Here is a 113572-nt window from a genome sequence, read left to right on the forward strand (position 1 = left end):
TTAGTAAATGCGAAGAAACCAGCAGTTGTAGAATTGCCCAGGGCTTTAGCTTGTGCATCTTCCAAAGAGGCATAACTTCCGCCTGTGAAAATCACTAACTCTTTGCCAGTAATGTCAGGATTTGAACCGCTGGAGGCGTCAAAGTTAGTCGTAGTCAAATTGCCGAAAGCGCTCGCGGTAAACTGGAATTTGTCACTTCCAGAGGTAAAGTCGGTAATTGTATCGCCGCCTTCGCCTGTGGCTTTGTAAACAAACAGATCCGCACCAGCACCGCCAGTCAGAACATCTGCACCCGAACCGCCGCTGAAGATGTCAGCAAACTCAGTACCAGTGACGCTGTTAGCACTCGCATCTCCGGTAAACAAGACAGGAGTGGTGAAGTTGTAACCGCCAGCACCTGAACCGAAATTGTTAAAGGCGACGGGGAAAGTATTCCCAGCAGCAGTTAAATCGGCAACACTGCCTGAGTTGGTAGTAGTACCAGTCACAGTAGTGCCATTGGCAGAAGAGGCGATCGTACCTGTAAATACAAAGTCCGCCGTTCCCAGATTGCTAGCAGCCGTACCCAGATTCGCAATAAGCGTCGAACCAGCGGCTACGGTACCGTTCGAGTCAAAATACAACACCGTTTCGTTCGAGGCATTAGTAAATGCGAAGAAACCAGCAGTTGTAGAATTGCCCAGGGCTTTAGCTTGTGCATCTTCCAAAGAGGCATAACTGCCACCTGTGAAAATCACTAACTCTTTGCCAGTAATGTCCGGATTTGAACCACTGGAGGCGTCAAAGTTAGTCGTAGTCAAATTACCGAAAGCACCGCTGACAAACTCGAATTTGTCTACCCCAACAGTAAAGTCGGTAATCGTATCGCCGCCTTCGCCTGCTGCTTTGTAAACAAACAGATCCGCACCAGAACCGCCAGCGAGAACATCTGCACCAGAACCGCCGCTGAAGATGTCAGCAAACTCAGTACCTGTGACGCTGTTAGCCTTCGCATCTCCGGTAAACAAGACAGGAGTAGTGAAGTTGTAACCGCCAACACCTGAACCGAAATTGTTAAAGTCGCTCGGGTAAGTGTTCCCAGCAGCAGTTAAATCTACAACGCTGCCTGAGTTGGTAGTAGTACCATTCGCAGGAGATGCGATCGTACCTGTAAATACAAAGTCCGCCGTTCCCAGATTGCTAGCAGCAGTACCCAGATTCGCAATCAAGGTAGAACCACCGGCCACGGTACCGTTCGAGTCAAAATACAACACAGTCTCGTTCGACGCATTGGTAAATGCGAAGAAACCAGCAGTTGTAGAATTGCCCAGGGCTTTAGCTTGTGCAGCTTCCAAAGAGGCATAACTGCCGCCTGTGAAAATCACTAACTCTTTGCCAGTAATGTCAGGAGAGACCCCGGTAACACCGTCAAAGTTAGTCGTAGTCAAATTGCCGAAAGCGCTCGCGCTAAACTCGAATTTGTCTACCCCAACAGTAAAGTCGGAAATTTTATCGCCGCCTTCTTTAGTTGTCCTGTAAACAAACAGATCCGAACCAGTGCCGCCGCTTATGGCATCCACACCGAGGCCGCCGGTGATGGTATCGTTGCCGTCGCCGCCCTTGAGGCTATCGTTAAAGTTGCTGCCGACAATCTTGTCATCGCCTGCTAAACCATCGTAATTAACTGGGGCCGGAGAAGTGGTGAAATCCACATTGTCAGGGCCGGCAGTACCGACAGGAATATTTAGTGACGGGCCCGTGAAGACAAAGTTACTTACTTGCAGGCGAATGTTCAGCGCGAAACTGGCCACAATTTCAAAGCGCGCCCCAACAGCAAATACCAGTACAGAACGGCCGGTCTGGGCATCTGTAAACTGACAGAAAATAGGCGCGTCTGGGTTGCCACCCAACTGTGCAAACCGGGCTTGCAAAGTCGCGATGCTGTTAACAGTGATATCCGTGGTGAAGTCGAGCAAATTAGCGCTGCCGAGCGACCCAGGAGCAGAATTAGCAGTAATGTCCAGTCGGATCAAGCTAGAAACGGTGAGATTAGCAAAAGCTGCCGTAGAAAGCTCTAAAACATCGTCAGTGACATTAAAGTCAGTAATAAAGTCAGCTTCTGCAACTGTTTGAATCTCTTGGCGGGAAGTCCGGTAAATAAAGCGATCCCTTCCAGCACCCCCAATTAGACTATTGGTTCCTGTGCCGCCTTCGATCGAGTCATCGCCCTCATTTCCTGTTAATACGTCATTGCCACTACCGCCGATGATTTTGTCATTGCCGATGCCAGCTTCGAGATTGTCATCGTCATCGCCGCCGTCGATATCGTCATCGCCATCGCCACCTTTAACTGTGTCCTTACCTTTGCCGGCTTTTAATATGTCATTGCCGGCGCCAGCTTCGATATCGTCATCGTCATCACCGCTGTCGATATCGTCATCGTCATCGCCGCCTTTAATTGTGTCCTTACCTTTGCCGCCGATGATTTTGTCGTTGGCCTTACCGCCTGTAATGTTATCGTCACCATCGCCGCCTTCGATGTCGTTATCCAGCGTCTGAGAACCGACAATAACTTGAGGTTCTGTAGTGCCAGCAAACTTAAATAGATTTTGCTCGACAGTTAAGCCAAAACGTTGGCCGGTGAATTCTCTTCTGCCGTTGGTAACTTTAAAACCAAAACCAGCCTCACCCTTATAACCTAGTGTCGCTTTGAAACTTACTACGCCTGCGTTAATGTCTGCTTGAGTGAAGGTCAAACCGGTTTGTGTTACGGCGACTCCCTTAAAGAATAGTTGGCCGGTTGTAGCATCGGGCAGCTCGGTTACCGTGTAGACTATGCCACCAGGACCTTGCTGGTCATCGACAAAATTCAACAAATCAGGAGTAATAACTACCTCGCCGCCGCTGGAACCAGCAGTCAAGGGCTTATTAGCTTCCACTCGCGGAGGGTTAAAAATCGCAGTTGGAGTTTGAGTGGGAGTTTGAGTGGGAGTTTGAGTGGGAGTTTGAGTGGGAGTTTGAGTTTGAGGATCAACTCCTAAAAAGTCGCTAGCATCGATCTGCGTTGCGTTGACATTCGACAATCGCACCAGCGTCCTGTTATTGACCCGAATTTCAGTATTGGCCTCGACTTGTACAAAGCTCAAGCTGTTAAAGTTCAAGCCGCCAGCCAGCACAAACTTGTCTCCGCCGTCTTGGTAGTCAGTGATGACTGCACTTCCCCCAGACTGGTCACTCATGGCAAAAACGTCATTTCCCTCACCGCCGACACAGGTATGGTTGCCAGTACCGCCCATCAGCGTATCGTTGCCGTTGCCGCCCATCAGCGTATCGTCGCCGTTGCCGCCGCCGCTAACGCTGTCGTCGCCGTCGCCGCCGTCTGCCTTGTCATTGCCGTCGCCAGTAATGAGGGTATCCTTGCCGGCACCGCCCATCACGGTATCATCGCCAGCACCGCCGCTAACGCTGTCGTCCCCGTCGTCGCCTCCACACTGGTCGTTGCCGTCGCCGCCCATCACGGTATCGTCGCCGATGCCGCCGCTAACGCTGTCGTCCCCGTCGTCGCCGCTAACGTTGTCGCTGCCGGCACCGCCGATCACGGTATCGTTACCGGTGCCGCCGCTAACGCTGTCGTCCCCGTCGTCGCCGCTAACGTTGTCGCTGTCGGCACCGCCGATCACGGTATCGTTACCGGTGCCGCCGCTAACGTTGTCGTTGCCGTCGTCGCCGCTAACGTTGTCGCTGCCGGCACCGCCGCTAACGGTATCGTTATCTTTGCCGCCGTTAACGTTGTCGTTGCCGTCGCCGCCCTTAACGTTGTCGTTGCCCCGATCGCCCCTGACGTTATCGTTGCCTTCGCCGCCCTCGCAATCGTCGTTACCTTTGCCGCCATAGACGGTATCGCTGCCGGCGCCGCCGTCAACCTTATCATCTCCTTCGTTGCCGTGGGCCCAGTCATCGCCGTCATCGCCTTCGCAGGTGTCGTTGCCGGTACCGCCCATCAGGGTATCGTTATCTTTACCGCCGTTAAGCTTGTCGTTGCCTTTGCCGCCCTTAACGTTGTCTTTATCGCGATCGCCTCTTATTTCATCGTCGTCATCACCGCCCTCGCAATCATCGTCATCTTTACCCGCGAACATTTTATTTTTTTTGTCACGGTTTCCTTTGATTTTGTCTTTGCCTTTTTTGCCGTATATCTCCTCGTTAGCGCCGGTGGCGACAATTAAGTCATCGTTATCGCTACCAAAGACGGTTCGGCGGCGATCGATGCCGTTGCCATCATCTAAGTCATCGTCATCAGTACCTCCGAAGGTCTGGAAAGCGATGCCACTGTCATCATCGTCGTCGCCCGCACCTTCTTCGGGTACGGTGCCAAGCTCTCTTGCGATCGCTTCCTCAATCGCTTCCTCAGCGGAAATTTGAGGGGTGTTATTGTCTAGACCCCCGACAGGATTTTGTGTTTCATTGGGCTTGGGAAAAAGTGTTCCCGTTTCTAACAGTTCTTCTGCCATCGTTGATATTTCCCAAAAAATGGTAAGCTTCTTAGAATCAATTTATCAGCAAACAGGAGGCCGCCGAAGAAAAAAATCTAACTTCATGCTTTCGCCTGCTAGAGGAGCTGTTTTCCTCATCTTTACTATTATAGATGCCACTTAAACTGCAAGGGTTTTTTTCACTGTATTGCGAGTTTTATCTTCTGCCATTGCGAACCCAAATTAATTGAGCCGCCACTTACACCGTAAGCGCTGCGCCGAAGCGCCGAGCTGTTTAGATGTTCTCCGTAGTTTCTACAGTAAGCTGCGCCGAAGGGCTCTTGATTGTAGATTTTCTACGTAATTTCTACAGTGATATAGCTGATTTTAAACTCGCAACTTACAACTCCCAAATAACTACCCAAAACGTGTATCACCAAAATTTTACCCTTGCTTTTGTTGCGAGCTCGGCTGAGTGCATTGAATTTTTCTAACACTCCCAGCTTTGACAAATCCTTCCCTGACTTAGGATTTGAATCTCTTGACTAAACGACGGCACGCTCCTAATTTTAGTTCCCGATGAGTAATTAGAAATTTAGATAATTCGCCCGGGTAAATATTTGTTCTAATTTTTGGTTGCACCATTTTCTCTCGATTCGAGGAAACCTCGCGAACTGAGAAAAAAATTTTTTTTCGGATCAATACTAATAGTTAGGTTAAAAAATATCTATCTCAAGACAGATTGCCAAATTTGTCAACAAGTAGTAAATAGCAGAAGTCGTTTTTGGTGCAAGTTCCAAGCTCGATCGGCATTTTGAGCGGGAATGACCACGGCGAGGCTGCGAAACCCTATTGTTTTGTAGAGGCTTCGCTACCAAATCAAATAATTCTCCGAGAAACCGGCCTGATGAGGCGTAATCCTCTAGATGCCAAAAATGATGGTTGCTTGAGAGTACCGGAATAATTTGATTGCCGTTGTATTGTTGAGAGTTCTTGGCTGCTTACGTTTATTTTTGATGCTTAACTTTAACTAGATTAAGAGAGTTAAATAAAAAGTTTTCTATATCATAAAAGGGGTAAATTAGCAATAAGTTATTAGCAATTATCGACGGTCAAGTATCGATTACCGATCGCCACTGAGGTCTTAAGGATGAGGGCGGAGGGCTTACGGATGAGAACCCAGGGCTGACCAATTAATTAATTGACACAAAATCAAGATTACACATGGGGGGTTGGTGGTAGAGGATAAGCGGTAAAGACCGCTTGACTGATAGCCAAAAAAAATAAAATACTCAACTTTGCCTGCGATATTGCCCTGAAACCGGTTGGGGTGAGCCGAAGTAATTTTAATAAGAACTAGAGATCCGCCTGGTAAAGTGCCTCCAATTTAACTTTACTCAGCAATGAGAAACTCAAGTTCACGACGAATCTAAAGGGGTCTGCGGTAGAGGTGCAAAATGTTAAAGATAGGAAGATTGGAGAAAATTCGGCTTTCACCGAGCCACAGGGCAATCAAAACTAATAAACTGTTATTAAAGTACAACTTTTATATTCTCAAAGTGTTTGAACAAATATATATGACCCTAGCGATCGCCCGATCGGGGGAAGCGCATTCAGAAACTTTGATAGAAAGAGTAAAAAATATGTTGCCGAGTGCTATTGCTAGCCACAAAAACGCAGGCAAATTCAGAATTAAGGCGGGAGGGCGCTAAATCCGTGAGCCAGGAATTTCAACTCTCAGTCACCCCTGTTGGGGACGACGAATATCTAGTGCGGACAGAAAGGGTTGCACCCGGTGTACCCTTAGCCGAACAACAAGTCCGCTGGCCGATCGACGAATGGCTTGCACTGTCTGCTCAACTGATGAACGACCCGCTGGTGGGCTTGCTCCAGGGAAAAGTAGTACAGGGAAGCAATTTGGCTGGTCGCGGCCTCTCCCGTTCGGGAAACAACTCAGCGCCCAATTTAGTAGCCCTGGGGCAACAATTATACAGCGGGCTGTTTCAAGGAAACTTGCGCGATAGCTGGACTTGCGCTCAAGGCATCGCCCAGCACCGCCGAGAAGTGCTGCAACTGCGACTCGGACTCAAAGGCCGGCGCTTGCCGCGGCTGCCGTGGGAAGTTCTGCACGCCGGCGATCGCCCTTTGGCAACCGGCACCGATGTCGTGTTTTCTCGCTACCAACCAGGTACAAGTTTGTTCAAACAAACCCGGATAGTGCCTAGTAGCGGGCCACTAAAAATTTTAATGGCGATCGCCTCTCCGAGCGATCGAGACAGCTTGCAGCTCAAGCGAGAAGTGCTCCACCTGCAACAAGAACTCCAAAACCGCAGCGCTAATCCTCTCAAAAACAGCCCGCATTCTCCGGAAATTCAACTGACTATTCTCGAACAGCCCGATCGAGAACAACTTACCCAAGCCCTAGAACAAGGGCACTACCAAGTCCTGCACTACGCAGGCCACAGCAACTTAGGTTCCAGAGGTGGCGAACTCTACCTAGTCAGCAGCCGCACCGGCTTAACCGAAACCTTGAGTGGCGACGACTTAGCTGGATTGCTTGTTAACAACGGTATTCAGATGGCCGTGTTCAACTCCTGCCGCGGCGCCTACGGCGATCCCTCAGACCTCGCGGACGACAGCCCGGAACGGAACTTAACCGAAGCTCTAGTGAAGCGGGGCATTCCGGCAGTGCTAGCAATGGCAGAAAGCATCCCCGACGATGTAGCCCTAACTCTGACGCGGTTGTTTTACCGCAACCTCAATCAAGGCTATCCAGTCGATCTGAGCCTGAGCCGGGCTAGAGCTGGGCTAATTTCTGCCTACGGTTCTCACCAGCTATACTGGGCTTTGCCCATTCTCTACCAGCACCCGGACTTTGACGGCTATCTGATCGGTGGCCCAGCCCACAGCGCGACATCGGGGTCTCGGGTGCAAATAATCGCGTCGGGAACGCCACCCGCTCTGGCGGGTACAGAATGGAGTGCGCCACCTTCACTCTCGGCGATCGCCCAATACCCCCCAATCCCAGCCAATCGATCGCATGAGTCAGACAGTTCTGACGGCGAAGTCTGGGAATATTTTCCCGACCAATTAAAAGATCGCAGGGATTGGGTTCACCAGAACGATCGATTCGATGCCACTAATTCACCGAACTCACCGACGGCTTCGCCGTCCTCTATTCCTAATTCTGAGTCTTCGGCGATCCAAGCAACTCGCGCCGCTGCACCGACTCAGAAACCGTTAAAAAAACCGGGGTTGAAAACATCTGTCGCCCTAATGCTTTGCTTATTGCCCGTTGCTTTGAGTGCTGGCTTTTTTGGGTGGCGCTACTCGCACCAGCGAGACACGAAACCTGAAGAGTTACTACCGGCGGTACGGACTCCCCTGTCGCAAAATTACCTGCAACAACGTCACTAAAAGCGATCGCCCACTGCTATGCGGAATTTACACCCTCTTGGTCTGGCTCCAAACTGGGTGGGGTTTTTGCTGGCCGTTCGCGATCGGCTGCCGGTGGAAAAGCGCTCAAAAGTATGCTGCTCGATCGAATCTCGGACTTACCTTCAGCAAGCCGGTTTTTACCGAAAATAAGCAGCAGCGCAACCAAGCATTTAGGAAGAAACCGGGTTTCTCGTCGAGAGAGTAAGTCCGGGACTGCTTGATATAGAATTCGTCAGTCGATTGTAGATTTTCGACTTCGGCTTGAGCCCGGAGTCGAAGGATTTGAGATTTTAGATTTACTCCACAGATGAATCTGGAAGCTTGAACAAGAGTCTAAAATTTTGATCTCTCCACGACAGGAGTCGGTGGCTTATATGCGTTTTTGGGCGGGCTGATTCGGCAGCAGCAGCATTCGTCATTCCGCACAAGACCATAAAAGCCAGAGTTGCAACAATTAAGAACGTCCTCACCGTCAGTGCGGTTGGTATATTTCACAATAATTAACTATGGAAGCGGCTGTGAGTTTGACGCGCCCCTCCAGTTGGTGGATAAATTTTGAGAGTCTGGCAATTTACAGGCCCCGAGTGGAAAGCAATACATTTCCATCGAAACTCCATGTCGGGAACCGCTGATAATTTGTAGTGCATCAAACATTTAAGCGGTTGTGCATTTAACGCGGTCTTTTTCAATTCCCCTGTGGAAATAACCTCAAGTTCTCTGGCTTGTGGCCGTAGGAGGAAGATTTTCCCGAGTTCCCCCTAGACATCTACTGATTCGTGGCGAAGTGTTAAGAGTCGCGAAGCAATCTCGCCCGATCAAAACTATTCCCCTCTTAGTGGCTGCCGGATGTTTCTGCGGCCGCGCCCATTGAGTCGGGTTTTAGCTTAAACCCGTTCACCGAAGAGGTGAAATTTCCTTCAATTTTTACCGGATTGCCTTCCCCAGACTGCGTTCTGTGCAAGTTATATGCCCAACACCTTAATAGAAGATTGCTCGTTGGTATTTGGGGTTTTGAGGGGATTTCCCGCTCGAAAAATAGGGTTTATACTATTTTGGATTTTAGATTTTAGATTTTAGATTGAAGAATTGGGAATGACTTATTCCATAAGGGTTTGGAGTACGGGCCTACAGTTGGATTCTTTTTGTAAAGTGATTTTGCAAGTAGCTGGCAGGGACATCGAGAACAAGTGCTGCCTCCCCTTGTTGAGGTAAAAGTTAACCCCGGCCGGTAAATGCTGTCGGCAGATTTGCAGCGGCCGCGCTCTAGGTATTTCGATTCATGGCTATCTTGTTTTTACCTTGACCGCAGACTCGATCGGGGATTGGTGAATGCAGGGAACAGACTTTACTGTAACAAAGTAAAGCATTTAATTTGCGACAATAATTCCCCGCGCGATCGCTCCGAGGCTTACACAAGCATTTGGGCCGCGAGGAGCAAATTGATCGCCCTTCGAGCATCCTTACTTGCACCCCCGGTCTTGAGGCGGCAAAAATTTATCCAGAATCTTAATATTCAGAATTCTTAGTATTGACAGTGAAACAAAGTTAATCTAATGTGTTGTAATTGATATAAGTAAAGTCCAATAAGCGAGGTACGGTCAATGGCAGAAACAGCTACAGCACCCTTAACAGGAAAAGGTCTGCTTCAAAAAATCAAAGGCAGTGATTTGCCGCGCAGAGAACTTGCAAAGCTTTGCGGCTACTTCACTGTCAGCAAAAGTGGAGAAACCCGGATTAATCTGGCTGAGTTTTACGATGCAGTGTTAGCTGCTAAGGGCATTGAGCTAGAGAAGTCGAAAGCAGACGGACGCGGGCGAGAAGCGAGTTATCGAGCTAGCGTTCACAAGAATGGTTCGATCGTGATCGGGGCAAATTATACCCAAGAAATGGGATTAAAGCCGGGAGACGAGTTTGAAATTAAGCTCGGATACAAGCACATTCGCTTGATTCAGATCGATGTGGACAGACCGGATGTGGAATTGGATGATGAAGAGGAGGATACAGAAGAATAGAGGCGATCGCGAGGCAGTCAGCCGATAGCAAGGCGACTGGATTTGGCATTCGCTACACGAGTATTTGCGCGCCACCCTTCGATGGAACTGATGAGCTGTCTTGACTATTTCTATTTTCTCTTGTCCCGCAAAGACTACAGTGCCTCTGAACTTCGCAAAAAGGGGCAAGAGAAAGGTTTTGGCAATGAGGAAATATTGGAGGCGATCGCGCAAATTCAAGACCGCGGCTATCAGTCCGACACTCGCTTGGTGGCAAACTCGATCGCCTCTGCAGCAGGCAAATACGGGAAGTCTGCCATCAAGCGCAAGTGCCTGCAAAAAGGAATTACCAACGATTTGTTCGAGCAAGTCTGGGAAGAAGAAATTGCCGAAAATCAGGACTCCGAAGCAGAAAAACTGGCCGAATTAAAAGCCAAAGTCATGCGGAAATACAAGATCGATACTTGGGGTAAAGCAGATCCGAAAACCAAGGGCAAAGTCTTGAATTACCTGCAATACAGGGGCTTTAATGCCTTTGAAATTTGGCGGCAGTGGCAAACAGAAGAAGATGACGAGTAAATAGTAGGGCCACGCAAATAGGTGCGGCCCAGATAGGCAAGCACAACTACACTGCTGCCGACGGGGCTAAAGTGTAAGTTCTGAGTTTTTGTAAATGTATGTCAATCCTCAGCGTTGACTAAATAAGATTCGTACATCTGCCGGTGTCTGGCTAAAAGCTCGAGATATTTCTCGTTGATTTTGGCCAGCATCCATTTTTCTTGAAAAATGGCGGCGGATTCTGCTTTCACCGGATCTGCTTGTAGGGGCAAAATATCTTTTCGAGCTGCGGTTTGCTCTGCAACAGACTTCAGCTTCTGAGGGTTTTGCTGGTATTTTCGACCGCTTTTGTGGTTGGCGTAGCGACGCGATCGAGTATACCCCATCTGCAAGAACTTGCGGGCCATGTCGGCTCCCACAAAATCTTCGCGATCGAGATACTCTAAAAACAAGGAGTAAATTTTGCTGCTGGACTCCCTGGCAATTTCAGGAGTCTTAAATCTCCAGAAAGGCAGAATTTCTCCTTTGTAGGGTTCCACCAACAGCACTCCCTGTTCTCCTTTCCCTACGCGATAAAGTTCCGGGTGCTGTCGAAAGTCGATGTTCTTAAAATCCAAAGAGTAGTCGAACTGCTTCATTGGGCATTTTCTGTTCTATCTGGAACTATAGAAGCCCGGGGTTTACCTTCGTCTGGTTGGGTATAAACCCAGGCCCAAGCAATGAAGACAGCTTGAAAAGGCAGCCTGAACCAATACAGTAATTGGTTGTGGGGAATCCCTTCTATCGGAATATTGTTGACGGCTTGATTGATATTAGCTGGAAACACGGCAATAAACAAGGCAATTAATCCCCATGCCGCCGCCCTGCTGACAGGAGGAACTAACAGCCCAATGCCACCCAAAATCTCGAAAAAACCGCTGATATAAACCAAGGCTTCTGGGTAAGGAAGCTGGGGCGGCACGATTCGGATAAAAGGTGTCGGCACTGCAAAGTGCAGCACGCCTACAATACTCATAGCTACTGCGAGGATAACTCGCCAAATTTCTTTTTGACTTTTCATGGGCAATGGGTAATTAATAATTGTTAAATTGCTGCGATAAGGCTTGCCAAAATTCGCTCTCTGGGGTCTAGAGGCCCATAAAACTGACATCCAAAAATTCCAGCTTTCCGGGTTTGGCTGCTCTTGCTGGTGGCTGTAACGATTTTATTGCGTAGAAAAACCAGGTTTCTGGGTAACTCCCAGACAAGTTTTCACAGCCCCAAACTGGAGGTAGCGAGAACTGGAATCGAAGGTCTGGGCGTTGACTGCCAAAAACAGATAGCGCGCATTTTGATAACAAGATTTTAATGTCTAGTTCCCTGCTGCTGTCTCTATCTTCGGGTAGTAAAACAGGATTTTTGTTCCGGCTCTGGCTGCGTTAGTGGTCAAACCAGCGGGGGATTTTCTCGATTGACAAATGGGCCACAGCCTAACATTAAATAAATCATCGCGGGAATTGATGAGTGCGATTACTGTTAATTTTGACCTTGCCTTGCAGGCGATTTCCTACCCTTCACCGAAGGCACGCGCATTCGGGATAGCTTCGCTCGCGCGTACCTGGATTAGACTAAATAATGCGAGTAATTTGTCAATAACTTTTAGAATTATTTAAGATTGGCGCTTTGAGAATTATTGGGAGAGGCAATTCCAGAACGCTTTGTAATTAAAATTACCCTCTAAAGTAAGGGTTTTGTCAACTTCCCACAGATGTTATAATGAATGAAATTATTGAATTCGCTAAAAAGCCGATCGTCGTAGCAACTCCCCAACCATCCTGCTGGAATTCAAAATAGTCACCAACGGCAGGAACTTTTTAGCCACCACATTATTCAAAAAGATTGAGCCTCCAAGCGCTGTGTCATTTTTATCTACACGCAATCAATCACCGACGACCATGAACACCTCAATAAACACGTCTAAATTTGGCATAAACCGGATGCTGCGACAATCGCTGTTGCTTGGCATCTTTTCTGCTGCAGCTTTAGCTAGCGGATGGGCGCCCGGTTTGTACACACAATCCCCAAACCTCGTTTTCGGAGCAGCAGCCCAAGCTCAAGAAATTAGCAGCGAAGAAATTACTAGCTACGCTCGCGCTGTGTTGGCAATAGAACCCAGACGGGTGGAAGCTTATAACGAAATTAAAAGAATGGCTGGAGGCTCGGTTCCCAGAGTAGTGTGCAACGAAACTCAGGAAATTAATAGACTGTCTGGAAATTTTCGTGGCATCGCAGTGAATTACTGCCAACAAGCTAAAAAAGCTATCGAAACCTATGGTTTGACAGTTAGTCGCTTCAACCAGCTTACTTTGCTCCAGCAAGCGGACCCGGCAGTCAAACAGCGAATTCAAGCCGAGCTCCTGCGACTGCAACAAGCGGGCAATCAATAAGCTTGATGGTTTGAGTCTTTCTTCCTCTCCCGTTCTATTAGACTTCTCCATAAAAGCTTGTTAAGGGCAGGCAGGATGCCTAACCGCTACCTCCCCCCAACAATATATTGGAGATTTAAATTGTTCGAGTTCCTAGACGGTAGGCAAAATTTTTTGAAAAAAAAGCGATCGTCTGCGCTCCAGTGCTTGACAAAATAACATAAATTTGGTAATAAGACCAGAACGGGAGCGGTTAGAGAGATGAATATTTTTCAACTTGCTGTAAATCGGAATGAGATATAGCGATCGCCAACACGATTAAGACGTTTTTAATTTATGAAACATGAGCTGAAGATTGGAACTTCAGTCTTCCTTATTCCTTCGGCTATAAAAAAGATATTCCTCAAAAACTCAAGTTCAAGTGAATTGCTCTGAGGAATAGAATATAAAAATGCTAACCTTCACAAAACATTTACCTGCAAATCCCGATGCTATTGTCAGCTTTACTTTACAAATGACATCGGACGATCGCACTCGCAGCCGTCACCGATTCGAGACGGAGACGGGGGAAAAGCTGCACCTGAGTTTGCCCAGAGGTACGGTACTGCGCGATCGAGATTTATTGCAGTCGGAAGACGGTAGCTGTTTGGTACTGGTAAGTGCAAAACCCGAATCGGTGCTAACAGCGCGGGCATCAAGTCCGCTGCTACTGATGCGGGCGGCTTATCATTTAGGAAACCGTCACGTAGCTTTAGAAATTGCCGATAATTATTTAAGACTTTCTCCCGACTCTGTGTTGCAGGGAATGCTCGAAAAAATGGGTTTGGAAGTAACAGAGGAAATTGTGCCGTTTCAGCCGGAAATGGGCGCTTACGGGCACAGCCATTAGATTTTAGATTTTAGATTTTAGATTTTAGATTTACTCCCACCCTGGAATCCGAGGGCTTATAACCAAATTAGTTTCGGTCATTCAAGAAAGAAGAAGTCAACAGTCAACAGTCAACAGTCAACAGTGAACAATCAACTTTTATGTTTGTTACAGCTAGCTTTTGCACCTGTAGGAGCTTATAGTTATTCTGAGGGAATCGAAAGCCTGGTAGAAACCGGTGCGATCGACAGCGAGATTACTTTGAGAAATTGGTTAGAAAATTCGCTGCAATTCGGGGCTGTTCGAGTAGAAGCCGCTGTGGTGGTAAGGGCTTTGAGGGCGGCAAAGATAGGGGATTTGACGGCTTTGAATTACTGGAATGCTTGGGCGACTGCTACTAAGGAAACAGAAGAGTTGCGCTTGCAAAGTTGGCAAATGGGGCGGACTTTGGTCAGGTTGCTGCTGGATTTGCGTGAAGCGAAGCTATCCCGCAGGGAATCGCCCGTTGCTTCTGAGTTAACCACAATTGTAAAAGAATTTGTGGAATCTGGCAGCAATCAGTGCAATTTTGCGATCGGCTTTGGTATTGCCGCCGCAAGTTGGCAGATTGAAGAAGAAGCGGCCGTGTTAGGATATTTGTACAGTTGGGCTGCCAATTTGGCGAGTGCGGGCGTGAAACTGATTCCCCTCGGTCAAACAGCCGGTCAACAGTTATTGTTAGATTTGCAGTCTCAAATTAGCTGCACGGCGCAAGAAGTTTTACACTTAGAAGATGATGACCTGGGTAGTTGCAGTTGGGGTTTAGCCCTAGCTAGTATGGCGCATGAAACTCAGTACACTCGGTTATTTCGGAGTTGAAAATCAGAAAATCTAAAATCTAAAATCGTTATGGGTGCTTTTCGTGTAGGAATTGCTGGGCCGGTTGGTTCGGGAAAAACTGCTTTACTTGATGCTTTGTGCAAGGCGCTGCGGCAGCAATACCAGATTGCGGTTGTTACTAATGATATCTATACTCAGGAAGATGCCCAGTTTTTGGTTCGGAGTCAAGCTTTGGAGAGCGAGCGCATTTTGGGCGTAGAAACGGGAGGCTGTCCCCACACAGCCATCCGCGAAGATGCTTCCATTAACTTAGTAGCTATAGAAGAGTTAGAGCACAAATTCACTGATTTAGATTTAGTCTTTGTAGAAAGCGGCGGCGATAACTTGGCGGCAACTTTTAGCCCGGAGTTGGTGGATTTGACAATTTACGTAATCGATGTGGCTGCGGGCGATAAAATTCCGCGCAAAGGCGGGCCGGGAATTACTAAGTCGGATTTATTAGTAATTAATAAAACAGACCTCGCACCTTATGTAGGAGCAGATTTAGGCGTGATGGAACGGGATACGAAAAAAATGCGAGGCGATAAACCTTTTGTTTTTACTAACTTGAAGACCAAAGAAGGATTAGAATCAGTAGTTAAATTCATCCACTCCCATATCGCGTAAAACCTCAGCCTTCATCTGCCTTCATCTGCGTTCATCTGCCTTCATCTGCGGTTAAAACCCCTAAAAAATATCACCTCACCACCAATTCTTTGACCAAATTAGCCAAACGTTCTGTACTGTCTCTGACTGCTAATTGAGCAGCAGCTTTAGACATTTTTTCCAAATAGTCGGAATCTCTTAACAAATACAACACTTTGCTTTGCAACACATCTGCTGTCAGTTCGCTTTGACGGAATACCACGGCGGCGCCGGCTTTAGCAAATACTTCCGCATTAAATCTTTGGTGGTCGTCAGCGGCGTGAGGAAAAGGAATTAAAATAGAAGGTAGTCCCGTCACTGCTAATTCTGTCAGAGCACTCGCGCCCGATCGACTAATTGCTAAATTTGCTCGCTGCAACAAACTCGCCACATTGTCGTAAAATGGCATCGACAAATATTGCTCGTGTTTCAAACTTTCAGCATCCGGGTCATTATTTCCGGTGAGGTGAACCACCCAAGCACCGGCATCAAACCAAGCCGGAGCACACTGGCGCACTAACTTATTGACTGCGACAGCACCTTGAGAGCCGCCCATGACTAAAATTACAGGTACACTGTCAGGAATTGGCAAATTTAGAGGTTGGCGGGCGAGGAATTGCGATCGCACCGGTGTACCAGCAACCACGGTTTTGGCGCGGGGTAAATGCTGGGCTGCTGCTTCAAATCCGATCGCCACAGCAGTGCACAAAGGACTAAACCAGCGCGTCACCTTCCCGGGAATTGCATTAGATTCGTGGAGAATTACCGGCAAACCCAAAGAACGGGCCGCTAGAATTGCCGGTGCTGCGATGTAACCGCCGGTAGTAAAGACTCCCTGAAAATTTCCCGCTTTGAGCAACTTCCGCACCTGAAGGACCGATCCGGCGAGTCCGCCCAAAATTCGCAGTGTACCGAGCCCAAATCCCTGCTGAAAGCCTTCAACGGCGATCGTGTGGAGGGGGTAAAGGGATGAAACTAACTGGGTTTCCATGCGGTCTGGGACTCCTAGCCATTCGATCTCACAGTCGTTCAACTGCCCAGCGGTGGCGATCGCGGGAAATAAATGTCCACCAGTGCCGCTAGCTGCAACCAACAACCGGAGGGGGGCTTTTGTCAAGGTATTTGTTTCTTTTTTTACAAGTACAAGTTCCACAGGTCGATCAATTTTATATTTGAGGTTTTAGATTATTATGCTTATTATTCCGGCAGTTTCAGCCAATTTTGAATCAGCCATCTAAAATTAGATTGTGCCGTGTCCCTGCTTCCGTTGTCAGTTTTCGTTGCAGGCGAACAGTTGCCCAAGCTACGACCCCTGACAAATAACCAAATTATCATCTAATGCGTAATTTTTTGAATTTAGTGCCAAGTGCCTCTCAGTATTTTTCCAGCCGTCGGGACAAAAAACCCGATCGCGCGATCGTTTTTGGCTTTAACTGCGGGCAGTCGATCGCTCAAATGTTGTTATGTTTAACAGTGGTAAGTGCTGGCGTGCTGCATCCTAGTGCGGCAAGAGCGATCGGTGCGATCGCGGCGACTCCCCAAACGATCGCCCAAACCCCTGCAACTGCGCCTGCCCCACTCACAAAAGTGCTAACGCAAATTGACGCAGCGGCCAACCGGCGTGATGTCAAAGCAGTCATGGCATTTTACAGCCCGAGTTTCACTCATTCTGACGGCTTAAACAGCCAAAGCATGGAAAAAGCCCTCACCCAACTCTGGAATCGATATCCGAGTTTAAATTACCGCACCGAGATCAAATCTTGGAAAACCGAAGGTAGCGCAATTCTCGCAGAAACCATAACTACAATTGCCGGCACTCAAAAAAAGGATGGCAGAGAATTAACTCTCAAAGCTACCATCCGTTCCCAGCAGCGCTTTGAAGGTGAAAAAATAGTTAGTCAAGAGATTTTAGCAGAACAAACTCAGCTTAGTTCTGGGCAAAATCCTCCCACAATTCAAGTGAATTTTCCGGATCAAGTTAAGGTGGGCGAAGAGTACCATTTTGATGCCATTGTGCGAGAGCCGATCGGCGATGATATTTTAATAGGGACTGTTTTGGAGGAACCCATTACCGAAAAAACCTTTTTTAATCCCTCAGAAGTCGAGCTGGAGTTGCTAAATTCCGGGGGAATTTTTAAAGTAGGTAAAGCTCCGGCTACGCCCGAAAATCGGTGGGTTTCAGCAGTTTTGATGCGACAAGGCGGAATTGCAACAGTTAGTGTGCGATTGCGGGTTGTCAAATAATAAAATAGGTGTTATGGGCATAGGGCATGGGGCATGGGGCATGGGGCATGGGTAATGGGTGATTGGTGATTGGTGATTAGTAAGTTGTATAGCGGTTATTAGTCACACGAGGTACATATTTGAAGATAAAAAATCTCATTAAAGGAATTAAACATACCTCACTATAGCAATCCTAAATGAGTCGTAAATTTTTGACCCCACCCCAAACCTCCCCTTATCAAGGGGAGGGAGTAAGAAATTCACACATGATTTAGGATTGCTATATAGCGATAAAGGCTATAGCAAATAACAACTAACAAATAAAAAAACTAACAAATAACCAATGACGACAGTCAACAGTCAACAAACAGTCAACAGCCAACAGTCAACTAACAACTGACAAAAAATGATTTCTATCCAAAACCAAATTGTTTTCATTACAGGTGCGAGTAGCGGTATCGGAGCAGCCTGTGCCAAGCTATTCGCCAAAGGAGGAGCCAAACTAATTTTAGCAGCCCGCCGCCTTGAAAAGCTCGATCGACTGGCAAACGAACTTGTAGAAACAAAATCCATCGCATCGGCGAACGAGATTTATTTGCTAGAATTGGACGTGCGCGATCGCCCGCAAGTGGAATCGGCGATAACTGCGCTTCCCGATGCCTGGAAAAGCATCGATATTCTGATTAACAATGCGGGATTGAGCCGTGGTTTAGACAAACTGCACGAAGGCAACTTCCAAGATTGGGAAGAAATGATTGATACCAATGTTAAAGGCTTGCTTTACATGACTCGCGCGATCGTGCCGGGAATGGTAAACCGAGGTCGCGGCCACGTAGTGAATATCGGCTCCATAGCAGGCCGCCAAGCTTATCCGAAAGGTAATGTTTATTGCGCTTCCAAAGCAGCAGTGAGAGCTATTTCCGAAGGGTTGAAACAAGACCTTTTGGGAACACCCGTGCGCGTGACGGAAATAGAGCCGGGTTTGGTGGAAACAGAATTTAGCAATGTCCGGTTTCACGGCGATGCAGAAAAAGCCAAAAATGTCTATCAAGGATTGACACCGCTGACGGCGGACGATGTAGCCGATGTAGTGTATTTTTGCGCGACGCGAGCGCCCCACGTCAATATTAGCGAAGTCTTGCTAGTTCCGACAGATCAAGCTAGTGCAACTCTGGTTCACCGAAAAGAGTTGTGAGTTTTTAGTGGTAAGTGTCCGGATTGCGCTCGAATTCTCAGGAAGCTTAATTGGTAGATGCACCCTGATTAATTAACTCCCGACCAATTTTGGTTCGGGGTTTTTTTTGCGATCGCACGCCCTCGCAAAAAATTCTCCCATATTCTGCCAAAGTGTCCTGAAAGAGGTGCTGTGAGGCGGGAGATTAAATTAGTAGATGCACCCTGATTAATTAACTCCCGACCAATTTTGGCCGGGTTTTTTTTTGCGATCGCACGCCCTCGTCACAAATTATTGCAAATTCTGCCAAAGTGTCCTGAAAGAAGTGCTGTGAGACGGGAGACTAAATTAGTAGATGCACCCTGATTAAATAACTCCTGACCAATTTTGGTTTGGGGTTTTTTTTTGCGGTATCCAGGGTGATGCTGAAGAAAGTTTGAGGTTGTCCGGATTGGACCTCCAATTCTCAGGAAGCTTAATTGGTAGATGCACCCTGATTAAATAACTCCCGACCAATTTTGGTTTGGGGTTTTTTTTTGCGGTATCGACGGTGATGCTGAAAAAGTTTGAGGTTATCCGGATTGCGCTCGAATTCTCAGGAAGCTTAATTGGTAGATGCACCCTGATTAATTAACTCCCGACCAATTTTGGCCGGGTTTTTTTTTGCCGATCGCGCCCAAAACCACGAATTTTCGCAAATTTTCGCAAACTGTCCGGAACAGGTACACCTCAAACCGGAGACTAAATTAGTAGATGCACCCTGATTAATTAACTCCCGACCAATTTTGGCCGGGTTTTTTTTTGCCGATCGCAAGCTGAGCCACAAATTTCCGCAAAGTCTACCAAAGTGTCCTGAAAGAGGTGGTGTAAAGCCGGAGACTAAATTAGTAGATGCACCCTGATTAATTAACTCCCCACCAATTTTGGTTTGGGGTTTTTTTTTGCCGATCGCACGCCCTCGCCGCCAATGTTCGCAAATTCTGCCAAAGTGTCCTGAAAGAGGTGCTGTGAGGCGGGAGATTAAATTAGTAGATGCACCCTGATTAATAAACCCCAGCCAATTTTGGCCGGGGTTTTTTTTAGCTCAAAAGCTGCATTAACCAATTAGGCTAATTCGCCTCAAAAGACTGCACCTCAAGAACCGGGCCGATCATAGCAAAAGTCATCACATCCTTACGCACTTCACCTTTAACACTGACTTTCAAACCAGCTTTTTTCAAATCAGAAGGAGCATCCTTAAGTTCGTAAGTTTCCCCATCTTCGCCGACCAAAGCCCAAGTACCGGGACCCAATCCTTTGCGTTCAATTACACCTTTGACAGTAATACTCATGCCGATCGCACCTCTGTTTTAATTGCTAAACGTGCCAATCCAAAACACAGTAAAGCATTGACAATCAAGAATGTTTGTGATACCAAACCTGTACCCAATCCCCAGACTGCGGGCGACAGGAAAGCATTCACCGCTAAACTGCTGGCAAAACCGATCGAAATTGCGATCGCGATCCACTTCCACTGTTGATGTCCCAACAGCAAAGCAATCAAAATCCCAGGAATCAAAACGCTAGCAAAAAAGGGATTCAGCATACTGCTGCCATTAATTGCGCCGCCGAGTTCGGGAATAGAACTGCCCATCACCCGCATCGGCCACTGTGGCAAGTCAAATACAAACAAGTTGCGGAGGAAAAAGAACCCAGAACTGCCAGCCATCAAGCCGCCGGAAAAGCCCCAAGTCCACTGGAACGGAAAATAATTCCGCATAAAGAAAGCCAGCAGGTAAGAACCGAGCACCATTGCAATTTTAGGCAACAGGGCGACTGCACCGCCGTCAATCCAAAAGCGGGGGTTGAGATACCCGTTATCGCGCAGCCAGCGGAAGAAATCGCGGAAGTTGATTTGTCCGCGCTGGGCTAGCTGAACTGCAGCGGCGGCGTCTAGGTGTCCCGAACCAAAATGGTTTAACGGATCTTCAGTGACATTTCGCGAGGACTGCAAGAGTACGCTGCGAATTTCGTCTGGTTCTGTGATGCCGGAGGCCTTGACAAGGGCTGCAACGGCGGCAACGTGGGGAGAAGCCATGCTAGTGCCTTGGTAGCCTTCAAAGACTTCGGCGCCTGTTTCCGGGTCGATCGTACTTTGCAGGATCTTGCCCATTTCAGAACCGCCGGGGGCTGCAATGTCAACCCCAGCACCGAAATTGGAATAAGTGGCTTTTTCGTCGTCGGGGCCGAGGGCGGAAACGCCGATGACGTGGGGATAGCGGGCGGGATAGGAAGCGGAACTGTCGCCGGAGTTGCCGGCGGCTGCGATGATCACAACGCCTTTAGAGTGGGCGTAGTCGATCGCCTCTTCCATTAACTGACTTTCACCGCCGCCGCCTAAACTCATGTTGATGACATCTGCGCCGTTGTCAGCAGCAAATTTGATCGCTTCGGCGATGTCGGAAACCGTGCCGCCACCGCTGCCGCTTAACACTTTTAGCGGCATTAAAGCTGCTTCGTAGGCAATGCCTGCGACGCCGTAATTGTTGTTAGTTGATTGGGCGACTGTACCGGCGACGTGAGTGCCGTGGCCGTTGTCATCGTAGGCTTCGGCGCGATCGTTTACAAAGTCGTAGCCCGGTACAAATTTGGTTTCTTTTAAGTCAGCGACTGGAGTAATACCCGTGTCAATTATCGCTACTGTTGTGCCGCTGCCTTTGGTTTCGTTCCAGGCCGATTCTACATTGATGCTGCGGAGATTCCACTGCTTGGTATACATGGGGTCGTTGGGAATCTCGAAAGCGCTGTAGACGTAGTTCGGTTCAATGTATTCGGTATCTTTAGCCAAATTTGATTTTTTCAGGGCGTTTAGCAAAGTGCGATCGCCCTTAACTACATATACATTGTCGCCCGCTGAGAATTCGCTGTTGAGTTGCGGTGCGACTTGGTACTGTTGGGCGATCGCATTTACTTCTTTCGCAATCTCAGCAGCACCCAAATCTTCGCGGAAATCCAGCACAATCGAGTCGTAAGTGCCTTGAGTAGCAAGTCCTGGGAAATTAGAAATCGCCCAGCCGAGCCCGATTAAAAATAAGCACAGAAGGAAAAACTTTTTCATTGCCGATCGTCCGTTTAGGGAAGGCGTGTTCACCACAATAACCCAATTTTCACCGCCAGCGCCAGTTTTCCTTGCTGTGGCTTATGGATATCTCGCACGCGGGCGTTTGGTAGTTTTCGGCGGTGGCTGTTGCTCGAACAAAAATTGCTCTAATTTCTCGTTTAAATTGCAGAGCAAGTTGTAGGAGTTCAATTAATTGTATCATGAGAGAAGATGACCAACAGAACAAGCGAGTATTTTCAACAAGGGTATTGCATGGAAAGAGGTTTAATGTGGCTGCCGCTGCTGGCAATTTTTATTTCTCTGGCTTGGGCTGGATGGAACGAGTATCAAAAGCTTGAAGCCTATCGTGTCTGGGCCGAACAATTCGCTAAAGCCAAGTACGATATTTATGCTGTACTCGGTCAGCAAGAAGACAGTTTAACGTGGGGAAAACCTACTCGCAGCGGGCCGGTAAATTTGCAAACATTTTCTTTAAAAGACGTGGAGTCGCTGCGGTTGTTAGTCAACTCTCAGGCAGTTGATTTAGAGTCCCCGCCGAATTCGGGAAGTCCAATCGCCCTCGAATTTTTGTTGAAAGATGCTGCTGCAGTGCAGGTTCCTTTTACAGAAATTCTTCTAGCGACTAAATGGGGAAAATACTTGCAGCAAGAATTGCAGCGCTTTAGGTAAAAACCCTCTCCGGCGGGGCAGCGTATAGGGAGCATCTCAATGAAAGCAACCAACCTAGAAATTGGAGTTTTGAGGCAGGAGACAGGAGGCAGGAGGCAGGAGGAAACAGGAAGAAGGAAAGAGCCAGAAGAACTGTTTTTACAAATATGAGATGCTCCTAGCGTATAAGATGTTAACTCTGCTGCTTTAAGTTACAAAAGTCTGTAAAACTGGTAGTAGAAATAGAACTTACGCAACAAATCCTTTGAACTGCCATCTATAGGGTAAAGTACCCACAGATCACCCGGAGGACATGAGTTCTTGCAGTAAGTAGTAGGAGTAGTGTCCCCGTGCCTAGCCCGCTCGTGCTCCGTGCGTACCTTACAGTTAAAGTTATTGACCAGCGCGTCCTAAAACAGCTAAATTGCCAGCCCCCCAATCAGCGGAATGCAAACACAAGAATTTTTACAGCGCTATCAACAGGGAGAGCGCAACTTCGGTCACATTGACCTCAGCGGCGCTAGTTTAAGCGGTGTTAACCTGCGAGAAATAGACCTCACTGGTGCTAACTTGACCGGTGCTAATTTGAGCTGGTCTTTTTTGAGCAATGCCAAGTTGATAGGGGCTTGTTTGCGGCGCGCGGATCTCCGCAGTGCGGGGCTGGCTGGAGCGAATCTGAGCGGGGCAAATTTGAGCGGGGCAAATCTTGCTAAAGCGGATTTACGCCTTGCTTGTTTGGAAGCAGCAGAACTAAATTGGGCCGCGTTCCCCGAAGCGGATTTGGGCGGTGCTAATCTTCAAGGAGTTAAATCTGACCAAATTAATTTTGCCGGGGCTAAACTCGACGGCGCGAAGTTGATGGCGGCGGAATTGATGGAGGCGAATCTCAACCGCGCCAGTCTTGTTGGTGCTAATTTAACGGGCGCTAATTTGCGGGAAGCGCATTTAGTGGAAGCGAATTTGCGATCGGCAATTTTAATCGGTGTAAATTTGATTGAATCTGACTTAAATGGCGCTCAAATGCGATCGGCAAATCTGACGGGCGCTGACTTGCACCGAGCTATGCTGGCGGGGGCGGATTTGACTGAGGCGGTGCTGGATAACGCTGATTTGAGTCGAGCTAATCTGGCGGGTTCTTATTTATTGAAAGCGAGTTTTAAGAAGGCACTTTTGCTGCGAGCTAACCTGGAAGGAGTGTATTTGCTGCGGGCGGATTTGAGCGAAGCTAATTTACGCAGTGCAGATTTGCGGAAAGCTGATTTGAGCGGCGCTTATTTGATGGATGCGATGTTAGGTGAGGCGGATCTAAGAGAAGCTTGTTTGATTGAGTGCCGTTTGATTCGGACGAATGTGGAGGGTGCCCAGCTTACGGGTTGCTGCATTCAAAATTGGCAAGTTCAAGATGTCGATCTGTCGAGAGTTGACTGCAGTTATGTTTTTACTCAATTTGATTATATTGCGAAAGTGGCGGCAAATCGCTTTCCGGTCGATCGCGATTTTGAGTCGGGGGAATTGGGGCGTCAGCATCAAGAAGACAGTTCTATTGTGAAGGTGTCTTTTGCCCAATCTCCTAATTGGGAGGCTCTGGTATTTACGCTGCGTCGAGTGGAGTTGGAGAGCCGCGAACTTAAGTTGAACGTTCAATTTTTTGAGTCGGCGGGAGAACAAAGTTTACTGAGGTTGAGTGCGAACCGTTTGGTGAACGGCAAGATTTTAGGCGATCGCATTTTGGAGCTTTATCCAGATATGTTGGAAAAGGTTTTAGCCAAGGACGCTGAAATTTTGAGTTTGCTCGACTTGGCTATTCCTAGTAACAGTGTGGAGCCGACGGAGCCGAGTCACAAGGAAATATTGCTCAGAAGACAGGAAATCTACCAGCGGATGGTCCGCCAAATTTCGTTTATTTTGATGTCTCAGGCGCCGGATAAATTCTCCGAAAGCGTGCAGCGGCTGTTGGATTATTTGAAGCAGCAAGGTATCCCGACAGAGCAGATTCAAAAGAAAGTCATCAGTCAGGCGATCGTGCAGCGGGCAAAGCAAGATCCGGCTTTTCGGGAACAGTTGCTCAGGTGGGAGAAAACGGCGTCCGATCGCGTTCGTTGTTCAATGATGGGGGAAGCGGTGCGGTATGCAATTAGCCTTTTAATCGATGATTAACAGTTAATCGTTAACACTTGAAGCCGGCGACCGGCGAAGGCCCGGATTTGCTCATCGGCGTCGGAAACTGCCAGCGATCCTGCAGGGAGGCAAGCAATACCAAGTTTTTGGGGAACAGTTGCTCAAGTGGGAGAAAACGGCTTCGGATTGCGATCGTTGTTCGATGATGGGGGAAGCGGTGCGGTATGCGATCGGCCTTTTGTGGGAATAAATTGACATAGAAGTGAAAAGCCTGTATCACAGTGTAGACTTTTTATTTTTGAGGTAAAAGTTGATTAAGATTAGTTATGATTCCGAAATTAATGCTCTCTACATTAAATATATCTTTTATCGTAGCTTAAATATAGCTTTTGCATCATCACCAATATCTCGATACTGTTCGCTGCAACACGGTTGTTAGGCTGCGTGCTTTACCGTTTTGGCTGTCATTAATCCCCAAAACCAATTTATTTTATAGCGTTCTATATACACATCATTGTACCCAGCATCTTGTAGGATTCGCCTGCACTCTTGTTCGCCATAAGTCTTGAAGTGGGCGCGATCGAATCGACGGAGAAATATATCGAAAATACGGCACGTCCAATAGTCGTCACACCAATCTGTAATGACCAACTCCCCACCTGAACGAAGAACGCGGCGCATTTCTTGAAGTGCAGTCATAGGCTGATGAATGTAGTGAAACATATTGCATGAAATCACGACATCAAACTGTTCATCCTCGAAAGGGAGCTTTTGGGCCCATCCCTCAGACAATTCAATGGTTGCCGGAAGTCTCTGTCGAGCAACTTGCAACATTTCTGGCACTGGATCGACACCAAACAATCGAGATTGTGGGTAAGTCAATGCAAGCTGCTGAAGAAGTATACCTGTACCGCAACCGACATCTAGCACCCGATCGGTCGGTTGTAGTGTAAATCGGTTGAGTGTTTCTTGGGTCGTCGCTTGAATGTAGAACGACCATTTGACATCATAATCAGAAGCTAAACGCGAGTATTCTTGAACAACTGGATGGTTCTTGTGCAGATGGTTATCAGACATAGCATTGAGTTATTTGGCCACTATTAGCTGTTAGGTTCAAATGACTGACTGTATCATTGTTTCTTCTCATCGCAATTAATTTTAACTTCTATGTCTAATGGATTAGTTCCGTTTACCAGTGTTGGCTCCTGAGTCGGCGATCGGCTAAGGCGCGGATTTGCTCGTCGGCGTCGGAAACTGCAAGTGATAGTGCATTACTCCCAAGCAATACCCGGTGTTTCGGGAACAGTTGCTCACGTGGGAGAAAACGCCGTCCGATCGCGTTGGTTGTTCGATGATGGGGGAAGCGGTGCGGTTTGCGATCAACCTTTTGTGGGAATGAATAGACTAAGATGGAGATATAAAAGACTTAAGGTAGCTATCAAGACAATCTGGCGTATCAGCATATTGAGATAAGTCAGAAATAATGTTGCTTTCTGATAAAGATAGAACAACCTTGAATTTTCGAGTGAAATAAGGGTAGTTACCTTTGTTAGCTTCATGCTTAAGCTTTTCGAGAAATTTCCGCAGAAATTCAATCTCAAATTTACCTCGGAAGCTTTTTTGCCTTGTACTACTTCGTAACTCGGTTAGCCTTGCATCTAGTTCTTCTTGAGAGATGGCAATTGCACCCGGAAACATCCTATACAACTCATCAATTACATACTTTTGTGTGATTTGGTTCAAGTCAATCTTTACAAAACGCGACACACTTATACCTGAGATCTTGAGTGGACTAGACTTATCTCTTTGGCACGCAATCCAAGTATTTAGCAATTCAACAGCATTATGGAACTCCTCTTGCAATTTTATATACAAAGAAACACATCTTTCAAAATTTTCATCCGACTCCATCAGCTTAAATTCGCTTCTCAAAACCTCAGAAAAACACTGAACTGAGGTGTAGAAGTTTTCTATCGAGTAGCATGGAGTTTCATATATTTCGTTTAAGCCTATCTCACGAATCGATTTATCAAAGTCTCTATCTATAAAATAAGCTGCTCTAACATTTGCATAATACTTTCTGGATGAAAGCATTTTGTGGATTCCTAAAACTCCATCTTTGCCACTACAAGTCAAATAAAAATCCTTTTCAGGTTTTATAATATTTTTGATCCTGACTCCATAATATTTACTGTCTTCTCCTTCAAAAAAGCAATATAGCGCCGATGGATATTGTTTGTATAATCTAGTAAATTCAGCAAATACAACTACCGCCTTATCTCGGGATGCCCTTAAAGTGTTTACAGACGACATTTATTTATTTCTCTATCACAAATGTATCTAGATCGTTAGCATTTAAATCTAGTTCGTTATCGAAGATGAATGGAGAATGAGTAGCAGCTAAGAGTAATTTACATTTACCTGACTTCAAAATATGTGGAAGTAAAAGCTTTTGCCACTCTATAGAAAGCGATAACTCTGGTTCATCAAACAGCAAAATAAAGTCTCCGGAAGACTCTAAATAAATTCTGGAAAACAAAGATATAATTTGCTTTTCACCAGAAGAAAGATTTTTAATATCAATCTGGTTATTATTGCGAGTTTGTATTATTGATATCTCTACATTAGCCTCATCATAAACAATGCGTTTTTTGTTCAAATACTCATTACATATTGTAGCAAACTGATTGATAGAATCATCCTTCTCTTTTTGCTGCTCATATAAACCAACCAATTTTGATAAAAAATAGACTAATTGCTCATATTTACCAGAGTTTATTTCTTTTGAACTCACCAGTTTCTCAATTTTACTTCGGTCAGAAATTGATATATTATTTTCACCAACACGGCTTAGAACTATATTTAAAGTCTCTGGTTGAATGCTGTCTCTCATTTCTTGAGTAATCGCAATACCCTCTACAAACTGAGTTAAAATTTCACCCGTCACTTTTGAAAATAAATTGAGTGCTGAGTTTTTAATTGTTGTTTTAATTTTGTCAAATCTATCAATTACATCATTCATTCCAAATTGGATCAGCTTATCTTCTCCTTCCCCAAGGCTTAATCGATCAACTCTCTCATCTTCGTATCCTAAATTTTTTAAATCTTCTTCGATTCTTCTATAGGTTGGAAAATATAAAACTGACTCGTTCAAGTTTTCTTGAATAGTGGTTATATTTTTAGAAATTTCACTTTTTTGCTCTATTTTTTTCTCATCTCTAACTCTTAAATTCACTTCTCTCAGCAAGCTGTTCAAATATTTAGGTGGAATAGATATTCTATATCTATCTATTAATTCAAATATGCGTCTCCGAACCGATTCAGAGGATGAACTTTTCCTGAGTTCTCTCTGCAACAGATCTATTTCTCGAATATGTAAATGGCGTTTAAGAAAAGACAAAGTATCAAAAATATCAGGCTCATACCACAAATTTAAGTCACTTTTCTTAATTTCAACACTAGCGCCTGAGGTAAACTCAAGAACTACTGACTCAAACTCCACGGTACTTAATTTATCAAATTTACAGGAGATTGAATAGTAAAGTGTATTGAGAATGGTAGTTTTCCCCGAACCATTTTCTGCAATCAGAATTACTGCTTCTTTATCAAAAGGTATCGCCACATCCTTAAAGCCAAATAAGCCGTTAATTGCAAATGACTTTAACTGGCTGGAGTTGGGGTGTTCACCTAGTTGCATAGTTAAGTTGTCCAGCTTGTGAACTTTTATCCATCATAGTCAACAATTAGAAACACAACATCTGCATAACTGTTTATTACACTGCAACTGCGGTCTAGTACGCGATTATAGCGTATGAAACCGCAATTGTTTCTGTTTACCAGTCTTGGCTGCGGAGCCGGCGATCGGCTAAGGCGCGGATTTGCTCGTCGGCGTCGGAAACTGCCAGCGATCGCAACAAAGGCACAACTCCCGGATTTTCGGGATAATGTTCGATAATCGCTTCGAGTGCTGTAAACCTGGGATTATAAGGAAAAGAACCGTTTTGATTGTCAACATCGCTCAAAGCTCGATCGCGCAAAAACTCAAACATTCCCGGCTCGTCTTTCCATCCCCGCATTAACTCTACCAGGGCCATCGCCCGCACCTGCGAATCTTCATCTTTTTGAGCTCTACTTTTGACCCACTCGAAAGTTTGAGACTGATTTGTCCACCCGCGCGCTAACTTTTGCAAAGCCATTTGCCTGACAGCCGGACTCTCATCGCCCTCTGCTTTAGCCTCCAGCAGCATCCAAGTTTCAGGATTGTCTGGCCAGTTGTAAGCGAGTTCAAGCACCGCCGCTTGCCGCACCAGCGCTTCCCCAGAATCGAGCTCAATTTTCAGCCAAGGCAAGGTTTCTGGGTGGTCTGGCCAGCGCCGCACGATCGCCCGTACCAGCACGCTCAGCAGGTGAGAATCATGCTCACACTCTACCCGGCTTTTGAGGAAAGGCAGTGTCTCGCCGCGGTGAGACCAGCGTTTTGCGATCTCTTCCACGGCAGTTTCTCGGACGTTGAGGTGTCTGTCTGACTCGGCGAGATTTTGCAACCAAGCAAAGACTTCGAGACTGGCTGACCCCAGTGCGGCGACAGCTTCCACTACTACTTGCCGCACAGTCCAGTAATCCTCGGAATCAGCTATTTTTTGCAGCAGGGGCAGGGTTTCTGGGTGGTCGGGCCAACCTGCGGCTATCTGTTTTAGGGCTATTTCGCGCAGGTCGGCGTCGCTATCGCCCAATGCTATATTTTTCAAAAAAGTCAGAGTTTCGGGGTTGCCCGGCCAGCCAGAGGCAATTGCTTGCACTGCTGCGCGCCGGACGCTCGAACTCGTATCGGACTCGGCTTTAGTTTTCAGCAGCGGGTAAATGTCGGGCTCGCCGGGCCAGTGCGAGGCCAATTCTTCTAAGGCTGCTGTCCGCACTTCTTTGCTGCTGTCGGATTCGGCTAGGGTTTTCAGCAAGAGGCAAACGTCTGCCGCGGCGGGCCACCGCGCTGCCAACTCCCGCACCGCTACTGTTCGCAGGATAGAACTTCCTGTCTGGGCAAGGTTTTTGAGCAGGGAGGCCGTGCCTAAAAGGCTGTGCCAACCTCTGGCTATTCCTTGCCACGCTGCGACTCGCACTCCCAAATTTTCGTCGGATTCGGCGGCGGTTCTCAGCATCAGCAAGGTATCTGTGCGATCGGGCCAATTAGAGGCCAACTGTTCGAGTGCTGCGGTGCGGACTGCGGGACTTTGATCAAACTGAGCCAGGGCCGCCAGCAGCGGCAAGGTATCGCTGGTGTCTGGCCAACCCGAAGCCATTTCTCGGACACAGGTCGATCGCACTGCCCAGCTTCCATCGGATTTGACGAGGTTTTTGAGCATCAGGTAAATTTCTGGCTGGTCTGGCCAACCACGGGCTATTGCTTCGACTGCTGTGGCTCGGACTTCGCCGCAGTCACTGGAGTGAGCGAGTATTTTCAGCCAAGGTAGGGTTTGCGGGTCGTTTTTCCAAGTTTGGGCGATCGCCGCGATCGATCGATTGCGAATTTGATAAGTTTCCTGCAATTCTTGAGCGCTTTGATAAAGAATCAGGAAACCCGTGCCGTATTGCGATAACTTTTTTAAAGCGTTTAACAGTTTTTTTTCGGTTTTTTTATTAACCTCATTTTTAACTTTTAACAGGCATTGCGCTGCTAAAAACAAATTAATAAATTTTTCTTGTTGACCGTTTTGAGCTGTGAGATATTCTATAATTTTGCTCGCTGTTTCTTTGTCGAGCTTAGCTGCAATTTCTCTGAGGACTTCGTGCAAAGATTCGTCCCGCCAGTGCTGGCCGAAAACTTCTATGTTGAGCTCGCCCCAAGTCAGTTGACCGATTGTGAGTTGGGTATAAATTAACTCTGCTACAGTCTGGGGATTATTTTCGGAAACAAGTTTTTTTAACAACATACCGATACCCTGCCCCTGAAGTTTGTTTGTATTGACAATCCTCGCCTCAGCTCCGATATTAGTGGAGATTTTTTTGAGCGAGCCGCGAGTATGGAACCAATCGACTCTATTTTAGACGAAAAATACGGAGTCGGGAGGGCCCCAATGCAAAATCCGCCAGCACCCACAGGAATGTTAGGTGGTGGCGGATGGCGATCGAATAATTAAGCCGCTGAATCTAACTAACAGCTACTTGGACGCGATCGGCTACAACCCGAACCGCAAAAGTAGGAATCTTTACCGTTTCATCGTCCAGACATTGCCCGGTAGTCAGATTAAAGTTTTGTTTGTAAATGGGAGAAGCAACTTTGAGAGTGCCGTTGCGATCGCCCACAATTCCCCGCGACAAAACAAAAGCTTTGCTAAACGGGTCGTAATTGCTAAGCGCATAAACTTCCTCCCCGTTTCCCACTCGGAAAATCGCCACTTGTTCGCCTTTAACTAAAGCGCAAACTCCAGTATAAGGGGCGATCGCATACAGAGAACACACATCTACCCAAGTTGTTACTGTATCCGAAACTTGTAATGATTGAACCATCTTCTTTTCCTGTTAATTTACTTTAATCTCGTTCCCAGTCTCCGGCTGGGAACGTAGGTTTCGAGGCTCTGCCTCGCCGAAGGAGGCTCTAGCTCAGGGTTTTAGGAGGCAGAGCCTCCGGGACTTCATTCCCAGGCAGAGCCTGGGAACGAGATTAAGCGAGATTAAATCTTGCTCCCTCCCCTGATTCAAGGGGAGGGCTGGGGAGGGGTTATTCCGAAACTCCAACCAGAGCCTTTTCATGTTCGTTAGCAGGCCGCGTTTGTCCCCGTTCCGCAACACGAACAATACTCGGATCGGGCAAATCGGAATTCACAAAATGCTGGAACCGCTGCACCTTTTGTGGGTCTTCAATCGTCGTTTTCCACTCACATTGATAAGTATTCACTAAATGTTCCATCTGCGCTTCTAATTCAGCACAAATGCCCAGAGAATCCTCAATTATCACCTGTTTTAAGTATTCAATCCCGCCCTCAAGCTTATTCAACCAAGTAGCAGTGCGTTCCAATCTGTCGGCGGTGCGGATGTAGAAAACCAAGAATCGATCGATATACTTAATCAGCGTTTCCTTATCGATATCCGTCGCCAGCAAAACCGCGTGCTGTGGCTTAATTCCCCCGTTGCCGCACACGTACAAATTCCAACCATTCTCTGTCGCAATGATCCCAAAATCCTTGCTTTGAGCTTCCGCGCATTCGCGAGTGCAACCAGAGACAGCAGATTTGAGCTTGTGGGGCGATCGCAAACCACGATACCGCAATTCAACCTCGATCGCCAAACTCGTTGAATCCTGCACCCCAAAGCGGCACCAAGTGCTACCAACACAAGATTTTACAGTACGCAGAGCCTTACCGTAAGCGTGTCCCGACTCAAATCCCGCATCAATCAACCGACGCCAAATATGGGGCAATTGATCCACGCGAGCTCCAAACAAATCAATCCGTTGCCCGCCAGTTATCTTAGTATAAAGCCCAAAATCCCTGGCAACTTCACCCAAAACAATCAACTTATCTGGCGTGATTTCTCCCCCCGGTATTCGCGGCACCACCGAATAAGTACCGTCGCGCTGAATGTTTGCCAAAAAGTAATCGTTCGTATCTTGCAAACCGACGTGAGACTTCTCTAAAATATGGTCATTCCAAGTAGAAGCCAGCATCGAACTAACAGCAGGCTTGCAAATTTCGCAACCCTTACCTTTGCCGTGTCTTTCAATCAACTCCTCAAAGGTTTTAATCTCTTGAGAACGCACTAAATGGTACAATTCTTGACGAGAATATTCAAAATGCTCGCAAAGATTATTTTTGACTGAAAACCCAGCTTTCTTCATCTCCGCCTTGAAGATATCCGTCACCAAAGGCACGCACCCGCCGCAGCCGGTCCCAGCTTGAGTGCATTTCTTGACGCTGGCAACATCGGTTAAATTGCGATCGCTAATCGTTTCACAAATCTGCCCTTTGGTAACATTATTGCAAGAACAAATTTGAGCCGAATCCGGCAAACTGTCTACTCCAAAACCCGCCGATACTCCCCCTTCTCGCGGTGGCATTAACAAATCTTCTGGATGCGGCGGCAGAGCAATTTCATTTTGCATGAATTGCACCAAAGTGCCGTAAGCCGAAGCATCTCCCACGAGAATTCCACCTAAAATCCGGCTGCCGTCTTGATTTAAAACTAATTTTTTGTAAATGCCTTGGAAGGTGTCAGTGACAACAATCTCTTTAGCATCGGCCGACTTGGGAAAAGGATCTCCAAAACTAGCGACATCCACCCCCAATAGTTTAAGTTTAGTGGACATATCCGCACCTGTAAAAGTGCTTGTGGAACGGGCATCTTGCCCGTCATCCGCTACAATGCTCAAAATATCTGCTGCTACGCTTGCCATTGTATACCCAGGCGCAACTAAGCCGTAGATGCGATTTTGATACAGCGCGCATTCTCCGATCGCATAAATGTCAGGATCGGAGGTTTGGCAACTATCATTAATCACAATGCCGCCGCGTTCTCCTACTTCTATACCGCAACTTCGGGCAATTTCGTCGCGGGGGCGAATGCCCGCAGAAAACACTATCATATCTGTTGCCAATTCCGAACCGTCAGCAAACAGCATTTTAGTAACTTTGCCATCTTCGCTGACAATTTCTGTTGTAGATTTGCTGGTATGAACCGAAACCCCCAACTCTTCTATTTTGCTGCGGAGAATTGCACCGCCCATCTCGTCAACTTGCACGGGCATCAGCCGCGATGCAAACTCAACAACGTGAGTTTTTAAGCCCATATTTTGCAGAGCATTAGCACACTCTAGACCTAACAAACCGCCGCCAATTACTACACCAGTTTTGCAATTTTTAGCGTAATCTAACATCGCTTCCAGGTCATCAATTGTCCGGTAAACAAAAGTTCCTGTAGCGTCTTTGCCTTTAATTGATGGCACAAATGGATAGGAACCGGTCGCGAGAACAATTTTGTCGTAGGGAACTTTTAAACCGTTGGCTGAAGAGACTATTTTGTGTTCCCGGTTAATGGCGACTGCTTTGTCGCCGATGTGAATTTGGATGCCGTTTTCTTGATAAAATCCCGGTGCAACTAAAGATAAATCTCCCGCTGTTTTGCCAGAGAAAAATCCGCTGAGGTTTACGCGATCGTAAGCAACGCGCGGTTCTTCACAAAAAGTAATTAAATTCCAGTGTTTGGCAGCATCCGAGCTGACCATTAACTCTAGGAACTTGTGACCTACCATGCCATTGCCGATTACAATGAGGTTTTTTTTGGCTGTCATTAGAATCTCTTTTATCCCGTTTATCAGTCGTTGGGTTTATTAATATAAGACTTTATTGTAAACTTTTGTACTTATATATACCAAAAATGGATGTTTATGCAATTGTCGAATAGTCCCGATTGCATTTTTGCATGGCATGATGTGTGCGATCGACTTAAGTAGGTGCGTCAGTGGATTTTAGATTTTAGATTTTAGATTTTAGATTTTCTTCACAGTTAAGAATGGTGCGTCAGCTAAGTGTTTTTGACAAAACGATTAACATTTTTACTGTGACGCACCTTACAGTTTTCTAATTTTTAATTATTATTTAAGCTCCCATGCTCGAATACTGCTTCAAGCCCTGTCGCCAAAGCCAGCGATTCCACACAAAAAACACCGCACTCCAACCAAACATTACCAACAAACTGCGGCCTACATCTACGGGCAATCCGATCAAGATTGAAGCGGGAAAATGAATCAAATAAGGAAAAGGGGTCCACAAAACTACTTCGCGCACGGGTGCGGGAAACACTTCTAACGGCGCGGTAATTCCCGATAAAAACAGGTAAATTAAAGACCAGAATTGCTCGATCGCACTTGCCCTTTCCAGCCAAAAAGCAAACAGCGCAAAAGTATACTGTATCAGAAACCGCAAACAAAAAGTCAAGACGATAACCAACAAAAATAGCAAAAACCTGCCCAAACTCGGCAGCCAAAAAGACTGCGGGTAAATTGCAAAAAATAGCAGCACTAATCCGAATACAAAGGGCAGCCTTGCAAACCTTTCGGAAACGTGAGATACGAAGTGGTGCCATACGGGATCGAGAGGCTGCAACAATCTATTAGATAGCTTGCCTTGCACTACTTCCTTTTCAAACTCCCAAATTACCCAAACTACATTTACTTGCCTGACAATGAAAGTGGCTAAAAAATAACGGGCAAAGTCGATGGAATTCAGCCCAAATTGACCAGTCTCGGCCGCCTGCGTCCAAACACCCATCAAGATAAATGGCAAAGCTCCCGACAGGGCCCACAAAAACAATTCGGCCCGGTATTCGAGCATATAAGCGTAGTAGGTAAATAACAAAGTTTTAGAAATTTTGAGGGATTTTGTCATATCATTTTTAGATTTAATTTTTCAGTTTTAGCAACGGGCAAGATGCCCGTTCCACACAACATTGAAACTCTAGTGGAACAGGCATCTTGCCTGTTCAACTTTTCAGTGTTAGCAACGGGCAAGATGCCCGTTCCACAAAACATTGAACTTCTAGTGGAACAGGCATCTTGCCTGTTCAATTTTTCAGTGTTAGCAACGGGTCAGATGCCCGTTCCACAAAACATTAAAACTTTAGTGGAACAGATATCTTGCCTGTTAGGGAGAATGAAACCAGCCAAAAACATTACACTTTTCCCGTGCGGAAAACGCGACCGATTACCTCTTCAATGGGCGGGTCAGTAACAGTCAAATCTATCACTTCCAACTCCGCCAAAATCTTCGCCACGCTCACCGTCAGTTCTTCCCTTTTCACTAAAAAACGCACCGATTGTCCCTCAATAGATTCTACCTCCCCGTAAGCAAAAGCACTATCTTTTGCCAGCGGCTTAGCTAATTTTACCTGAACTTCCCGATAAGGTGCAAACCTGTCGAGCAATCCGTCTAAACTGCCATCATAAACTAATTGCCCTTCATGGATTAACAAAACGCGCTTGCACAAAGCAGTAATGTCCGCCATGTAATGGCTCGTCAACAGCACCGTTGCTTGATAGCGCTCGTTATATTCTCGCAGAAATTGCCTGACGCTAAACTGTGCATTTATATCCAAACCTAAAGTCGGTTCATCTAAAAATAATACTTCCGGCTGGTGCAGCAGCGCCGCCATCAATTCAGCTTTCATGCGTTCGCCTAAAGAAAGCTTTCGTACCGCCTGATTTAACTTGCCTTCTAGTGACAGCATCTCTGTCAATTCTCCGACTCGCCGCCGATAATCTGTATCGGGAATGCCGTAGACAGCGGCATTGATTCGCAGAGAGTCAAGCACTGGTAAATCCCAAATTAACTGCTGTTTCTGCCCCATCACTAAGGTGATTCTTTGCAGAAAATCTGCTTCCCGACGAAAAGGAGTGCGATCGCACACTCTCACAGTACCAGCCGAGGGATAAATCAAACCAGTCAGCATTTTCAGCGTAGTAGTTTTGCCCGCACCGTTAGCACCGAGAAACCCCACCACTTCCCCCGGTTCAATACTGAAAGAAACGCCCTCAACTGCTTTGATATTGCGGTAAGTGCGACTAAAAAAGTGTCGCACTGTTCCTTTAAGCCCGGGTTCTTTAATCGCTACCGGATAAACTTTGCTCAAGTCTTCAACTAAGATAATTGGCATCGGTTCAAATTTTAACTTTTATTTTAATCTAGGGTATTTCCATCAGGCTTGTGCCAAGATGGAGCGATCTAGCTGTCTAGTATGGTACGCCAGGGATTGCTCGATCGCTCACAGGAAGTAACTGTGTTCTGGCGCACCCTAATAAGCTGTAGAATATTGCACAATATCCATGCTCACATTGCACCAAGTTTACAAATATGGTACTCACCCCAGATAATTCAGGCATCTCTCGTTTGGTAGGAGACAATTCTTCTGAAAATATTACACTTGCACCAGGACAACTTGCTAGTTTTCCTGGGGGACTTTGGATGGTGGGCGGCAATGATACTGTCAGGGGCTCGTCAGATGCAGAACGGATTTTCGGCAACGATGGTAAAGACAGTCTGTTAGGCGGTGTCGGCAATGATTCTATTTACGCCGGCAAAGATGATGACGATGTTTTGGGAGAAACTGGCGACGATTTCTTGACAGGAGATAGAAATAGCGATTTCCTTGATGGGGGTGCGGGAAATGATTTGCTGCGCGGAGGACAAGGTGTTGATTTGTTAGTGGGCGGAGACGGTAATGATACTTTAATTGGCGACAGAGATGTGGATATTTACCAAGGTGGTGCAGGGAACGATGTATTTGTTTTGAGAGTCGATCAAGCGGGAAGCAGAGTAGTTGGAATTGAAGTTCCTGACGCGGTAATTGTGGATTTTGATAAGTCTAGCGATTCGATTGGAATTAGTGTGGCATTTACCAGCAGCAATATTTCCTTGGAAGAGGTAAGTTATAGCTTGAACGATCCGAGACTGCTGCTGATCGATCCTGCAACTGTAACGGGGGGAACGAGTTTGTTAGCCAAGGGTGGCATCTCGCGGCAAAGTCTCGATCCCGATGGCAACGGCCGTGTGGAAGCTACTAATATTAGATTTGGTTTTACTAATGCTTTGTTGGGTACTGTGTTGAACGTGACCCCAGCCGATTTAAACGGTCGTTTTATTAATGCTAGTTCTTTGCTTTGAAGCAGCTAATTGATTAATTATCTCTCAAGAACGGGCAAGATGCCCGTTCCACAAAAAAAACTTAGTTCCTGTGGAACAGGCATCTTACCTGTTCTTCAGTTGCGTTTTTCCATTGCCCACTGCATCAAACCGGGGAACAAACGATAAGCTTCCGATGCCAAAAAAGCAGGGCCGACGGTAACTTCTGCACGCTGATTTTTCACAGCATCCCAAATAGCTTTAGCAATATCTTCTGGCTGAGTTGCCCACTCAGATTTCAGCATTTGGCTCATTTTCTGGCGGCGCAATTCGACTCCGGGTTCGTCTCGATCGCGAAATTGAGCTCTTTCTAAAAAATCGCTATTAATCAAGCCGGGATGCACGGCGCAAACGTGAATACCTTGAGGCGCTAATTCCAATCGCAAAGTTTCTGTTAAACCGGTTACTGCATATTTGCTGGCACAATAAGCAGTCATTTGAGGCAAAGGCATTTTGCCACCAATAGAACCAACATTAACTATTGTCCCAGTTTTTCGTTGCAGAAAATGTGGCAAAATTTCTTGAATTGTGTTAACGCATCCCCAAAAATTGGTATTCATTAATTGCTGCCAGTCTTCGGAGGTAGTGTGCTCGATCGCCCCCGCGAGACAAATGCCAGCATTGTTAACTAAAACATCGATGTTGCCGCAGGCATCTAGGGCTTTTTGGACGATCGCCCGCACTTGGTGAATGTCGCCGACATCCCCCGGAATAGTTACAGCGGAAGTACCTTCTCGCTGCACTTGAGCCGCTGCTGCTGCCAATCTCTCTGGCTGGCGAGCTACCATCACTACATCGTAACCTTTACTTGCAAATAAAATTGCTGTTGCTTTGCCACTTCCTTGAGAAGCGCCTGTAATCAAAACTGTAGGAGCCATAGATAGTTATAAATTGTAAGTGGTAATTGTTTTTTTGCGATATTGAAACTATAACAGAGGTTAGATAATTTTAGGCGCGACCTCTATTAATAATTATTGAGTATAGGATTTTTTTTTGCTTCGCGAACTGGCTTTTTTTAACGAACCGCGAAGGCGCGAAGGACACGAAGGAAGAAAGGAGAAGAGAAGAGGAGAAGAAGAGAAGAGAAATTATTCATAATTTGTGCGAAAATTGCTTTGTAAATTTTCCCAATGCCCAATGCCCAATGCCCAATGTCTAAAAAATGAATCTTCCGAAACAAGCACCTAATTGGTCGATCGCCCTAGTGTTAATTATCGGCGTTTTAGCCGTCTCAACTTCCTCAATCTTAATTCGGCTGGCTAACTTTTCAGCAGGGGCGGGCGGTTTGGGTTTCAGTCTGGTACTCGCAGCCTCTCGTCTGACTTTATCTGCTTTAATTCTGCTTCCGGCTTGGCGGAAAATTCAGTGGAACGCCCTGCAACCGGGAACTCGGCGCTATGCTGCTGCTGCGGGTTTGTGTCTTGCCCTGCATTTTGCCCTCTGGATTACCTCACTTTCTTATACTTCGATCGCCGCCTCGACTGCCCTCGTCACGACTAATCCTGTCTGGGTAGCGCTGTTATCGCGCTTCTGGTTCGGGGAAAAACTCAGCAAAATGTCGATCGCTGGCATTACTATAGCCCTGACAGGGGGAATCGCGATCGCCCTCGGAAGTGCGGGCGCAGCCCATGCTGGCAGCAGCCAACTGCTTGGCGATTTCCTGGCTCTGGCTGGTTCCTGGGCTGTCAGCTTGTATTTGCTGCTGGGCCGGGAAGCTCAGCGGCGGGGACTGGGAATTGGTGGCTATATCGCGATCGCCTATACTGTTGCTGCGATCGTCTTGCTGCCTCTCCCCTTCGCCCTCGGCACTACTTATACTAATTACCCGGACATTGTATATTTTTATATTTTGTTAACGGCCGCTTTGCCTCAGTTAGTCGGCCACACCATTTTGAACTGGGCGGTAGTGCAGATTTCCCCAACTCTGGTAACTCTTGCCATCTTGTTTGAACCGGTTGGGGCGAGTTGGTTGGGTTATTTGCTGTTTGGGGAAGTGCCGGCGCCGGCGGTACTCGCAGGTGCTGCAGTGCTGCTGTTGGGGGTAGCAACCGCTACCGTCGGAGCAAAAAAAATTACTGTCAACAGTTAAGAGTTAACCGTTTTCGACATTGCCACAACAGTTGCCGTGAGTCAGAATAAAACAAATTAGGGCTTAAAAACCCGAATTACTCATCAGTGAAATATCGATTCAAAACTATCAAAGGTCTGAGTAATGACTAATAATACTCGGCTGCCTTTAGGAGAATAAAATTATGCTGCCAGAACAACTACAGCGGATTATCGGCTACTTTATCGAAGAAACCACAGAACAGATCCAAATTATCGGGCAAGGCTTGCAAGATCTGCAAAATACCGTGCCAGATCCCCAAAGAATACACCAGCTCATCCGAGCCTCGCACTCGATTAAAGGGGGAGCAGCTATGCTCGGATTTAGCAGCATTCAGCGCATTGCTCATCGGTTGGAGGATTATTTAAAGCTGCTCAGAGAATGTCCGATCGCCATTGATAGCAGGCTGCAATCGCTTTTAACCGAAGTTTTTGATATTTTAGCAGCCCTCGTGTCAAAGGTTTCTAAGGGTTTTGGGCTCAACCACGAAGACGCAAACCAAATGCTCTCCCTCGCCGAGCCGGTTTTTGACGAACTCGACGCTTACCTGAGAGTGCGAATTCCCACTCGCCTGACTGTGAGAGCTACTACGGACGAACATATTCACGTTTTCTCCGGTTACTGCACCTCCCTGAGCGAATTTTCCTCAGCTATTGCTTCGCGCGTCGGTTTGCTCGGAGGCACTATTACCCGCCACGATCAAGATAGCCAGGGCATACGCCTTTGTATAGACATTTACCTACCGCCTTACACCAGGATCGAAAACATCCGCCAAGCTGTCGAACTCTCCGGCGCTATTATCGGGAATGTTCAGACGCAGCGCGACTTTTCGCTGCTGGCGACTGCGGATTATCCGGTTTACCACAGTGTGATCGAACCTCCCGCAATTTGCATCGGATGCCGCTACTATTACGGCAGAAGCGATGGCGGCTACCTGCTCAACTGCACGATCCATCCCCGCGGCCCGGAAACCGAAGATTGTCGCGATCGGGAACCGGAATAAGCAGTAGAAAATCTGGACTCTGATCCCCGATTTGCAACCAGGGAAAACTTTCTTCTGAAACCTATATTCTCCCTGACATCTTTGACATTACCCCGACCAAATTATTTTTGAGTTCCTAGATAATTACATCCTTCTCTCCAAGATAACTAAATCCTTCTTCCTCTGGAGAGCTCCCCTAACAACTGATACTGCAACTCGAATTAATTGCATCATGCTTGCAGGATGAGCGATCGCCCAGACATTGATTGTCAGACAAGTGATTCCCATAACTAACAAGATGTATGTCGGAGGCATTACTACCCCGATCGCGAACCAGCAAAAAACGTGAAATATCATTGCTGTAGCCCAAACGCTGGCGACAACCACAGACGCCCAAATTTGTATTCGAGGTCGGTTTAGCGCTGTCAAAATCACTGTCAGCAAAGTAGTCAGCAAGTTTGCCGGAACTAAAAAGGCACAGATAGCTATGCAGTAGGTATGAGAAAATTCAGTAACTGTATTGAAGTCGATCATCAGTCTAATTGTCGGGCCTGTTGGATATACTTAAAGAGCTTAGCGTGACTTGACTTTCAGATCTTGTCACCCTTACCTTAACTTAATATTTCAGTAAGTAGGCCGCTCTGGAGACGCATTTCTCTCCCGCTTTTCCAGCAGGCAAAATTTTACCACAAATATTAAAGTTTTGGGAAATTATTAAACATACTTGAAGAATGGCAAAAATTGCTGTGATAATTAACATCGGGAAGCGATAGTATAGAAGAGCCAAGTCGGTAAAATTTCTAGAAGGCTGAGGCTGGTCTAACAGCAACACATACTGCAGGCTGGTTTTCGACTAAATCATTTTTGGCTGAGTATCGGATGATTGATTCTCAGTGTCCGTCCCAGGATCGAGCCGTTATGCGATCGAACAATATGAGATTATTATAAAAAAGCCAATTTGCTCTCAAATTTCAAATCATTAGAACCCTCTCGAAATTATACAGCGGAAGGCAAAGCAAATGGATCAACAAATCACAATTACCGCACTCGAAGAAGTTGACTTGACAAACTGCGACAGAGAACCCATTCACCTATCGGGGCACATTCAGCCACACGGGGTGCTCCTTGTGGTACGAGAACCTGAACTACAAATAGTGCAAGCCAGCAAAAATACGCAAGATTTGTTAGGAATTGATGCAGAAAGTGCGATCGGTCAAGATTTAAGCTTATTTTTCGATAAAATTCAACTAGAAAAACTCAAGACCTGTTTGCGGAAGGAAAACTTAAAAACCGTCAATCCCATTAAACTCACTGTTGAAAAAGCAGGTAAATATTTAGAATTTGACTGCATTCTTCACCGAGAAGAAGAAGTTTTGATGGTCGAGTTAGAATTAGCCACCAGCCCAGAAAATCTTTCGGTTTTTAGCTTTTATAATTCAGTGAGAGCGACTGTCAGCAAAATTCAAAGCGCCCCCAATCTCAAGGAATTATGTCAACTAACTGTAGAAGAAATTAGGAAAATATCGGGGTTTGATAGAGTTATGGTCTATCAATTTGACCCCGAAGGCAACGGCGCTGTGATCGCTGAAGCTAAAGCAGAAAAGCTGAGTCCTTTTTTAGGATTAAACTACCCCAGCTCAGATATTCCCAAACAAGCCAGAAAACTGTATTCGTTAAATTGGTTGAGGTTAATCCCAGATATTAATTATCAACCAGTCCCCCTTGTTTCAGGCAAGAATGCGGCTTCCCTCCAGCCCCTAGACCTCAGTTTCACCGTGTTGAGAAGCGTTTCTCCCATTCACATAGAATACCTGCAGAATATGGGCGTTGCAGCTTCGATGTCAATTTCTTTAATCAAAGACCAAAAGCTGTGGGGATTGATTGCTTGCCATAACTATACACCAAAATACCTCAACTATGAATTGCGCGCCGCCTGCGAATTTATCGGGCAAGTAATGTCCTTAGAACTGCAATCAAAAGAAGGAAACGAAGACTATGATTACAAACTGCACTTAAAATCCATTCAAACTAAGATTTTTGAAGACATCTCCACGTCTGAAAACTTGTCACAAGTGTTAGTTAAATGTCAGAATAATTTGCTAGAAGCAGTCAACGCCCAAGGAGCCGCAATAGTATTTGGAGACAATTGCTATCTAGTCGGGCAAACACCTCAGGGAGAAGCGCTCAAATACTTAACTCAGTGGGTGCAAAATAACCTAAAAAAAGAAATTTTTTATACTGACTCGCTGATCAAATGCTATCCAGAAGCTGAGGAATTTAAAGACACGGCCAGCGGGTGTTTGGCCATAGCAATATCGCCGACTCAGAAAATATACGTTTTGTGGTTTCGCCCGGAAGTAATTAAGACCGTAAATTGGGCGGGCAACCCTAACAAACCAGTTGAAACCGATGAAGATGGCAACGCTCGACTGTCTCCTAGGAAATCCTTCGAGCTGTGGAAAGAAAATGTGAGGTACAAATCGTTGCCTTGGAAACAATGCGAAATAGACGCTGCATTGGAACTGAAAAAAGCAATGATTAATATAGTGCTTTGCCAAGTCGAGAAACTAGAAAAATTAAATACAGCACTAGAAGCATCCGTCGCCAGAGAACGCGAAAAAACTGCTAATTTAAAAACAGCGATGTCCGAGCTTAAGCGGGCGCAAACTCAGTTGGTGCAAAGCGAAAGAATGTCAAGTTTGGGACAGTTGGTGGCGGCGGTAGCTTATGAAGTCACTAACCCGATTAACTTCATCTACGGAAATCTTAGCTATGCCAACGAATACAGTCAAAAAATGATCGAGTTATTGCAGCTTTACGAGCAGCAATATCCGTCGCCTTCGCCAGAAATTCAAGCACAAATTGAAGCAGTAGAATTAGAGTTTATAGTTGAAGACTTACCGAAGTTGCTGGGTTCAATGAAAGTAGGAGCTAACCGCATCCGCGAGATAGTTCAGTCGCTGCGAAACTTCTCTAGAATTGACGAAGCAGAGATTAAACCAGTTGACATTCACGACGGATTGGACAGCGCTTTGCTGATTTTGAGCAACAGACTCAAACCGAAGCCCGATCGCCCAGCAATTCATCTCATCAAAGAATATGGCTCTTTGCCTTTGGTTGAGTGTTACGCAGTTCAAATCAACCAAGTATTTATGAATGTACTGACAAATGCAATTGATGCTCTCGAAGATGCCTTTGTCAACAATAATTTATCGTCGCACTGCGGCGGCGAAGAAGAGTCACTCAAGTGCGGACAAATTCGGATTGTGACTGAAATTTGTCCGGGAGAAAAAGCCGTAGCAGTTCGGATCAAGGACAACGGTTGGGGCATGGAACAAAAAGTTCGCCAGAAAATTTTTGAGCCGTTTTTTACCACAAAACAGGTGGGCAAAGGTGCGGGGATAGGTTTGGCGATTAGCCACGAAATTGCGGTAGAACAACACGGGGGCAAATTAACTTGCATTTCAGCCCCCGGAGAGGGAACCGAGTTGATTATTGAGATTCCCTTGAGCCAAACTCATCCCACACCCATTGTCAAGTGAAAAAAAGTCCGCGCTAGCGAAGCTATCCCGAAGGCGCGCGCCTTCGGGGAAGGGTAGCGAATCGCCCAAATTCAAAAATCGAAAATTCAATTAAAATACAAAAGTAGCTAAGTAGATTTGAGCCAATTCTGAGGAAGCGACTGTGACTGAAAAAAATACCGCCCAATGGGATGCCGGCCGGTTTCTCAAAACCTTGGCTTATTTCGGCGTCATTCCCTTCATTGGCAGCATTAGCTGGCTGCAACAACTCTTTGGAAGCAGCAGCAACAGTAAAAAAGACCAACCCAAACTGGTACTGGTAGCCGGTGCTACCGGCGGCGTCGGGAAGCGAGTTGTCAAGCGGCTGCAACAGCGGGGATATAGAGTGCGAGCCCTCGTCAGAGATACCAAAAGAGCAACAGAAATTCTCGGCCAAAATGTCGAATTAGTCGAAGGAGATATCACTCTGCCAGAAACCCTAACACCGTTAGTAACCGAGGGCATAGAAGCAGTTATCTGCTGCACCGGCACCAAAGTTCAACCGGTAGAAGGAGACACCCCAACCAGGGAAAAATACTATCAAGGCATCAAATTTTATATGCCGGAAGTGGTCGATGTTCCCGAAATCGTGGAATACAAAGGCATCAATAATTTAGTGCAAGCTGTTCGCCGCCAGCTAATTCAAGCAGGCGAAAAAACAATTTTTGACTTCACAAAACCCAGCCAAGATTTAAAAGAAACTTGGGGTGCGCTCGACGACATCGTGATGGGTGGCACCAGCGAAAGTTCGATCCGGCTGACAGACAATACAGCTATATTCACAGGCAATGTTTCTACTGCCAACTCGGGCGGCTTTGCTTCGGTGCGTACCCGCAACTTCGATACTCCGCTCAATCTCGCAGGATTTAGCGGCCTCCAACTGCGTGTCAAAGGCGACGGCAAGCGCTACAAATTGATTGTTCGCAACGAAGCTAAATGGGATGGAATTGGCTATTGCTATTCGTTTGATACTGTTTACAATACCTGGATTACTATCACCGTTCCTTTTGATGAGTTAATCCCAGTATTCCGCGCGAAAACTGTTAAGGATGGCTCTAAATTTGATGGCAGCAGTATTTTTTCTTTTCAGTTAATGTTGAGCAAGTTTGAATATGACGGCGCGCTCAACCCGAAATTTACACCGGGTATTTTTCAACTGGAGTTAGAATCTCTTAAAGCTGATGGGGGACAGACTTTGCCGCGATTTGTGATGGTGAGTTCGGCAGGAGTTACCCGCCCGGGCCGCCCGGGAATTAACTTGGAAGAAGAACCGCCGGCAGTCAGGATGAATGATATGTTGGGGGGGATTTTGACTTGGAAGTTGAAAGGGGAAGATTGTGTGCGATCGAGCCGCATACCTTATACTATTGTCAGACCCTGCGCTTTGACTGAAGAACCGGGAGGCAAAGCTTTAATATTTGAGCAAGGAGACAATATTAGGGGCAAAGTCAGTCGGGAAGATATTGCAGAATTGTGCGTGGAGGCTTTGGAACAACCTCAAGCTTGCAACGTTACTTTTGAGGTGAAAGAGGGGGAAAATGCCAGTTCTCCCGGAGACTGGCAGGCTTGGTTTTCGGGAGTTAAATAACATATCCCACTTCTTAATAAAATGAGGTAGGCTTGGTGATTGGTAATTGGTAATTGCTAATTGAGAAAAAGGCTCGCGCCTGTCAGCATACCTCATTTATTTGAGAAATGCCATGTGACAATTAAGATTGAGTAAGATTAAATGAACCGCGAAGACGCAAAGGACGCGAAGGAATAGAAAGAAGAAGATGCAGTTCTTCCTTCGCGCTCTCGGCGTCTTCGCGGTTTAATCATTCCGGTGTAACTGGATTTGGTATGATGAGTAAAACAATTACCAATAATTAATCACCAATAACTAATAACTAATTTATGTCTGTGACTTTTTCCCGACGCTCCTTGACGCCTTATTTGTTTTTGCTGCCGGCTTTATTTATTTTGAGCTTGACTGTTTTATGGCCGGCGGTGCAAGCTTTTTATTTGAGTTTTACCAACTACGAATATGATTTAACTCAAATGCCGCAGTGGGTGGGTTTAAAGAATTTTAACAGGTTGTGGGGCGATCGCACATTCTGGCAAACTTTGACGAATACGCTGCTTTATCTCGCTTGCGTTGTGCCTGTATTGGTTGTTCTACCGTTGGGAATGGCGATTTTGTGCAACCAAAAACTTAAGGGGATGAACTGGTTTCGAGCAGCCTACTACACGCCGGCGGTGATTTCCATGGTTGTCGCCGGGATTGCTTGGAAGTGGCTGTTTGCTGAGACTGGACTGCTGAATCAGTTGGGGGAATTGTTGGGTTTACCTCCTGTTTCTTGGTTGGCTAATCCGAAGTTAGCAATCTTTAGCGTCATGGCGGTTACTATCTGGAAAGGATTGGGTTATTACATGGTGATTTATTTGGCAGGGCTGCAAGCTATTCCGGCAGAACTTTATGAGGCGGCTGCTATTGATGGTTCTGAGGGTTTGGGAAAGCACTGGGATATTACTGTGCCGCTGATGAAGCCTTATTTAGTTTTAGTTGCGGTGATTTCTGCGATTTCTGCTACTAAGGTTTTTGAAGAAGTTTATATTATGACTCAGGGCGGGCCTCGCAATAGTTCTAAGACTGTTGTTTATTATCTTTACGAACGGGCTTTTAATGATTTGGAAATTGGCTATGCTTGTACGATCGGGCTGGTTTTGTTTTTGCTAATTTTGGGTTTGTCGATTTTGCAAGTTAGCCTTCAGGGTTTGACTCGCAATGATTAAGATTTATGACGGATTAGAACTGACGCACTCCGGGCCTCATAAGGTTGGTTTCTCGTTCTCATTCCTGTGATTCCCAGGATTTTGTTACATTCAGAAACCCGGTTTATTGGTCTAATTTCTACTAATTTTAGACTGGAATCTCGAAGTAATGCGATCGCTCACGGCTTTGGACAGGTCTTATTGGTGAAATCACAGCTATAAATATAGGGTTTCTGCCAGTTCAGAGGAATTTCTAATAAATCCCTGCTTCCGGTCATTCCCCCTCCCAGAAAGAGCAGCACGGCGATCGAGCTCAAGATGACATGGATAGTGCGCCAGCGATTTGAGCGGTCTTTGTAAATGTCTTCAATGATGGCTAGGGAAAAAACCATAATTAGCGCAGCCGTGATGCCAATGTAGTAGTGAGACCAATACCATTCATTGGTTCGCCGATAAACGCCATCTTGAGTGCCAAGAATCACCAAACCAGTACCTGTTAGGGTGGCAAATAGGCCGCGCCATAAAGCGGGTGTCGCTCGATATAGCATGACCAAAGAGGCGATTGTTGCAACAAACATCAGCACAATGAAAATGACCTGAAAGGAGTTTTTGCTCCAAACATCCTTGCTCCAAATATGCTCAAAAATCGGGTAGGCTAGACCCAACAACGTCACTCCTACCACAGAACCTGACAGAATTCGACCTGCTTTGACGTGTTCGGGGCCGACTACAGGTGGAATTTTGCTCTTGGTGTCGATCGCAATTTGCTTCCGACGCTGCATGGTTTGCCACCCCATATTGAGAACAATACCAACCATAGGAAAAACAATCGCTACAGCTAAAATAGGATGCAGCAAAGCCAGAAAATCTTTAAATTCCATAGATAACCTTTTTGTTGAAGAGGGTTGGCTTTATCAACCCGGTTTTTGCGATACATAATATCATACCCGGCGATCTAAGCACAGTAAGTTTGCAGTCAGGACTAATAGTGATTATTCACCCGCATATAGAGGGCTAAATTCCTGACTGCAACCACGCTTTATGAAGGGTAACTCACCGGAAATCTTGATAAATCAGAAGATATATAGCCATCCTAAATCATTTGTGAATTTCTTACTCCCTCCCCTTGATAAGGGGAGGGTTGGGGTGGGGTAAAAAATTTACGACTCATTTAAGATTGCTATAGCAGTTGTCTATTGGGTGAGGTACAGCTTTCTCAATTACGCAATTACGCAATTACAATTACCTTGTTCTCAGGCAAATGAAAACTGCTCGCGGTAATGTCAGTGGCGGTTAGCGACTAATTCCCTGCATCACTTTGAACCTCTATGTTACTCAGCCTTTCAGTATGGAAGAACTTCTCGCGAGAATGAAAGCACATCTGCGCCGAAATCAAGGAAATGACCCATATTAGCTACAATTTGAAGACGTAACCTTGAACGGTTTAACCCGTGAAGTTTATCGAGGCAATCAACTAATTGAACTCAGTACAAAAAAGTTTGATTTGCTAGATTTTATGCTGCGAAATCTCTGTCAAGTTATTAGTCGCGACCGAATCTTAGAAAAAGTTTGGGGTTACGATTTTATGGGCGAGTCAAACATTATTGAAGTGTATATTCGTGCGTTACGGATTAAATTAGAAGCAAGTAACTCCAAACGCCTGCTGCCTAGTGTTGGGGGAGTTAGATACGTGTTGCGAGAGCAAAAGTGATGAGGGGCGGATTTACAGATACTTCGCAGATAAAGTATGGATACTGGTGAACCCGCTCCTATTATACTACCTATTCTTTTGTAAAAAATAGACCTAGAAATCCGGTCGTTCTTGATAATCTTCCGCAGAACTAGGGTCTAATTCCCAGCGACTTTCATCTCGATGTTCAAGCATATTTGTTGTGTTCAAAATAGCGCCATCGGGCATTTCTATGCCCGCAGCGGCTCCCAGTTCGTCAACCATATCCAGGTCGGGAGTAGGTGCGGTTCCGCCCACCGATTGCTCGCCAGTGGCACTTTCTTGTTCCGCAGCCGGATCGCCATCCTCGCCGCCGATTTGGGAACTGCTGGAAGAGTAGTCCGAACTGCTGTCCTGCAGGGTTGTTATGTCGTCTTGGCTCACCCCCGGTTGATCGATGACGCCGGTACCGTAAGATTCGGTAATTTCTTGAGGCAATTCGCCTAAATTATCGCGTTCTGTTGTTGTTTTTGCGTTGCTTTTCTTTTGCTGTGCCACGATACTTGCTCCTGTTTGTTTTTGAACTCAATTAAATTAAAAATGTCCGAATTTGGCTTTAACTGAATTGTTTTTAGTAATTGCCGATGGCTATAATTAAGTGGTATAATAATTCCTATTTAAGCTTTTAGCTTCTATCCCAGGAAATATATGGATTCGGCTCAGCTATTTCATTGGGAATACAAAAAGCGATCGCCCTTTTGAAACGGGCGATCGCTTTTTAATTAGGAGGCTAATTCTATTCGGGAAAATCAGGAATTATCCATTTCGGGGGTTCCGTCCGTTTCCTTCTCACCGCTTCCTCTGCTATTTCTAGCAATTTATCCAGAGAAGTATTTTCAATAAAGTTGGACGTTGCTTCTGCGTATTCCCGCTTCGGGCACTTGTCGCCCAGAACGCAGCCATTGACGCAAGCTACAGCACAATCGACAGTGTTCTCCACCATAACTTTTTTCCTTTCACGGTTCCAACAACTAGCAGGCAGATGCTCTGGGTTAATTTGTCAAGAGACTGCCCTCTATGTTTATTTTACTTTACAAACTGGTTTCAAAGGTCGATCGCCAGGGCAAAACTGTTATAAAATCAAAGCAACCTACCTAATCTGCCGATCGTGAGTAATTTTCTGCGGCGCTTAAAACTTTTACCTTGGCGAGAAATGCTGCAAATTGCCGCCCTCGTCAACTCAATCGTGATTGGACTAGAGCTATTTTTAGCCTGGGGTTTCACGCAATCGCGGGCAATCCGCAACGGGTTGACGCTTCTCTACGGTTCCTCCCTCGGGATATTGATACCTTTTGCAGCAGCAGTGGGAATGGGAGCTTTAGCAGTGTACTTTTTAGAGTATTGGCAACAACAATTTTTGCTCAACCGAATTAGTTTGTGGGTTTTAGTTTTGTGCCTGCTCTTGGGTTTGGTTTTAAAATCATTCCTACCCATACCTGCTTCTTTAGCAAGTTTATCAGAAACTGCACTAATAGGAATTATGGTGGGAGTTTTTTGGAAGGGCAGGCCTTATTGGCGATAGTCAGGCCATTTTAGATTTTAGATTTTAGATTGGCAATGACTGATGAAAATTCCAATTTCGAGCTTGTCTACAGTTGCATTTTTTTGTGAATATAGTATCATTAGTCATTGGTCGTTGGTTATTAGTCTATATGTAGGGTGCGCTAAGCGCACCTTACCGCTTCAAGCAAGAAATTCCTTCTTCCTTCTTTCTTCCATCCGTTAAATCCGTTACAGAATCCGTTGCCGAACTTCCTTCTTCTTATGGCAGCCAAAAATCGGGAATGAATGTTTTAGTCAAACTGCGAGTAAACTGATTAATCTTTCTCCCGATTTGAATGTGCGGTTCGTCAGCTTCCACGGGAATAATTGCCGCTTTGTTTCCGATTCCGAAACGCGAAATTACCAAATTTGCCGCCTCCAAACCAGTAACATAAGCCTTTTCCTGCGACCAAGAACCGTGACGGGTCACAACCCAATCGCCGCTCATCAATACATTATCATAACTTGTTACCGCCGGCAACAAATACTGATAGCTACCAGGGGCAAAATGCGTCACCGCCCGCGACAGCCGAATCGCGCTGCTGTCAATTACTTTTGCCTCCCGAAAAGCCGGAATGCAAGTCGCTAAATCCCGCTGAACAAAGGAAACAATTTCCTCATCTTTGAGGGGAATTAATTGATTTGCGTGATAAAAGTCAGCTTCGACAACTGTTCCAGGTTCATCTCGAAATTCGTCGTGCAAAGCATTCAAATCAAAAAACGTCCAACCCGTAGTTGAACTAAACCCAAAACAGGCATTAGAAGGCAGCGGGATGTCAATTTTCCTGTCAAACCAGAGGCGAACAGCTAACACGTCAACTGCACCCAGATTCATCGCGTCCCGAAACTCTTGGCGGCTTTGCAAAGCTGGGCTGCTGCTGATAATTTTTTGCATTCCCGTGACCCCAACTGCAAAAATAACTGCATCTGCATCGAAGGTTTCTTCGCCGCAAACAACGCCTGTTGCTCGGTTGTTGCTGTCAACTCTTAAATCACTAACTCGCTGCTTTGTCAATACTTTTGCGCCGAGTTTTTCCAGGCGTTCGACCCACGGGCGAAAGATTTTTTCTCCGACTGTTCCGCGACACCAAACTACATCAAAATCCGGTTGGTGTGCTAAGATGAAATAATAAAGCATTCCCAAAGCTGCGGCAGCAGAACATTGTTCTCCTGGTGCAAATAAACCTACTAATAACATCGGTTCAAAAGCATCGCGGTACAGTCTTGCAGAAACGCCAAACTGTTTGAATAGTTCGCGGGCTGTGACGCGATCGTACCTGCGCCACGCTTCGTCGGAATTGTCGAAATCTAGGACGGCGTAGAGTAAGGGCAAGGCTGAAAGCCGATCGACTAATGGCAGTCTTTTAAATCGGGTGTAAAGAAAGGTTCCTAACGGTGTGGGAAGTCGCGGTTCATCCTGGAAAATCGGCGATTCTACTTCCAACCCGGCCGGTGAATACTGACAAGAACGAGTCCAAGGGGTGAAGGGATCGAGTCCTAATTGCTTGACTAAGGAAAAGATATTTTTGTAGGGATACCAGAAGCCATGAATGCCTGCTTCTACGGAACGGCCGCCGGCGGTTTTCCACCCTGCAACTAACCCACCCGGATAAGGGCCGGCTTCTAACAAAGTTACGTCATAGCCTTGCTGGGCTAGGTGATAGGTAGCGCCTAAACCGGCCCATCCTGCACCGACGACGACTATTTTTGGGGTTGACGATTCTGCTGACATTGCGTACCTCTTGATAATTTATTAATGATGACATAATTCATAAAATCCGGATTTGATATAAAATGTGTTGAATTATGTGCTAAATTTCGCTTGAGTGAATAATGAGTGTAAAAAACCGCCAGCAGACTAACCTGTTGCTGCTCTTATTTCCCGCTACGGCCTGGCTGATGGTTTTCTTCATTTTGCCCGTGCTAATTGTACTTTTGTACAGTTTCTTAGAACGCGGTACATACGGTGGCGTTACTTGGATATTTACTCTCAGCAACTACCAGCGTTTGTTCAGCGGACTTTTCTTAGGAGTAATTGGGCGATCGCTCTGGCTGGCTTTTCTGACAACAGTCGCTTGCTTATTAGCTGGCTATCCCCTCGCATTCTTCATAGCCACCCGTTCTCCCCGCTGGCGAAATGCTTTGCTTTTGTTGGTAATTATTCCATTTTGGACTAATTTTTTAGTGAGAACCTACGCCTGGATCATACTCCTACGTAGCGAAGGAGTAGTTAACACAGCCTTGCAAAGCCTGCTAATTATTAGCGAACCGTTAAACTTGCTTTTTACGCCTTTCGCTGTGGCGATCGGTCTTATTTACGGCTATTTACCTTTCATGGTTCTGCCTTTATATTCTAGCATAGAGCGCTTCAACTTTTCATTGGTTGAAGCCGCTCACGATTTAGGGGCAAATGACATTCGTACTTTTTGGCGCGTATTTTTACCATTAACAAGTCGCGGCATTGTTGCAGGCTCTATTTTAGTTTTTGTTCCCGCAGTCGGCGCTTTCATTACACCGGATATATTAGGGGGGTCAAAAACAGTTATGGTGGGAAATTTGATTCAAAATCAGTTTATGAAAGCCCGCGATTGGCCTTTTGGGTCGGCGCTTTCTATGCTGTTGACTGTAATCATATTGATTCCGGTTTTAATTTACTTCCGCGTATCTGATGAAACTCAATAAGGTAAGGTATACACGAATCGTTGCACCCTGCGTTTAGGTTAAGATGCGCTCATGATTAATGACTACTGACTAATGACTAAAACAAAACTAGATTTACTCGTGCGGACGATCGGCAAAAAGTGGCTTTTGGTACAAGCTGTACTAGCATTAGCCTTTCTTTACTTGCCAATTCTCATCTTAATTATTTACTCCTTTAACGCCTCCAGATTCAATGCCGTTTGGCGCGGCTTTACCCTCGACTGGTACCGCAGTTTGTTTAGCAATGCAGGCGCGACGATTGCGACGAGTAGCAGCGCCGGAATCTGGACAGCACTCAACAACAGCTTGCTAATTGCAGCTATTTCGACTGTGTTAGCAACCGTTTTTGGTACAACGATGGCGCTAGCGCTGGAACGCTTTCATTTCCCGGGGCGCAAAGCAGTAGAAGCTTTACTGTTTTTGCCCATTATTATGCCCGAAATTACGATCGGCATTTCGCTGCTAGTTTTCTTTACCCTAGTATTTCGGATCGTAGAAAATCTCACGGGAATTCGCCTCAATCTCGGCTTACCTACTGTAATTATCGGCCACGTTGTCTTTAATATTTCCTTTGTGACTATTACTGTCAGGGCGCGTTTGGCGGAACTAGATCCGATATTAGAACAAGCGGCTTTTGACTTGGGCGCTAACGAATGGCGGACTTTTTGGCGAATCACTCTCCCCCTAATTTGGCCCGCTATTTTCAGCGCGGCACTGCTGGCTTTTACTCTGTCGCTGGACGATTTTGTCGTGACATTCTTTACCACCGGCGTCGGTTCAGTGACGCTGCCGCTATTTGTTTACGGCATGATAAAATTTGCAGTGACGCCCGCGATTAATGCCATTTCAACTTTGATGTTGTTCGCTTCCTTATTGCTGGTTTTATCATCGTTAAAGGTTCAGAAAACTTAAAAAATTTACTTTTCTGTGTCATAATTATTTTCGTCTGCAACTAACACAACCTATGAAACGCCTGCTGACTTTCCTACTTTTGTTTGTGATGAGTGCAACGGTGGCTTTCGGCTGTAGCCCCACAGGTGGCAACCAGCAGCAAGTGCTCAGCATTTACAATTATGCAAGTTATATCGCCCCAGAAGCGATCGCCCAATTCGAGAAAGTGAACAATGTTAAAATTCAATACGACACTTTCGAGAACAGCGACGCACTCTATGCCAAACTAAAACAGGGAAACCCGGGTTACGACTTAATATTTCCCGCCGATTACATGGTGAAAATCATGATCGCAGAAAATTTAATTGAGCCTCTGAATTTAAACAATATTCCCAACCAAAAAAACCTAGAACCTAAGTTTATCAATCAAGCTTTTGACCCGGGGAATAAATATTCCCTGCCCTACCAGTGGGGAACGATGGGAATTGGCTACAACGTGAAAGCAACCACGGGCGATATCAACAGTTGGGCGGCGATGTTCGATCCGAAATATACCGGAAAAGTGGCGTGGCAAGACGACGCCAGATACACATTTGCAGGAGTTTTAATGTATTTAGGATTTGATCCAAATACAACCAATCCCGAAGAGATTAACAAAGCCCGCGATTTGCTGCTTAAAAGTAAAAATATCATTGCAGCTTTTGTCCCCGACACGGGGCAAAATATGCTAGATCAAGGAGAAGTAAATTTGACAATGGAATGGAGCGGCGATATTTTCCAAGTGATGACAGAAAATCCTAATATCCGTTACGCTATTCCCAAAGAAGGAACAATCATTTTTTCTGACAACATGGCAATTCCCAAAGGTGCGCCCCAGAAAGAGTTAGCGGAGAAATTTATTAACTTTATTTTGCAGCCAGAAGTAGGCGCTAAAGTGTCTAATTTTACCCACTTCGGCTCGCCCAACAAAGCAGCAATCGCTCAAGGTTTAATCGACCCGAACGATTTGAAAAACCCTCAAATTTACCCGCCTGCGGAGGTGTTTGGCAAAATGAAATTATTGCAGGATGTCGGGAAAGCAACTGCATTGTACGATCGAGCTTGGACGGAAGTTAAAGCAGGGGCCGGAAAGTAGATATAAAACAGGTTTCTGCCGGGGCTGGTTTACTTTAATTTTTAGCTTGTTTTGGAGTTGCACCATTCTCAAGAACAGGCAAGATGCCTGTTCCACAAAGAATAAATTTCTTGTGGAACGGGCATATTGCCCGTTCCTAAACAAGTAATTGAGAATGGTGCAATATATCAGTTTAACCGGACTAGAACTCAGATTTTTATCAATCATACATACTAACACAATGCACGCTGTAGAAGTTTTAGACGTTTCCAAAGTATTTAAAAGTGTCCGCAGTCAAGATTTCTTAGCTGTAGACAACATTAATCTGCAAATTTACGATCGAGAATTCTTTTCTTTACTCGGCCCTTCCGGCTGCGGCAAAACTACAACTTTGCGAATGATAGCGGGTTTTGAAATTCCCACAGCGGGCGAAATTTACATTCACGGTCAACCGATGCAAAATCGCCCGCCATTTCACCGCCCTGTGAATACGGTATTTCAAAATTATGCTTTATTTCCGCACATGACAGTAGCACAAAATGCCGCTTTTGGGTTGGAAATGGAGAATTTGCCTCCGAAAACAATTCGCGATCGCGTTGCGGAAGCCTTAGCATTAGTACAGTTAACCGATGTAGAAAAACGCTATCCCCGCCAACTGTCAGGGGGACAGCAGCAGCGAGTAGCGCTAGCAAGAGCATTAGTCAAACAGCCGTCTGTTTTGCTTTTAGATGAACCCCTAGGAGCGCTGGATTTAAAATTGCGTAAAGAGATGCAATTAGAATTAAAAAAAATGCAGCGCAAATTGGGAATTACGTTTATTTATGTAACTCACGACCAAGAAGAAGCGCTAACTATGTCGGACAGAATTGCAGTTATGGATGGAGGAAAACTGCAACAAGTCGGGACGCCTGTTGATATTTATGAATATCCGAAAACGCGGTTTGTTGCTGATTTTATTGGCGACAGCAATTTTTTAAGCGGGCAAGTAGTAGAAAAGCAAAACGGTCAAATAATAGTGTTGGTTGACCAGCAGTTACCCGTGTTAGTTGCGACAGCCGAAGATATGCCCGCTGGGAAAATTGTCACCCTGGTGTTGCGGCCAGAAAAAGCTGCTATTTACCCGGCTAATTATGATGCTGCAAATAGTTGGCCGGGAATAGTAGAAGAGGCTATTTATATTGGCACTGACACGCGCTATACGGTGCGGTTGACTGCTAAAAGCTCGATCGCCCTTCGCCGACAAAACTTGCACAGAGATGACTTGCAGCGACACAAAGTCGGCGACAGCGTTCGAGTGGCCGTGCCGCCGGAAAGTATCTGCATTTTATGAAAGGTTCTGCTTAATTCAATCTCCCTTACTCGCGTGGTGGCGGAGGAGTTTCCGCTTCTTCGGGCGGCGGAATTTCCCCAGGAGTCGATTCCGGCGACGGCGAGAGACTCTCGGCCTCGGGCGAGGGAATGTCCGAAGGAGTCGATTCCGGCGACGGCAAGGGACTCTCAGCCCCGGGCGAGGGAATCTCCGAAGGAGTCGATTCCGGCGACGGCGAGGGACTCTCGGCCCCGGGCGAGGGAATCTCCGAAGGACTCGGGGCGGGAATTTCCGGCGGTGGCGCAAGTTGTTCGGGTTCTGGCTGGGGGCTTAGGAGGCTGCGTACCCACAAACCTAAAGCGCCGCAGGCTAACATCAGCCCCAACAGCCCCAGTAGGGGCAGCGAAAGCTTGGATCGCCGTTTTTGAACTGGTTCCGGGGCGGGGGAAGTTTCGGGGTACAACAACTGTTTGGACGATTCAGAAAGCTGAGATTCAGGAATCCTCCCGGACTTCTGGAGGGATCGCGGGAGGGACGGCGGCAGCGACACCGAGCCTGACACTGGCGCTGACGCCGGCGCTGACGCCACCGCCGGATCAAACAGTACCAATCTCTCCGGCGACATCCGACAGTGAGTGGCCACCACGGAGGTGTTGTCATAACCGTTTTTCTCGTTGGCGAGGCGAATCCAAGACTGAACCGCGGCTTCCAAAGACATTTTGCCCTCAAGCACCTCTGGGCCGTAATTCTCCCAAGAGCGCTCTACCCAGTCGTTGTCGCTCAAACCGTCGGAACACAGCAGCAGTAAGCCTTCCTCTTCGACAATAAATCGCTGAATCGTCGGGCGCAGGAAATCGGCGTCCCGCGTGCCCAAAGCTTGAGTCAGGGCTCCTGCATCGGCTCGCAGTTGAGTTTCCCAGTATAAACAGTGTCCTAGCTGGACTTCCCTTGAGGCTACGTCGTCGTCCACAGTCAGCCGGTGACAGTAATTTTTACCAATCCAATAAGCCCGGCTGTCTCCAACATTGACTAAATAAAGTTCGTGACTGTTATTCGAGGGCAAATCCTCGGAAATTTTCACTTTTTGAGGCAACTGGAGGGCCATCACCAAAGTTGTCCCCATCCGCTGTCGCAACTCTTTTCCCTGCTCGTTATTTTGAGCGGAAATCACATTATTCACAACTCTCACTATTTCTTCGAGTTGCTTGATGACCATTGCTGGCGTCATCAACTCTTCTTGTTCAGCAATTTCTGCGAGCAAATTTTGGATTAAAGCTTTCAGGGACTGCACGGCTAATTGACTGGCAACTTCTCCCCCTTCGTGGCCTCCAACCCCGTCGCAAACCATTGTCAAGTAAGGAATTAGTTTGTCGTTCCCTGAAGTTTTGCTAGATTGAAAATCAGTAGCAACCGGATAGCAACTGTCTTCATTTTGGGAGCGCTGCGGCCCGGTATCGGTCATGCCAACTACTTCTAAGTGCAGAGGCAATTTAGCGGCTTGTTCTAATAGTAAATCGTTGAGTTCCAGGGCGATCGCGTCGAAATTCATGCTGCTGCGGCGCATAAACTGACAAATCTCTCCGAGTTTCGGCTGCACCTCGGGTTGCGCTGATTCCACCAAACCTGACCACACATCTCCCAAATCCCGCAGCGTCGGTACAAAATTGCCCCGGTGCAGTTCCAGCAGGCGTACCCGCCAACCTTCCACCCGCAAATTTTGCGGTACCAGCAAACTCGAAGCGACTCCTTGTTCCGACAGCGGCGCCCACATTTGGAGCATTTGCCACAGCCAGTAAACTTGGCGCGCGGCGCTTGTCCCAGACCACGATTCTAAAATAGAAGGATACAGGCGACCGAAATTATTGATGGGCACATTTTCCAACAACAGCACCTCTGTTGCTTCCGATGGTTCCCCCAAAGAACAAAAACCGTATACTTCCGGGGTATGCAGCCGTTGGGGATACAAATGCAGGTAAGGCATAATCGTATCCGGCAGTTGTTCCGGGACGCTCGGAGGCACAACTGGACGGCTGTCGAGCCAGATTTGGGGTGAAATGACAAAGTATCGATCGGCTATTACCTTACCCGTCGGCACTTCCTCGGCTGCTTGCCCCACCACCCACACATAGCGATAAATTAAATCCGTTTCGCACGCTGCACAGTGCTGGCGGCCAAAGGTATTGCGGGGATCTGGACAGCTAAGATTCGGGCAATAAATGGGTTCGGAGAAACTGCTGATCATATCGAAATAGTTTGTGTAAAAACATTCTGAAGATATATGATTCGCAAGCTCAAATTCATGAGCTTGAGAATAAACTGATTTTAGCCCCTATCAATTTCTTAACTGCCTTTGGGCCCCTAGAAATTGTAGTTTCTGCCAGTCTGCACCGGCTTAAATTGTAATTTAAGTTACTAAACTCTGACTTGGAGTACGGTAGAAGCCTCAACCTGATACCGTGGCGCGAAAAATCGCTCAGAGGGCCAGCAAGTCGCAAACCCTTGCAGAGTCAGTTGTTTGCATTTCTTAAATCTTAAATTTCCAATCTAAGATCTAAATAGTATCACCTATTCTTTTTATGATCTGGACTCCCACGCTCCTTTGGCTGCTAGCTGGGTCTTTGCTGTGTTTGGCAGAGCTATTTCTCCCGACTGCTTTTGTCGCTTTTATGATGGGACTGAGCGCCTTCGCCGTAGCTGGATGCTCTCTCGTTCTACCTTACGTTAATTTACAAATATTCCTGTGGATGGTATTTTCGACTGTTTTTGTGCTGCTGTCTCGGCGGTTGATACCTAAAGGCAACGCAAGGGCGATCGCAGATTCTCAGGAAGCCAAAACTTTGACAGAAATTCCCCCCGGAGAAGCCGGCCGAGTCATTTATGAGGGGAATTCTTGGCAAGCTCGCTGCGAAGACACGAAGGCCACTATCCCCCCCAACCAAAACGTAATTGTCGTCGGACGGAAAGGCACTACTCTGATAGTTTTGCCAGAAAATTTATTGCATTCTTAAACAAAATGCGTAATTAATCACAGGCAATTAGTAGTTAGTCATCAGTCCTTAGTCAACATTTAACATTTAACAGTCAACAGTCAACATTTATAGGAGGCGACCGTGGAACAATACTTTTTACTCGTATTTTTGGCTTTAGGCGGCTCTGCCCTCGCAGGTTCCGTCAAGATTATTAATCAGGGCAATCAAGCGTTGGTGGAAACTTTAGGTAAATACAGCGGCAAGAAACTGGAACCCGGTTTGAATTTTGTCACGCCGTTTCTCGATCGAGTTGTTTACGAGCAAACAATTCGAGAAAAAGTCTTAGATATTCCTCCGCAAGCTTGTATCACCCGCGATAACGTTTCCTTCACTGTTGATGCTGTGGTTTACTGGCGGATTGTGGACTTGGAAAAAGCCTGTTACAAAGTAGAAAATCTTCAGTCAGCAATGGTAAATATGGTGCTGACCCAAATTCGCGCCGAAATGGGTCAACTGGATCTCGAACAAACTTTTACTGCCCGTTCTCAAATTAATGAAATTTTGCTCAGAGATTTAGACGTTGTTACCGATCCTTGGGGAGTTAAAGTAACGCGGGTAGAATTGCGCGATATTATCCCTTCTAAAACTGTACAGGAATCGATGGAATTGCAGATGGCAGCCGATCGACGCAAGCGGGCGGCAATTCTGACATCCGAGGGAGAACGCGAGTCAGCAGTTAACAGCGCCAAAGGTAAAGCAGAAGCGCAAGTTTTGGATGCAGAAGCGCGCCAAAAAGCGACTATTTTGGAAGCGGAAGCTCAACAAAAGGCGATCGTCCTGAAAGCTCAAGCAGAACGCCAAAGTCAGGTTTTGAAAGCTCAAGCTACTTCTGAGGCCTTGCAAATCATCAGCAAAACTCTGCAAAATGACCCCACGGCCCGCGAAGCTTTACAATTTTTGTTAGCTCAAAACTATCTGGATATGGGTCTAAAAATTGGCACCAGCGACAGCAGCAAGGTGATGTTTATGGACCCGCGCAGCATTCCCGCTACGCTCGAAGGAATGCGATCGATCGTTGGGGAAGGTAATAATAATGAGGTGAAAAAGTAGTCTTAGCTAGAATGGGCAATTGAAAGAGACTGGTAACTCTGTATGAGGAATGAAACCCCTCATACAGAGTTATCATGAATAGCAAAAATAATTGGGTAATCACGCAGCACATGGTTAAATAATCGGCGTTGCTGAATTAAGATATGATTGATTCTGATAACAATTCACAAAAAACAATTCAACACAAGTCATCTTCTAGGGAATCTCCTGAATGTAAGTCAACTCATATCAATAAACATGGGCGCAAAAAAGGTAAGCACAACTACCTGTGTGTTAACTGTGGGAGACAATTTATAGACTGCTATCAACCTCACAGAGGTTATCTTCAAGAAGTTAAAGACGAATGCCTAAAAATGTATGTTAATGGCATGGGGTTAAGGGAGATTGAGAGAGTCAAAGGTGTACATCATACAACAATTATGAATTGGGTCAAACAACTAGGATAACTCCTGCCCAATTTTTATGAGGGACAGACAATTACCGAAATTGGATAATTAGAAACATTGGTCGGCTCACAAAAAACAAACTTTGGCTTTAGACAGCAGTATATCAGTTAAAAACAAGTATTTGAGGATGGGTACTAGGAGAGCATAGTAACAAAACATTTAAACCTTTATGGGGCGTAGTTAGTAAAGGTAAATGCTATTTTTATGTGACGGATCACCCGAAAGTTTACCCGATGTTTATTCCCGAGGGAAACCAGATTAATCCGAGGTTTGGTTTGACTCACGCCCAGAGTACCATTCTCATTTAACAGGCTTTCGGGCCTGTTCCACAAACAATGAATGCTTGGGTGGACTCTTATAGCCAGCCCATAAAAGCCTTATTGAGAATGATGCAAAATCTCAGGTTTCACCCTTTTTAAATTGGCTAACTCTATCTTGAAATCGCCTGGTATCTATTTAAACATCGATATTCAGGCAACTTCTCTTCGCCGTTAACCTAATAACTCGACACCGTTAAAACGATCGCCTCCCTATCTCCCAACACCAAACCATACTCCAAACCCTCAACAACCGCTTGATAAGAAGCATCCAAAATATTACCAGAAACCCCCACAGTCGTCCAGCGGTCTTGACCGTTACTAAACTCAACCAACACGCGAGTTTTAGCAGAAGTTCCCGCACCGGAGTCCAGAATCCGCACCTTGTAATCTGTCAGGTAAAAATGGGCGATCGCCGGATAAAAATTCACCAAAGCTTTCCGCAAAGCCGCATCCAAAGCCGAAACCGGGCCGTTTCCTTCGGCAGCTTCCAAAATATTTGTACCGTTTACTGACAATTTGACGGTGGCCAAAGCCGTACAATCTTCGCCAACCTTATCGCAGTGCACTTGAAATCCCTTAATTTCAAACCACGGCGGCCGTTGTTCCAAGGCTTCCCGCATTAACAATTCAAAAGACGCCTCAGCACCCTCAAATTGATATCCCTGACTTTCCAAATCTTTCAATTTTTCTAGAATTTGGCGACAAGCAGGATTTTTGCGATCGAGATCCATTCCAAAAGTGCGCGCCTTCGCCAAAACATTGCTCAAACCCGCTTGATCCGAAATCACAATTCGCCGCCTGTTGCCAATTTTTTCCGGTTCCAAATGTTCGTAAGTTAACGGATTTTTCTCCACAGCCGATACGTGGATTCCGCCCTTGTGAGCAAAAGCCGAAAGACCCACAAAAGGAGCATGATCATCGGGAGCAAGATTGACAATTTCGCTGATCGATCGACTTACTTGAGTTAATTTAACTAATTGCTCGTCTTCAATGCAATTATGACCCAACTTTAGCTGAAAATTAGGAATTAAGGAACATAAATCGGCATTGCCGCAGCGTTCGCCGTAACCGTTAATAGTTCCCTGTACCATCGTCACCCCTTCCTGCACAGCAGCCAAAGCATTAGCAACTGCAACTCCCGAGTCGTTGTGAGTATGAATTCCTAACTGCACAGGTACTTCGCGATTGGTTCCTAAAGCTGCTAAAACATCGCGAACAACCTGACTGACTTCGTGAGGTAAAGTACCCCCGTTAGTATCGCAAAGCACCAGCCATTCTGCACCGGCATCCGCCGCCGCTTCTAAAGTTTTAATAGCATAATCTCGATTGTGCTTGTAGCCGTCAAACCAGTGTTCGGCATCGTAAATAACGCGCCTTCCCTGACTCCGCAAATATTGAATTGTATCTCGAATCATCGCCAGATTTTCTTCTAGCGTCGTCTTCAAACTTTCAATAACGTGCAAATCCCACGACTTGCCAAACAGCGTCACCCAGCGAGTACCGGCGGACAAAATAGCCTGCAACATTTCATCATTAGCTGCTGTAGTTCCCGGCCGCCTAGTCGAACAAAAAGCTACCACTTCTGCTTGAGTTAGGGGCTGTTCTTTGAGACGCCAAAAAAATTGTACGTCTTTAGGATTCGCCCCCGGCCAGCCGCCTTCAATAAAGGGAATTCCTAAACTGTCTAACTGCCGAGCAATTCGCAGTTTGTCTTCGAGAGATAAGGAGAGTCCCTCACACTGAGCACCGTCTCGCAGCGTGGTATCGTAGATCCAGAGCCGATTTGTCATGGGAAATTGCGATCGAGAAATTGGTAATATATCACTTACCATATTAGATGAATTTATTTGAATTTAATGCGATAATATATAGGAAAATTAACATAAATCTAACTGGGGTAAATTGCTGTGGTCAAGGTACAAGCGCAAGGCAAAACATTTGAGTGCGATCGCGGAGCGAATCTCCGTGAAGTATTGCTCAAAAACGGCATCGATCTCTACAACGGCAACGCCAAAGTCATCAACTGCCACGGCCTCGGCACTTGCGGCACCTGCGCCGTCACCGTCGAGGGCGAAGTTTCCGAGTCCCAGTGGCGCGAAAAAGCCCGACTTTCGGTTCCTCCCCATACTCCCGCCTCCAACCGCCGTTTGTCCTGTCAAACCAAGGTTTTAGGCGATATTAAGGTGACAAAATATGATGGTTTCTGGGGTCAAGGTTCTGAAACTGTCTGGAAACCCCAAGCATAGATTTTTTGTTAAGGAAGGCAGATAGGACGATCGCCTTGCCAGATAATCTGTAAGACTTGTGCAAGAATTCTAACTGTAAGGTGCAGACGGGGCACCTTACCATAAAGAAACCCGAGAGGTCAAAAAAGCCAGAAAGTCCATATAAAAGTTAATGAATTCATCTAAAGATATTCTGATTATTGGCGGCGGAATAATTGGCCTTTCGCTAGCAGTAGAACTGAAATTGCGAGGGGCATCTGTCGCAGTTCTTACCGCCGATTCTAAACAACCGACGGCCCGGGCTGCTGCTGGAATGCTTGCCCCGCAAGCCGAACGAATTCCCCCCAGTCCGATGCTGGATTTGTGCTTGCAAAGCCGCGCACTGTATCCCGCCTGGGTGGAACGGCTAGAAGATATTACCGGATTGAAAACGGGATATTGGCGATCGGGAATTCTCGCGCCAGTGTGTCAAAATGAGCCTCAAGAAAAGCCACTTTTGTCAACCCTTAACTCTCAATGGTTGGACAGAGATACTGTTCGCCAGCACCAGTTTGGATTAGGTCAAGAAGTAATTGGCGGTTGGTGGTATCCTGACGACGCTCAAGTAGACAACCGCGCTTTATTTCGGACGCTTCAGGCCGCAACTAAAGAATTGCAGATTGAGATTATTCAAGGCAATGCCGGGGAAATTATTCGGCAGGGAAACCGAGTTGTTGGCATTGAAACAACAGCAGGAAAATTCCAAGCAGACCGTTATGTTTTGGCTGCAGGTCCTTGGTCTGAGAAATTATTAGATATTTCTGTTTTTCCAAGAAAGGGGCAAATGCTGTCAGTATGTGTACCAGAAGATTGTGGAGTTATCCAGCCCCTGCAAACTGTTCTATTCGGGACTGGCATTTATATTGTGCCGCGTCAAGATGGCAGAATTATTATTGGCGCAACTAGCGAAAATGTCGATTTCACGCCGGGAAATACGCCTGCGGGAATGCAAAGTTTGCTAGCAGGAGCGATTAAGTTATATCCCGAATTACAAAACTATCCAATTTTGGAGTTTTGGTGGGGATTTCGGCCGGCTACTCCTGATGAATGGCCGATTTTAGGTGCTAGTGCTTGGGAGAATTTGACATGGGCTACGGGGCATTACCGCAATGGCATTTTGTTGGCTCCGGTGACGGCTAAATTGTTGGCTGATTTGATGGGGAATCAGAACTCAGATCCGTTATTGGCTGCTTTTCATTATTCGAGGTTTCCTGAATCTTGGAAGTTTGAAAATGGTAAATAGTGAGATTTTTTGCTTTTTTTAAGACGAGGCAGAGCCGGGGAACGAGAAACGAAAGTCAACCAAAAAGATATTTTTTGCTATAATCTAATCAGCACAATACGGTTTTGTAAGTTATGACTTTCAGTGATGTGGTCGAGACGATAAAGAATCTTTCTACTGACGAAAAGCAAGAGCTTCAACTGTTGTTGAAGCAATATCTCCGGGAAGAACGTCGCGAAGAGATGTATCAAAACTTTAAGTCAGCGCAAATTGAAGAACAAAAAGGTGAACTGAAATTTTTCGCTAACATCAATGAACTCAGAGTAATGATAGAGGAATAATCGTGGAAGTCAGTTTCAGTTCTTCATTCAAGCGTGCTTTCAAAAAGCGGATCACAGGCGATGCTGATTTGGAAGCTAGGTTTTGGCAAAAGCTGGAACAGTTCATCAGAGAGCCGTTTGAACCAAGCTTAAAAACTCATAAATTGTCCGGTAGGCTCAAGGAGTTTTGGAGTTTTAGCGTAGATTACGACGAAAGGGTACTTTTCTACTTTACAGAAGACGGAAAAGCTGTGTTTGTAGATTTGGGAAGTCATGATGAAGTATATTAATCAACACAACACTTGCTACAGTAATCTGTCTCTGTAGGGTGCACAGTGCACACCTTACCGCTGTAAGTAGCGCGCCAAACCATTTTTTGGTAAGTCTTGAATTAGTTCGCATCCTGTTTTTTGGGTTGGTTTAATTCCCTGCATTTAGCGGCAGCCAAATCGTAAGCATTTTGGTAATCGCTACCGCCTAACATCAAATCGCCGTAATATTCATAAGGTTGATTGCCATAAATCGGCAGCGGGTCGTCTTCAGGATAATCTTCTTTTGATTCTTCTAGGATTGCTTTGAGTTTCTTGACGCTGAAGCGCTGGACTGGGAAGTAATGAATGTCTTGAGCGATGAAACCGAGATGGGGAAAGGTTGGGTCAATAATTCGCTCGTCGAGTTCAATCCAGCTATATTCGATGGGTTTATATGGCACTCCCGGCACGGCTAAAAAGCCTTGAACATAAATCGCGCCCTCGGTGGCTAACGCTGCTTTACAGGCGTTGTCAAAGCAGTTTTTACGGTTGCTTTTGATGCGAGCGGCCATTTCAATAGAAAGCGTCTCATCTAATAGTTCGGTCATAACCCATTTCTAGTCGCGTGTGCGATTAGATTGTAGCAAATCAGAGCTATCTCAGAACACAAAAAACGCAGGCAATTGCGATCGCTCCTCAAATTCTATTTTCAAGGAATTGAGCCAAAATCCTCTGCGGTTCTGGATGTTGTGTCAGCTTTGGTTTCCGAGATGGGCCATTTGTCGATCGCCCCTATAGCCCGCCAATAAAAAGTTTTCGCCAGTAGCCAAAATTTTGAACCTGCGATCGAGCTGGGGTAGAACCCGGTACGGTAAAGTGTGGCACAGACGATGCAAGCAAAAATAGCGGCATACATCACCGAAGGTCGATCGTGCAACCAACAATCATATTAATGCCTTCGGGTGCAGCAATTTGTTCGGCGGCTGACAGGCTTCACAGTTTTTTCTGCAAACAAAGTTGAGTTATGACGATTCTCGCTGAGACATGGGAATATCCTCGGATTGGTAACAACCGGGAAATAAAGAAAGCCCTGAAAGCATTTTTTACTGGGAAATTAGAGACAGATGCTTTATTGCAGACTGTTCTCGCGCTGAAAAATATGGTAAAGTCTGCTACAGTGCGGCAGCAAGCAAGAAACCAATGCGAGTTGAAAATAACAAGCGGTAAGGTAGCTTTGGGTATTGACAGAATCTGTTGATTCACCAAAATATGCTGACCATTGGATACACTGCTTGAAATGGATTTTTCATGCCTGGTTGATGCCTGGTGATTTGTCATGTAAATCTGCCTATCAATACACCTTTGAAGTGGCAGGTTGATACGGTTCTCCATCACTTACCATTCCTAACTGAATTAATTGTCTAGCAAAGATGATCATTTGCAACGACGGTTAATAGAGCCATCCCCTATCTCACATTTGCTTGAAATCATGGCGACATAAAATTCCACCCAATAAATTATTCTTCTCCTAACAGGTAAGGAGAAAATACAACTCAATTTGCGGCAATGATTAGCAATTAGTACCGCATTTGGTTATGATTAAGTACGTCAAATCTGGGATAAGCTTCAGCTTGGCTAAACCACAAAAAAGAGGAGCTAATGAACTAAATATTATCAGCAATTTTGTAAAGTATGGGTCAATTTTCAACCGCAATTCACCCAATTACCTGCAATAAAACCCTGCCAAAAATAGCCAGCTTCTCCTGATGGTAAGCTAAGCAATTCTCCACACACCATAGATATACTGAATGAAAACCGCGATAAAAAAGTCTGATTTTGTGCTAGCTCCTTATATGAAGAGCAACAACTTGAAAGCTAGTTGCCAAATACTCAATACAGTGATTCCTTATACATTGTTATGGTTTTTAGCCTTTAAAGCTGCTGCCATTTCTGTATTCCTGCTCCCGCCGATAATGGTGTTGATGACACTTTTTTCAGGACGTTGTTTCTCTTTGATGCACGATTGCGGACACTATTCTCTTTTTAGTTCCAAAAAAGTCAATCGCCTTATGGGTTTTCTGCTAGGTATTATCAATGCGATTCCTCAGTACCCCTGGTCGAGGGGACACGCTTATCACCACAAACATAATGGTAATTGGGATATGTACCGAGGTCCTTCGGCATTGATATCCACCGAAAAATTTGCGGCGCTAAGCCCCTTTAGTCAAAAGATGTATCAGTTACTCAGACACCCATTGATGCTGTTTCCCGGTGGTTTTTTCTATCTAATTATTAAGCCACGACTCGCGCTAATCTTGGGAATTACTGGTTTTATCCGACATATTTTTGCTTATCTAAATCAAGATTTAGGCATGGGTTTACCTGCAATCATTGCTTCTTATAAATCCAAACATTGGTATACGACGGCTGAGTTTTGGGATTTACTGTTCAACAATATTTGTGTTGTTGGTAGCTGGATTTATCTGAGCCACTTACTTGGTTTTGGCTTTTTCTGGAGTGTTTACTCAATTGTCATGACCTGTTCAGCAGCGATATTTATCTGTATTTTCTTTGTTCAGCATAATTTTGACGGTTCCTACGCTCATAAAGCCGAGGGTTGGGACTATCTTCTTGGCGCAATAGAAGGCAGTAGTTACCTAAAATTACCAACTCTTCTCAATTGGTTTTCGGCTGATATTGCTTACCACAATATTCATCATCTCTCTGAGCGGATACCTAACTATAATCTTCAGGCCTGTCACAATGCTAATATTCACCTGCTTGCTAATTCAAAATCCCTAACAATTCGCGATATTCCTGACTGCTTCCAATTCATTCTTTGGGATGCTGCTTCAGATAGTCTGCAATCGATTAAATTATGGCAACAACAACAAGAAATCCCCTTCAGTAAGGTAGCTAATTAAAGTCGGTGGGAATAAATTTGGTTGCTTTTTTAGCACCAAATCCTATGATTAGGAAGGCAGTTAGTGGGATAAGTTTCAACCCTAACTTTCCTGGTTAAGTAGGTGGTTACAAATAAACATTAGATGGATAGGGCTGGTTTAACCGCGAGCTATACTAGCAGCCAGTTTATTCTGACAAACCCCGCCCTTCTCGTCACCAGTTTATTTGCACCTACCTATTTATCTAGGGTCTAACTCTAGATAACTCAAAGTATCGGTCACTTTTCAATGCAGCAATTCCTCTAATTTTTGCTGGTTCCACAAATACTGATAAAGCCCTGTTTGCCCTACCAATTCAATGTGAGTGCCACTCTGAACTATTTCTCCTCTCTCCATCACAAAAATGCGATCGGCACTAGCCGCCGCTGACATTTGATGCGAGATAAAAATTACCGTTTTGCGATCGGTTCCCGTTGCCAAGTTTCGCAAAATGTCGGTAGCAGTTTGATTGTCAACGCTGGAGAGAGCGTCATCCAAAATTAACACCGGGGCGTCAACTAACAAAGCGCGAGCAAGTGCCGTCCGCTGCCGCTGTCCGCCGGATAAAGTAATGCCGCGCTCGCCGACAACTGTTTTGTACTGCTGCGGAAAGTTGAGGATTTCGGCGTGAATTTGCGCTTGTTTTGCGGCGGCTTCAATCTCCGGCTGTTCTGCTAAAGGGTTACCGTAGCGGATGTTATTCTTGATGGTAGTGCCGAACAGAAAACTTTCTTGCGGAACGTAGGCGATCGCCCCGCGCAATTGGGTCAATTTTACCTCGGTAATATCCTGTCCGTCTAAAAATAACTGACCCGGAGCGATGTCCAGCAGTCTGGGCAGCGCATTAGCTAAAGTTGATTTTCCCGAGCCGATCGCCCCAACAATTGCGACAGTTTCTCCCGGTTTTATGGTAAAATCAACATCTTTAAGCGCGGGTGTCTTAGCACCGGGATAAGTATAATTTAGATGGCGGGCAACAACTTCGCCTTTGACTGGAGTTGGCAGTTCACCTGCATCGGCAGCATCCTTAATTTGCGGTTCCACAGTCAGAATTGATTCGATGCGATCGACACTCACTTCTCCCCGCTGGTAAGCAGTAATCGTGAAACCCAACAGGGCCGTCGGAAACACCAAACGCTCGACATAAATCAGCAACGCCACAAAATCGCCAATGCTAATTTGACCATTAGCAATTGCCCCGCCACCAGCAGAAAGCAGCACCAACAAACTGATACTTGCCAAACCGCCCAGCAGCGGAAAAATAAAGTTTCTAGTTTTTGCTAATTCCAAATTGGCTGATAGCAACTGTGCGTTGGAATTGCGAAAAGCTCGGCGTTCATTTTCTTCTTGAGCGTAGATTTTAATTACGGACATCCCGCTCATATCCTCCTGAATCAAATCGCTCATCGCCGACAATTCCTCTTGCACGGCTAACTGTTGGATGCGAAGTTTGTCGCTAAATAACTGCACCAAAACTAACATTAAAGGGTAAACGGCGATCGCAAACAACGTCAGCCTTACATTAATCCCCAACATCACCGGCAAAGTCAAAGCATAAGCAAATGCCGTATTCGCCAAACTGAGTACCGCAAACCCCACCAAGCGCCGAATATTGTCCAAATCGGAAGTAGCGCGGTTAATTAAATCTCCTACCGTATTGGCGGCAAAATAAGACGGTTCTAATGTTAATAAATGGTTAAAAATTTGCTGTTTGAGGTCAAATTCTACTTGACGCCCCACGCCAAACAGCAGAATCCGCGACACCATCCGAATTACCCACATAATTGAGGCGAGGATCAGAATTAGTGCCACGAAGTTGAAAACTTCGTCAAATTTAGTCGCAACTTGGAGAGTGTCAACTGAATTCCGAATCAGCAGGGGAATGTAAACGCCCACAGCATTGACAATTAACAGCGAAAAAATGCCCCAGAATGTTGGCTTCCAGTGCGGGCGCATATAAGAGCCGAGTTTTTGCAGTCGAGAATAACGAGCCATTTGTTAGTGCGTAATTTGAGATTGATTGAGGAAAGGAAGAAGGTTCGGCAACGGATTTTGTAACGGATGTAACGGATGTAACGGATGTAACGGATGTCAGGAAGAAGGAAGAAGGAAGGCGCAATCTTCAGCTCACGTTTTCAGCAATTAAGAACGTCCTAATAGTCTTGGCGGTTGCTATAGAAGGTAGAAGTTTGAAAAAAGAAGAGAAGCTCTATCGAAAGGTAGATGACCGAAAACACAAGTTAAGAAGTTTTTAATAAAAATTCTGCTTTGGGATAACGTGCCATCAAAATTAGGTTTTGGTATTAACTAAAACCTGATTATATCGATATGTAACAAACCACATTATATCTGTGGGAACACGAGATCTGTGGGGACACGGCAATGCCCTGTCCTTAGCCACCCGGAACGAGCTCGCCCAAATCTCCCATCCGCCCCCGCAATCCCCCCCAGCGTTGAGTCGCGCTACAATCAAAAATCGATCGACTTAGCACTCAGCCTCAGAGAGTGCTAAATTTGCTAATGTAAGCGATTGGAGACAAACATGACCAAAATAGTTGCATTTAGCGACAAATCTCGGCGGGCACTAGAACGCGGCGTCAATCAACTCGCCGATGCTGTCCGCATCACCTTGGGCCCGAAAGGCCGGAACGTCCTATTGGAAAAGAAATACGGCGCTCCCCAAATCGTTAACGACGGTATCACCGTTGCTAGGGAGATCGAACTCGAAGACCCCCTGGAAAATGCCGGCGCTCGCTTAATTCAAGAAGTCGCCTCCAAAACTAAAGATATCGCAGGCGACGGCACAACAACCGCAACGGTTCTAGCTCAATCCCTGATTCGCGAAGGTTTGAAGAATGTAGCCGCGGGCGCGAACCCAGTCGCGCTGCGCCGGGGTATTGAAAAAACGATCGCCCACTTGGTGCTGGAAATCGAGAAATTGGCGAAACCCGTCGAAGGGGCTGCAATTGCTCAAGTCGCTACTGTCTCCGCCGGTAACGACGAAGAAGTCGGCGCCATGATTGCCCAAGCAATGGAAAAAGTCACCAAAGACGGCGTAATTACTGTTGAAGAGTCGAAATCTCTGACAACAGAATTGGAAGTTGTCGAAGGGATGCAGTACGATCGCGGATATCTTTCTCCGTATTTCGTCACTAACACCGACCGCATGGAAGTTGAGTACGAAAACGCTCGCCTCCTGATTACCGACAAAAAAATTAGCTCGATTCAAGAACTAATTCCAGTTCTCGAAAAAATCGCCCGCACAGGTCAACCGCTGCTAATTATCGCCGAAGATATTGAAGGCGAAGCTTTGGCAACTCTGGTAGTCAACAAAGCCCGCGGCGTATTGAACATCGCAGCAACGAAATCTCCTGGTTTTGGGGAGCGGCGCAAAGCTATGCTTCAAGATATCGCCGTGCTCACCGGCGGTCAACTGATTTCTGAAGAAGTCGGACTCAGCATTGATACCGCAACCCTAGAAATGCTCGGTACCGCCCGCAAAATTACGATCGACAAAGAAAACACGATCATTGTTGCTGGCGAAGAACACAAAGCTGACGTGCTAAAACGGATCGAGCAAATCCGCAAGCAGCTAGAAGCGACGGATTCCGACTACGACAAGGAAAAGCTAACCGAACGCATCGCCAAACTCGCCGGCGGCATCGCTGTAATTAAAGTCGGCGCAGCTACCGAAACCGAGCTCAAAGACCGTAAACTGCGTATTGAAGACGCTTTGAACGCTACGAAAGCTGCTGTGGAAGAAGGTATCGTTGCCGGAGGTGGCACGACGCTAATTCACCTGATTACAAAAATAGATGCGATCAGAGATACTTTAGACGCCGAAGAACAAGTAGGTGCTGACTTGGTGAAGAAAGCTTTGGAAGCACCTTTGCGTCAAATCGCTGATAATGCCGGCGTTGAAGGTTCCATCGTCATCGAGCGAGTGCGGGCGAGCGAGTTCAACATTGGCTACAACGCACTCACCGACGTGTACGAAGATATGATTGCCGCCGGGATTATTGACCCGGCTAAGGTGGTGCGATCGGCTTTGCAAAATGCCGGTTCCATTGCTGGTATGGTGCTGACCACTGAAGCTGTGATTGTCGAAAAACCCGAGAAGAAAAAAGCCGGCGGCGGCGACATGGGCGACATGGGCGGCATGGGCGGCATGGGCGGCATGGGCGGCATGGGCGGCATGGGCGGCATGGGCGGCATGGGCGGCATGGGCATGATGTAGTCTTCAGCCATGAGTTTGTAGTCTGTAGAGTGCGCCATAAGCACCGTGGGTGCAAACAAGCGCGTCTTATGTACTACCCGTCTACTGTTTGACGATTAAGGCAGCTTCTCCCTCCGGCATCCCCTGAGAGTCCGGGGGGAGAAGCTATCCAAGTCCCCTTCTTAAGGGAGATGCAATGGGGCTCGGCATTAAGCTATAAGCGATATTTCTCAGGGATTTTAAGCTTAAGTTGACACCTATGCAGTGCGCGCCCTCTCGGTCAACTAAAATCCTTCCCAGAAACCGCGTCTCCCCCTCTGCCCTTATCCTTTAAGACGAGGGAGTTACATTGTTGCTGTGCAAGTCTTGAGGAGATTGAAACAGAGTTTCGAGATAAACTCTCGCAGCTTGGCGATAACTGCGCGAAGCTTCAGGCGTACCGCTATCGGCATTCTGCAACAAAAACAGCGACAGGGCCGCGCAAAATACTCGGTCTAGATCCCATTCGGGATGGGTTTCCAGGTAAGTTTTGAGAGAATCGTGCAGCGTTTCGGGAATTTCAGCAAAAATACTGACTGTTGGGTTCATCATTTTTTTTAGTCTCGCTAATAAATTGAAAACAGAACCCCCCCTTCGGCCGGATACAGGTGCAGGCACAGCCGAAATCAGAGCGCTTTTTTTTAGGTCGGTCGCATCATTGTGCGCTATGAGGGGGTGGGTTTGTCAATGTTGCGAAATATTACAAAGTCCTTTATATAAAAAAAAGGTTTACCAAAGAATAAGCTTTTCAGGGCATTTTTTGTTACATATCTTTATGTCTTGGGCGGTTTATGAGGGATTGGGCAGCAAGTTAAGGAAATCCCCAATTCCGCAGCAAGATGCTACCGTGCCGTTAATTTCTGTGGAAAACTTTGTCGAATCTGTGGAAAACCTCAGACTTGCCTGGGGAAACGCTGTGGAATGTTTAGGGAAAAGTCAGGGAAAAAATAAGAATTGCAAAGGGCATGGGGCATGGGGCATGGGGCATGGGGCATGGGGCATGGGTAGCAAATAACAAATGATTAATGACTACTGACTGCTGACTGCTGACTGCTGACTGCTGACTAATGACTTCCTAAGTGCCACTCTGCCGCTTTTTGGCGGATGGTTGCCAATTCTGCCGGCGGCCTTTTGTCGAGATTGGCTAAGAGAAAGCTCATGCGACCGATCGACTGAAGTTTGTCGCGGTGGCGCGCTAGGAAATCCCAGTAGGGAAGATTTATCATCTGTGCGGTTGATAGCAGCTTGGTTCTGCCAAAGTCGATCGCCTAATATCCAAACGCCAACAGTCATTTTATTTGTTTCACCATTTCACCATAAAAGTTATCTTTTACTTTTCATGAGGGCTGGTCGTTTATTCCGAAAAATTAATTGGCTGAAAAATCACAACAAATCAAAACTCATAATTTCTCCGCTTGTGGCGAGAACGTACTTGAGCATAACATTGATTTCCAAAGATAGGGACACCGACCAGCAAATTTAAAATTTATGTCGCTGTATCCTTCAGATGTTAATAACTTGGTCAGCGTCTCTACTGAAAAAAATTTAATGTGACCGTTATCCCAAAGAACGGTAAAATGTTTATCTAGTTTGCCGGAAACCGCTAAAGCCAGATTTTTTAAATAGCCGTGATAGGGTGTGGAAATAATTAGTCTTCCTCCCGGAGCGAGGCATTTTTTGGCAGTTTTGGCTAGTTCTTTAGGATAAAGCAAGTGTTCGATTACTTCAATAGCTAAGACAACATCAAATGAGTTCAGAATATCGGTATCTGGGAGGTCGTAAATATCTGCTTGGATAAACTGACACTCCGGGAAACTTTGACGAGAGATGGCAATTCCGGGCGCAGAAGTGTCAACGCCGACAACTTCGCAGCCGTGCTCTGCGATAACGTGACTGAGGCTGCCATTGCCGCAGCCGAGATCCAAAACTCGGAGTTTTGTCTTGCTGGTCTGCTGAAGTGTCGCCAGCATTTCTAAAAGGGGAGATATCAAATAAGCGTGATGATATCTCGGACGGTTGTTTGTGTAATAATACGTATAATTGGTAAAGTTTTTTTTCATCGATTAAGCTATGGAGATTATTGCCGAGACCGCGAATTTACGGAGCGTGGGTGCACTGTTTGGGCCACGGTTGCCCACATTAGGGTTGTCAGAGTCGATCGGCAGCTCGATCGTCTCATTCTTTTTGTTTGACAGGTGAATTATTGTCACCGAATCAATCGGGTGGCAAAAGAAATCTTTGACAGGGTGCAAAATCTTGCATCGCCCATCTCTGGCCCATCTCTCGAAGGCATTCGGAAAGAAAAAGTCCGATGGAGCAGAATTCTCTCTGTATACTAGCCGGAGACAGAACTTTTTGCCCGTTAATTTTGATCCAAGAGTGCATCCATGCGATTCTAGCTTCAAGCAAGTGCGGTATGTCCACCCGAGGCTTTTTTGCAGCCTGAAAAATTGGCCCCTGGGCGATGAGGTGCCAGTCGCTCCGAGAATTGAGAAGGGAAGTGTGACCGAAATCACAGGCATTTGCGAAACAAATTGCTGAGCATATTTGGGTCAACACACTTAGAATCGAGATTACTACAGTGGCTTCTATAATTGTGTTTAAATGTTGTTCTGAAGCTGTGTTGTTCAGTCAGCAGAGCCCCCTAGACAGATTCAGGCTTTCGGTCTGGTTTATTTCACTGTAATGGTCGCTGTTGGGTGTTGCACCTTAATTTAGATATTTCCTATGGTTAAGTTAGGTCAATCCTCCTTTCGCCGTATTTTACTGTCGCGGATTTTGTTGCTCAGCGTACCGGTTCTACTGGTGGGGGAGTATGTTACCTATCGCAAGGCACGCTCGACGCTTCTGGAAACTGCTCGTCTAAACTTGACAGAAAGTGCAGCCAGAAAAGCAGAAACTATTGAACAGCGGGCGAAATCGCTGAAGTCGAATCTGATCGGCGCTTCGGAAAGCTCGATGTTGCAGTCTGTAAATCCGAAGGATTATCAAAAGTTTATCGCGCAATTAGGGCAGCGGTTGCCAGCGCAGGTTGATTGCTTGCAATTGACTAATTTAAAGACAAATCAAGTGATAGCAAGCACTTGCGGGCAGCAGCCGATTCAGTCGCTGCCGGCAAAATTTTGGCCGCCCGTACAGCAGCAGCAAACGCTGCTGGACGACAAGAGCGTTTACATTCGTCTGTCCTTACCTCCGCAGCGACAGGGGACAGCAAACGATCGGAAGGGGGCTTTGGGGGCTGAGGATTTTCCAGAGGCGGGTAAAGAAGGCCGCGATACCCAAGCGAGTTTGGTGTTGAGCGCTCCTGTTTACATTCGTCGGGGCAATACCCTGCAGTTGAGTTATGCTTTGAGTTTGCAGTCGGCCTTGCCTGTGCAAACCAGCGCTCCCAAAGGTTCTTTAGCCGGCTATACGGTGGCGATCGACCAAGATGGGACGATTTTGGCGCACCCGAATATCAACCGCGTGGGCCGCAATATCGACCAAGAGGCAGATGCCGCTCGACTAAAAAGTATTGTCAGAAGGGCGATCGCAGGCGGAAAAGATTTTCTCCATCTATTTTCCTTTGAAAGGAATGGTGTAGAGTTGCTAGCAGGATACGCTGCTATCCCGAGTCCTACAACTAAACAGGAGAACAGCAAGTGGATTATTTTAGCTGTCTCTCGTTTAGATTACGCTCTGTCAGGTTTGGAAGAAATTCAGCAAGTTTTATTTAATTTAATTGTAGGTTTGGTTGCTGCTAGTATCATCGCGACTTTATATCTGTCTCGCGACTTGGCGCGTCCTGTGGAAAAACTGAGAGACTACGCGATGAAAGTAGATACGGAAGTGTCGCAGACAGTGCCCCAAGATTTCCAAATTAGGGAATTTAATCAACTATCAGAAGCACTCAACAGCATGGTGCAGCGCCTCAGATCCTGGGCCCGAGAATTGGAAGTCGCAACCAAAGAAGCGCAAGTTGCCAATCAATTAAAAAATGAATTTTTGGGGAATATTTCTCACGAATTGAGAACGCCACTTAACGGGATTATTGGTTTTATTCAAATTGTGCGGGACGGCTACTGCGATGACCGAGATGAAGAAATGGAATTTTTACAACGGGCCCACGATTCGTCAATGCAATTGCTCAATATTATTAATGATATTTTGGACATTGCTAAAATAGAATCCGGCACGTTCTCGATGATCTTAGAAGTAGTTGACATTACTCAGGTACTTGAAGACGCGATTGATTTGCAAGCGACTCAAATTGAGGAAAAAGGCTTGAAGTTAAGTTTGCCAGAGCCTCACGATCCGATTATTGTTCATGCCGATCCCGAGAAGCTAAAACAGGTGTTTTTAAACGTGTTAAGCAATGCCGTTAAGTTTACAGAGTCGGGCAGCATTAATATATCTGTGCGGCTAGAATCGAGGACTAATTCTGGTAGTTTTAACGGCAGTGCTGACAGTACGACTAGCCCCAGCGGTCAAAGCGATTGGGTGGTGGTGACAATTAAAGATACGGGAATTGGTATCGATCCCGAGCACCAGCAGAAATTGTTTCAACCTTTTGTGATGGCTGATGGTTCTACAACTCGCAAGTTTGGCGGTAACGGTTTGGGCTTGGCTATCTCGCGAAGGATAATGGAATCTATGATCGGAAGCATTACCCTGCACAGCGCGGGCGTGAATCAAGGTACTACAGTGATGATTTCTTTGCCTGTCAATCAGCAGTCAAGTTTTTATTTTCAGAGCCCGGACTTAGTAACGGAAAAGGGAAATTTCAAAAGTTGAGGAGTGATTTTCCCAATCTAAAATCTAAAATCTAAAATGGTATTAGGGGCTGTCCGCCGAGTTCGAGGGATTTGCTCAAAGTGCTGAGAATGCGGATTAATTCGACGGAAGCCGCGCCCGAAGAGGTAAGACAGGGGGTATTTGTTTGCACGCAGTTGAGGAAGCGATCGCACACTCGCCTCAGCGGTTCTACTTGTTCTAAACTCAACACTTCGCGGTGTCTGATGCTTGTTGGCTGCGGCGCGATCCTCTTCGAGGGCTTCGCTAACGCACTTTCAAAAGAGTTATTCTCTTCGCCCCGGTAATCTGAAGGGCCGCGCTGCAAAATCAGGGGAGTTTCTGGCAACATTTCATCAAAAATCAAGGTTCCCAAACTGCCAACAACTGTTAAGCGCCGTTGTTTGTCGGGATTTAGCCAGCACAGGTGAATAAATGCTTGAAATCCGTCGGGATAGGTGAGCGTTACCCAAACTAAATCTGCTAGTTTTTCTGCAGGATTAGTAGTCAGCAGTGAAGGAGCCAATTGATTTTCAATTTCTGCTGCTTCTTTATTTATTCCTGATTCCTTATTCCCTTTTCCTGATTCCTTCGGAAACACAGTGCCGATCGCCCTTACTTCAATTGGCGTTTGTTCCAGCCAAGTATTGAAAATAGCGATATCGTGAATAGCCAAGTCCCAAAGGGCATCAACGTCATGGCGCACCGGTTTAAAATGGGTGCGCTGGGCGTAACCGTAGCGCAATTTTCCGAGTTGATGCTGTTGAATAATTCTTTGGCCTCGATCGACTGCTGGATGAAACAGATAAGTGTGGTCAACGAAGAGTTGTCGCTGCTGTTTTTCGGCTAATTGACTGAGTTCTATTGCTTCAGTGAGGTTGAGGGCGAGGGGTTTTTCTGCTAAGACGTGGTAGCCTTGTTTCAGCGCTGCTGCTGCGAGGGTGTAGTGTGTGGAAGCTGGAGTGGCGATCGCCACAGCTTGCAGTCCCGGCAAGGCTTGCACTTGAGACCAATCGGTAGCTAGAATCACCGAGGCATCGAGATTAAACTGTTTTTGAACAGCCACCAATGAATCTCGATTCGGGTCTACCACCGCTAAAACTTGGCTGTTGGGATGTTCGAGAAAGTTGCGAATTAGGTTAACTCCCCAGCGACCTGCCCCCAATACAGCTATTCCGATTTTCATTGATAATAATTTAAAAAATCGCACATTAATTATAGCATATTTTGTTATTATTATCTATGTTTTTATTCAAAAAAATCACTGTTGACTGTTGACTGTGGGCAGTAGTTATTGGTTATTGGTTATTGGTGGCAGCTAACAAATAACAAATAACTGATAACACCACTCAACAGTCAACAGTCAACAGTCAACTAACTACTGACTATCAACTAATTTATTGAAAGCTGCCTGAGCCGCTGCTTGTTCGGCCGCTTTGATCGATCGACCTTTTCCCTCTGCTACCAACTTTCCCTGAATGAGAACTTCTGCGGTAAAACGATCTTCCCCGCCCTGCACTGTCCCGGTTTCTTGGACGCTATATTTGGGCAAAGTTTTGTATTTGCCTTGAGTCAACTCTTGGAGAGCAGCTTTGTAGTTTTGGCGGGCAGGATCGCTGCGGATTTCCGCCGCTAGGCGTTGAAAGTGAGAATCTAGCCAAGGGCGAATTAATTCTAACGTCTGGGTACTCAAATAAAGCGCAGCCAGTACCGCTTCCAAAGCATCTGCCAGCCGGGGTTCAGCGCCTGTTTTGTCCGAGGCGGCACTGCTGGAAACAATTAAATAGCGATCGAACCCGTAACTTTCAGCGATTTTAGCAAGAATGCGATCGCTCACCAAGATCGATCGAATAGCAGCAAATTCCCCCACTGTACAGTCAGGATAAATCTCAAACAACAATTCCGACGCCGCCAGCCGCACAACTGCATCCCCGACAAACTCTAGTTGCTCGTAATTTGCCTTAGCTGACGCGCTCGCATGAGTCAAAGCTAAATCGAGGAGATGCCATTTTATCGAAGCATCCTTCGTCAGTCCCAATTTTTGAATTAATGTTTCAAGTTGCTTTTGGCGACCCGGATAAATCATACCATTTTAGATTTTAGATTTTAGATTTTAGATTTTAAATTTTAAATTTGGGAATGACGGATGACTATCTGGGTTGAGAACTTGTCAAAAGTTGCATTTTTTTTTACAGGTATCAGATCCATCTTAATAACTTTTTCATTAAAAAAATAAATATTTATCCGGGTGATTATGGTGCACCTTACCCCAAATCTTCCTCCGGGTGTGCAGTGCACACCGTTCCCAACAAAAAACAGGTTGAAAGGATTTGTTGACCTTATTCCCAAGCGGTAATTTTAATTAAATGGGGGGGAAAAAGTCGGACATAAGCCGGGTTCTGTTCTCTCAACTGCAAGCAGTTTTCGAGGGCAGTTATCTATCTGGGGCGCCTGTTACCAGACGCCTCAAGCGGTACCAAAAAACGGAACTGGTAAAAAACCAACCATAGTCCCTCCGACCTTGCTCCCAACTGGGGTTTACCGAGCCAGCACCTCTCGATGCTGCTGGTGCGCTCTTACCGCACCTTTGCACCCTTACCCCCTAACACTTTGCGATTTTCGATGCTTGATTTTTGATTCAATCTCAAATCTCAAATCTCAAATCGGGGGGCGGTATCTTTCTGTGGCACTATCCTCACGATCGCTCGCACTGGGCGTTACCCAGCAAGTTTGGTTTTTCGGGAGCCCGGACTTTCCTCAGACAAGCTTTCGCTCATCCGCAACCGCCTGCGCCTACTTTTTCCCCAGATTTATTGTACGCGATCGTTCGTCAATCAATTTAAGATTTGAGATTGAAGATTTTAACTTGTCGCCGACTTAATTTGGACATTTGTGTTTATTCAAACTCTTGTACGGTAGGCCCGAAAGCCCGCCCAACAATTAAATTTCCATGCAACTCCCCTTAAATTGACTCACGGATGAATCAGGGGGCTGAAAAGTTGGGAATTCTCATGCAAGGATTTATGGCACGGATTCAACTAGGGGTACGAAACCTTTTTCCCTCACATAATTTTTAATTATTCAATCTTCAATCCCCAATCTCAAATCTTCCATTCGGTTACTTTAATGAGTCCTCTTTCACAGTAGAAAAATTATCAAACCAGCCGCGTTTCCAGAAGAAGTAAACTAAACCAGAGGCGATCCCTAGCATAATTGCCCAACAAAGCGGATAGCCAAAATACCAGTTCAGTTCCGGCATATTCCAGGGAGATGTCTCTGTATTGAAATTCATCCCGTATACTCCCGCCACAAAAGTTAGAGGAATAAAGATACTCGAAATCACCGTCAGCAACTTCATGATTTCATTCATTTTATTACCAACCGAAGACAAGTAAACATCCATCAAACCCGAAGACAACTCTCGATAGGTTTCGACCATATCCATCACCTGCACCGTGTGATCGTAACAGTCGCGCAGGTAAATTCGCACCTCGGGACTAATCAAATCACTGCTATCTCGAATCAAAACATTAATTGCATCCCGCTGCGGCCAAATGGCGCGGCGCAGAGTCAGCAATTCTCGCCGGATTTTATAGATTTTTTCCAGGGTTTTGCGGGTAGGGTTCAGCACCACTTCATCCTCTAATTCTTCAATGCGCTCTCCGTAAACTTCTAATACAGGGAAGAATCCATCTATAATCGAATCTAACAGAGTATAAGCCAGATAATCAGCTCCGTGTTTGCGAATTATTCCTTGTCCTTTACGAATGCGCTCGCGCACTGGTTCAAAACAATCATAGTCCGGTTCTTCCTGAACAGTTAACAGGTAATGCTTGCCCAAAATCAAACTTACTTGTTCTTTATGAAAAGTATCTAATTCTGGATGGAGCATCACCATCCAAGCAATGATTAAAATGTGTTCTTCATAGTCTACTACTTTCGGTCGCTGGGGCACATTAACTACATCTTCCTGAGCCATTAAGTGTAAATTAAACACTTCGCCCATTTGCCGCCAAGTTTCTTTGTTTCCCAATCCCAACATATCAACCCAAGAAACAGATGCTGTATCTAAATACGCAGCAGCTTTGTGAGGATTTGCCAATTTGGCGCGAGTTGCGGCTGTTTCGCAATAGTCAATTAATACAATCTCCGGAGGCGGCGCATCTGGTTCTAAGTCGAGAGTTCCCGGCGGAGCCCCCGGATCGTCGTAAAAATAGTCAACATAGGAATCATCATCATCATCTTCTTGAATTTGTTTTGCAACGGCACTAGAAGTATGTATGCTTTTGTATACCATGCTAATATTCCTGACTTTTAGAAACTTTAATTAGATTATCATTTTTCTGGTGCAACTACCAATTACCAATGACTAATTACCTCTGCCGAATGGGAATCTCGATCGCAAATTCAGTTCCCTCTCCGGGCGCGGAAATGCACTGCAGCGTCCCTCCGTGTCTTTCCACCACAATCTGATACGAGATAGACAGTCCCAAGCCTGTACCTTTGCCTACTGGTTTAGTAGTAAAAAACGGGTCAAACACCCGACCTTTAACAGGCTCTGCCATTCCACACCCGTTATCGGAAATTACGATCGCAACCCGATTGTTCTCCAGCACCTCCGTGCGAATCCGAATCCACGGCAATGTGTCGCAAGTTAAAGGTAAACTAGCAAAATCTTGCTGTTCCTCTTCTGAATAACTCGCCACTTCCAACTTCCTATTCCTGACATCCGCTAAAGCATCAATAGCATTATTTAAAATATTCATAAACACTTGATTTAACTGCCCCACGTAGCACTGTATCTGCGGCAATTCCCCATATTCTTTAACTATTTGAATATGACGATTCCTGCCATTTTCTTTAATCTTGTGTTGCAAAATTAACAGAGCGCTGTCTATTCCCTCGTGAATATTAACACGCTTAATATCTGATTCTTCCAGCCGGGAAAAGTTACGCAAAGACAGAACTATTTGACGAATTCGCTCGGCTCCAGTTTGAATTGAACTCAGCAGATGCGGGAAATCCTCTTTCATGAATTCCAGTTCTATTTCTTCTGCCAAATCTTGGATAACAGCAACAGGTTCCGGGTAGTGTGCGTGGTACAAACTGCACAGTTCCAGCAAGTTTTTGGCATACTCACTAGCGTAAGTGATATTACCGTAAATAAAACTGACAGGATTATTGATTTCGTGAGCAATTCCCGCCACTAGCTGTCCCAAACCAGACATCTTTTCCGCTTGAATTAGTTGAGCTTGAGTCCTGCCTAATTGTTTCAATGTTTGCTCTAGCTGGCGATTTTTATGTTTTAATTGAGCTTCGGCTTGTTTGCGATTAGTAATATTGCGGGCTAGAATAATAATCTGATCTGAATTAAACGGCAACAGTCGGGCTTCATAAGTTTTTTCTCCTTCCGACAGGGAAACCGAATATTCTATATCGATTGAATTTCTTGTTTCGGAAATTTCCAAGATTGCTTGGGCAAATTGGCAGGCGACATTGTGTGGCAATATGTCGGTCATTCGTTGACCCATAAAATGTTCGGGCGGCACGTATAAACTCGATGAAGTTCCTGACAAATAATCCACAATTATACCGTCAGCATCTAGTCGAAAATACAAATCAGGCAAAGCGCGAAAAACTGCTTCTAACTCTAAAGTTTTTTGGCGCAATGCTTCCTCAGCGTAGTACCGATCGCTAATATCAAAAATCACCCCGTCCAAATAGCAAACGTTTCCATCTGCGTCGAACACAGGAGAACCTTTATCCCACACCCATTTAACCGTGCCGTCTGCTGCTAGCAAGCGGTATTCCAAGTTATAAGACTCTTTGTTTTCTATGCTTTGCCGAATAGTTGCTTCTACTTTTGCCAAATCTTGGGGGTAAATAATGCTAGCAAAAGTCCGGCATCTCCTGTCCAAAAGCCAAATAAAATCTGCGGCAGGGTAGCCGGTTAATAAGTAAACGGCATCGCTAATAAAATTAGTCGAAAAATCGCATTTCCAGCGATAAACCACGCCCGGAATATTAGCTACCAAAGACCTAAATCTTAATTCACTTCTACGCAAAGCTGCTTCGGATTCATGTCGTTCTGTAATATCGTGAGCGAAACCTAGCACTGCAAATACATTACCTTCCGCGTCGCGCAGGGGAAGTTTTTGGGTATCAAAAATATGTACTGAACCGTCAGCAATAGTTGCCACATCGCAGGGATTGTGGATGATGTCGCCGGCCAGTACAGCAGAGTCGTCTGTGCGGAAGCCTCGGATATTTTGGGCGGAATTCCCAAACACAATATCTTCTGAAAATCCTAACTCTAAATCGGATTTGCCAATTATTTCTTCGACTGTTTTGCCGATGGCTTGAGCGAAACTGCTGTTTGCCAAAATATAGCGAAAATTTTTGTCTTTGGCAAAAATCCAGTCGCTGGTTTTGTCTATTACTGTGCGTAGGAGTTGTTCAGAACGTTCGGTTTTTTCCAACGACGCCTGCAGTTCTAGTTCCAGGCACTTGCGAGCAGTAATGTTCTCAAAAGCAACACCGACGCAGTTGTTGGGTAATGGAAAAGCTTTAATAGAAAAAGCGCGAGTTATTCTCCCGCCTTCATCGCAGTCAATATCTTCAAGTTCTACGGCTTTCTGGCTGCGAATTACCGAAGCAAATGCTTGGGGAATGTTTTTCGATCGCAGGTGGGGAAAAATCTCGTCGATTGTCATTCCCAAAACATCAGCCATTTCTAATCCGGTAAATAGGGTAGCCGCAGGATTGGAGGCGATCGCCCTGAGGCTGCTGTCATCGTCTATATTTTCTAAATGGTAGACGTACAAACCAATTTGCATATTCTCGACAATTTGGTCGTAGAGGCGCACGCTTTCGTCTACCTGCCTGCGTTCGGTAATATCTTCAGTAATCCCCAAAACGTACTGAGGGCGGCCTGCGGCGTCGAGAATTGGCACTTTGCGGGTGTGCAGTATTCTCATACCTTTGTGGCGAGTTTGGATCGGCTCTTCGGCTATGTCTTTAACAGTAGATTGGTTATGATCGCTGGTCAATATTTCCCTGTCTTGAGCAGTGAAAACATCAGCTTGTTCTTTGGGGTAAATATCGTAGTCATTTTTGCCGATCGCCTCTTGAGAGGTAACACCTGCGATCGTTTCTCCGGCTTTATTCCACAGCACAAATTTCAGCGAAGAAGCATCTTTAGCAAAAACTCCCACCGGCAGATTTTCTACTACGGAATTGAGGAAGCCTCTAGCTGATTTTAATTCAGCTTCTGCACGCTTGCGTTCGATGCCTAAAGCGATGACATCGGCAACCGATGCTAAAGTGTCCTGAAAGGGTGTTGTCAGGGGCTGGCGGCTGATAATTACCATGACTCCCACCAGCCGTTCTTCGACTATCAAAGGGTAGCCGGCGAAGGTGAGAATTTGCTTAGGTATTGGGCAATTGGTCGGCTTTGGGCTGGTGTTGACAATTGCTACTTCGGAACTGTGTACCTCTTTTGATTTCACAGATTCTTCCTCTGGGAACCCAAAATTATTCAGTTCAAATCCGCAGTCAAATTCCGGTTTTTGCTGTTTGGCGATCGAGTTCACCTTACTTTCAATAAAGCTAGCCCGATCGTCTGTGCGACTGTATATTCCCGAGGCTGCTTGCAATTGCCAAAGATTATGTTGAGAGTTGAAAGTCCAAATTTCAGCAGAAGCGACATCAATATTCCGCACCATTGCCTGGCAGCAGGGAAGCAGGATATCTTGAGGGTGCTTGGTGAGGGCAATACCCACATCGGCTACCATTGCTGTGAGGCGAGAAGCTTGGGCTTTTTCTGCTTCCAATCGTTTGCGATCGGTGATATCTTCCACTAAAGAAAGCACAGTAAAAGTGTCGCCGCTGCGAATAATCGAGTTGAACCAGCGACACCAAATTACCTGTCCGCTTTTAGTATAGTTGCGGTTAATGGAAGTATTGCCGTTGCCAGTGGCTAGTTCAAGCTCGATCGCGCTTATAGCCTCTCTATCTTCCTGGCAAACCAAAGCCAAATCGCCGAAGTGCTTGCCCATCATATCATCGGATGTCCAGCCAAAGATTTCCTCGGCGCGTTTCGACCACTGAACGATCCGAAAATCTTCATCCCAGCCTACCATTGCCAGCGGACTGTTAGCTGCATTCAACCACAGTAAATGGTTCGATCGGCGTAACTGTTGAGTTTTCTGCTGCTGCCAGCGGTAGTGCCTGGTGATATCTCTACCGACGCCCAAAACCCGCATCTGGTTGCTAGAGGCATCCACCGCTGGCGTATAAGCAGTTTCGTAAATTTTAATCCCGCCGTCTGCCGCCATCACCTCATGAATTGCCAGCCGTTTTTCCCCGGTTATAAATACTTGTTGCAGGCAGGAATCAATCTGCGAGATTATATTTTTGACAGCCGCATTATTGGGATATAATTTTAATAATTCCTGATTAGTTTGGTTGACTATTTCAGCAGGCTCCAATCCCATCCAAGCAGCAGCGACAGGATTGATCGATAGGTACTTTTGCTGTCGATCGCACTCTAGGAAAGCATCAACAGAGTTAGAGAAAAAAGACTGAAACGAGTTGATAACTTCCTGCATGGGTATTTTTTCATGAGAAAAGCTTAGTATTAGGGAAACCTCGTGTCTTTAGACTCATATGTTGCACCATTTTCAATAAGCTTTTATGGGCGGGCAGGATGCCCACCCCACAAGAAATTAACTCTTTGTGGAACAGGCATCTTGCCTGTTATTGAGAATGGTGCAAGATGTGAGTATACCGATCAAGGAAACACTCATCAGGCAGTTTTCACCGCCTTGAATATTGATTATTGCTACACAGGGCTACTTGGACACTTCGTACTTTTGTGATCTATTTTTAACGGAACAATTACCGTTTCAAACATTTCACCCGCGATCGGATAGCAGCTTGGGCTTACACCCATATTTTTGATAACGTAATCAGTTAAGACGATAGCTAGTCAACTATCTCTTTTGATTAGGGCATAAAGCCCCATCTCTTCCGAGCGGGGTGCTGACTTGCTTAAGCTCTAAAATTTTCCTAAAGTTAGTTTAACCCACTCAAATCTTTTTGGGCACTGTACTGCTGCGTTTCCCGGTGCAATTTTCGGCGCTGTTCCCTATAATACAAAAATTTTAAAGAAATAGTATTTTTGGGAATATAACTTAATTACAGCAGATGCTCTTTTTTTAAACCAGACCCAGCGGATACAAAAGCGAGATGGAGAGACGGGGACACGGGGAGGTGGGCAGAGGTGGAATCCACAACCTGCGAGAAAAATGCTTCAGAAATGCCAGACAGCTTACCGATTCGCAATTCCCAATTCCCGATTCTCAATTCTCGATTCGCAATTCCCAATTCGGTAATCTGAAAGCGGTTTGGCAGTACGCGAAGCAAAGAACGCAAGCCGTGCAAAGCCATGTAACATAAAGATTGCGATATTTTTCTACGTAATATGGAACTATTAGATACCTTGATTGTGGGTGCGGGTATTAGCGGTTTGAGTTTGGCGCACGCACTTCACAAGGAAGCAACGAGTCCATCCTCGCTGAAGATTTTAGTCGCTGAGAGTCAAGGACGTGTGGGCGGGAACATCACCACTGTGACAGCGGGGGGGTTTCTCTGGGAGGAGGGCCCGAACAGTTTTTCGCCGACGCCAGAATTGATGAAGTTGGCTGTGGATGTGGGATTGAAGCAGGAGTTGATTTTTGCCGATCGCAAATTGCCTCGTTTTGTTTATTGGCAAAAAAAGCTGCAACCAGTGCCGATGACTCCACCGGCGATGATTCAGTCTCAGTTGCTGAGTTTTCCAGGGAAACTGCGGGCGTTGTTCGGGGCTTTGGGGTTTGTCGCGCCGGCAATCGGTGCTCGACTTTCGCAGCAGGGTGACGAGGAAACTGTTTCTCAATTTTTCCGCCGTCATCTCGGTACGGAAGTGATGCAGCGGTTGGTGGAACCTTTTGTTTCGGGGGTTTATGCCGGCGATCCGCAACAACTTAGCGCGGCGGCGGCTTTTGGCCGGGTAGCAAAGATGGCTGATGTGGGTGGCGGGCTGGTGGCGGGGGCGCTGCTTTCTGCTAGGAAAAGACCGAAGCCAATGCCTGCAGACCCGAATGTTCCTAAGACTAGACCGGGGGAGTTGGGGTCGTTCAAACAGGGCTTGAAGGCTCTGCCGGAGGCGATCGCTGCTCAATTGGGCGATCGAGTGAAACTCAATTGGCACCTGACTCGCCTCCAGCGTACAGAACGCGAAACTTACATTGCTGTATTCTCGACGCCCGACGGACAGCAGGAAGTTGAGGCGCGCACCGTGGTTTTGACAACGCCCGCTTACGTTACAGCCGATTTGTTGCAGCCTCTGCAACCGAAAGTTAGCAGTGCTTTACAAGCTTTTACTTATCCTACGGTTGCCTGCGTTGTTTTAGCATATCCGCAGTCGGATGTCAAGGAAAAATTAGTAGGTTTTGGAAATTTAATTCCGAGGGGGCAGGGAATTCGCACTCTAGGGACGATTTGGACATCGAGTTTATTTGCCGATCGCGCGCCTGCAGGGTGGCAAACTCTCAGCAGTTACATCGGCGGGGCTACTGATTCGGAAATTGGCAATCTCGACTCAGAACAAATCGTTCGCGAGGTGCACCGAGATTTGTCCCGGATTTTGCTGAAACCAGATGTGCCACAGCCAAAAGTTTTAGCGGTGAATGTGTGGAAGCGGGCGATTCCTCAGTACAATTTGGGTCATTTCGATCGCCTGCAACAAATCGATGAGGGCTTAAAATCTTTGCCTGGGGTGTATTTGTGCAGCAACTACGTTGGCGGAGTGGCTTTGGGAGATTGCGTGCGAAGAGGTTTTGAGCGTGCACGAGAAGTGGGCGAGTATTTGCAGAACAAACAATCAGATACTCGATCGATCTGAATTATTGTGTGGGGAGGGCGGGTTTACAAATATCGAGTATGTTAATCCGAGATATTGGTGAACCCGCACCTAAAGCCTTCTGCCTTCATATCCGCTGCCCAATGCCGAATGTTACTAGGTTGTGGGTTCAAATTTGTAACCCACCCCCCGGACGGTTTGAATCATCGGCATTTGATTGGGATCTAGTTCAATTTTGCGGCGAATTTGACCGATATGGACATCCACCACGCGATCGGCTCCTACATACTCGTAGTCCCACACTTCATGCAGCAATTCCGATCGCCTCCACACGCGACCGGGTTTGCTGGCCAAACAGTACAGCAGGTCGAATTCTAAAGCAGTCAAAGCAACCATCTGACTGCCGAGAATTACCTCGCGGCGAACCGGATCTATTAGTAGCTCTCCAAAAGTAAGAGTTTTTTGTTCAGCGGGAGTAACAATGCGTTTGCGCTTCAAAATTGCTGCAACGCGAGCTCCAATTTCTACAAGACTAAAAGGTTTAGTAATGTAGTCGTCAGCACCTTCGGCAAACCCTTTCATTTTGTCAGCTTCATCGGTTCGGGCAGTCAGCATCAACACAAACACGCCGGTGCGTCTTTGCATTTCTTGACACAGTTTGTAACCAGTTGTATCAGGTAAATTTACATCTAGAACTACTAAGTCAGGATTGAGTTGCTCAAATAATTCCAGACCAGTCTGACCGTCCTCGCCAGACTCAACTTGATAACCTTGCTGGCTCAAAAAACGGTGAATTAAATTTCGGATTGCCGGGTCGTCATCAACCACAAGGATTTTTACAGGGGCCATGACCACAAGTTTGCTTGAAGAATTAGGCAAGAATATTCAGCCATAATAATAGAAAACTGGATACAAATCTCGAAAAAATTGAGCTTTTAATAGTTATAGCCCTATTTATAACCTACGCAAAATTTCAGGCAATAAATCTCCAGGAACTTTGGATAAGGCTAAATTTTGGCCTGGCAGCCCACATTCACTATAGAAAGCTCTAATCGTTTTGACAATATAGCTCAATGCTGTTTGCCGGGAATCAGCAGCTTGGGAGTTGGCCGCGGCTTGCAAGTTGAGTTTATCCCCATATGTTAACCCTTTGTCATTGAGATGTTGTCCCCATTCGGCACACACTTGCAACTGGTGGTGCAGTGCTGCTTCTAGATGGCTTGTCTGTGCGACTTTATTAGCGGCGAAATGTGGGTCGGTGGCTAGTTGATAGTGGGCTAGTCCGAGATTGTTGCGGGCGGCCAAGGCGTCAAAGGTGAGTTGGGTTCGATCGAGCTCTCCGGCGATATCCAAGGCCGTTTCGTAGGCGGTAATCGCCTGCTGCAATGATTCCGTCCGCGCCTGTTTCTGCTGAAACTGGTTCGCCAAATGCCAATAAGCGGTACCGAGATTATTGTAGGTGGCGGCTGCTGCTGCGGGTACTAATTCTCGGGTGCGGTATTTCAATGCTTCGCGGTAGGCGGAAATCGCCCTGACTAGCAGGGGTTCTGAGGGTTCGTGCTGGGCGAGATTCCAGCAGGCGGTACCGAGGTTGTTTTGCACTCCGGCATAGTTGAGGGGTTCTCGTTCGGGACTGTAGCAGGAGAGAGCTTGGGTGTAAGCTGCGATCGCGCTTTTGAGATATACGATCGGCTCACCATCTTGAGCTAAATTCCAGTATGCTGTCGCCAAATTATTCTGAGCAGCAGCGTACTGCTGGGGCTCCACGGCGGGGTCTAGATCCAGCAGCGCTTGTTGGTAAGCTGCAACTGCGTGCTGCAAGTTCTCTGTCTTGTCTCGATAGCGGGCTAAATCTGCCGAGGCGATTCCCAAATTTTTGTTTAATCTAACGCGGGTTTGGGGTACGGTTTCGCCATCTGTTCGGTTCAAACCTTCAAGGTAGAGGGCGATGCTGCGTTCAAGGCTGGATACCGGATCTGAGGCGTTGAGGGCATTGGTGCGATCGCGCGACAGCATCCAGTAGAGAGTGCCGAGATCGTTGAGCAGATCGGAAATTGGCGGTAGGCTGTTGGACTCCTGGGCGTACTGAGTTAAATTTTGTTTCAATTGGGCAATCAGCCGCGCGCATTCCTCAGTTAGTGGTTGATTTTGCTGCGAGTTGGTGTCAGCGTCGAGATACGCAATCACTTGTTCGATCGCGCGAATGGCGATTGTCAGGTTGTGCTCTGAAACGTCTCCGCCCAGAATGCGATCGCGGTAGTAATTCCCCAAACTGTGATAGGCCAAAGCCAAAGCTTCGCAAGAACACTGATGTTCTTGCAGCAGTTCGATGTATTGCAGGGTTTGCAGCGGCAGAAAATTGTCCTCCGATGTGGCATCATTTTCTGCTTCCAACTCCTCAGAAGCCGCTGCTAGCACCAAATCTGCCAGTTGGAGGGATTTAGAATCTGGCGCTGGGGACGGGGGAGGGGAAATTGGGGATTGTTCGTCCTCTGTCAGTTGGACGGATTTAGAATCTGGCGCTGGGGACGGGGGATAGGAAATTGGGGATTGTTCGTCGGGAATTGGGGATTGTCCAGACAAAGAAGGTATTAAAAGTTGGTTGCCAAAGTCTCCCTTGTCCCGTAAGTTTCGCAAGTCTCCGGAGTTCCCGAAGTCATCAAAGTGCCCGAAGTCTCCCTTAGCTGGAGTTGGTTCGCCTTCAAACTCAAATACTCCGGTTCGCCAGTGCCAAAATTCCGGGGCCGAGTGCTCGATCGAACTCAGCCAGGGCCGCGACACCCACAGCAACACAGTAGACTCGCACATTTGCAGGTTTGCTTCGATGTCTCTCAAATAGCTCAGGAACGACCACTGCACGGCTGCTGACTGCCTGGTCAGGTGTTCTGCCCCGATAATTTGAAATGTCGGCCAAGGGCTGTAACTGCCCCTGTTTTGCGGCGGTGGGTGTTGGGTCAGCCACGCCGCGATCGAACCCCAAGGATTTGGATCGCTCAAGTCAAGTTCCAAACTGACAAATCGGGGGTAGTGGATCGGGGAGCGAGGATCGGAGCCTGCGCTCTCTGCGGCTAATTCTGTCTGCAAGCGGGCTGCCAGACAGTCCCGCAAGCACAAGTCGTCGCAGGCGGCGATAAAAATTTGACGGCGTAAATTGAGGTCGATCGCCTGTTTCAAGCGTTGGTAGATCAGCTTGTTCGAGCTAGAAACTTTTTGGGAAGGAATAGACATCAGGGTGAGCCGATTTTAGATTTTAGATTTTAGATTTTAGGTTTTAGATTTTGGATTGTAGATTTTAGATTGTAGAGTTGAGAGTTGAAATCTCGATCGCTCATAACTCACAACTAAGCCCTGAAGGCAGTCAATCGCACCGGTGATGACTAAAGGATTGTAGATTTTCAATTGGCAATTTTATGTGGGTGACGAACCAGTGTGATTAAGTGCAACCCAAGTCCCTGAAGCTGACAGCCGAGAGCAAAGAACCAAATTTCTGCGGGTCTTATATCGTTTCCGGTTGGATGGGCACGATCGAGTCAAGGTCAATAATTCCACATTCCGCCACTCCCCACTCCCCACTCCCCACTCCCAATCATTCCGGTGTAACCGGAATTGATATTATTTAGCTTTCCAGCTCGCTCGGCACCCTTCAGGACTATCGCAACTACCTGCTTTGTATTGAAACACAAAAACCATGTTTCCATTGGTTGGAAAACATGGTTTGTTGAATGATTATTTAAAATTGCGATTTGAATCAGCTTTGAGTGTAAGCCCAGCTTTTAGACGGAAGCAGCCACGAACACCAAACCAGCGACCAACATGGCTGCTGCAATTCCCATGATGATATAGTTCCGTTGCTGATTTTGGTTGGGAGGTACGGCTTCATACACCTTCGGCTCTTTAGCAAAGTTGTTCAGGCGTCCATCGTCATCTTTGATGTAAGGCATCAGTCACAATCCTTAATATTTTTGATGTTTACAACTGTACCAAAAAAGCGCCCAGGAAAATTCGGCCATTTATTTGGAGGTGACAGTGCCTGTTTGGGGGGAAGAGGCGATCGCGTAATCTTTGATCGGCATTCTTCCTGCTAAGTACGCCAGCCGCCCCGCTTCTGCTGCCATTCCCATTGCTTTGGCCATTGCCGGGGAATTTTGGGCATTGGCGATCGCGGAATTAATCAACAGTGCATCGGCTCCCATTTCCATTGCTCGCGCCGCTTCGCTGGGCGTTCCGATTCCCGCATCGACTACCACAGGAATATTTACCGTGTCAATAATTATTTGAATGTTGGCCGCATTGTTGATCCCTTGCCCTGAACCGATGGGCGAACCTAAAGGCATGACTGTCGCACAACCGACTTCTTCGAGGCGTTTTGCCAGCAAGGGATCGGCATTGATGTAGGGCAAAACGGCAAAACCTTCTTTAACTAATTGTTCTGCTGCTTCCAAAGTGCCGATCGGATCTGGGAGCAAATATTTAGAATCGGGAATCACTTCTAATTTGACAAAATTATTGTCTTCTTGCCCTAAAAGTTTCGCCATTTCCCGGCCCAAACGAGCTACTCTAATCGCCTCATCCGCAGTTTGACAACCGGCAGTATTTGGCAGCATCCAAATTTTAGTCCAATCAAGAGCCTCTGCCAATCCTTCATGGCCGGGAGCATTTGTTTGCACTCGCCGCACAGCTACAGTCACAATTTCGCACCTGCTAGCGTTGACACTTTGCTGCATTTCTGCAATGCTGCGATATTTTCCCGTCCCCGTCATCAAGCGAGAATGAAAAGTTTTGCCGGCAATAACCAGAGGTTTATCGAAAGATTTAGTGGCTGTATCTACTGGATAGCCAAAAATGCTGTTCTCAAGTGCCTCTGCCCGGTGTACTGTGCCACCCATCATCTCTTCAAGCTGCCGACCTTCTTCTCTGGTTAGATCGTCGCGGGTAACAGCATATAAAATTTGCCCAACTGTCATCAATTTGGCATCTCGCGACATATTATTTTTTAAGCTGGTTTGTATAATTTCTTCAAATTCCTTAAAAACGTCTTTCATTTTCCCATTCCTCCCTAGTAAGTTTTTGATGGTTTTCGCTTGCGAATACTAATATAATGGTTTCAATCAGTTGCATTTCGTCCCTATAAAAAGCTTTTCTGATGCCGCCGTTTATCTTCCAAAACTCGTAACTTTTTCGATTGACATGAATAATTACGACTGCCACACCTTGACTTTTTGCCCTGCTGATTCGTTCTTGAACTCAATATGTGATGTTTTAAGTCTCTTCTGTCAACTCCTTAAATTCGCAAATCTGACCGTCTCTCTCAGCATCTGGCGTTGTCACACCCTCTACTTCTTGCTCGCTCAGCATTTTAACTCTCATCCCTATTTTAGCCAAAACTTCAGCAAGAAAGAATTCCGAATTATTAAGATTTTGGTGGCGTTGGATTAGGACAAATCCGCCAGCTATCTCATCACAATAATATCGCTGATATTGGGATTCTGCATTTTCGTAGATGGCTCTACTTGTCTCGATATATTCTGAATTCACCTTTATTATACTGTCAATGGGCTCCTATCGGGTAGAGTTAAATGTATGAAAGCAACTGTTGAGCAACTGGCTAAAATTAGAATATTTGCCAGCTTAAACCCAACTGAATTAGAGCGATTGCAAGAACACACAGCAATTCGGACTTACCGACAGGGAGAAGTTGTGATGTATGAGGGCGATCGCATACCCGAAAAATTATACACTCTTTTGAGCGGTTCTCTGCGGGTTGCAAAAACAGCGGCGGCGGGCAAAGAAACAATTCTCCGCACTTTATTTCAGGGAGATATTTTTGCTGCACCTGCTTTGCTAGGCAACGGCATTGCCCCCGCAACGGTGACAGCAGAAACTGATGTGGAAGTTCTTACCACACAACGGGAAGTTTTGCTAGCAGCAATTCGGGAAAATCCCGAGATTGCTTTGCGAATATTGGCGGTTTTTAATCAGCGGTTGCAGCAACTGCACGAGACAGTGCACGGTTTGGTGTCGGAAAGGGCGATCGTGCGGCTGGCCCGATTTATTCATTACTTTGCCGTCGAGCAAGGTACGAAGATTGCAGATAATAGTGTATGTTTAGAAAAACGTTTTCCCTACTATCAAATTGCTCGCAGCATTGGAATTACCTACGAAGAATGCGTGCGGTTATTTAAGAAACTAAAACCGTTTGTCTCCTACAGTCGAGGCGGTAAAATTAATGTATTGGATTGGGAAAAATTAGAAGCTCTCGCCTCGGGAGAAGAAATAGACTAAATGTTAAAGTCCCAATTCTTGTAGGGGGGGTTTCACAAACAATATTTGACTGCAACTCACTATCTATATAAACCGGCCCCCCACAACCTGTGAATCGGGGCGGGTTTATTAAATTATTGATTTTAGGCCATTAGGGTTTGTAAAACCAGCCCATACAGCAATATTGCGGAAATTAATTAGCCTCAGAAAGTGTCAAAATAAACGCCAAATTTTCTTCAGCTTTCAAAGCGTGGAGTGCGCGAGCGGGCATGAAGACAAACACCCCCGGTTCCAAAACAATATCCTTGCCTTCCAAAGTCAAAATACCTTTTCCTTCGATGACATTAACTGTGGCATTCCGTGCCGAAGTGTGTTCCGAAATTTCCGTTCCTGCGGTCAGACAAAATAAACTGTACTGACAATTATTGTCTTTGACTAAAATTTTGCTCAACACTCCGGCGGCGGGATATTCAATTGTGTCTCGGAGTTGGATTGCTGAAGATTGTAGCGATAAAAGAGTAGTAGTCATAGTTTTTTACACTTGATTAATTTGGTCACAAGCCCCCTGGTTTATCAGTGGCTTCACTTTCTTCAATCGAAAATCGATTGACTCGGTTAAGATTGTTTTTTTGCAGAGATAACGATGTAGCCTAGATCCTGTTGGTAATGCTGGAAAACTCGACGCATTGCTAAGATACGATCGCGAATTTGCGATCGACTTAATATATTCCACAAAATCCGCCCAGTACCCACAAACCCTTCCTCTTGCAGCATTCGCGGTAAGTTGAGGAGCCCCATCGCCCCGGTTTGACACTTTTCTACTTGCAAACCCGCGTTTTGGCAAACAGCAATCCAGCCAGACTCAGACAAAGGCGTTGAATTGACGCGAATCACTTCGGATAAAGCTTTGTGAATTTCAGATTCTCGGTTTCGGGCTAAAAGTTCGTGAGAGAGAAACTTGCCACCTGGTTTTAAACGATCGCAAATTCCCGATACAATTTTAGCTTTCCCCGACGGCGACTGCATTGTCAGGATAGCTTCAGCTAACACCCAATCAAACTGTTGGGAAATCCGATCCAAGTGAAAAATATCTCCTTCCACAATTTCTACTCGATCGCTCAAACCGGCTGCTGCAACATTAGCACGAGCGCGGGCCACACTCTCGGGATTTTTCTCAACTCCCACTACTTTTACGCCAAAACGTTTAGCAAGGGCGATCGAACTATATCCAAAACTAGCAGCCAACTCCAAAACAGTCTCCCCAGGCTGAAAATCCGCCCATTCAAATAACTGTTTTGTAGCAAGTTTCCCCCCCGGCCTCAGCATTGTCTTGCCAGCCGCCGCTAGAACTTCATGTCCCGGTGCAGTCTTAAAATTGAGAGCAGTATTGGTCATTAAATTGACCTCCTATTTAACCTTACTCTCACTTTGGCAAATTCTCCCAAATCTTTCTATGATCTAGCTCATATTCAAATTATTGTAGGGTGCGTCAGCCTCCTCAATTTTTACACTTTTAGATTATAGATTTTAAATTTACTCTACAAATTTGAGATTTGAGATTTGAGATTTACTCCACAGAGGAATCTGGGAGGTTGAATAAGAGTCTAAAATTTGAGCTACTCACGACAAGAGTCGGGGGCTTGTATCCGTATGCAGGGGCGAGCAAAAGAATCAAAATCCCAGCCAGCAAATTTTCGAGGATGTCGAGGAACCCAAAAGGAATTGCCAGGAATTGCCGCGCCACTAATACCCAGCACTTGCATCAAATCCGCTGCCTTGAATGACGGGGTGGCGATGAATGACGCGATCGGCAATAATTGATTTATAATCAAGATATCTACTCCACCCCAATAATACCGAATCATGCTCGCAGAAGCAAACGCGACACTTTTGCCTAGTCTAATTACTGTTTCAGCATTAATTCTCTACTTCGTTGTTACCATCAACGTCGGCAGAGCTAGATTCAAATACAAAGTTTCTCCCCCGCAGATGACAGGAAACCCAGACTTTGAGCGAGTGGTGCGAGTTCAGCAAAATACCTTAGAGCAAATGATTCTATTTTTGCCCTCGCTGTGGCTGTTCTCGCAATTTATCAGCCCAATTTGGGGGGCGGGTATCGGCGCAGTTTGGATAGTTGGACGCATTTTGTTTGCTTGGGGTTACTATCAAGCTGCCGAAAAAAGATCGGCAGGATTTGGCATTAGTATCTTAGCTACTTTAGCTTTGCTTGGTGGTTCCTTAACTGGCATAATTATGTCGCTGCTGAAGGTTTGAGCCTAGCTTCCGAGCGACATAATTGTTGGTTTTTCTACTCGTTTCCAGGCTCTCCCTGGAAACGCAGATCGGGAGGCTCAGCCTCCAATTTTCCTGCTGAAAAAACGAGGTTGAGGCTGTGGGCCGAGGTTCCCAGGCAGAGAGAGCAACGGAACCAGTTAAATGTAATAAATTTTAGGAGTCAATATGTCAGAAACCAACAAACCCGTATTTGAAATTAAGCCGAAACTTTTTCAGCAGCTTGTCGAGTGGCAAGAAAAACTTGAACGAGAAGATGAATTAGCAAGTGAGTCAGAAAACGAGAAACCAACTGAGGTAAAAACTCCTCCCGACAGTGATGAAAAGCATCCTCAAACAGATAATTTCTAGCTGGTGGCTAGCCGCATCTTTTGGATTTCCGGCTGCTGTCTCGGCTCAATCGCTGACACCCAGCCAAATTCAGCCAGTTAATAGCGGTTTGTTTCGTTCTAACTCTCAAGATTTCTTTCAGCAAGGCTATCGGCAACTGGAAAGAGAAATCGCAATTTTGTTGCAAAGAAATGTCACTTCGGAAGGCAAGATTCTGGAGATTGATGAAAAATTGCTTTCTCAGCTTTGCAGCCAAGAATTTAAAATATCCTCGCGCACTTTTGACACACTAAGTGCTGCTAATATTGCTGATTTTAAGGCAAAATTAACAGATATTTGTAAGTCAAATTAAAATAAAAGCGAGGTACAAATCCAAGTTTTAGTGTTAATGGATAAAGAAGGAATGACCAAATTGAAACTAGCCATGCTGGAAGCGGAAACTGCCTCTCAATTGGCGGCGATCATTATTGATTACACTCATGAGGAAATGATGCTAGTTTTTCAGGCGCTAGAATGGGAACAACAGGATAGGATTAAGACTGTTTGGAAGACTATTAGTTAAAGTAGATTGGCGAAAATCAGAGGTTTTAATTTTTAACCGCAGATGTAAGCCGATAGAGGCGGATGAACGCAGATTGAATTTTGTTAGTGTTCGCTGTGTATAACAATCTGAATTTGTACACAGCGAACAATGACATATCTAAACTAGGGATTCGAGGCATAATTGGCGGAAATGATCGCCCCGTTGCTCGAAGTTTTGGTATTGATCGAAGCTAGCACAGGCTGGGGAAAGCAGCACTACTTTAGCATGATTTTGTTGGGCTAATTCTGCCGATCGCGGGATTGCTCGTTCCATTGTTTCGACAATTTCCCAAGCGTTGTAATTTGCTTGTTCGAGCCGCGAGGCAAAAAGACTCGCTGCATCCCCAATTAGCAGCACCGCAGCAGCTTTCGCCTTGATTGTATCAATCCAAGCGCGATCGTCCCCTTCTTTTGGGTCGCCACCCGCAATTAAAATCGCTGGTGCGCTCACAGAAGCCAACCCGACTTGGGCGGCGTCATAATTAGTAGCTTTGCTGTCGTTGATGAAATCTATGCCTTCCCAAGTGCAGATGTGTTCGAGGCGGTGCGAAACTCCGGGGAATTTAGCGATCGCCCGGGCGATCGCACTTTTATCTATCCCCGCCAAATTAGCCGCCGCCACCGCCATTAACAAATTCTGCAAATTGTGTTCTCCCACCATCCGCAAAGACTCAGCAGGCAAAATTTTCTCGCTTTGAGCTATTACCCAACCGTTTTCGATGTACGCTCCAAAAGTGCGATCGCCCAACAGTTCTTTTTCACCTTTCACACTCGTCCAACACGCACCCGGCCAAACCTCAACTCCTTGCTGCCGCAAATAAGGATCGTCGCCGTTGATTACTTGCAATTCAGACTTTTTCAGCAAATGCGCTTTAATGTTGTAGTAATTTTCCAAAGTTTTGTGGCGGCTGAGGTGATCCGGCGTCAAAGTTGTCAAAACTCCAATTCGCGGCGCAACAAACGGCGAGGATTCTATCTGATAGCTGCTGATTTCTGCGATTACCCAATCCGGCTGTTTTTCGGCTAAAGCTAATTCACACGCAGCATAGCCAATATTACCGCAAGCGGGAGCGTAAAGTCCGGCCTCTGCAAAAATAGCAGCAATTAAAGCAGTAGTAGTAGTTTTGCCGTTAGTGCCGGTAATTCCCACCCAAGGAGATTTGAGGTAACGCCACGCGAGAGCCATTTCTCCGATTGTTTCAATGCCTAACTCTCTGGCGCGCACTAATGCTGGACTTTCCCAGGGAACGCCCGGACTTACTACTATTAATTCTATAGATTCGACTGGTTCAAAAGATTTACCTAACTCCACATGAATTCCTTCGTTAGCGAATTCCTGTTGCTGTTCGAGCAAATTGGGGGAAGATGAGCGATCGCTCAGCGTTACTTCCCATCCTTCCCGTTTTAGCAGTCTGGCGGCGGCAATTCCTGATTTTCCTAGTCCAATGATATGAGCTATCGGCATAAGCTGTGTGTGTGATGGAGCGAACTTCCCTGGTTTTATAAGTTTATATCTTAACCTTGAATTGGTTGTTGACTATTGGCCATTTTGCTTATTTTTTAAGAGAGCGATCGAACTCTGCTGAGACGCGCGCGGTTTCGCAAAAATTCTAATAGATTTACTCGTTTTATTGGTAAGCTTGAATGTTATTTTGATCGAGAGTTTTAAGAAGTAAGTTTCTCAAGTTGGTTTGCCTACAGGCTCGCCCGTTGCCTCCCAAGGCCCGCCAGGGGTTGAAAACCCCTGTCTAACAGCTAAAGTCAGTTAAAACTGAGATATGGCACCATTGTCAGCAACAGGCAAGATGCCTGTTCCACAATGAAATTCATCTCTTGTGGAACAGGCATCTTGCCTGTTCTTGACGGTGCAAGATGTGAGTTTTAACTGACTGAAAAGTCTAGTATCTGTGGGTTTCAGTCCTCATAGCGAGGACTTTCGCTCTGAGACGGGGGTTTAAATTACCGCCGGGATAAAAATGAGGTTTTCAATCCCAGGCGGACTCAAATCTTCTCAATTCTAACTTTTGACGATCCCCCCAAAGTCAGCCAACACCCGGGCGTGATTCCGCAGCAAACCCAGTAAATTCAACCGATTCTGCTTAATTTCGGGGTCGGGGTCCATCACCAACACGCTTTCTGGCCCGTCGAAAAAGCTGCTGACAGTCGGAGCAATTTCAGTCAAACTATCTACTAACTGCTGGTAATTCCGAGTTTGTTTGGAGAGCAGCGTTTGCGGCACTAACTGCACCACTGCATCGTAAAAAGCTTGTTCAGACGACTTTTGAAATAAATCGGGTTTCACAGCCGTTTTCGGTTCCAATTCTACTTTATCCAAATCACCTTGAGCCGCCAAACGAGTTGAACGGTTGACTGTTTCGTAAATTAGATCCAAAGTCTGGTTATTGCGGATTTGTTGTAAGAAAAGCGCTCTTTCCCGTGCGTCCAACAAATCTCTCAATGCTCGTTCAGTATATTCTGGGTCGTTTTCTCCCAAAACGGCATTTACCAAATCGTAATCTACATTTTTTTCTTCTTGCAACAAAGTCCGAATTCTTTGCAAGAAAAACTCGTATAACTGATCCAGCAACTCCGCCGGTGTTTCCGGGCGCGCTGTGGTAAATTCGGCAACAACTTCTGCGAGCAACTGGTGCAAATTAATTGGCAACTGAGCAGCCCAAATAATGTTAGTTATTGCATTAGCGGCGCGGCGCAAAGCGAAGGGGTCGGATGAACCCGTCGGCAACATTCCCAAGCCGAAGATGCTGACTAAAGTATCTAATTTGTCGGCTATTCCGACAACTTGACCAGTCAGAGTTTGCGGCAAATTGTCGCCCGCACCTTTGGGCAAATAATGTTCAAAAATTGCTGTGGCTACTTCTTCCGATTCGCCACTTGCTAAGGCGTATTTCTGCCCCATTATTCCTTGCATTTCGGGAAGTTCGTAAACCATTTGGGTTACGAGGTCGGCTTTGCAAAGTAAGGCTGCTCTTGCTATATAAGCTTGTTCTTCGTCTGTGATTTGCAGTTGAGTGGCGATGAGGCTGGCAATTTTGCACAGACGATCGACTTTTGCGCGTACTGTCCCCAAATCTTCCTGGAAAGTAACTGTTGCCAACTTGGGCAAATAATCCTCTAGAGGCTTTACCAAGTCTGCTTTGTAGAAAAACTGACCGTCTGCCAATCTCGCCCGCACTACTCGCTCGTTACCGGCGGCAATAATCGCGGCTTTAGCGGAATCGCCGTTGGAAATGGTAATGAAATAGGGCAGAAGTTCGGGATAATCCGGGCTTTTGAGAATTGGAAAATACCGCTGGTTTGTGACAATAATTGTAGTAATTACTTCCGGTGGCAATATCAAAAATTCGTCGTCAAATTTCCCGACAACTGCGTTGGGCCATTCTACTAAGTCGGTGACTTCTTCTAACAAATCTTCGGTAATGTCGGCGTAACCGCCTTGTTTTGTTGCTGCGGCTTCTACTTGTGCTTTAATTTGATTTTTGCGCTGGGTTCGATCGACCTCCACGCAAGCAGCCCGCAGACACTCGACATAATCCTCGGCTTGCGGAATCGAGACCCCCCCCGCCTCCCCCTTGCCAAGGGGGGGTGTAGGGGGGGTGTATAACACCCGGTGTCCTTGGGAAATGCGATCGCTCTTGACCGTATCCGAACCGCTCACCAATGTAATTGGCAGTACAGTATCATCCAACAAAGCCACCATCCATCGAATCGGGCGCGGAAACTTCAAATCTCCGTCGGCCCACCGCATAAATCTTTTGCCTTCTAACTTATTAATCCACTGCGGCACAAGTTCTGTCAAAATATCCGCTGTCATCCGTCCCGGAATCTTTTTGAGCACAAACACAAAATCGCCTTTATCGGTAGCGCGAACTTCCAAAGCCTCAATTTCTACGCCCTGCTTTTTCGCAAAACCTTCGGCTGCTTTCGTCGGTTTGCCATCTTTAAAAGCCGAACTCGCGGGTGGCCCTTTTACCTCTTCTTCTCTATCTAATTGCTGAACTGGCAGCCCTTTCACGAGAACGGCCAAACGCCTCGGAGTAGCGTATACATTAATAGAGTCATTTGTCAAGGATTCTTCTGCCAGCGTTGCAGGTACAAGTCGCTGCCACTGCTGGGCGCTGCTTGCGACAAAAGATGCGGGCAATTCTTCTGTACCGAGTTCTAATAAAAAGTTAGGCATATCGCACCGTAATGGAATTTTGTTTAGGGTAATTTAAGGTAATTTATCCGATCGCGCGGTCGTATATCTGAAAAATACTCAAAAATTCAGGATACCACGTAAAATCGGGGGTGAAAGACAATATTCTCGACAGCCCGTCAGGAACCTTAGCCTAAAGGCATAAGGCTTGAAAGAGAAATCTAGAAAGCCATCCTGACGGGCCTAAGTCCTTCGCGGACTACGTTTTTTGAGTCACGACACCGGGCGGATGCTTAGCTAGTCCCCTGCTCTGTCGCTGAGAGTTAAACAATCTGGTATGTCACGCTCGATAGTGCTTTCAGCCTAACAAGCTCACTAAACAAAGGCGCGTGCTAACTTTACTCCGAAAGGAGAACGGGACAACCATATCCCGACGGAGGGGCAACCATACCCCTCCACCCCGGAAGGGGATTCAAATTAATGTAAAGCCGTCCTAAAAGGACGGGGTTTCAAACCCAATTTTCCGATGACCTTGGCGGAAAGACTAGGACAAGATTGGAAGTCTCGACTCGAACAAGATTGCCCGGACGAAAATTCTAGCACCCGCGAGAGTGTTGTCCGCTGGCTGTTGGGAGACAAGCCCGAAAGATTTGATACTCTTAGCCCAACTCAATTGTCTGTCGCCTCTGGGGCGATCGACTTTTTATATCGAATTTTGCTTTCTCGGTATCTGGGAGTACCGCCTGAAAAAGCTTACCGCAACTTGATCGGGCGGCTCGGCGGTTTAGTTGTGCTCCGGCAAAAAATCCAAGCGTGGGTTTCCCTGAGTCGCGACAGACAGCGGAGTGCGGTGGAGGTACTGCAAGAAGTGATCCAGGAAATGCTCAATTCCGATCGCTACCTGCAGCAGCAAGTCGCCTGGATTGCCGAATGCACCTCAGACAGACGCCTGCGAAATGCTTTGCTGCTAGCAAGCACAGAAGAATACTGCTTGCGGCCGATCCGCAACCAGCCGCTGCTGGTGTACCGTTTTGTCAACTACTTGCGGCGTGCCCAGCGGGGCGGGTTGACGCAAGTGCCTGCGGGAGACTGGGTGCGGCTGGTGTCGGAACAGGTTCTACCCGACGATACAGACGAACCGCTCAGCCTGCTAGACGAACAGGCATTGTCCGAGTATCGAGAAAATCAAGCTTGGGAAGAGCAGCAAACTCAGCGACAGATTGTCCAACAAGAATTTGAGAATTACTTGGCCGCTGAAGTCGATCCGCTGGCTTCCCGGTGGCTGCAGCTTTACCTGCAAGGCCGTTCCCAAGAGGCAATTGCCGAGGAGTTGAAGGTTCCGATCAAGCAAATTTACCGCTTGCGAGAAAAAGTTAGTTACCACGCGATTCGGGTTTTTGCGGTCAAACAAGCACCGGAATTAGTCGCCAACTGGCTGGAAACTTCGCTCCAAGAACACAGTTTGGGCTTGACTCCCGCTCAGTGGCAGCAATATTTACAAGACCTCACACCGGTGCAGCGGCAGTTGGTAGAATCGCTGAAAGCAGGGAAAAGTGTAGAGACGATCGCATCTGAATTAAAGTTGAAAACCAATCAAGTCATCGGCGAGTGGAGCAAACTCTATTTAGCAGCTCAATCCCTCCGCAACGAGTAGATTGGTAATGGGTGGCGGGCAATTGCTAATTGTTAATTGGCGGTAGCATTTTTGAGAATCCGCGCTACAAATCAATTCCCGAACAGCCACAGATTACTGCAAGTTTCCCTGTGGAAAACCGCGCGATGCCCCTTGTATCAAATCAGCTTAGATCGATCGGGATGTTGTAGCGCTGCCGTGACGATCGCGCTCCGAGACGATCGCAGTCAACTATCTGAGGTAAGATACTAGCAGCACGATCGACTTTTCAGGATTTTTTAACCAATCCCAAATTCAGCGCTTGCCCGTAAATCATCCGTTGTGGTGCATCTATAATACTTGTGCATTAAAGACATAATTCTATTGTTGCCAGCCACGGGCATCAATCTCGGGCGATCGGTGATAGTGGGTCTAGAGTGCGCTAGTCATCATCTAGTTCTCAATCTTTTGGTAGAATTTGAGGCTGCAATACATAAGGGAGAAAATTCTGGGACTAAGGATTTTTCTTTAATAAAAGCTTCCGGTTGTTAAGCCAATTCCTCCGTCAGGGAAGTTGCAGCGTTTAATTTTATCGCATCAGGTTGGTGCGTCGCGCTCGATCGCGCTTCCAACTACAAAGCAGCTAATGGTACATACATCTTCAACAGACTCGGCAGCTACAATGGACTCCGATCGAATATTTCACCTAATCGATACAGTTGTCCCCTTTGAAGCTTGCCTTTACTATCAAGTTTTGCCTTTATCTCTCGAAGGTAATCTGTTTAAATTGGGCGTAGTCGATGCCCAAGATGACTCCGCCTTGGACTACGTGCAGCGGATTTTAGCTTACATGAATTGCTCAGTCACAACAGAGCAAATTGCCTCGGAAACTCAGCGCTCGATGCTCTCAGCTTACTTGCTGCACGGGAGCCAGCTCAAAGTACCCAGCCAGACAGAAACCGCCGCAGCCCCAACACCCAAAAATCCCGCATCAGCAACTCCAGGCCCCAATGCAGAAACGCTGCTGTCTGTGCCAGAACCCTCGATGCCCGAGCCTGAGCGGTTTAAACCTGCTGGCGCTGAGGTTCTCCCGACACCGACACAGCTATCGGTTTTGAATGTCGAGGCTTTGCACTTGTCAAGCCGAGTGGAAGTTTTGACAACTTTGCCCGCGCCCCAACTCCTACAAGAATTGCTCGGTAGAGTGCTGCGAGAGGGTATCGGCCGCCTGTTTTTTGAGCGGCACCAGTCCCAAGGTCGCATTCTTTGGAGTCAAGATGGCGTTTTGAAATCGATGCTCGAAGGTATCGATATCGTCCTTTTCCAAGAGGTCATCGACGAGTTGAAGCGACTGACAGATATGCCTGTTTGCCCGGTGGAACAGCCCAAACAAGTCGAAGTTGAGCGCATATATCAAAACACTCATTTACTGTTGCGCTTGCGGGTAATGACGGTGGGTGGCAAGGAAGAAGCCACCCTGCAAGTTTTGCGGGGGGCAGCTTTGAGGTTTTACCAGCAGCAGCAGTTGTCTACTTTGAGTCGGGACGCACTGCGGCTGGCCGAAGAATTGCAGCGGAAAGTGAATCAAATTCGCGATCGAACTCGGCTTTCTCCTGTGCATTTAGACGGGTTGCCCGCTTTGGAACAGGTGATTAGAAATGTTGACGACCAAATTGAAGCTTTGCTGCACGAACAGAATCCCGAGTAGCCCTAATCAGCCATAGATCGCTGTTTTGAATTTTTTTTAACTCACATCCAGTCCGGTCAAATAATAATAATTATGTTTGTAGTGAGGACTAAAGTCCAAGCGAGTTTTATGATAGCTCAAGTCTTCACTACAAACCAATTTGATGGCAGTTCTGCGAGGTGACAGAATATTATACCAGTTCCCAAAAAGAATGCAATCGTAGGCCCGTGTTCTAAACCCTGGTAGTCATCAGTTATTCCCAATCTAAAATCTAAAATCTAAAATCTAAAATCTAAAATGGTATTAGCCGTGCTCGAAAACATCCTTGTACTGCAATAAATCCAAACTCACAAAAACGGGTAAACACTGAAAACATTGCTGTGCAATTTCCCAGCGTTCTTCTCGCTGCAACATAGCAGTCAACTTTTGTTTAGCACTCAGCAAATAGCGGACATCGTTAGCAGCGTAGCTGAGTTGCTCGTCTGAAAGATGCTCAGAATTTCCCCAGTCAGAACTTTGAGAAGTTTTGTTTAGTTCTACTTTTTCCAACTCTTGGATTAAATCTTTAAGTCCGTGTTTGTGGGTGTAAGTTCTCGCAAGTTTGCTGGCTATTTTTGTGCAGAAAACAGGTGCAATGTCAATACTTAAATTGTAACGCATGGTTGCCAGATCGAAGCGCGCAAAGTGAAATACCTTCTCAATATTTTCAGATTCCATTAGCTTTTTTAAATTCGGGGCCGCAGTCTGGCCTTTAGCAATCCGCACCGCCGCAACTATACCTTGCGGATCGCACAACTGAACCAAACACAAGCGATCGCGCCACGGTAGCAAACCCATTGTTTCCGTATCAACCGCGATCGCCGGCGCAGTCAAATAATAAGATAAGAGAGAATCGGGAATATCACCATCGCACACTTGAAAATCTGCAAATTCCATTATTGGTAACTGTTGACTGTTGACTGTTGACTGTTGACTGTTGACTGTTGACTGCCTTCTTCCTTCTTCCTTCAAATTACCAACTGCGAACAAAAAGCTGAGTAAAATAATACTCGCCTTTGGCATTTTTTGCAACCCCAATACCTGTCACATTAAACTGACCTTCCATATTTTTGCGGTGGCCGTCACTTTTAATCCAACCCTCAACAGCATTGCGTACCGGGTCGCTGTAGCCCAAATTATAAGCAAGATTTTCAGCTACACTTTTATAAGGAATCGTAATTGCTTCCGCCCGCCCTTCAAATCCATCGTGGCTGAAACTGACTTTACCGTTAGCCATATTTTCGCTGTGAATTCTTGCTATCTGACTGATTCGCGGATCGATACTCAGCGGTGGCAACTTTTTAGATGCTCGGTATTGATTGATCTGTTGGTTAACCGCTTTTTCTAAGTTAGTAATAGCACTCGAAGCAACATTAGTATTCATGGGAGTTTGTGGCAGCGATCGCGTAGGAAGGAAGGTGTCACACTTAGGCAGGATTGTCAACAATCCCAAGCACATCAAAATCAAACCTTTGGACATGAAATCAAACGAGAAATAAAGTTAATTGTTACCATTAGTGCCAACTTAATGCCAAAAGTAGTATGAGTATACCGTCTGACGATGAGCCTCTCGATCCCCCTAAATCTCCCTTAATAAGGGGGACGAAAGAGCGCTTCCAGTCCCCCCCTTATTAAGGGGGGCTAGGGGGGATCTAGACTTCGATACAAACAAGAGATACAAAGGATTTTAGTCTTAAGTTGACACCAATTAATTGTTACTAATTCCTACAGAGCGATCGCCCCAAATTCCGCTAACCTAGATATTCAGAACCTTCGCCACAGTGTTCACGTCTTTGTCGCCGCGTCCCGAACAGTTCAGCACAATGCGCGGATTGCCTGTTAGCTGAGGGCACAGAGTCTCTAAATAGGCGATCGCATGAGAAGTTTCCAAAGCCGGAATAATCCCCTCCAACTGCGAAAGCCGCTGAAATGCTTCCAGCGCTTCTGCATCAGTTACGCTATAATATTCAGCTCGACCCGCATCCTTCAAATAACTGTGTTCCGGCCCCACGCCCGGATAATCCAAACCCGCACTAATCGAATGTGGCTCGATTACTTGACCTTCATTATCTTGCAGCAAATAACTCATCGCCCCGTGCAGAACTCCCACACTTCCCTTAGTCAAAGTAGCAGCGTGTTTATCAGTTTCCACACCTTCGCCCGCCGCTTCAATACCGATCAATCTGACAGTTTCTTCCCCCACAAACTCGTGGAAAAGACCCATTGCATTAGAACCGCCGCCGACGCAAGCTAATAAAATATCCGGCAAACCGCCCCACTTTTCCTGACACTGAGCGCGGGTTTCTTGACCGATTATCGCATGGAAATCGCGTACCATCATCGGGTAAGGATGGGGGCCTGCCACGGAACCGAGAATGTAATGAGTTGTTTCGACATTTGTCACCCAGTCGCGAATCGCTTCGGAAGTCGCATCTTTCAGCGTTCCCGTACCCGCAGCCACCGGCCGCACTTCTGCTCCCATCAAGCGCATTCTAAACACATTTAAAGCCTGTCTTTCCATGTCGTGAACGCCCATGTAGACAACGCATTCTATACCGAAACGAGCGCAAACTGTGGCAGTAGCAACGCCGTGTTGACCGGCACCAGTTTCAGCAATTACCCGCTTTTTACCCATGCGTTTTGCGAGCAATGCTTGAGCTAAAGCGTTGTTAATTTTGTGAGCTCCCGTGTGGTTTAAATCTTCGCGTTTGAGGTAAATTTGCGGGCCAGTTCCGTCTGCTTTAGCGTAGTGCTCTGTGAGGCGTTCGGCAAAATACAAAGGGCTGGGGCGGCCGACATAATCTTTGAGTAATTGTTGGAGTTGCTGTTGAAATTCGGGTTCGCTGCTGTATTTGTGGAAAGCGGCTTCTAGTTCAAATAAAGCCGGCATCAGGGTTTCGGGGACGTATTTGCCGCCGAATTGGCCAAATCTGCCGAGGGAGTCGGGGCGTTGGGCGCTGGTTTCGGAAGTGAGATGCAGGGGGGTGACTGTCATTTGATTTTAGATTTTAGATTTTAGATTTTTTAGATTCACGGGTAAGCTAGAGGCTTGGTGTCGATCGTAGCAAATCGGTTGTGGACTGGAGCCGATCGAACAAATTTCATTATAATTCCTTGAACGCTTGACGGGCTAATACAATAAGTAGAAGATAGAGCGCATTCCGAGCGATCGCAACCATACCCCAATCCGCTAAAACTAGAAATACCAGTAAAAAAGTTCAAGCATCTTAACCTATGGCAGCATCCAAACGCAAAGATTCTGACAGCAAAACAACCGAAGGGAAACGAATAGTTTACTCTGAATTTGGCAACGTTGACAACTCGGCAGCCCTCCAACGGGGAGTTGCCCAAGTTCCCCCCAATCAACAAAACCTCAAAATCGAAGCATCCCGAAAAGGACGCGGCGGCAAAACAGTTACAGTCATCAGCGGCTTTCAGGAAAAACCCGAAACATTAGCAACTTTAGCCAAGCAGCTAAAAGCCCAATGCGGTACTGGCGGCACAGTCAAAGATAATGAAATCGAAATTCAAGGCGAACACAAGCAAAAGCTGCTAGAAATTCTCACAAAGTTAGGCTACAAAGCTAAAATTAGTGGAGGGTAAATTAGTCAATAGCCATCAGTGTATGGGCGGGACGAGTTTATGATATACTTAATTTAAAACATAGATGGTTGGTAAAACCCGCCCCTACTTCGCGCCAATTCTACGATCGCGAATCAACCAGAAATGATATTACCAATTACCGCCAATTTTTAATGTACACTCGACCTTTAGCTCGTTTAATCGAACAATTGCAGCGCTTGCCAGGAGTCGGCCCAAAAACAGCCCAGCGGCTCGCTTTACATATTTTGAAGCGACCGGAAGAAGAAGTGCAAGCCCTAGCTAAATCTTTGATTGATGCCAAACAGCAAGTAGGTTTCTGTCAAGTATGCTTTCACTTATCTGCTGACCCTGTTTGCGAAATTTGCCGCAATACAAACCGCGACAGTCATACCCTTTGTGTAGTATCAGAATCCCGCGATGTAATCGCTTTAGAAAAAACGCGGGAATATATGGGTAAATATCATGTTGTTGGCGGCGTGATCTCGCCGATGGATGGAATTGGCCCGGAACAATTGAACATTCAACCATTAGTCCGGCGCGTCAGTCAGCAAAAGATTAAGGAAGTAATTATTGCTATTAGTCCCAGCGTGGAAGGCGAAACTACTACTCTTTATATCGGTCACTTATTAAAACCTTTTACCCTAGTGACGCGCATAGCTTTTGGTTTGCCGATGGGGGGAGATTTGGAATATGCCGATGAGGTTACATTGGCTCGCGCTTTGGAAGGAAGGAGAGAGTTGGATTAGTTAAAAACGGGTAATTAGTGATTGAAAAGTAAGAGAAACGAACCGCTTCCAGGTGCGTTAGCGAAGTGGCACGTTAGCGCTATTGTCACGAAGGAAGAGAAGATAGCAAGAAGAGTTCAGAAGTGATGCCACAAGTCCTATATCCCAAGGTTCTGTGATTGCTTCGCTAAGGCTCGTAATGAGAGAGAAATTTGTAATATCTCAAACCCGCGTCGGCGGGTTTTGTCTGTGTAGCGACAGGTTTCCATCTGTCGGGTATTTGGTATTTGGTGTTGGGTTTCGTTGTTCCCTGTCGTCACTGCCGCGAAAGGGTAAACTGGACAAAGTTACCGAGAGTAGTAAAAAATCATGACCCAATTCGATCGACCTTTAAGCTACCCCACAACCCGCAAAATCGACCAAACAGACGACTACCACGGCGTCAAAGTATCCGACCCCTACAGGTGGCTGGAAAATCCCGACTCTGAGGAAACCCAAGCTTGGGTGGAAGCCCAAAACGCAGTCACTTTTGCCTACCTCAACAAAATTCCGGCGCGGGAAAAAATCAAACAGCGCCTAACTCAACTTTGGGATTACGAGAAATACGGCATACCTTTCAAAGAAGGCGATCGCTATTTCTACTACAAGAATGACGGCCTGCAAAATCAATCCGTACTCTACACTTTAACATCCCTCGACGGCGAACCCAAAGTATTAATTGACCCCAACACTCTCTCAGAAGACGGAACTGTTGCTTTGGGTGGGATAGCTATCAGCGAAGACGGCAAGTACATGGCCTATGGTTTGTCAACTTCCGGTTCCGACTGGCAGGAATGGAAAGTCCGCGAGGTGGCAACCGGCGAAGATTTATCAGACCATTTAAAGTGGATTAAATTCTCAGGATCATCCTGGACTCACGACGGCAAAGGCTTTTTTTACAGTCGCTACGACGAACCCAACGAAAAAAGCAAGCACGAAGACGTTAACTATTACCAAAAACTGTTTTACCACCAAATCGGCACGCCCCAATCTGAAGATGTATTAATCTACGAGCGACCCGACCAAAAAGAGTGGGGATTTAGCGGGGGCGTCACCGAAGATGGCCAATACTTGATTATCTCAGTTTGGCAAGGAACTGAAACCAAAAACTTGATTTTCTACAAGGATTTAACTGCACCGGAATCAACCGTTGTAGAACTGATTAGCGAATTCGAGGCTGAGTACAGTTTCATCGACAATGAGGGCTCTATTTTCTGGTTTCAAACAAACTTGGATGCACCGTTAGGCCGCGTAATTGCGATCGACACCAACAACCCACCTCCTTCATCCCTCGCTTGTGATGAAACCCCCCCGTCGCCCAGGGAGGGGGGGTTTACAGAAATTATCCCCGAAGCAGCAGAAACTCTCGAAGGCATAGGCCTCCTGAACAATCAATTTGTCGCTTCCTACTTGAAAGACGCCTACACTCAGATTAAAATTTTCAGTTTAGACGGCTCTTTCGTGCGAGAAGTTGCCTTGCCCGGAATCGGTTCAGCGGGAGGATTCGGCGGCAAGCGGGACGACACCGAAACTTTTTATGCTTACACCAGTTTTACTGCACCAAACACCATTTATCGCTACAATATGGTGACAGATGAAAGTACGATTTATCGGCAGCCAAAAGTCGATTTTAATCCCGACGATTACGAGACAAAACAAGTATTTTACCCGAGCAAAGACGGTACGCAAGTACCCATGTTTATCACCCACAAGAAAGGCTTGCAGTTGGATGGCAATAACCCCACCTACCTTTACGGCTACGGTGGTTTTGGCATCTCGCTAACTCCGAGTTTTTCTGTTAGCAATGTCGTGTGGCTGGAGATGGGTGGAGTTTATGCGATCGCCTGTTTGCGGGGAGGTGGCGAGTACGGCGAATCCTGGCACCAAGCAGGCACAAAGTTGAATAAGCAGAACGTGTTTGATGACTTTATCAGCGCCGCTGAATGGTTGATCGAAAACAAGTACACCAAACCGGCTAAATTGGCGATCGCAGGCGGTAGCAACGGCGGTTTATTAGTAGGGGCTTGCATGACTCAGCGGCCGGAATTGTTCGGTGCAGCCCTGCCGGCAGTCGGCGTCATGGATATGTTGCGCTTTCACAAGTTTACCATTGGTTGGGCCTGGACTTCTGAATACGGTTCGCCGGAAAACCCCGAAGAATTTTCCACAATTCACGGCTATTCTCCGTTGCACAACCTCAAACCGGGAACGGCTTATCCGGCGACAATGATTACAACTGCCGATCACGACGATCGAGTAGTTCCGGCCCACAGTTTCAAGTTTGCTTCTGCCTTGCAAGAAACCCACGCGGGAGAAAAACCCGTGTTAATTCGCATTGAAACTAAAGCGGGACACGGTGCCGGCAAACCCACTGCGAAAATCATTGAAGAACTGGCAGATGAATGGGCTTTTTTAGTGCGGGAACTCGATATTAACTAACGTTTAAAAAGCGCGGAATTGGGGGTTGCCGAGTCCGAGAAAGTGCGATCGTGCCACCCTCAATTTTTCCGCCTCTCCCGTAGGGTACCCACGCAGCACAAAGCACCTCACCGTAGTATTTGAAAGAATTTTTTGGGCAAATCTCGCGTTCCCTTCTCAAATCCTGCGATCCCTTCACTACCTTTCGCTGCGGCTACCCGAAATTTTAAATCATAAATTAGTGCAACTTGTCAACTCCTAGCTCGTGTTAACTTGCCTTACGCTCTGTTAATTTTTGTATGCTTTAGTGGTTGTTAGGAGAGCTTTTTATAAGTTATTAATATAACTCCATTTGGCGCCGATGTCAATAACCCACAGTAGTAAATCGAATCTAAAATTTAAAATTTTTTAATTCTCGGAAACCAATTTTTTAAGTTGACTTTAAGTTGACTTACGGTGAAGATTAAACAAAAAATTATACCTACAACCGTACTGAGAACCCTCGCGTTACCGCAATCATTGCCTTTTTTTCAGCAAGGCGTCAATAATGGGCGATCGAAATCTCTCTGTTGTGGCATAGCCCGTTCTCAAATAAAAAGGTTTGGTTGGCGCACTCAAAGCCCGAAAACGCTTGCGTAGAAGTTGTGGTGATTTGTCGCCCTAGCCACCCGCTGCAGCCCCCGTTTTATTCTTTCCTAAAATCTCAACCCAAAAAATACGTAAGTAATAAATTATTTTTATACAAATAATTTATTGAAAATTTATATTATGGTGTTTATGGAATTTTATCAAGGTGGGTAAGTTAAAACTAATAACTAAATCAGGGAATAAAGAAAATGATCTCCAATCAGCGGCATTTTTCAGCCGTAAAAATACCTAAATCTACCCATTTTGCCACTAAGAACAACTTTTTTTTAAAACAAGCAAGCTCTACAGCAGCACCCGACGCGAAAAAATCTCTAGTGATTGTTGACTCCCGAGTAGAAAACTACCAGCAATTGATGGGTGGTATTAAAGTAGGAACGGAAGTATTTGTACTCAATCCAACTAGGGAGGCGATCGAGCAAATCACCGAAATTCTGGGTCAACGCAGCAGCATCACCAGCCTGCACATAGTTTCTCACGGCAGAGAAGCAGCAGTAGAAATCGGCTCAACCGAACTTAATATTGATAATCTAGAAACCTACAGCAACCACTTGCAGCAGTGGGGAAAACCCCTTAACGAATCCGGCAGCATTCTGCTTTACGGCTGTAACATAGCCGCCGGCGAATCCGGCATTAAATTCATACAAAAACTCAGCGAATTAACCGGCGCAAATATTGCCGCTTCCAATAACCTAACAGGGAGTGCAGCATTAGGTGGCGACTGGGAATTACAAATTACTACAGGACAAATAAATGCCGAATTAGCATTTGAAAAAAAAGTCCTAGAAAGCTACACATCAGTCCTAGCTACCTTAGCTGCCGAAGAATTCAAAAATTCAACAGTAATCGGGCCTTGGATATATGGAGTTGTTGGCACCTCTGCCAAACCAGGCTTAACCGCAGGTAGTACAGCCAACAACAGCGGCGTTATTCCCAGTTTAGGGATTGGCGATGCAGCCGGAACAGGTACTTTGAGATTAACATCAAAGGACTTTGACCAAGCAGCTTTTGTAATCTACAACAACCCCATCTCCGCCACTGAGGGTCTGAGAGTTACCTTTGATTTCTTTGCCTATAACAGAGGTACTGCCATTTATCCATCAGCACCACCGAATGCGCCTCTCCTTGGTGCTGATGGCATTAGTTTTTTCCTCATTGACGGAACAGCTACGCCAACACAAGCGGGAGGCTTTGGCGGCTCTCTCGGCTATGCTCAGAATAATAGGAATGGAATTGTATCGGGTATTGTAGGAGGTTATTTAGGTATCGGATTAGACGAGTTTGGCAATTATTCTGCTAGTCAATCAGGAGCGGGAGGGCGTGTAAATACAAATCCGGCTGCGCCGGGAGGGTTTCTAGCTGATGCAGTAGGACTTAGAGGCAGCGAAAGCACATCTTATAATTTTTTAACTAGCACTGTCGTTCCCGGTGGGATAGATAATAAAGATACAAGCATTCGCGCTGAGGCTAAAAGAACCGTTCAAATTACATTATTTCCGGCGAATTCACCAACATTTCCTAACCGTCTGACAGTTGCCTTCGACGTGAACAAAAACGGCACATTTGATGCGGGCGAAACAC

General features: G+C 46.2%; 94 protein-coding genes, 1 other RNA gene and 1 pseudogene. 51 read left to right on the forward strand and 45 right to left on the reverse strand.

Annotated features, from left to right (window positions below; genetic code table 11):
- Positions 1-4490 (reverse strand): cadherin-like domain-containing protein (locus QUA71_RS09935; protein WP_333284481.1); only part of this gene is annotated, 4490 nt, incomplete at its 3' end.
- A 745-nt stretch (positions 4491-5235) separates the two neighbouring features.
- Here QUA71_RS09935 and QUA71_RS09940 point away from each other — a divergent pair.
- The 6 genes from QUA71_RS09940 (at position 5236) to QUA71_RS09965 (ending at position 10459) form a co-directional block, all read left to right on the forward strand.
- Complete coding sequence (locus tag QUA71_RS09940) at positions 5236-5415, forward strand: hypothetical protein (RefSeq protein ID WP_333284483.1); 180 nt, start codon at positions 5236-5238, stop codon at positions 5413-5415.
- Between the two features lie 493 nt (positions 5416-5908).
- Positions 5909-6163, forward strand: a complete 255-nt coding sequence (locus tag QUA71_RS09945) for a hypothetical protein (protein ID WP_006634372.1) — start codon at positions 5909-5911, stop codon at positions 6161-6163.
- A 4-nt stretch (positions 6164-6167) separates the two neighbouring features.
- Positions 6168-7868 carry a CHAT domain-containing protein gene (locus QUA71_RS09950; RefSeq protein ID WP_190733588.1) on the forward strand — a complete coding sequence of 567 codons (1701 nt, stop codon included), beginning with the start codon at positions 6168-6170 and terminating at the stop codon, positions 7866-7868.
- An 18-nt stretch (positions 7869-7886) separates the two neighbouring features.
- Complete coding sequence (locus QUA71_RS09955; protein ID WP_333284485.1) at positions 7887-8039, forward strand: hypothetical protein; 153 nt, start codon at positions 7887-7889, stop codon at positions 8037-8039.
- Positions 8040-9490: 1451 nt separating this feature from the next.
- Positions 9491-9901 carry an AbrB family transcriptional regulator gene (locus QUA71_RS09960; protein WP_015177612.1) on the forward strand — a complete coding sequence of 137 codons (411 nt, stop codon included), beginning with the start codon at positions 9491-9493 and terminating at the stop codon, positions 9899-9901.
- Between the two features lie 42 nt (positions 9902-9943).
- Positions 9944-10459, forward strand: a complete 516-nt coding sequence (locus QUA71_RS09965; protein WP_333284487.1) for a regulatory protein RecX — start codon at positions 9944-9946, stop codon at positions 10457-10459.
- A 101-nt stretch (positions 10460-10560) separates the two neighbouring features.
- Here the strand turns inward: QUA71_RS09965 and QUA71_RS09970 are convergent, their stop codons facing one another.
- Both QUA71_RS09970 and QUA71_RS09975 read right to left on the reverse strand, forming a co-directional pair.
- Positions 10561-11076, reverse strand: a complete 516-nt coding sequence (locus QUA71_RS09970) for a DUF4385 domain-containing protein (RefSeq protein WP_190663473.1) — start codon at positions 11074-11076, stop codon at positions 10561-10563.
- Positions 11073-11588 carry a DoxX family protein gene (locus QUA71_RS09975; protein ID WP_333284489.1) on the reverse strand — a complete coding sequence of 172 codons (516 nt, stop codon included), beginning with the start codon at positions 11586-11588 and terminating at the stop codon, positions 11073-11075. Before QUA71_RS09975 ends, QUA71_RS09970 begins: the two co-directional genes overlap by 4 nt.
- Positions 11589-12372: 784 nt before the next feature.
- Here QUA71_RS09975 and QUA71_RS09980 point away from each other — a divergent pair.
- The 4 genes from QUA71_RS09980 to ureG all read left to right on the forward strand — a co-directional run bounded on the left by QUA71_RS09980 (position 12373) and on the right by ureG (position 15196).
- Complete coding sequence (locus tag QUA71_RS09980) at positions 12373-12864, forward strand: DUF4168 domain-containing protein (RefSeq protein WP_333284491.1); 492 nt, start codon at positions 12373-12375, stop codon at positions 12862-12864.
- A gap of 430 nt (positions 12865-13294) precedes the next feature.
- Positions 13295-13732 carry an urease accessory protein UreE gene (gene ureE / locus QUA71_RS09985; RefSeq protein ID WP_333284493.1) on the forward strand — a complete coding sequence of 146 codons (438 nt, stop codon included), beginning with the start codon at positions 13295-13297 and terminating at the stop codon, positions 13730-13732.
- Positions 13733-13855: 123 nt separating this feature from the next.
- The gene (locus QUA71_RS09990) at positions 13856-14569 is read left to right on the forward strand and encodes an urease accessory protein UreF (RefSeq protein WP_333284495.1); all 714 of its coding nucleotides are present in this window, start codon (positions 13856-13858) and stop codon (positions 14567-14569) included.
- A gap of 30 nt (positions 14570-14599) precedes the next feature.
- Entirely contained in the window at positions 14600-15196 is a 597-nt protein-coding gene (gene ureG, locus QUA71_RS09995; protein ID WP_333284497.1) for an urease accessory protein UreG, read from the forward strand.
- 70 nt (positions 15197-15266) lie between these two features.
- Here ureG and murG read toward each other — a convergent pair whose 3' ends face one another.
- Positions 15267-16331 carry an undecaprenyldiphospho-muramoylpentapeptide beta-N-acetylglucosaminyltransferase gene (murG, locus tag QUA71_RS10000; protein WP_333284499.1) on the reverse strand — a complete coding sequence of 355 codons (1065 nt, stop codon included), beginning with the start codon at positions 16329-16331 and terminating at the stop codon, positions 15267-15269.
- A 221-nt stretch (positions 16332-16552) separates the two neighbouring features.
- Between murG and QUA71_RS10005 the strand changes: the two genes are divergently transcribed.
- Positions 16553-17458 (forward strand): nuclear transport factor 2 family protein, encoded by a 906-nt coding sequence (locus QUA71_RS10005; protein ID WP_333284501.1) that lies wholly within the window; start codon positions 16553-16555, stop codon positions 17456-17458.
- A gap of 385 nt (positions 17459-17843) precedes the next feature.
- The gene (locus QUA71_RS10010; protein ID WP_333284503.1) at positions 17844-18632 is read left to right on the forward strand and encodes an SDR family oxidoreductase; all 789 of its coding nucleotides are present in this window, start codon (positions 17844-17846) and stop codon (positions 18630-18632) included.
- Positions 18633-19720: 1088 nt separating this feature from the next.
- Here QUA71_RS10010 and QUA71_RS10015 read toward each other — a convergent pair.
- Positions 19721-19942, reverse strand: a complete 222-nt coding sequence (locus QUA71_RS10015) for a hypothetical protein (protein WP_006634386.1) — start codon at positions 19940-19942, stop codon at positions 19721-19723.
- Positions 19939-21708 (reverse strand): S8 family peptidase, encoded by a 1770-nt coding sequence (locus QUA71_RS10020; RefSeq protein ID WP_333284505.1) that lies wholly within the window; start codon positions 21706-21708, stop codon positions 19939-19941. The genes QUA71_RS10015 and QUA71_RS10020 overlap by 4 nt, the downstream gene beginning before the upstream one ends.
- 255 nt (positions 21709-21963) lie before the next feature.
- On the opposite strand from QUA71_RS10020, the gene QUA71_RS10025 reads away from it, so the two are divergent.
- Both QUA71_RS10025 and QUA71_RS10030 read left to right on the forward strand, forming a co-directional pair.
- Positions 21964-22380, forward strand: a complete 417-nt coding sequence (locus QUA71_RS10025; RefSeq protein WP_333284631.1) for a hypothetical protein — start codon at positions 21964-21966, stop codon at positions 22378-22380.
- A gap of 426 nt (positions 22381-22806) precedes the next feature.
- Positions 22807-24516: a pentapeptide repeat-containing protein gene (locus QUA71_RS10030; RefSeq protein ID WP_333284507.1), complete on the forward strand. Its 1710-nt coding sequence runs from the start codon at positions 22807-22809 to the stop codon at positions 24514-24516.
- 396 nt (positions 24517-24912) lie between these two features.
- On the opposite strand, the gene QUA71_RS10035 is transcribed toward QUA71_RS10030, so the two are convergent.
- The 8 genes from QUA71_RS10035 to QUA71_RS10070 all read right to left on the reverse strand — a co-directional run bounded on the left by QUA71_RS10035 (position 24913) and on the right by QUA71_RS10070 (position 36117).
- Positions 24913-25554: a methyltransferase domain-containing protein gene (locus tag QUA71_RS10035; RefSeq protein WP_333284509.1), complete on the reverse strand. Its 642-nt coding sequence runs from the start codon at positions 25552-25554 to the stop codon at positions 24913-24915.
- A 327-nt stretch (positions 25555-25881) separates the two neighbouring features.
- Positions 25882-26790 carry a DUF4435 domain-containing protein gene (locus QUA71_RS10040; RefSeq protein ID WP_333284511.1) on the reverse strand — a complete coding sequence of 303 codons (909 nt, stop codon included), beginning with the start codon at positions 26788-26790 and terminating at the stop codon, positions 25882-25884.
- Positions 26791-26794: 4 nt separating this feature from the next.
- Positions 26795-28174: an AAA family ATPase gene (locus QUA71_RS10045; RefSeq protein ID WP_333284513.1), complete on the reverse strand. Its 1380-nt coding sequence runs from the start codon at positions 28172-28174 to the stop codon at positions 26795-26797.
- 136 nt (positions 28175-28310) lie between these two features.
- Entirely contained in the window at positions 28311-30404 is a 2094-nt protein-coding gene (locus QUA71_RS10050) for a HEAT repeat domain-containing protein (RefSeq protein WP_333284515.1), read from the reverse strand.
- A 217-nt stretch (positions 30405-30621) separates the two neighbouring features.
- Positions 30622-30981: a nitrite reductase small subunit NirD gene (gene nirD, locus QUA71_RS10055; RefSeq protein WP_333284517.1), complete on the reverse strand. Its 360-nt coding sequence runs from the start codon at positions 30979-30981 to the stop codon at positions 30622-30624.
- A 211-nt stretch (positions 30982-31192) separates the two neighbouring features.
- The gene (nirB, locus tag QUA71_RS10060) at positions 31193-33757 is read right to left on the reverse strand and encodes a nitrite reductase large subunit NirB (RefSeq protein WP_333284519.1); all 2565 of its coding nucleotides are present in this window, start codon (positions 33755-33757) and stop codon (positions 31193-31195) included.
- Positions 33758-34064: 307 nt separating this feature from the next.
- Entirely contained in the window at positions 34065-34853 is a 789-nt protein-coding gene (locus QUA71_RS10065) for an ABC-2 family transporter protein (protein WP_333284521.1), read from the reverse strand.
- Positions 34854-35136: 283 nt separating this feature from the next.
- The gene (locus QUA71_RS10070; protein ID WP_190663456.1) at positions 35137-36117 is read right to left on the reverse strand and encodes an ABC transporter ATP-binding protein; all 981 of its coding nucleotides are present in this window, start codon (positions 36115-36117) and stop codon (positions 35137-35139) included.
- Positions 36118-36314: 197 nt separating this feature from the next.
- Here QUA71_RS10070 and QUA71_RS10075 point away from each other — a divergent pair, with 197 nt between their 5' ends.
- Positions 36315-37124, forward strand: coding sequence for a calcium-binding protein (locus QUA71_RS10075; protein ID WP_333284523.1), 810 nt, complete (start codon positions 36315-36317; stop codon positions 37122-37124).
- 95 nt (positions 37125-37219) lie between these two features.
- Here QUA71_RS10075 and QUA71_RS10080 read toward each other — a convergent pair whose 3' ends face one another.
- Entirely contained in the window at positions 37220-38020 is an 801-nt protein-coding gene (locus tag QUA71_RS10080) for an SDR family oxidoreductase (protein ID WP_333284525.1), read from the reverse strand.
- A gap of 284 nt (positions 38021-38304) precedes the next feature.
- On the opposite strand from QUA71_RS10080, the gene QUA71_RS10085 reads away from it, so the two are divergent.
- Both QUA71_RS10085 and QUA71_RS10090 read left to right on the forward strand, forming a co-directional pair.
- Positions 38305-39231, forward strand: coding sequence for a DMT family transporter (locus QUA71_RS10085; protein ID WP_333284527.1), 927 nt, complete (start codon positions 38305-38307; stop codon positions 39229-39231).
- Positions 39232-39394: 163 nt separating this feature from the next.
- Complete coding sequence (locus tag QUA71_RS10090; RefSeq protein ID WP_333284529.1) at positions 39395-40252, forward strand: Hpt domain-containing protein; 858 nt, start codon at positions 39395-39397, stop codon at positions 40250-40252.
- A 123-nt stretch (positions 40253-40375) separates the two neighbouring features.
- Here the strand turns inward: QUA71_RS10090 and QUA71_RS10095 are convergent, their stop codons facing one another.
- Positions 40376-40765 (reverse strand): hypothetical protein, encoded by a 390-nt coding sequence (locus tag QUA71_RS10095; protein ID WP_333284531.1) that lies wholly within the window; start codon positions 40763-40765, stop codon positions 40376-40378.
- Between the two features lie 485 nt (positions 40766-41250).
- Here QUA71_RS10095 and QUA71_RS10100 point away from each other — a divergent pair, with 485 nt between their 5' ends.
- From QUA71_RS10100 to QUA71_RS10110, 3 genes are all read left to right on the forward strand, one after another.
- Positions 41251-43773, forward strand: a complete 2523-nt coding sequence (locus QUA71_RS10100; protein ID WP_333284533.1) for an ATP-binding protein — start codon at positions 41251-41253, stop codon at positions 43771-43773.
- Positions 43774-43915: 142 nt separating this feature from the next.
- Positions 43916-45379 (forward strand): CIA30 family protein, encoded by a 1464-nt coding sequence (locus tag QUA71_RS10105; protein ID WP_333284535.1) that lies wholly within the window; start codon positions 43916-43918, stop codon positions 45377-45379.
- 308 nt (positions 45380-45687) lie between these two features.
- Positions 45688-46566, forward strand: coding sequence for a sugar ABC transporter permease (locus QUA71_RS10110; RefSeq protein WP_333217676.1), 879 nt, complete (start codon positions 45688-45690; stop codon positions 46564-46566).
- A gap of 158 nt (positions 46567-46724) precedes the next feature.
- On the opposite strand, the gene QUA71_RS10115 is transcribed toward QUA71_RS10110, so the two are convergent.
- The gene (locus QUA71_RS10115; protein ID WP_333284537.1) at positions 46725-47426 is read right to left on the reverse strand and encodes a DUF4079 domain-containing protein; all 702 of its coding nucleotides are present in this window, start codon (positions 47424-47426) and stop codon (positions 46725-46727) included.
- Between the two features lie 554 nt (positions 47427-47980).
- Here QUA71_RS10115 and QUA71_RS10120 point away from each other — a divergent pair.
- The gene (locus QUA71_RS10120; protein WP_333284539.1) at positions 47981-48256 is read left to right on the forward strand and encodes a winged helix-turn-helix domain-containing protein; all 276 of its coding nucleotides are present in this window, start codon (positions 47981-47983) and stop codon (positions 48254-48256) included.
- Between the two features lie 93 nt (positions 48257-48349).
- Here the strand turns inward: QUA71_RS10120 and QUA71_RS10125 are convergent, their stop codons facing one another.
- Together QUA71_RS10125 and QUA71_RS10130 are read right to left on the reverse strand one after the other, a co-directional pair.
- Positions 48350-48772, reverse strand: coding sequence for a DUF6335 family protein (locus QUA71_RS10125; RefSeq protein WP_333284541.1), 423 nt, complete (start codon positions 48770-48772; stop codon positions 48350-48352).
- Between the two features lie 238 nt (positions 48773-49010).
- Complete coding sequence (locus tag QUA71_RS10130) at positions 49011-49217, reverse strand: hypothetical protein (protein ID WP_333284543.1); 207 nt, start codon at positions 49215-49217, stop codon at positions 49011-49013.
- 165 nt (positions 49218-49382) lie between these two features.
- Here QUA71_RS10130 and QUA71_RS10135 point away from each other — a divergent pair, with 165 nt between their 5' ends.
- Complete coding sequence (locus tag QUA71_RS10135; protein WP_190663443.1) at positions 49383-49796, forward strand: peptide chain release factor 1; 414 nt, start codon at positions 49383-49385, stop codon at positions 49794-49796.
- A 240-nt stretch (positions 49797-50036) separates the two neighbouring features.
- Here the strand turns inward: QUA71_RS10135 and QUA71_RS10140 are convergent, their stop codons facing one another.
- Positions 50037-51548 carry an FAD-dependent oxidoreductase gene (locus QUA71_RS10140; RefSeq protein ID WP_333284546.1) on the reverse strand — a complete coding sequence of 504 codons (1512 nt, stop codon included), beginning with the start codon at positions 51546-51548 and terminating at the stop codon, positions 50037-50039.
- 101 nt (positions 51549-51649) lie between these two features.
- Between QUA71_RS10140 and QUA71_RS10145 the strand changes: the two genes are divergently transcribed.
- The 4 genes from QUA71_RS10145 (at position 51650) to QUA71_RS10160 (ending at position 55851) form a co-directional block, all read left to right on the forward strand.
- Positions 51650-52498 (forward strand): ABC transporter permease, encoded by an 849-nt coding sequence (locus QUA71_RS10145; protein ID WP_333284548.1) that lies wholly within the window; start codon positions 51650-51652, stop codon positions 52496-52498.
- Positions 52499-52570: 72 nt separating this feature from the next.
- Positions 52571-53428 (forward strand): ABC transporter permease, encoded by an 858-nt coding sequence (locus QUA71_RS10150; protein ID WP_333284550.1) that lies wholly within the window; start codon positions 52571-52573, stop codon positions 53426-53428.
- 52 nt (positions 53429-53480) lie between these two features.
- Complete coding sequence (locus QUA71_RS10155) at positions 53481-54542, forward strand: spermidine/putrescine ABC transporter substrate-binding protein (RefSeq protein WP_333284552.1); 1062 nt, start codon at positions 53481-53483, stop codon at positions 54540-54542.
- A 220-nt stretch (positions 54543-54762) separates the two neighbouring features.
- Positions 54763-55851, forward strand: a complete 1089-nt coding sequence (locus tag QUA71_RS10160; RefSeq protein WP_333284633.1) for an ABC transporter ATP-binding protein — start codon at positions 54763-54765, stop codon at positions 55849-55851.
- A 25-nt stretch (positions 55852-55876) separates the two neighbouring features.
- Here QUA71_RS10160 and QUA71_RS10165 read toward each other — a convergent pair whose 3' ends face one another.
- The gene (locus tag QUA71_RS10165; RefSeq protein WP_333284554.1) at positions 55877-58072 is read right to left on the reverse strand and encodes a protein phosphatase 2C domain-containing protein; all 2196 of its coding nucleotides are present in this window, start codon (positions 58070-58072) and stop codon (positions 55877-55879) included.
- 334 nt (positions 58073-58406) lie between these two features.
- Between QUA71_RS10165 and QUA71_RS10170 the strand changes: the two genes are divergently transcribed.
- The 3 genes and pseudogenes from QUA71_RS10170 to QUA71_RS10180 form a co-directional block, all read left to right on the forward strand.
- The gene (locus QUA71_RS10170) at positions 58407-58838 is read left to right on the forward strand and encodes an NfeD family protein (RefSeq protein WP_333284556.1); all 432 of its coding nucleotides are present in this window, start codon (positions 58407-58409) and stop codon (positions 58836-58838) included.
- Positions 58839-58940: 102 nt separating this feature from the next.
- Complete coding sequence (locus QUA71_RS10175; protein WP_333284557.1) at positions 58941-59909, forward strand: SPFH domain-containing protein; 969 nt, start codon at positions 58941-58943, stop codon at positions 59907-59909.
- A 143-nt stretch (positions 59910-60052) separates the two neighbouring features.
- A pseudogene (locus tag QUA71_RS10180) lies at positions 60053-60645 on the forward strand (IS1 family transposase); the annotation flags it as partial.
- A gap of 206 nt (positions 60646-60851) precedes the next feature.
- Here QUA71_RS10180 and cimA read toward each other — a convergent pair.
- On the reverse strand, positions 60852-62465 hold the full coding sequence (gene cimA / locus QUA71_RS10185) for a citramalate synthase (RefSeq protein WP_333284559.1): 1614 nt from the start codon (positions 62463-62465) through the stop codon (positions 60852-60854).
- Between the two features lie 117 nt (positions 62466-62582).
- Here cimA and QUA71_RS10190 point away from each other — a divergent pair, with 117 nt between their 5' ends.
- The 4 genes from QUA71_RS10190 to QUA71_RS10205 all read left to right on the forward strand — a co-directional run bounded on the left by QUA71_RS10190 (position 62583) and on the right by QUA71_RS10205 (position 64771).
- Complete coding sequence (locus QUA71_RS10190) at positions 62583-62921, forward strand: 2Fe-2S iron-sulfur cluster-binding protein (RefSeq protein WP_333284561.1); 339 nt, start codon at positions 62583-62585, stop codon at positions 62919-62921.
- 151 nt (positions 62922-63072) lie between these two features.
- Entirely contained in the window at positions 63073-64182 is a 1110-nt protein-coding gene (gene thiO / locus QUA71_RS10195) for a glycine oxidase ThiO (RefSeq protein WP_333284563.1), read from the forward strand.
- A gap of 113 nt (positions 64183-64295) precedes the next feature.
- Positions 64296-64502: a hypothetical protein gene (locus tag QUA71_RS10200; RefSeq protein WP_333284565.1), complete on the forward strand. Its 207-nt coding sequence runs from the start codon at positions 64296-64298 to the stop codon at positions 64500-64502.
- Positions 64503-64504: 2 nt separating this feature from the next.
- Entirely contained in the window at positions 64505-64771 is a 267-nt protein-coding gene (locus QUA71_RS10205) for a type II toxin-antitoxin system YafQ family toxin (protein WP_333284567.1), read from the forward strand.
- A 101-nt stretch (positions 64772-64872) separates the two neighbouring features.
- Here the strand turns inward: QUA71_RS10205 and QUA71_RS10210 are convergent, their stop codons facing one another.
- Together QUA71_RS10210 and QUA71_RS10215 are read right to left on the reverse strand one after the other, a co-directional pair.
- A complete protein-coding gene (locus QUA71_RS10210) occupies positions 64873-65340 on the reverse strand; it encodes a hypothetical protein (RefSeq protein ID WP_190663431.1) in 468 nt (155 codons plus the stop codon).
- Positions 65341-65441: 101 nt separating this feature from the next.
- Positions 65442-65669, reverse strand: a complete 228-nt coding sequence (locus QUA71_RS10215; protein WP_333284569.1) for a hypothetical protein — start codon at positions 65667-65669, stop codon at positions 65442-65444.
- Positions 65670-65756: 87 nt separating this feature from the next.
- Between QUA71_RS10215 and QUA71_RS10220 the strand changes: the two genes are divergently transcribed.
- Both QUA71_RS10220 and QUA71_RS10225 read left to right on the forward strand, forming a co-directional pair.
- Entirely contained in the window at positions 65757-65990 is a 234-nt protein-coding gene (locus QUA71_RS10220; protein ID WP_333284571.1) for a hypothetical protein, read from the forward strand.
- A gap of 550 nt (positions 65991-66540) precedes the next feature.
- Positions 66541-67656: a fatty acid desaturase gene (locus QUA71_RS10225; protein ID WP_333284573.1), complete on the forward strand. Its 1116-nt coding sequence runs from the start codon at positions 66541-66543 to the stop codon at positions 67654-67656.
- 264 nt (positions 67657-67920) lie between these two features.
- Here QUA71_RS10225 and QUA71_RS10230 read toward each other — a convergent pair whose 3' ends face one another.
- Complete coding sequence (locus QUA71_RS10230; RefSeq protein WP_333284575.1) at positions 67921-69669, reverse strand: ABC transporter ATP-binding protein; 1749 nt, start codon at positions 69667-69669, stop codon at positions 67921-67923.
- 547 nt (positions 69670-70216) lie between these two features.
- Between QUA71_RS10230 and groL the strand changes: the two genes are divergently transcribed.
- Positions 70217-71911, forward strand: coding sequence for a chaperonin GroEL (gene groL, locus QUA71_RS10235; RefSeq protein ID WP_333217658.1), 1695 nt, complete (start codon positions 70217-70219; stop codon positions 71909-71911).
- 309 nt (positions 71912-72220) lie between these two features.
- Here the strand turns inward: groL and QUA71_RS10240 are convergent, their stop codons facing one another.
- Positions 72221-72478 (reverse strand): DUF2811 domain-containing protein, encoded by a 258-nt coding sequence (locus QUA71_RS10240; protein WP_050813024.1) that lies wholly within the window; start codon positions 72476-72478, stop codon positions 72221-72223.
- A gap of 211 nt (positions 72479-72689) precedes the next feature.
- On the opposite strand from QUA71_RS10240, the gene QUA71_RS10245 reads away from it, so the two are divergent.
- Complete coding sequence (locus tag QUA71_RS10245; RefSeq protein WP_333284577.1) at positions 72690-72944, forward strand: hypothetical protein; 255 nt, start codon at positions 72690-72692, stop codon at positions 72942-72944.
- A gap of 14 nt (positions 72945-72958) precedes the next feature.
- Here the strand turns inward: QUA71_RS10245 and QUA71_RS10250 are convergent, their stop codons facing one another.
- Together QUA71_RS10250 and QUA71_RS10255 are read right to left on the reverse strand one after the other, a co-directional pair.
- Positions 72959-73222, reverse strand: a complete 264-nt coding sequence (locus QUA71_RS10250) for a hypothetical protein (RefSeq protein ID WP_333284579.1) — start codon at positions 73220-73222, stop codon at positions 72959-72961.
- A gap of 107 nt (positions 73223-73329) precedes the next feature.
- Positions 73330-73989: a class I SAM-dependent methyltransferase gene (locus QUA71_RS10255; RefSeq protein ID WP_333284581.1), complete on the reverse strand. Its 660-nt coding sequence runs from the start codon at positions 73987-73989 to the stop codon at positions 73330-73332.
- A 667-nt stretch (positions 73990-74656) separates the two neighbouring features.
- On the opposite strand from QUA71_RS10255, the gene QUA71_RS10260 reads away from it, so the two are divergent.
- Complete coding sequence (locus QUA71_RS10260; RefSeq protein WP_190663421.1) at positions 74657-76702, forward strand: sensor histidine kinase; 2046 nt, start codon at positions 74657-74659, stop codon at positions 76700-76702.
- Positions 76703-76733: 31 nt separating this feature from the next.
- On the opposite strand, the gene QUA71_RS10265 is transcribed toward QUA71_RS10260, so the two are convergent.
- The 5 genes from QUA71_RS10265 to QUA71_RS10285 form a co-directional block, all read right to left on the reverse strand.
- Positions 76734-77885, reverse strand: a complete 1152-nt coding sequence (locus QUA71_RS10265) for a Gfo/Idh/MocA family oxidoreductase (RefSeq protein ID WP_333284584.1) — start codon at positions 77883-77885, stop codon at positions 76734-76736.
- A 192-nt stretch (positions 77886-78077) separates the two neighbouring features.
- Positions 78078-78785, reverse strand: coding sequence for a ribonuclease III (rnc, locus tag QUA71_RS10270; RefSeq protein ID WP_333284586.1), 708 nt, complete (start codon positions 78783-78785; stop codon positions 78078-78080).
- Positions 78786-79072: 287 nt separating this feature from the next.
- Positions 79073-79499, reverse strand: an RNA gene (rnpB, locus tag QUA71_RS10275) — RNase P RNA component class A.
- A gap of 318 nt (positions 79500-79817) precedes the next feature.
- Positions 79818-80996, reverse strand: coding sequence for a magnesium/cobalt transporter CorA (gene corA, locus QUA71_RS10280; RefSeq protein WP_333284588.1), 1179 nt, complete (start codon positions 80994-80996; stop codon positions 79818-79820).
- Positions 80997-81072: 76 nt separating this feature from the next.
- Positions 81073-85308, reverse strand: coding sequence for a PAS domain-containing protein (locus tag QUA71_RS10285; protein ID WP_333284590.1), 4236 nt, complete (start codon positions 85306-85308; stop codon positions 81073-81075).
- An 875-nt stretch (positions 85309-86183) separates the two neighbouring features.
- Here QUA71_RS10285 and hemG point away from each other — a divergent pair.
- Entirely contained in the window at positions 86184-87644 is a 1461-nt protein-coding gene (hemG, locus tag QUA71_RS10290) for a protoporphyrinogen oxidase (RefSeq protein ID WP_333284591.1), read from the forward strand.
- A 114-nt stretch (positions 87645-87758) separates the two neighbouring features.
- Here the strand turns inward: hemG and QUA71_RS10295 are convergent, their stop codons facing one another.
- The 5 genes from QUA71_RS10295 to QUA71_RS10315 form a co-directional block, all read right to left on the reverse strand.
- A complete protein-coding gene (locus tag QUA71_RS10295) occupies positions 87759-88451 on the reverse strand; it encodes a response regulator transcription factor (RefSeq protein ID WP_190663415.1) in 693 nt (230 codons plus the stop codon).
- A 105-nt stretch (positions 88452-88556) separates the two neighbouring features.
- Positions 88557-90830, reverse strand: coding sequence for a hypothetical protein (locus tag QUA71_RS10300; RefSeq protein WP_333284593.1), 2274 nt, complete (start codon positions 90828-90830; stop codon positions 88557-88559).
- A 545-nt stretch (positions 90831-91375) separates the two neighbouring features.
- Positions 91376-91543, reverse strand: a complete 168-nt coding sequence (gene psb34 / locus QUA71_RS10305; protein ID WP_333284595.1) for a photosystem II assembly protein Psb34 — start codon at positions 91541-91543, stop codon at positions 91376-91378.
- A 69-nt stretch (positions 91544-91612) separates the two neighbouring features.
- A complete protein-coding gene (locus tag QUA71_RS10310) occupies positions 91613-92644 on the reverse strand; it encodes a thiazole synthase (protein WP_333284597.1) in 1032 nt (343 codons plus the stop codon).
- Between the two features lie 217 nt (positions 92645-92861).
- The gene (locus QUA71_RS10315; protein ID WP_333284599.1) at positions 92862-93137 is read right to left on the reverse strand and encodes a hypothetical protein; all 276 of its coding nucleotides are present in this window, start codon (positions 93135-93137) and stop codon (positions 92862-92864) included.
- Between the two features lie 45 nt (positions 93138-93182).
- On the opposite strand from QUA71_RS10315, the gene QUA71_RS10320 reads away from it, so the two are divergent.
- A complete protein-coding gene (locus QUA71_RS10320) occupies positions 93183-93884 on the forward strand; it encodes a Crp/Fnr family transcriptional regulator (protein ID WP_333284601.1) in 702 nt (233 codons plus the stop codon).
- Positions 93885-94056: 172 nt separating this feature from the next.
- On the opposite strand, the gene QUA71_RS10325 is transcribed toward QUA71_RS10320, so the two are convergent.
- Positions 94057-94392, reverse strand: coding sequence for a cupin domain-containing protein (locus QUA71_RS10325; RefSeq protein ID WP_333284603.1), 336 nt, complete (start codon positions 94390-94392; stop codon positions 94057-94059).
- Between the two features lie 86 nt (positions 94393-94478).
- Positions 94479-95258: a class I SAM-dependent methyltransferase gene (locus QUA71_RS10330; RefSeq protein ID WP_333284605.1), complete on the reverse strand. Its 780-nt coding sequence runs from the start codon at positions 95256-95258 to the stop codon at positions 94479-94481.
- Between the two features lie 216 nt (positions 95259-95474).
- Here QUA71_RS10330 and QUA71_RS10335 point away from each other — a divergent pair, with 216 nt between their 5' ends.
- The 5 genes from QUA71_RS10335 (at position 95475) to QUA71_RS10355 (ending at position 97047) form a co-directional block, all read left to right on the forward strand.
- Positions 95475-95684, forward strand: coding sequence for a hypothetical protein (locus QUA71_RS10335; RefSeq protein ID WP_333284607.1), 210 nt, complete (start codon positions 95475-95477; stop codon positions 95682-95684).
- Between the two features lie 42 nt (positions 95685-95726).
- The gene (locus tag QUA71_RS10340) at positions 95727-96137 is read left to right on the forward strand and encodes an MAPEG family protein (protein WP_333284609.1); all 411 of its coding nucleotides are present in this window, start codon (positions 95727-95729) and stop codon (positions 96135-96137) included.
- A 186-nt stretch (positions 96138-96323) separates the two neighbouring features.
- Positions 96324-96506: a hypothetical protein gene (locus QUA71_RS10345; RefSeq protein WP_333284611.1), complete on the forward strand. Its 183-nt coding sequence runs from the start codon at positions 96324-96326 to the stop codon at positions 96504-96506.
- Positions 96475-96837 (forward strand): hypothetical protein, encoded by a 363-nt coding sequence (locus tag QUA71_RS10350; RefSeq protein ID WP_333284636.1) that lies wholly within the window; start codon positions 96475-96477, stop codon positions 96835-96837. Before QUA71_RS10345 ends, QUA71_RS10350 begins: the two co-directional genes overlap by 32 nt.
- A gap of 51 nt (positions 96838-96888) precedes the next feature.
- Complete coding sequence (locus tag QUA71_RS10355; RefSeq protein ID WP_333284612.1) at positions 96889-97047, forward strand: hypothetical protein; 159 nt, start codon at positions 96889-96891, stop codon at positions 97045-97047.
- Between the two features lie 138 nt (positions 97048-97185).
- Here the strand turns inward: QUA71_RS10355 and murD are convergent, their stop codons facing one another.
- Both murD and glyS read right to left on the reverse strand, forming a co-directional pair.
- Positions 97186-98532 (reverse strand): UDP-N-acetylmuramoyl-L-alanine--D-glutamate ligase, encoded by a 1347-nt coding sequence (murD, locus tag QUA71_RS10360; RefSeq protein WP_333284614.1) that lies wholly within the window; start codon positions 98530-98532, stop codon positions 97186-97188.
- Between the two features lie 552 nt (positions 98533-99084).
- Positions 99085-101265, reverse strand: coding sequence for a glycine--tRNA ligase subunit beta (gene glyS / locus QUA71_RS10365; protein ID WP_333284616.1), 2181 nt, complete (start codon positions 101263-101265; stop codon positions 99085-99087).
- A gap of 484 nt (positions 101266-101749) precedes the next feature.
- Between glyS and QUA71_RS10370 the strand changes: the two genes are divergently transcribed.
- The gene (locus tag QUA71_RS10370; protein ID WP_333284618.1) at positions 101750-102877 is read left to right on the forward strand and encodes a HetZ-related protein 2; all 1128 of its coding nucleotides are present in this window, start codon (positions 101750-101752) and stop codon (positions 102875-102877) included.
- A gap of 604 nt (positions 102878-103481) precedes the next feature.
- Entirely contained in the window at positions 103482-104543 is a 1062-nt protein-coding gene (locus QUA71_RS10375) for a hypothetical protein (RefSeq protein ID WP_333284620.1), read from the forward strand.
- A 282-nt stretch (positions 104544-104825) separates the two neighbouring features.
- Here the strand turns inward: QUA71_RS10375 and QUA71_RS10380 are convergent, their stop codons facing one another.
- From QUA71_RS10380 to trpB, 3 genes are all read right to left on the reverse strand, one after another.
- On the reverse strand, positions 104826-105458 hold the full coding sequence (locus QUA71_RS10380; protein ID WP_333284638.1) for a ribonuclease D: 633 nt from the start codon (positions 105456-105458) through the stop codon (positions 104826-104828).
- Between the two features lie 76 nt (positions 105459-105534).
- Complete coding sequence (locus tag QUA71_RS10385) at positions 105535-106041, reverse strand: CAP domain-containing protein (protein WP_333284622.1); 507 nt, start codon at positions 106039-106041, stop codon at positions 105535-105537.
- Positions 106042-106317: 276 nt separating this feature from the next.
- Positions 106318-107556: a tryptophan synthase subunit beta gene (gene trpB / locus QUA71_RS10390; RefSeq protein ID WP_333284624.1), complete on the reverse strand. Its 1239-nt coding sequence runs from the start codon at positions 107554-107556 to the stop codon at positions 106318-106320.
- Between the two features lie 239 nt (positions 107557-107795).
- Between trpB and QUA71_RS10395 the strand changes: the two genes are divergently transcribed.
- From QUA71_RS10395 to QUA71_RS10410, 4 genes are all read left to right on the forward strand, one after another.
- The gene (locus QUA71_RS10395; RefSeq protein WP_333284626.1) at positions 107796-108164 is read left to right on the forward strand and encodes a translation initiation factor; all 369 of its coding nucleotides are present in this window, start codon (positions 107796-107798) and stop codon (positions 108162-108164) included.
- A gap of 152 nt (positions 108165-108316) precedes the next feature.
- Positions 108317-108910 (forward strand): recombination mediator RecR, encoded by a 594-nt coding sequence (gene recR, locus QUA71_RS10400; protein WP_006634457.1) that lies wholly within the window; start codon positions 108317-108319, stop codon positions 108908-108910.
- Positions 108911-109258: 348 nt separating this feature from the next.
- The gene (locus QUA71_RS10405; RefSeq protein ID WP_333284628.1) at positions 109259-111367 is read left to right on the forward strand and encodes a prolyl oligopeptidase family serine peptidase; all 2109 of its coding nucleotides are present in this window, start codon (positions 109259-109261) and stop codon (positions 111365-111367) included.
- 815 nt (positions 111368-112182) lie between these two features.
- The coding region (locus QUA71_RS10410; RefSeq protein ID WP_333284630.1) for a DUF4347 domain-containing protein at positions 112183-113572 on the forward strand (1390 nt) is incomplete at its 3' end.

Source organism: Microcoleus sp. MON1_C5, from assembly GCF_036701875.1.
Classification (GTDB): domain Bacteria; phylum Cyanobacteriota; class Cyanobacteriia; order Cyanobacteriales; family Microcoleaceae; genus Microcoleus.

What these genes read in the sequence shown, in the direction of transcription:
- QUA71_RS09945 (WP_006634372.1), top strand. Translation starts at nt 5,909, where the DNA reads ATGTTAAAGATAGGAAGATTGGAGAAAATTCGGCTTTCACCGAGCCAC.
- QUA71_RS10370 (WP_333284618.1), top strand. Translation starts at nt 101,750, where the DNA reads ATGACCTTGGCGGAAAGACTAGGACAAGATTGGAAGTCTCGACTCGAA.
- QUA71_RS10165 (WP_333284554.1), bottom strand. Translation starts at nt 58,072, where the DNA reads ATGATCAGCAGTTTCTCCGAACCCATTTATTGCCCGAATCTTAGCTGT.
- QUA71_RS10025 (WP_333284631.1), top strand. Translation starts at nt 21,964, where the DNA reads ATGGAAAGAGGTTTAATGTGGCTGCCGCTGCTGGCAATTTTTATTTCT.
- QUA71_RS10020 (WP_333284505.1), bottom strand. Translation starts at nt 21,708, where the DNA reads ATGAAAAAGTTTTTCCTTCTGTGCTTATTTTTAATCGGGCTCGGCTGG.
- QUA71_RS10355 (WP_333284612.1), top strand. Translation starts at nt 96,889, where the DNA reads ATGACCAAATTGAAACTAGCCATGCTGGAAGCGGAAACTGCCTCTCAA.
- QUA71_RS10075 (WP_333284523.1), top strand. Translation starts at nt 36,315, where the DNA reads ATGGTACTCACCCCAGATAATTCAGGCATCTCTCGTTTGGTAGGAGAC.
- QUA71_RS10035 (WP_333284509.1), bottom strand. Translation starts at nt 25,554, where the DNA reads ATGTCTGATAACCATCTGCACAAGAACCATCCAGTTGTTCAAGAATAC.
- QUA71_RS10340 (WP_333284609.1), top strand. Translation starts at nt 95,727, where the DNA reads ATGCTCGCAGAAGCAAACGCGACACTTTTGCCTAGTCTAATTACTGTT.
- murD (WP_333284614.1), bottom strand. Translation starts at nt 98,532, where the DNA reads ATGCCGATAGCTCATATCATTGGACTAGGAAAATCAGGAATTGCCGCC.
- QUA71_RS10350 (WP_333284636.1), top strand. Translation starts at nt 96,475, where the DNA reads ATGAAAAGCATCCTCAAACAGATAATTTCTAGCTGGTGGCTAGCCGCA.
- QUA71_RS10085 (WP_333284527.1), top strand. Translation starts at nt 38,305, where the DNA reads ATGAATCTTCCGAAACAAGCACCTAATTGGTCGATCGCCCTAGTGTTA.
- QUA71_RS10260 (WP_190663421.1), top strand. Translation starts at nt 74,657, where the DNA reads ATGGTTAAGTTAGGTCAATCCTCCTTTCGCCGTATTTTACTGTCGCGG.
- QUA71_RS10005 (WP_333284501.1), top strand. Translation starts at nt 16,553, where the DNA reads ATGCGTAATTTTTTGAATTTAGTGCCAAGTGCCTCTCAGTATTTTTCC.
- QUA71_RS10030 (WP_333284507.1), top strand. Translation starts at nt 22,807, where the DNA reads ATGCAAACACAAGAATTTTTACAGCGCTATCAACAGGGAGAGCGCAAC.
- QUA71_RS10325 (WP_333284603.1), bottom strand. Translation starts at nt 94,392, where the DNA reads ATGACTACTACTCTTTTATCGCTACAATCTTCAGCAATCCAACTCCGA.
- thiO (WP_333284563.1), top strand. Translation starts at nt 63,073, where the DNA reads ATGAATTCATCTAAAGATATTCTGATTATTGGCGGCGGAATAATTGGC.
- QUA71_RS10285 (WP_333284590.1), bottom strand. Translation starts at nt 85,308, where the DNA reads ATGCAGGAAGTTATCAACTCGTTTCAGTCTTTTTTCTCTAACTCTGTT.
- QUA71_RS09960 (WP_015177612.1), top strand. Translation starts at nt 9,491, where the DNA reads ATGGCAGAAACAGCTACAGCACCCTTAACAGGAAAAGGTCTGCTTCAA.
- QUA71_RS10115 (WP_333284537.1), bottom strand. Translation starts at nt 47,426, where the DNA reads ATGGAATTTAAAGATTTTCTGGCTTTGCTGCATCCTATTTTAGCTGTA.
- ureE (WP_333284493.1), top strand. Translation starts at nt 13,295, where the DNA reads ATGCTAACCTTCACAAAACATTTACCTGCAAATCCCGATGCTATTGTC.
- QUA71_RS10210 (WP_190663431.1), bottom strand. Translation starts at nt 65,340, where the DNA reads ATGACCGAACTATTAGATGAGACGCTTTCTATTGAAATGGCCGCTCGC.
- QUA71_RS10050 (WP_333284515.1), bottom strand. Translation starts at nt 30,404, where the DNA reads ATGTTGTTAAAAAAACTTGTTTCCGAAAATAATCCCCAGACTGTAGCA.
- QUA71_RS10095 (WP_333284531.1), bottom strand. Translation starts at nt 40,765, where the DNA reads ATGATCGACTTCAATACAGTTACTGAATTTTCTCATACCTACTGCATA.
- QUA71_RS10220 (WP_333284571.1), top strand. Translation starts at nt 65,757, where the DNA reads ATGACGATTCTCGCTGAGACATGGGAATATCCTCGGATTGGTAACAAC.
- QUA71_RS09955 (WP_333284485.1), top strand. Translation starts at nt 7,887, where the DNA reads ATGCGGAATTTACACCCTCTTGGTCTGGCTCCAAACTGGGTGGGGTTT.
- ureG (WP_333284497.1), top strand. Translation starts at nt 14,600, where the DNA reads ATGGGTGCTTTTCGTGTAGGAATTGCTGGGCCGGTTGGTTCGGGAAAA.
- QUA71_RS10310 (WP_333284597.1), bottom strand. Translation starts at nt 92,644, where the DNA reads ATGAAAGACGTTTTTAAGGAATTTGAAGAAATTATACAAACCAGCTTA.
- psb34 (WP_333284595.1), bottom strand. Translation starts at nt 91,543, where the DNA reads ATGCCTTACATCAAAGATGACGATGGACGCCTGAACAACTTTGCTAAA.
- QUA71_RS10300 (WP_333284593.1), bottom strand. Translation starts at nt 90,830, where the DNA reads ATGTCTATTCCTTCCCAAAAAGTTTCTAGCTCGAACAAGCTGATCTAC.
- QUA71_RS10250 (WP_333284579.1), bottom strand. Translation starts at nt 73,222, where the DNA reads ATGACTGTTGGCGTTTGGATATTAGGCGATCGACTTTGGCAGAACCAA.
- QUA71_RS10170 (WP_333284556.1), top strand. Translation starts at nt 58,407, where the DNA reads ATGATCTGGACTCCCACGCTCCTTTGGCTGCTAGCTGGGTCTTTGCTG.
- QUA71_RS10140 (WP_333284546.1), bottom strand. Translation starts at nt 51,548, where the DNA reads ATGTCAGCAGAATCGTCAACCCCAAAAATAGTCGTCGTCGGTGCAGGA.
- QUA71_RS10155 (WP_333284552.1), top strand. Translation starts at nt 53,481, where the DNA reads ATGAAACGCCTGCTGACTTTCCTACTTTTGTTTGTGATGAGTGCAACG.
- QUA71_RS10110 (WP_333217676.1), top strand. Translation starts at nt 45,688, where the DNA reads ATGTCTGTGACTTTTTCCCGACGCTCCTTGACGCCTTATTTGTTTTTG.
- QUA71_RS10405 (WP_333284628.1), top strand. Translation starts at nt 109,259, where the DNA reads ATGACCCAATTCGATCGACCTTTAAGCTACCCCACAACCCGCAAAATC.
- QUA71_RS10100 (WP_333284533.1), top strand. Translation starts at nt 41,251, where the DNA reads ATGGATCAACAAATCACAATTACCGCACTCGAAGAAGTTGACTTGACA.
- QUA71_RS09970 (WP_190663473.1), bottom strand. Translation starts at nt 11,076, where the DNA reads ATGAAGCAGTTCGACTACTCTTTGGATTTTAAGAACATCGACTTTCGA.
- nirD (WP_333284517.1), bottom strand. Translation starts at nt 30,981, where the DNA reads ATGGTTCAATCATTACAAGTTTCGGATACAGTAACAACTTGGGTAGAT.
- glyS (WP_333284616.1), bottom strand. Translation starts at nt 101,265, where the DNA reads ATGCCTAACTTTTTATTAGAACTCGGTACAGAAGAATTGCCCGCATCT.
- QUA71_RS09975 (WP_333284489.1), bottom strand. Translation starts at nt 11,588, where the DNA reads ATGTCAGTTTTATGGGCCTCTAGACCCCAGAGAGCGAATTTTGGCAAG.
- QUA71_RS10130 (WP_333284543.1), bottom strand. Translation starts at nt 49,217, where the DNA reads ATGGTGGAGAACACTGTCGATTGTGCTGTAGCTTGCGTCAATGGCTGC.
- cimA (WP_333284559.1), bottom strand. Translation starts at nt 62,465, where the DNA reads ATGACAAATCGGCTCTGGATCTACGATACCACGCTGCGAGACGGTGCT.
- QUA71_RS10345 (WP_333284611.1), top strand. Translation starts at nt 96,324, where the DNA reads ATGTCAGAAACCAACAAACCCGTATTTGAAATTAAGCCGAAACTTTTT.
- QUA71_RS10080 (WP_333284525.1), bottom strand. Translation starts at nt 38,020, where the DNA reads ATGGCTCCTACAGTTTTGATTACAGGCGCTTCTCAAGGAAGTGGCAAA.
- QUA71_RS10070 (WP_190663456.1), bottom strand. Translation starts at nt 36,117, where the DNA reads ATGCCAATTATCTTAGTTGAAGACTTGAGCAAAGTTTATCCGGTAGCG.
- QUA71_RS10320 (WP_333284601.1), top strand. Translation starts at nt 93,183, where the DNA reads ATGAAAGCAACTGTTGAGCAACTGGCTAAAATTAGAATATTTGCCAGC.
- corA (WP_333284588.1), bottom strand. Translation starts at nt 80,996, where the DNA reads ATGGTATACAAAAGCATACATACTTCTAGTGCCGTTGCAAAACAAATT.
- QUA71_RS10015 (WP_006634386.1), bottom strand. Translation starts at nt 19,942, where the DNA reads ATGAGTATTACTGTCAAAGGTGTAATTGAACGCAAAGGATTGGGTCCC.
- recR (WP_006634457.1), top strand. Translation starts at nt 108,317, where the DNA reads ATGTACACTCGACCTTTAGCTCGTTTAATCGAACAATTGCAGCGCTTG.
- QUA71_RS10295 (WP_190663415.1), bottom strand. Translation starts at nt 88,451, where the DNA reads ATGGCCCCTGTAAAAATCCTTGTGGTTGATGACGACCCGGCAATCCGA.
- QUA71_RS10090 (WP_333284529.1), top strand. Translation starts at nt 39,395, where the DNA reads ATGCTGCCAGAACAACTACAGCGGATTATCGGCTACTTTATCGAAGAA.
- rnc (WP_333284586.1), bottom strand. Translation starts at nt 78,785, where the DNA reads ATGATTTATCCGGGTCGCCAAAAGCAACTTGAAACATTAATTCAAAAA.
- QUA71_RS09980 (WP_333284491.1), top strand. Translation starts at nt 12,373, where the DNA reads ATGAACACCTCAATAAACACGTCTAAATTTGGCATAAACCGGATGCTG.
- QUA71_RS10200 (WP_333284565.1), top strand. Translation starts at nt 64,296, where the DNA reads ATGACTTTCAGTGATGTGGTCGAGACGATAAAGAATCTTTCTACTGAC.
- groL (WP_333217658.1), top strand. Translation starts at nt 70,217, where the DNA reads ATGACCAAAATAGTTGCATTTAGCGACAAATCTCGGCGGGCACTAGAA.
- QUA71_RS10145 (WP_333284548.1), top strand. Translation starts at nt 51,650, where the DNA reads ATGAGTGTAAAAAACCGCCAGCAGACTAACCTGTTGCTGCTCTTATTT.
- QUA71_RS10040 (WP_333284511.1), bottom strand. Translation starts at nt 26,790, where the DNA reads ATGTCGTCTGTAAACACTTTAAGGGCATCCCGAGATAAGGCGGTAGTT.
- QUA71_RS10385 (WP_333284622.1), bottom strand. Translation starts at nt 106,041, where the DNA reads ATGTCCAAAGGTTTGATTTTGATGTGCTTGGGATTGTTGACAATCCTG.
- QUA71_RS10330 (WP_333284605.1), bottom strand. Translation starts at nt 95,258, where the DNA reads ATGACCAATACTGCTCTCAATTTTAAGACTGCACCGGGACATGAAGTT.
- QUA71_RS10225 (WP_333284573.1), top strand. Translation starts at nt 66,541, where the DNA reads ATGAAAACCGCGATAAAAAAGTCTGATTTTGTGCTAGCTCCTTATATG.
- QUA71_RS10230 (WP_333284575.1), bottom strand. Translation starts at nt 69,669, where the DNA reads ATGGCTCGTTATTCTCGACTGCAAAAACTCGGCTCTTATATGCGCCCG.
- QUA71_RS10045 (WP_333284513.1), bottom strand. Translation starts at nt 28,174, where the DNA reads ATGCAACTAGGTGAACACCCCAACTCCAGCCAGTTAAAGTCATTTGCA.
- QUA71_RS10380 (WP_333284638.1), bottom strand. Translation starts at nt 105,458, where the DNA reads ATGGAATTTGCAGATTTTCAAGTGTGCGATGGTGATATTCCCGATTCT.
- QUA71_RS10065 (WP_333284521.1), bottom strand. Translation starts at nt 34,853, where the DNA reads ATGACAAAATCCCTCAAAATTTCTAAAACTTTGTTATTTACCTACTAC.
- hemG (WP_333284591.1), top strand. Translation starts at nt 86,184, where the DNA reads ATGGAACTATTAGATACCTTGATTGTGGGTGCGGGTATTAGCGGTTTG.
- QUA71_RS10150 (WP_333284550.1), top strand. Translation starts at nt 52,571, where the DNA reads ATGACTAAAACAAAACTAGATTTACTCGTGCGGACGATCGGCAAAAAG.
- QUA71_RS10160 (WP_333284633.1), top strand. Translation starts at nt 54,763, where the DNA reads ATGCACGCTGTAGAAGTTTTAGACGTTTCCAAAGTATTTAAAAGTGTC.
- trpB (WP_333284624.1), bottom strand. Translation starts at nt 107,556, where the DNA reads ATGACAGTCACCCCCCTGCATCTCACTTCCGAAACCAGCGCCCAACGC.
- nirB (WP_333284519.1), bottom strand. Translation starts at nt 33,757, where the DNA reads ATGACAGCCAAAAAAAACCTCATTGTAATCGGCAATGGCATGGTAGGT.
- QUA71_RS10010 (WP_333284503.1), top strand. Translation starts at nt 17,844, where the DNA reads ATGATTTCTATCCAAAACCAAATTGTTTTCATTACAGGTGCGAGTAGC.
- QUA71_RS10265 (WP_333284584.1), bottom strand. Translation starts at nt 77,885, where the DNA reads ATGAAAATCGGAATAGCTGTATTGGGGGCAGGTCGCTGGGGAGTTAAC.
- QUA71_RS10375 (WP_333284620.1), top strand. Translation starts at nt 103,482, where the DNA reads ATGGTACATACATCTTCAACAGACTCGGCAGCTACAATGGACTCCGAT.
- QUA71_RS10255 (WP_333284581.1), bottom strand. Translation starts at nt 73,989, where the DNA reads ATGAAAAAAAACTTTACCAATTATACGTATTATTACACAAACAACCGT.
- QUA71_RS10395 (WP_333284626.1), top strand. Translation starts at nt 107,796, where the DNA reads ATGGCAGCATCCAAACGCAAAGATTCTGACAGCAAAACAACCGAAGGG.
- QUA71_RS10240 (WP_050813024.1), bottom strand. Translation starts at nt 72,478, where the DNA reads ATGAACCCAACAGTCAGTATTTTTGCTGAAATTCCCGAAACGCTGCAC.